Genomic DNA, 112,957 nt, shown 5'->3' on the forward strand with positions numbered 1-112,957 from the left:
CGAAGCTTTCGGCCGCTCGCGCCAGCATCAGGATCGGCCGGATCTGCCCACGCAGGAAGAGGATCGAGATGCCGATCAGCACCAGCGAGGTGCCGACCATCCAGACGATGAAGATATGCGTGTTCGAGGCATAGGTCTGGCTGCGCTTGGTCAGCACCCGCAGGATCTTGTTATCGAGCTTGATGCGGATCTCGACGAGGTTCGAGTTGCCGACCGTGTCGATCCAGAAAGGCCGGTGGATCTCGTCGGTGATCTCGTCGCTGAGGATGCCGTCGAGGATCGAGAAGAACGGCTTGACACGCGGCGGCGGCAGGTCGCCGTCCGGCTCGATCGAGATCTGCAGGCTGAGCTGGTCGCGGGCGATGCGGATGATTTCGCTATAGTCGGAATTCTGCGGGTAGGTCTCGATGATCTCGATGATCGCCGCGATGTCGCGGGTGACGGCAAGCGACAGCCGCTCCGTCACCATCTGCCAGTGGCGCTCCATGAAGACGGCGGCGACGACGGATTGCAACAGCACCATCGGAATGATGATGATCAGCAGTGAGCGCGCGTAAAGCCCGGTCGGCAGCCGCCGGCGCAGCCAGCGGACGATCCAGCGCCAGCCCGGCGCAGAACTGCGGTCTTCCCGCCGCAAGCTGTCGATCGTCACCATCAGCGCCGGTCCTGATCTTGAGTTTAATCGATGCTCAGCCTGTATCCGATACCGCGCACCGTCTGCAGCCAGACGGGGTTGGCCGGATCTTCCTCGATCTTGCGCCGCAGCCGGTTGATCTGCACGTCGATCGTTCGCTCGCCCACCTCGGTGTCGTTGCCGATCAGCTCGTGACGCGGGATCGTATCGCCGGCGCGGCGCGCAAAGAGCAGCATGATCTCCTGCTCGCGGTCGGTGAGCCGGATCACCTCGCTGGCCTTCTTCAGCTCCTTGCGAGTCAGCGAGAAGGTGTAGGGACCAAACATCACCTGTTCGATCTTCGGCCCCTCGCCGCCGGCATTGCGGCGCAGGATGTTGTTGATGCGCAGCACCAGTTCGCGCGGATCGAAGGGCTTGGAAAGATAGTCGTCGGCCCCCGCCTCCAACCCTTCGATGCGATTGCCCGATTCCGCCAGCGCCGTCAGCATGATGATCGGCACGTTCTTGATGGCGCGAAGCCCACGGGTGACCTCGATGCCGGATTCGCCGGGCATCATCACATCCATGATGATGAGATCGAAATCGAGGCCCGTGAGCTTGCGCTGCGCCTCGGCGCCGTCGGCGGCGACGGTGACGCGGAAGCCGTTCTCGGCGAGATAACGATTGAGCAGCGCGCGGATGCGCGAGTCGTCGTCGACCACCAGCAGATGCGCCGCATCGTCGGAAATACCTGTCTTGACCGCCATTCAATCCGCCTTCTGTCTGTCCCGCATCCCTCTGAGGAAAGCTTTTACGCCCTCCCGCACCTCCGCAGAAGCCCCTTCGAATGCCCGCTCAATGCGGCGCGATTGCGGCTCGGCAAGGGCAAGCGCCAGCTCCCGTCCGGATTTCGTCGGATAGAGCTTGCGCTGCCGCCGGTCCTCAGGCCCCGCCACCTGGCGAATATAACCTGAATCGATCAGCTGTTTCAGCACCCTTGCAAGGCTCTGCTTGGTGATCCGCAGCGTATCGAGAAGATCGGCCACCGTCATGCCGGGATTGCGGTTGACGAAATGCACGACCCGGTGATGCGCCCGACCGAAGCCGCTCTTTTCGAGGATGGCGTCAGGATCGGAAACGAAATCGCGATAGGCAAAGAAGAACTGCTCGATGATCTCGAAATCGATCATGTCGGTATCTTCCATCGCCGTGGCCAGCGGCTCCGGCTTGCCCGCTTTCGGACCGGTCTGTCGTGACACTCGGCATTTCCTTTCTTTTTCCCAGCACAGCCGGAAACTTTCGCGAAGATATGTCAATTTTATTGGCGTATCTTGCGTCGCTGCTGGCTCCCCGTGCTCTGCCGGGAGCCCCACACGGCCTCTCGTTTCCCTGGAAACCAAATCCCGTCCGGCACTCCGACGCACCGCGCAATTTCCCCTTGCGTCTGTGGATAAAACGTAATGGGGACAACAATCAACAGGCATGGCGCCCGCGGCGACCGTCGGGCTATTGAAGCGCCAGGATTTCCAGGATGCCTATACCGCCCGATTGCCTGGCGCGGCAGCGAAATGATGGGCGTTTCGGCGCAGGCCAATCGCATCAACGTCACCATCGCCGTCTGGGCAATGGGGCAGCTCTTTCAACCCGACCGAGAAGTTGCAGAGCAACCGGCTCGACATCGCCGAACACCGTCGTCCGGATCCGAAGACCGCGCCCTGCGCCTCCAAGGCGGCCGGTCTCTCCGTGATCTGCACTTGTTTCCAAGCACGCCGCTGCAGCCAAGAGTTATGCGGATGCGATAATGCTCGATTATGAACGATCACTCGCCAGACCGTGATCGAACTCGCCAAACGCCGCAGCATTGCCGTGATCGAGCGCAGGATTTCCGAACCCTGATAAACGACGACTTAAAGGAGTCTATCCCGCGGCGGTCGCCGCCGAATAAGATCCGTCACGCGTTCGCTCCGGCCGGAGTGTCTGGCCTTTTACCTATGTGCCCGCGCCATAACCAGTCCGGCGAGCGTCGAGAGAATGCCGCCGCCGATGAGACCGCCGATGCCGTCGGCGATCAGGCCGGTCATCGCCGCTTCGCCGCCGACCATGCTGACCAGCATGCCGCCGGCCACGCCGCCGATCGCGCCTGCGATCGTGCGGGCGACGATATTCAGTGCCTGCTGCTTCAAGGCGGCGCTTGCGGCGTTACCGCCGATGGCGCCTGCTATTAATTGGATGACGAGCGGAAGTAGCGCTTCCATGATTTCCTCCTGTGGCGATCTCCCCGATCGCCGATCCATGCCGAACCTTCAGCATATTAGCATTTTATCATATTTCGGAGGAAAGCGTTAAGAAAAATCAACCGATGCGGGATTAAGGCAAGGCAGAACTGGCCCGGAACGAGGCGGCCTGACGTCCGCCTCGCCCTCAGTTTTTGCCAATCGCGTCATTGATAGACGTAGACGATCCGGCGCGTACCGGGATCGACCAGCACCGGCCGGTCGTTGATCCTCGTATAGCGGTACTCGTAGTCGGGAATCGTCTGGAAGGTGACGTCGGCAGGCACCTGCGCGCCGACGACGACATCGCCGCCGAGCCGCACGGTGTCAGCCGGGTTGGTCTCGATATAGGTGCGGACCGTCTCAGGTGGCGTGATGGTTTCGACCGACCCGACGGGGCCGAGCAATTCGTCGCCAGGCGCCGGTTGAGGCTCGGCGGGAACGACACTTCCGGTCGACTCGTAGGTCACGACGGGAACGCCTATCTCGGCGCGGTGCTGTTCAACGATGACCGGGCTGCCGCCGCGGTCGACCTGCAGATAATCGGCATAGACCCAGCCGCGCATACCATTGACGTCGACACGGCACCAGCGGCTGCCTTCGATACAGCCGTCGAGCACCGCGGTCGAGCCACGCGTGGCAAGACCGACTGCCGGATATTGCGGGCCAGGGCCGGCGCGGACGTTGAGATCATTGACGGTCGTCGCCATCATCTCCGCCTGCGCAAGACCGCCGCTCGCCAGGAGCACGGCTCCCGCCAGCAGAATGTTTCTCTTCAAGGTCATAGGAGCGTCTCCTTGGTTTCGATGGGCGGACAACGCGCCGGGTTCGACGATGTTCCCATGCGCTCCCCCTGCGCGAAACACTACTTATGGGAGATTCCATGCAACTGCTTTGAAGGATTGGACAAAACTCGATTTTTTCGCCCGGTGATGATGGTGAAGAGAGGCATAAATTCTTGTTGCAGTCCGTCTTTTTGCCGTGAGGCAGGCCGCGGAGGCAGAAGATTCCGGCTGTCCTTGCATTCGTTTCGGACTATACCCTGAGCATCGTAGACACTAAGCGAGGCACTTATGGGCATGCTCCAAGCCGGCATCATTCCGGTGACACCCTTCCAGCAAAATTGCACGATCTTCTTCGATGCCGATACCAAGGAAGGCGTCGTCGTCGATCCGGGCGGCGACGTGCCGCTGATCCAACAGGCGATCGCGCAAAACGGCCTGACCATCAAGGAAATCTGGCTGACCCACGGCCATCTCGACCATGCCGGTGGGGCCAGCGAACTGAAGGAGGCCTTGAACGTCGACGTGGTTGGCCCGCATCAGGACGACCTGCCGCTGCTGCAGCGGATCGAGTCCCAGGCCGCAAAATATGGTATATCGGGATTGCGCAACGTCCTGCCCGACCGCTGGCTGAAGGATGGCGACAAGATCTCCTTCGGTACCCACGAATTCGAGGTCTATCACGCGCCCGGCCATGCGCCCGGCCACGTCATCTATTTCAACCGCACACAGAATTTCGCCCATCTCGGCGATGTGCTCTTCAACGGCTCGATCGGGCGGACGGACCTGCCCGGCGGCAATCATCAGCAGCTTCTCGATTCGATCCGCGATAAGGTATTGCCGCTCGGCGACGACGTCGGCTTCATCTGCGGCCACGGCCCCGGCAGCCGCATCGGCGATGAACGGCGGAGCAATCCATTTCTGCAGGAAATCAGAGCCGGCGGGGCATCCGGCACGAACGCATCAGGCCAAACGCCTGGTAAGACGATCTGAGCTCACGCTCACATCAGCTTCCTGCCGTTCGGCACCGGCTGCTCGACGGCCGCCAGCACAATCGCGCCGTTCTCGTCCTCGAAACCCAGTGTCAGCACCTCCGAGCGGAACGGCCCGATCTGGCGCGGCGGGAAGTTGACGACGCTGAGCACCTGCCGGCCGATCAGGCTTTCCGGCGTATAATGGACGGTGATCTGCGCCGAGGATTTTTTCGTGCCGATGTCGGGGCCGAAATCGATCACCAGTTTGAATGCCGGCTTGCGCGCTTCCGGAAAGGGAGCGACCTCGACGATCGTACCGACGCGGATGTCGACGCGCTCGAAATCGTTGTAGGTGATCTCTTCCGCCATGTCTGCGTCAGCCCGCCAACTCTTCAGCCCGCTTGCGCGCCGCCGCAAGCGCAGCATCGAACAGAGGCTGCATGCCGTTTTCGGCCATCAGCACGGCGAGTGCGGCCGCCGTCGTGCCGCCAGGAGAGGTCACATTCTGCCGCAGCCGCGAAGCGTCGTCGGGGGACTGGTGCAAAAGTTCACCAGCCCCCGCGACTGTTTCCCGCGCAAGACGCATGGCGAGGTCCGCCTGCAAGCCGAGTTTACGGCCTGCCTCCGCCATACATTCGACGAGATAGAACACATAGGCAGGACCGCTGCCCGAAAGCGCCGTTACGGCATCGATATCAGCCTCGGCGGGCACCCATTCGACCGGACCCGAGACACTGAGAAGCGAATGGACACGCTCACGCTGCTGAGCGCCGACACCGGCATTGGCAAAGGCGCCGGTGACGCCGCGCCCGACCATAGCAGGCGTGTTCGGCATGGCCCGCACCATGGCGGCTTTGCCGAGATGTCTCTCGAGGAAACCGAGCGTCTTGCCGGCCGCGACCGAAACCACGACCGTTTCCGTGCCGACGGCGCTCTTCACCGCCGGCAACACCGTTTCCATCACCTGCGGTTTGACCGCCAGAAACAGAACGCTGGCCTTCAGATCCGCCGGAAGCGCGGTCAGATGCTTCGCACCCGCCTCACTGATCGTCGCGAGCATTGCCGGTGAGGGGCCGGGATCGACGACGATGACGGCCGAGCCCGGGACGCCGCTCTTCAGCCAGCCGGAGAGCATCGCCCCGCCCATGTTTCCGGCACCGATCAGGACGACGGGTTTTTCCGAGGAGAAAGCCTTCGTCGGCATCTTATGCCTCTCCAACCGTTTCGAACAGCACGGCTTCCATCGCCTTCGTTGCCTCCATGCCGGACCAGACGACGAACTGGAATGCCTGGAAATAGGCCTCGCAGGTGTCGAGCGCGCTGGACAGCAGCACCTCAACCTGGCGGTTGGTCGGCTCCGCACCGCCGGCAAGCAGCAGTGACTGGCGAAAAATCACGACATCTTCCTGGCGCCAGAGGTCGAAATGCCCCATCAGCACCTGCCCGTTGATCGCCGAGAGCAGCTTGACCACCTCGTTGACCCTGATGTCGGGAACTTTGATATCGAAGGCGCAACCAAGGTGCAGCGCCTCGAACTCCTCCATCCAGGAGAAGGAGACATGGTAGTCCGTCCAGCGACCCTCGACCGTCATCGCGATCTCGTCCTCGCCGGACCGTTCGAACGACCAGTCGTTGTTGGAGGCAACGTACTCGATCATATCGACCGGGTTCGACTGACGCTCGACTTCCAATTCCATCAGGTTCATGCAGCACCTTCTTGACCGGAACGAATGCGACTAACTTGGTGTACGAACACAAGAAAAGACACACGCAAATACCGGAACCACCACTCGGATGATCGTTGAACCGCTGCCAGACTTAACGCAGATAACCTGCCCGGAGCTTACCAAGTCGCTTCGAATCATCATTTAAAATCAGTGTATAGCGCCCCTTGCCCCCTGCCAGCCCCCAGAAGGGAAAATAGGACCGGCCACTGTGGAAAGGCTCTTCGAAATTCAATTCAGAAGGGAGAATAAGCGACTCTGCGAATTGGCTTTTTTGGCAGTGTCCACAGGTGGAAAACTCACCTGAATTTTTTATGAAAGATGCGGCATGTGGCAACAAGGCCATGCCGCATCCTGCGTCGTATCGGGACTTTCAGACATGTCCCGCAGATGTGGGCAGCGGTTTTACGATCGCGACGTGTTTTAATGGCCTTCGCCGGTAAGTTTTGCCTCAAGTGCCGCGATGCGGGCAGCAAGCGCCTCGTTTTCGTCGCGCGCCTTGATCGCCATCTCGCGCACGGCTTCGAACTCCTCGCGCTTGACGATATCCATGCTGTTCAGCCAGCGCTCGGCCTGAGCGTTGAAGGCGGTTTCGATCTCCTTGCGGACGCCCTGGGCGGCGCCGGCCGCATCGGTCATCAGCTTGGCGAATTCGTCCATGATGCGGTTCGTTCCGGTCGTCATGGCGTTTTTCTCCCTTGGCATGAGGTGAATTCAGCCCTTCGGGGCCTCGAAGATTGAGGTAGGGCTTCACCACCCGCGATGCAAGCGCTTTGCATCGGATAAGCTTGCCGGAACCGGCCGCGAAGGAGCCATCACGAACAATGGACTTGACCGTCCGGGATCGCAGCGGCATGTTCCGCCGACCTCAACGGATGGGAAAACCTTGCCGATAGCCGCCGATCTCCTTGCCATCATGCCTTTCCCGGATATCGATCCGATTGCCGTTTCGATCGGTCCGCTGGCGATTCACTGGTACGGTCTCGCTTATGTCGCCGGCATCCTGCTCGGCTGGGCCTATGCGCGCCGCCTCGCCGCCAACGACAGTCTCTGGCCCGGCAATCGCGCGCCGATATCAAGGACGCAGCTCGATGATTTCATCGTCTGGGCAGCCCTCGGCGTCGTGCTTGGCGGTCGTCTCGGCTATATTTTCTTCTATGATCTTCCGGCCGTCCTGCGCAGCCCCATCCGTGCGCTCGAGATCTGGAACGGCGGCATGTCCTTCCATGGCGGCCTGACCGGCACGACGATCGCCATGATCCTCTTTGCCCGCCGCAACGCCATCCCGACCTGGAGCCTGTTCGACATCGTCGCGACAGTCGTTCCCTTCGGTCTGTTCTTCGGCCGCATCGCCAACTTCATCAATGGCGAACTCTGGGGCCGGTTGACCGACGTGCCCTGGGCCGTGGTCTTCCCGACCGGCGGTCCCTTCGCCCGCCACCCGAGCCAGCTCTACGAGGCCGGCCTCGAAGGCATTGTTCTGCTCCTGGTGCTGGCCGCCCTCGTCTACGGCATGCGCGCCCTGAAAAGCCCGGGCTTCATCACAGGCGTTTTCGTCTGCGGTTATGCGCTGTCGCGCATCTTCGTCGAGTTCTTCCGCGAGCCCGACGCCCAACTCGGTTACCTCCTCGGCACCAACTGGCTGACCATGGGCATGGTCCTCTCCTCCCCGATGATCCTGCTCGGCCTCTGGGCGATGCTGCGGGCTCGCCGCCAGGCTGCGCTGCAGCTCTAATACGGCAGGACGCGACATGACCACCGCTCTCGGCGAAAAGATCAAGGCGATCATCCAGGCCAACGGCCCGATCAGCGTCACCGATTATTTCTCGCTGTGCCTGGCCGATCCCGAACATGGCTATTACCGCACCCGCGAGCCCTTCGGCCGTTCCGGCGATTTCGTCACAGCACCCGAGGTCAGTCAGATTTTCGGCGAGATGATCGGCGTCTTCATCGTCCATGCCTGGCAACGCCATGGGACGCCGGCGGACGTGCGCCTCGTCGAGATCGGCCCCGGCCGCGGCACCATGATGGCGGATATGCTGCGCGTCATCTCCCGCATCGCCCCGCCGCTCCTGGATGCGATGACCGTGCATCTCGTCGAAACCAGCGAACGCCTGCGCGACGTTCAGAGCCAGACGCTCGAGGATTACGGCGACAAGATCGCCTGGCACAACGGTTTCGACGAAGTACCGTCGGGCTTCACGCTGATCGCCGCCAACGAGCTGTTCGACGCTATCCCGATCCGCCAGTTCGTCCGCACGCAGACGGGCTTCCGCGAGCGCATGGTCGGGCTCGATGCCGATGGCGAACTGACTTTCGCCGCCGGCGTCGCCGGTCTCGATCCAGCACTTCTCCCGGAATCGGTGCAGAACCTGCCGCTCGGCACGCTCTTCGAGATCTCGCCTGCCCGCCAGGCGGTGATGATGGCGATCTGCGAGCGGCTGCGCGCCTTCGGCGGAACGGCGCTCGCGATCGACTACGGCCATCTCGTCACCGGCTTCGGCGATACGCTGCAGGCCGTGCGCATGCATGAATTCGACCCCCCGCTCGCCCATCCCGGTGAAGCCGATCTGACGAGCCATGTCGACTTCCAGCAGCTCGCCGAAACGGCGCTTGCAGCCGGCGTCCATCTGAACGGCGCCCTGCATCAGGGTGATTTTCTGACCGGTCTCGGCATCCTCGAGCGCGCCGCCGCCCTCGGCAAAGATCGCGAACTGCAAACCCAGCAAGTCATCCAGGCCGCAGTCGAACGGCTCGCCGGCGCCGGTGAAGGCCGGATGGGTGAACTCTTCAAGGTGATGGCGGTCTCTCATCCCGCCATCGACCTCATGCCCTTTCGTCCGGTGGATTGACAGGGCGCACGCGGCTGGTTCAACATCCCAGCGAAACAAGAACTTGAAGCGCGCCGCCGGTGCGATGCGCTTGGGACAATAACAAACCCCTTAAAAACCCCGGAATCACAGATGCAGGACGCGGCCTCTCCCGCACCGATCGAAAGCGCGCTGCTGAACGAAGCGGCGGGCAGCACCATCCGCCACGGTTATTTCACCCGAGCCGGCGGCGTTTCCGAAGGGATCTATCGTGGCCTCAATGTCGGCCTCGGCTCCAGCGACGAACGCGACAAGGTTATGGAAAACCGCCGCCGCGTTGCCGCCTGGTTCAGCCTGCCGATCGAGCGGCTGGCGACCGTGCATCAGGTCCATTCCCCGGATGTCGCGACGATCGGCGTCGATTACGACGGCGCCCGCCCCGAGGCGGATGCGATGGTGACCGCCACGCCTGGCATTGCGCTTGGCGTGCTCGCCGCCGATTGCGGCCCGATCCTTTTTGCCGATCCCGACAATCGCGTCATCGGCGCTGCCCATGCCGGCTGGAAGGGCGCGCTGACTGGCGTGCTCGAAAACACCATCGCTGCCATGGAAGCGCTGGGGGCCGAACGCGCTTGCATTGTCGCCTGCCTCGGCCCCTCGATCAGCCAGGCAAGCTATGAGGTCGGCCCGGAATTCGTCGACCGCTTCATCGCCGAGGATCCGGATTACGAGCGCTTCTTCGTACCGTCAGCAACATCAGGGCACGCCATGTTCGATCTGCCGGCACTGACCATCGACAGGCTGGCCCGGGCCGGCGTGCGGGCCGAAAGCCTTGGCCTTTGCACCTATCCGGATAGCGAGCGCTTCTTTTCCTACCGCAGGACGACGCATCGTAAAGAACCGGACTACGGCCGCCAGATTTCAGCGATATCAATCAGGGAGACTTGAGCAGAATGGCACTCCATTTCGAAAAGGCCGAGTTCGCAAGCCGGCTTGCGCGCCTCACCGAAAAGATGAAGGAAGAAAAACTCGACGCCCTGCTGCTCTTCGCTCAGGAAAGTATGTACTGGCTGACCGGCTACGACACCTTCGGCTACTGCTTCTTCCAGACGCTGGTCGTCAAGAGCGACGGCACCATGGCGCTGATCACCCGCTCGGCCGATCTTCGCCAGGCCAGGCATACCTCGATCCTCGAGGACATCCACGTCTGGGTCGACCGGGTCAACGCCGATCCGACGCTCGACCTGAAGAACCTGCTGGTCGAGATGGATCTGCTCGGCGCCCGCATCGGTGTCGAATATGATACGCACGGCATGACCGGCCGCGTCGCCCGCCTGCTCGACGCGCAGCTGACCGCCTTCGGCCAGATCGTCGACGCTTCCTATCTCGTCAGCCGCCTTCGCCTGATCAAAAGCCCGACCGAACTCGCCTATGTCGAGCGCGCCGCCGTTCTCGCCGACGATGCACTCGATGCCGCGATCCGGCTGACCAAACCCGGCGCCGACGAGGCCGATATCCTCGCCGCCATGCAGGGCGCGATCTTTTCCGGCGGCGGCGACTATCCCGCCAACGAATTCATCATCGGCTCTGCCGCCGATGCCCTGCTCTGCCGCTACAAGGCCGGCCGCCGCAAGCTCGACGCCAACGACCAGCTGACGCTCGAATGGGCCGGTGCCTATGCCCATTACCATGCCGCCATGATGCGCACGATCGTCATCGGCGAACCGACGCACCGCCACCGCGAGCTCTACAACGCCTGCCGCGAGACGATCGAGGCGATCGAGACCGTGCTGAAGCCCGGCCATACATTCGGCGATGTCTTCGACATGCATGCCAGGATCATCGATGAGCGCGGCCTTGCCCGCCATCGGCTGAATGCCTGCGGCTATTCGCTCGGCGCCCGCTTCTCGCCCTCCTGGATGGAGCATCAGATGTTCCATGTCGGCAATCCGCAGCCGATCGAGCCGAACATGTCGCTCTTCGTGCACATGATCATCGCCGATTCCGATACGGGCACGGCGATGACGCTCGGCCAGACCTATCTGACGACAGCGGATGCGCCACGTGCGCTCTCCCGCCATCCGCTCGATTTCATCGGGCTTTAAAGATCGAGCTTGCTCCGGTTGATAATCCGGAATTGACAGAGGACCTTCCCCACCCGCATAAATTCGGGTGGGGCTGATGCGATTGTGGGAAGGACGGATCAAGGGATGACGCGAGCTGCGATTGTGCCCACGCTCCTGGTCGTCATGGCTCTGCTAACCGCTTGCAACACCACCGATGCGCTGACGCCGCAGGTCGATATCGGCGATTCTTCCGGGCGCCCGTCGTCGAGCCCGGTGACCCAGAGCGAAGCCGAGCGTTTGGCGGGCGCCCGTCAGCCGGGGTTTACCGGAAGCCCGCAGCCCGGCGGCTACCATCCAGCCTATGATCAGTCGCAGCGGGCCTATCGGCCCGGCCCCGGCGCGCCGCCGACGACGATGCAGGAACAGGCTGACGCCCTGTCGAGGAACAGCTCCTCGCCGGCCGCCTCCGCCCCGATCGAGGGACAAGCGCTGCCGCCGCCGGCTTCAGACGGTGGGCTGGACGCACAGTCGGCGCAGCCGGCCGAAGCGCAACAGCCGCAGCAGACCGCCGCCGTCAGCCCCAACGCCTCTTCCCGCGGCAATACCGTGCGCTTCCTGCCGATCATCGGCGCTCCGGTGCAGGCGGTGACGCCGCTCTCGCGCCAACTCGGCGCCGAGGCGCGGGCCCACGGCCTCTCCATCAAGAGTTCGACCGATGCGAGCAGCGATTACATTCTCAAAGGCTATCTGTCCGCCTTCAGCGACGACGGCAAGGTCACCGTAGTCTATGTCTGGGACGTTCTCGACAGTGGCGGCGGCCGCCTGCACCGCATCCAGGGGCAGGAAAGCGTGCCGACGGCCGCGGCCGATCCCTGGGCGGGCGTCCCGGCCTCGGTGATGCAGCAGATCGGCTCGAAAACCATCGCGGAATTCTCCTCCTGGCGGCAGACGCAGGGCGGTTAGTCACAAACTTTTTGCAAATATCAAAGCCTGTGACGCCTTTCCCCTTGCATTCATGGGGAAGCTGGCTAAAAAGCGCGGCTATCAGCGCATAACAGGCGGACCAAAATGAAGGTTTTCGCAGGCAATTCGAACCGGCAACTCGCCGAAGCGATCTGCACCTATCTCAATGTTCCCTTGGGGAAAGCCAGTGTCCGAAGGTTTGCCGATCAGGAAATCTTCGTGGAAATCCAGGAGAATGTGCGCGGCGAGGACGTTTTCCTCGTACAGCCCACCGCCTTTCCTGCCAACGACCACCTGATGGAATTGCTGATCATGATCGACGCGATGCGTCGCTCCTCGGCACGCCGCATCACGGCGGTTCTTCCCTATTTCGGCTATGCCCGTCAGGACCGTCGTGCTTCAGGCCGCACACCGATCTCCGCCAAGCTGGTTGCAAACCTGATTACCGAAGCCGGCGCCGACCGCGTCATGACGCTCGATCTCCACGCAGGTCAGATCCAGGGCTTTTTCGATATACCCACAGACAATCTCTTCGCCCTGCCCGTCCTGACGCGCGACATCAAGAGTCATTATGACCTCAGCAACGTCATGGTCGTCTCGCCGGATGTCGGCGGCGTGGTTCGCGCCCGCGCGCTTGCCAAGCGGCTGGACTGTCTTCTGGCCATCGTCGACAAGCGTCGCGATCGGCCGGGTGAATCCGAAGTGATGAACATCATCGGCGACATCGCCGGCAAGGACTGCCTGCTGATCGACGACATCGTCGATTCCGGCGGCACGCTCTGCAACGCTGCCGACGCGATGTTGGCCCAGGGCGCATCCAGCGTCACCGCCTATATCACCCACGGCGTCCTCTCCGGCGGCGCTGTCACCCGCGTCACCTCGTCGAAGCTTCGCGAACTCGTGATCACGGATTCGATCCAGCCGACCACGGCCGTGCTCTCGGCACACAATATCCGCATTGTGACGACGGCGCCGCTGATCGGCGAAGCCATCAGCCGAACGGCCCAGGAAGAGTCCGTCTCCAGCCTCTTCGATTAAACAGAGCCGGCATCCGACCGGCTCTTTCAATTTCTGCATCAGATGGACCAGCCATTACCGGGCTCACCGAGCCGCATGAATTGCGGGCCGTTGATTGGCCCGGAGCAAACCGCTGTGCCGATCGTTGGTCTCGGCGAAGTTTGTGACGCAGGATGCAAAAAAGCCGGCACAACGCCGGCCCTTTCACTTCTGATCCCAATTGATAATGCTTAAGGCTGCTGCTGCTGCTGCGGCGGCGCAGGTACCGCGTCCTGACCCTGATCCGGTTCCTGCTCCGACTCCAGCCCCGTATTTTGATCCTGATCCTCATCCGGACCATCAGGCCCCTTGATCTGCTGGCCGTTGATCGCCACGGAACCATCGCGGCTGACACTGATGTCCCAGCGCGAGCGGCCGTCCGCATCGGTCTTGGCAAAGCCCTTCACCATCATGATGCCGAAGGAAACCTGGTTGAGGTCGGGATCCGTCTTGGCAAGCTCCTGGACCGCGGCGATCGTCTTGTCGAGATCGCGGGCAAGGATCGTCGCCTCCATCGAATAGTCCTTCTCGGTGTCGACCCGCCCCTCGATCTTGCCCGTTACGTCGACGTCGTAAACATCGGACTTGGCGCTGACCTTCGGAAATTCGACGGCGATCCGGCCGTCGCGGAAGAGCTTCTTGCCCATCTCCTCGCCGCTCGTCTCCGGCGCCTTGTCATTGAAATCCATCGCCATGAAGGCCTCGCCAAAGGTGGCGAAATCCAGATTCGGCATGGCGAGTTGCAGCTCGAAGCTGGTCGGTAGGAAAGGCGAATAGCTTGCCGGCATCAGCGGGCTGTCGAAGCTGATGTCCTGCGCATTCATGCCGAAGCCGAAACGCATGGCGTTGCTCGGCCCGTCCACAGCTAGGTTGTAACCGAACGCCTTGACGCCGGCATTCCCCATCTGGCTGCTGACGGCCAGATTATTGACCCCGATCGTCTCGCTGAACGAGGCAAGAATCGGAAAGGCTTCCTTGAGCATCCCCTTGATCTTGTCGCTGTTTTCGGGGCTCAACTCCTTCTCGTCGAGATGGTCGAGAACGAAAAGAACGATCTCGCGGATTTGCTTGGCCGGCAGGCCGTTCACCTTGGCCTCGACATCGATCGAGTCGGCGCGGATTTCAACGGGTGGCATTTGGAGGCCGGAAACCTGCTCGACGAAATTCGACATCGTGCCGCTGCCGACAAAATCGATACGCCCATTGCCGCCGGCGCTGTCCGTCGAGCTCAGCTTCTGGTCCATCCCGGCGATGCTGGCATGCACTTCCTCGGTCTCGGACTTGCTGGAAAGCTTGATGTCCTTGGCCGTGGCGGTGCCGGAGCGCAGATAGCTTATCGCCGGGTCGAAGACGCCGCTGTAGACAAGCGAAGCGATGGAATAGGAGAAATCCGCCGGCTTCTGGTCTGGGCCTTTGAAATGGCCGGAAACATCAAGCTTGTTGTCACCTTCGATATTCCAGAGCCCGCTGTCGAGCGGCGTGGCGAACATCGAGAACGGCGTCAGGCCGTTGATTGCGAATGTCGCCGGATCGGCCTTGGCAAGCAGCTTCGCCAGATCGTAGATGATCTCGTAGCGAGCCCCTGCCGGATTGACGGTGACGAGGCCGCTCTTGGCCAGATCCTGGGGAAGGAGCTTCGTCAGGGTGTCCTTGACTGCATTGGCGCCGTCCTGGTTGATCTCGACGCTCTGGGCCGTGGTGACAAGGCAAAGTGCCAGCAAGCTCGTTGCCGTGACAAGTTTGAGACGCATAGTCCGATTTTCTCCTCAGCCGCTTTTTTTAGTGCGGCCATCCAAAGATGCGAAGCGCGCCGATGTCAACCTCAACGGTGGCGGGAATGCCGATTTTGCCGTTTGCGGGACCAGGAATACGATCACCGCGATGTCGGGCGCGGTTTCGGCTTGCCGAAGCGCGTTTCACCGGAAAGCAGCCTGAATCCGCAACTTGCGTTTCCGAGCGACTTATAATATAGGCCACCGGTCCGCGTAGACACCCTTGGAGGCAACGCGGATGAGGTTGGGGAAACCCGCCTCCGGTTCGTCGGAACAAGGCTTTTGCCCGCCGCTGAACTCTCCAAATAACCTCGAAAGGAATAGCCATGAGCCAGGAAACTTACGAGCTCAAGGCCGAGGCGCGCGAACGGGTTGGTAAGGGGTCCGCCCGTGAACTTCGCCGCAACGGTTTGATTCCCGCTGTCATCTATGGTGACAAGCAGGCCCCCATTGCCATCGCTCTCAACACCAATGAGGTGACGAAGCGCATTCATGCCGGTGGTTTCATGACCACCGTGGCGACGATCGAAGTCGACGGCAAGAAGTTCAAGGTTCTGCCGAAGGACTATCAGCTCGATCCGGTCCGTGACTTCACGATGCACGTCGATTTTCTGCGCGTCTCCGGCAACACCCAGGTGACCGTCGAAATCCCCGTTCACTTCATCAACGAAGAGAAGTCCCCGGGCATCAAGGTCGGCGGCGTTCTGAACATTGTTCGCCACGAAGTCGAAGTCCATTGCCCGGCCGATGCGATCCCTGAATTCTTCAACGTTGACCTCAACGGCAAGAAGATCGGCGACAGCATCCATATTTCGGAAGTCACCCTGCCGAAGGGCGTCACGACGGTCATCGACCGCGACTTCACGATCGCGACCATCATTGCCCCGGCTGGCGGCATTGACGAGGCCGCTGCGGAAGGCGGAGCCGAAGCCTGATCGCTTCGAGCAATTTGTAAAGCATAGGGCCCGCTTCCCCCTGGGAAGCGGGCTTTTCATTGCCCGGAAAGAGCTCCGTTTCAGCAAATTTAACATATTCGTGAAAGCATGCCCCGTCAGCTGCGATGAAGCCTGCCCGAACGCGCGACAGCAAATATGGCCGGCCTGGGGGAGTAGACGGAACCATGAACAATTCCGTTGAGAACAGATTTTTTGCGATTGTTTGCGGAGCGCTGCTTGTTTTTGTCGCTCCTCTCTTTGTTCTCTTCCTTTTTCTTTCCTCGGAACGGGCCGACAAGGAAATACGCGATCATATTTCCGTTCTTCTTGTCGCCAATGCCCAGGCGCTGGCAAAACCGCTCTGGGACCTCGATGAGGACAGCGTCACCCAGATCAGCGCGACGGTCGTTTCCCAGGGCGCCATCGTCAAGGTCGAAGTGCGCGACCAGTCGGGCCAGCTCGACGTCAGCCAGTCCACTATTCCGCGCTCCTTCGACGGCAAGCTCGTGCAGGTGTCGCGCGCCATCATCTACAACACCGTCGACGGCCCGAAGAACCTCGGCAGCATCAGCGTCTATTATCCCGCGCTCGGCCTGTTTTCCGGCCTGAAGCAGGAAGAGGTCGTCTTCATCTCGATCTTCATCTTCGCCGTGCTGACCGTTTTCGGCACGGCGCTGATCGGCAACCGTTTCTTCGTCATCCAGCCGCTCCTGCGGCTGACGGCAGCAATCGAGGCCACCCGCCAGCTGGGCTCCCGTCATCATGTCGACTGGCAGTCGAACGACGAGATGGGACGGCTTGCCCGCAGCTTCAACGAGATGCAGACAAAGCTTGAAAGCGAGGAAAAGGAGCTGAAGCTCGCCCACCGCCGCGCCACCGACATCTATAATCTGACGCCCGCCATGCTCTTCTCGCTCGACGAGGAGGATCGCATCACCGCCGTCAGCGATTACTGGCTGCTTGCCACAGGTTATAACCGCGCCGCCGTCATCGGCCGCAACTTCGCCGATCTCGTCACATCGACCACCCGCGACAAGTTCGTCCGGCGCCGCCAGGCCGAGAGCGGCATGACCGTCACCGTCAAGTTCGTCTGCCTGGACGGCCGCACCATGGACGTCCTCATCATGGAATCGGAGGCGGAAGCCGGCGCTCACGACCGCCTGTCGCTATCGGTCATGACCGATGTGACCGAACTCAAGGCCTCCGAGGACCGCAACCACCACCAGGCGATCACCGATCACCTGACCGGGCTTCTCAATCGCCAGGGCTTCGAAGCCGTCCTCGACAACAAGATCGCCGCCGCCGACGCAGCCGGCCAGGAGCTTGCCTGCCTCTTCGTCGATCTCGATCGCTTCAAGTGGATCAACGACAATATGGGCCATGCCGCCGGCGACATGGCGCTGGTCGAGCTCGTCGAACGCCTGAAGACCTTTCTTGCCCCTTCCGATGAGGCGGCCCGTCTCGGCGGCGACGAATTTGCCATCCTGCTGCCGGCCAAGGACGCCGAAAAACGCGCCAAGATGATGTGCGAGCAGATCGCCTCGATCTTCGAAACGCCGTTCGCCCCCGACATGCATTTGAGTGCTTCCGTCGGCATCGCCATCTATCCGCACCACGCCGCAACCGCGGCCGAACTGCTGCAGAAGTCCGACCTGGCAATGTATGCCAAGAAACGCGACGGCAAGAATGGCGCGCAGCTCTTCGACAACGCCATGCTCGACCGCGCCCGCAGCCGCGCCGAGATCGAAGCCAATATCGAAGCCGGCCTAGTCGACGACTGGTTCGAGGCCTTCCTGCAGCCGATCGTCAATCTGAACGGTCGCGGCATTGCCGGTTTCGAAGCGCTGATGCGCCTCAACCATCCGCAGAAGGGCTTGATGCCGCCGGCCGAGATCATCAGCGTCGCCGAAGAGACGGCAAAGATCGTCCGCGTCGGCAACGTCATTATGGAAAAGGCGATCGCCAATCTCGCGAAGATTTCCCGGATATCGGGCATGCAGGACACCTATCTCGCCATCAATTTCTCGCCGCTGCAGTTCGAGCCGGCGCTGCCGGCCCGCCTTGCCGCCATCGTCGGTCGCCATGGCATCCGCCCCGAGCGCATCGTCGTCGAGATCACCGAGGCCGTGCTGATGCACGACAACCCGCAAATTCGCATGATCGTCACCGAGCTTCGCCGTTTCGGCTGCCGCATCGCGCTGGACGATTTCGGCACCGGCTATTCGTCGCTGAGCTACCTCAACCGCTTCCCTGTCGATATCATCAAGATAGACCAGTCCTTCACCCGCGCGATCAACGACGGCGACGACGACGTGCGCCAGAAGAGCCGCATGCTGATCGAAGGCATTACCACGCTCTCGCACAAGATGAATTGCACCGTCATCGCCGAGGGCATCGAGACCGAAGAGGAATGCCGCACGCTTCACCAGATGGGGCTTGACTACGGCCAGGGCTACCTCTTCCATCGTCCGCAGCATGCAAGCACGCTCATCGAGCAATTGGTGGGCTCACAATCGGCCGTGGCGCGCGCCTCGTGAATGAAGAACGAAGGAGATTGATATGATGAAAAAGCTCCTGCTTCTCGCATGCCTGGCACTGCCCGGTGTTGCCCATGCGCAGACGGTGACTTTCACCACCGAGGATTATGCCCCCTTCAACTATCGCGAAGGCAAGGAGATCAAGGGCGCGACCGTCGAGCAGGTCGAAAAGGTTATGGCCGCGATCGGTATCGACTACACGCTCGAGGTCATGCCCTGGGCGCGCGCCTATGGCCTTGCCCGCACGACGCCGATGACCTGCGTCTTTGCCACCGCCCACAATAGCGCGCGCGACCCGCTGTTCAAATGGATCGAGCCGCTGCTCATCGACCGCAACATCCTGATTACCCGTAAGGGCTCGGGGGTCACCGCCGCCAATCTGGACGAGGCGAAGAAATATACGATCGGCACCCAGCGCGAGGATTACACCGAGACGATCCTCAAGGAGAAGGGCTTCACCAAGCTCGACGTCGCTAGCGATTTCAACGCCACGCTGCGCAAGCTGCTGAACGGGCGCATCGACATGATGCCGATCTCCGAACTCTATTTCGATAAGCTGAAAGCCGACCAGCCGGTGGAATTGGTGACCGTGCTGTCCGCCCAGCCGATGGGCATCGCCTGTGAGAAGAGCTTTCCGGACGATCTGCGCGCCAGGATGCAGGCTGCCCTCGACAAGCTGATCGCCGATGGCGACCAGAAGCAGATCTTCATGAAATACGGCATGAACCTTGTGGACTGACGCCGCCCGGCAGGCCGTTGCCCTTTCCGCTTGACTTTGCTTTCGTTTCGCGGTGGTGAACGGCGGGAAGTTTTAGCGAGGGAAGACAGGCCATGCTGATTATCGCGGGTCTCGGCAATCCCGGCGGCAAATACGCCGGCAACCGCCACAATATCGGCTTCATGGCCGTCGACGCCATCCATCGGCGCCACAGCTTCTCGCCCTGGTCGAAGAAGTTCAGGGCGGAGATCGCCGAGGGCGAACTCGGCGGCGAGAAAGTGCTGCTGGTCAAGCCGCAGACCTTCATGAACCTCTCCGGCGAAGCCGTCGGCGAGGCGATGCGTTTCTACAAGCTCCAGCCCGCCGATCTTGTCGCGATCTACGACGAACTCGACCTTCCCCAGGGCAAAGCGCGACTGAAGACCGGCGGCGGCCATGGCGGCCACAACGGCATCAAGTCGCTGGACGCCCATTGCGGTAAGGAATACCGCCGGCTGCGCCTCGGCATCGGCCATCCCGGCGTCAAGGAAATGGTGCAGAACCATGTGCTCGGCGATTTCGCCAAGGCCGACAAGGTCTGGCTGGAGCCGCTGCTCGATACGCTCGCCGACAATGCCGACATGCTGGTGCGAAACGAGGATTCGCAGCTGATGAATAAGATCGCGCTGGCGCTCGGCGGCAAGATCGAGGAAGAGAAACCGCGGAAGGAAAGCGAGAAGAAGCCGGCCGGCCAGTCGCATATCCGCCAAGCCCGCAACAGCAATCAGCCGAAACTTCCCGTCACCGGGCCGATGGCCGAGATGCTGAAGAAGATGTTCGGCAACAAAGGGGAATGAAGGTCGTGGCGGATCACGATCAGGACCGGGATTTCGCCATCCGCCCCGCCGCATCAGGCGACCTCCCGGGGCTGACCGTCCTCTACCGGCATTTGAACCCGACGGATCCGCTTCTCGACGAAACCATGGCTGAAGAGCGCTTCTGTGCCATCCTCGCCCAGCCCGGCATGACAGTATTCATCGGTTTTGCCGGCGACCTCGCCGCTGCCACCGCCACCCTGATCGTCGTGCGGAACTTGACGCGGAGCGGCGCCTCCTATGCGCTGATTGAGAACGTGGTCACCCACGCCGACCACCGCCAGCGCGGTTATGCCGGCGCCGTCATCGGCCATGCGGTGACTGAGTCCTGGAAGAGCGGCTGCTACAAGGTGATGTTGCTCACCGGCTCGAAGAACCCGGCGACGCTGCGCTTCTACGAGAATTGCGGCTTCATCAGCGACAAGACCGGCTATCAGATCCGCCGGCCCTGAGCCACGCCCGAGCGTGTCTGCTCAACATCATTCCTCGGGTTCGGTGGTGAACATCAGCGGAAAGCCCATGCCCTTGGCAAGGTCGACGCCCTCCTTGGCCTTGGTCTCGGCGATGTCCCTGACGCAGACCACGACCACGCAGGAACCGAGCTTGTGCGCGGTCATCATCACCCGGTAGCCGGTCTCCTCGCTCATGCGGAAGACCGCCTTCAGGATCACGATGACGATTTCGCGCGGCGTATAGTCGTCATTGACGAGAATGACCTTGTAGAGCTTCGGCTTGTCCAGCTTAGGCTTCACCTTGATCTTCGGTTTCAGGGCGACGTCATTGTCACTCATCGGAAAATCCACCCCGTTGATGACATGAAAAAGCGGAAAAACATCCGCCGGTAATATATTGCACCGTCAGCACAGCAGTTCAATCACGGATCAGTCGGCGGAGAGCAGGAGGCAATTCTGGCCGGCTTTTCGAAGGATGGCAGCCGCTTTCCTGTCGAACGTCGCAAAGCTTTCTCCGCCGAGCCTTTCGCCTTCGAACGCAATGACGCCATCCGCGAAATCGCCGCCAACCTCCAAGAACAAAAGACCGCTTGCAACGGCGGCACGATCGAGTGTGACCGTCTCCGCATCTGCAAGATATGTTATCGCCTGCTTCACTTCAGCTGCATCGAATTTATAGAGCCGTCGAAGAACCCAGACTAATTCGCAAAGCGTCTGGTTCGGCACGACGATCCTGTAGGACCGAAGGAACTCTTCGGCCTTCGGACTCTCGACAGGATGGTCCCGCGTGAACATCCGCACGAGAATGTTCGTATCGACGACGACCTTCAAACCTTGTCCTCGCCAGCCCATCCAGCCTCAATCGACTCATTTATTTCATCGATGGAATAGGCTCTGTCGGCCTTGTGCGAAAACATGCCGAACAGGCGCTCGATAGGCACCATCGGCTTGATCGCATGGATGTTACCACTGCCTCTCGGCAGGAGATCGATCTCGATCTCGTCACCGGGCGCTACCCCAAGATGGTCGAGAACCTCTTTCTTGAGGGTCACCTGACCTTTCGCCGTAACCTTGAGCCTGACCATCACAACACTCCCCGCTCCATTGAAAGTAAGGCAGTTTTGCCTTACTTTCAATGGAGCTTTAATTTCATCGACCCTTGACCGGGGAAAGGTGTTCCCCCATAGGCAGGGACAAAGTTTTCACAGATACGGACATCAAGCCATGGGCTTCAAATGCGGCATCGTCGGCCTGCCGAACGTCGGCAAATCGACCCTCTTCAACGCGCTCACCAAGACGGCCGCCGCACAGGCGGCGAACTATCCCTTCTGCACCATCGAGCCGAACACCGGCGAAGTCGCCGTGCCCGATCCGCGCATGCGCAAACTTGCCGACATCGCCAAGTCAAAGGAATTGATCCCGACGCGCATTTCCTTCGTCGATATCGCCGGCCTGGTGCGCGGCGCCTCGAAGGGTGAAGGCCTCGGCAACCAGTTCCTCGCCAACATCCGCGAAGTCGATGCCATCGTGCATGTGCTACGCTGCTTCGAAGACAGCGATATCACCCATGTCGAGGGCCGCATCAATCCCGTGGCCGACGCCGAGACGATCGAGACCGAGCTGATGCTCGCCGACCTCGAAAGCCTGGAGCGGCGCACCGAGCAGACGCGCAAGCGCGCCACCAGCAAGGACAAAGATTCGATGGCGATGCTGCCGATCATGGAAGCCTCGCTGAAGCTGCTCAACGAAGGCAAGCCGGTACGCACGCTGCTGTCGACGCTCGATGCCGAGGAAATCGCCATCCTCAAGAGCCTCAACCTCTTGACCTCGCATCCGGTGCTATACGTCTGCAACGTCGCTGAGGCCGAGGCTTCGACCGGCAACGAATTTACCGAGGCCGTCGCCGTCATGGCCAGGGAACAGGGTGCCGAAACCGTCGTCATCTCGGCGGCGATCGAGGCCGAGGTCGCCCAGCTTCCGGAGGATGAGGCCAAGGAATTCCTCTCCGCCCTCGATCTCGATGAGGCCGGTCTCGACCGGCTGATCCGCGCCGGCTACAAGCTGCTCCACCTCATCACCTACTTCACCGTCGGTCCGAAGGAAACGCGCGCCTGGACGATCGAGCGCGGCACCAAGGCACCGCAGGCCGCCGGCGTCATCCATTCCGATTTCGAGCGCGGCTTCATCCGCGCCAACACCATCGCCTATGACGACTACATCAAATACAACGGCGAAGTCGGCGCCAAGGATGCCGGCAAGGCGCGCGACGAAGGCAAGGAATATGTTGTCCAGGATGGCGACGTCATCCACTTCCGCTTCAATACCTGAGCTAGAGCACTTCCAGGAAAAGTGCGAAGCGGTTTTCCGTCCGGAATTACGCAAAAACAAAAGGATAGAGCGGTTCTGCGCTTCCGCTAAAAGCTGAACCGCTCTAGATACGCCGCCGCCTCAACCCGGCGGCAGCTTGTTTGCGATTGCCGACGGCAGTGCGCGCAGCACCTGCCGTCGAAGCGGCATCCAGCCGGTGCCGATGATCAATACGATCGCGCCGACGACGATCAGCGTCGTGTAGATATAGGTATCGACCGTCGCGCTTCCCTGCCGGAAGACGCTGAAGATCGCAACGCCGAGCGACAGCAGCCCCGAAGTGACGAAGGCACGGCGGTCGATGACGAGGCCGATCAGCATCAGGGCCGCCACGGTCGCGACGACCACGGGCGTCCGAGCCGACATGTTCGCCAGGTCGAAGATACGACCGCTTGCCCCTACAGACAGTAAGGAAACGGTGCTGTAGAGCAGCGCCGGCGCAGCGCCGAGATGCAGCCAGAAAGCGATATCCGAGCGTGTCGTCCGGCGCAGCCGGTCGCCGAGATCAAAATAGAGCGCGGTCGCGAAGAGGCCGAGCGCGCAGACGAGGGAGATCCCGGCCAGCAGGGCAAGATGGTCGACGAAAAATGCGGGATCGCCGCTGAGCCATTGCACCAAGCGCAAAAGCAGGGTGAGTACGAAGGCAAGCGTCGACATGATGGCGAGCGCCAGCGCCAAGGGCACGCGATAGCGGGCATAGTAGACGCCGAGAAGGATCGGGAAGCCGGCGACGAACTGCGTCAGATCAGCCCCGATTTGGGACGTCCACGGCGTGAAAACGCGAGACATCAGCAAAAATATCCAGCAGAACAAGGCGATCGTCAGGCTGACGGCCGGCAAGGCAAGCCGCTGGCGGCGCACCAGGATTTCCGACAGCACGATGATGGCAGGCGGCACGGCGTAAAGCGGCGCAAGGCCCCAGAGGCCGACGAGCGCGACGATAACGCCGATGGTGATGAGCACGTCGTGGAAGCCTCGCACGAAACGGGGCGTCTCCGTATCCGACCAGGCCGGCCCCTCGGCTGCGATTGCCGGTTGCGCTTCGGCGACAGCCACGCCGCGCTCGATGAGAAACGGCAGAAGCCGCCCGCCCGCCTCCGGCGAAATCAGCCCCTGGCGCGCCGCCTCGTCGAGGATCGACCTCAGTTCCGTCATGCCGGTTTATCTCCCCGGAATCATTGAGCCCGCACGGATGCTATTGTAAGCATTGTGCGCTGCATATGGCGGGAGAAGCGAATGTCGGCAGAAAAGCTTTCCTTCGAGGATTTTGAGCCCGGTCGCCGCTTCGCCCTCGGCCCGAAGCTGGTGCTCGCCGAAGAAATCATCGAGTTTGCACGGGAATTCGACCCGCAGCCGATGCATGTCGACGAAGCCGCCGGCCGCGCCAGCATTCTCGGCGGGCTCGCCGCTTCCGGCTGGCACACCTCCTCGATGCTGATGCGCATGATGGCCGACAGCTATATCCTGAACGCGCTCTGCGAGGGTGCGCCGGGCATCGATCTGATGGAATGGCGAAAGCCGGTGCTGGCAGGCGATACGCTGCAGGGCCACTCGACCGTGCTCGAAGCCCGGCCGATGCGCTCGCGTCCCGGCATGGGCATCGCCAAGTTCCGCCACGAGTTGGAAAACCAGCGCGGTGAACTCGTTTGTCTCTCGGAGAATTCGGTCATGATCCGCATGCGCCCCGCGCCGGGCATCAGCGTGAACCCGGAGGCATCGGCATGAGAATGTCCGAACTTTACGCCGTCGGCGAGAAGGCCGAGATCGGCAGCTACACCTTCACCGAGGAAAACATCATCCGCTTCGCGAGACGTTACGATCCGCAGCATTTTCACGTCGACAAGGAAGCAGCCAAGGATACCCTCTTCGGCAGCCTTTGCGCCTCGGGCTGGCATACCACTGCCGCCTGGATGCGGACCTTCCTCGCCTTCTGGAAAAGCCAGGGCGTGGCACTTGCGCAAAAGGGTCTGACGGCACCGAACCTCGGCCCCTCGCCGGGCTTCCAGAAACTGCAATGGCTGCGGCCGGTTTTCCCGGGCGACGTCGTGACCTATTCCGTCGCCTTCCTCTCCAGCCGGCCGCTCGCGTCGCGGCCGGGCTGGCACCTCAACACCATCCTTTGCGAGGGCGTCAACCAGAACGGCGATGCCGTCATGCGCTTCGAAAGCGGTGTGCTGGAATTCGACTGACCTCGTCGGAATACGGGCTCAATGTCCGGCGAATTCGACCAGCGTGTGCACGACGACGCCGAGCTCTTCCAGCTTTTTGCGACCGCCAAGGTCCGGCAAATCGATAACGAAGCAGGCGCCGACCACCTCCGCGCCGATCTGGCGCAGCAGCTTGGTCGCACCGACGGCAGTGCCGCCGGTGGCGATCAGGTCGTCGACCAGGATCACCTTCTCGCCGGGCTGGACAGCGTCGCGATGCATCTCCATCTCGTCGACGCCATATTCCAGGCTATAGGCGATGCGCACGGTATCATGCGGCAGTTTGCCCTTCTTGCGGATCGGCACGAAGCCAGAGGAAAGCTGATGGGCCACAGCGCCGCCGAGAATGAAGCCGCGCGCCTCCATGCCGGCAATCTTGTCGATTTTCGTGCCCGCATAGGGCTGCACCAATTCGTCGACCGCCCGGCGGAAAGCGCGGGGGTTGCCGAGCAGCGTGGTGATGTCACGGAAGATGATGCCGGGCTTGGGGTAGTCGGGAATGGAGCGGATGCTGGCTGCGAGCTCCGAAATCGTATTGTCCATGGAAAATCCGTATCTGCGAGGCATGAAACTGGCCGCACCCTATCAACTGCCAGGAGCGGAACCAACAAAAAAGGCGGCCCGAGGCCGCCTTTTGAATGTCAATCTGGAACCGCTCAGTGTTCTTTGTTGGCGTAGACCGAGCGCTTCGTCAGATAGATCAGCACCGTGAAGATCGCCAGGAAGATCATGACCATGAAACCGGTGCGCTTGCGCTCCTCGAGATGCGGCTCGGCGGCCCACATCAGGAAAGCGGAGACATCTCGCGAATACTGATCGACGGTCGCCGGCGCGCCGTCGTCATAGGTCACCTGGCCGTCGGAAAGCGGCTTCGGCATGGCGAGGACGGCGGCGGCATGGAAATACGGGTTGTAATGCTGCCCCTGCTGTATCTCGAAGCCGGCCGGCGGCTCTTCATAGCCAGTCAGCAGCGCGTGGATGTAATCCGGCCCGTTTTCCTGATACTGCGTGAAGATGTCGAAAACGAATTGCGGGAAGCCGCGCTCGACTTCGCGGGCCTTGGCGATCAGCGAAAAGTCAGGCGGAGCCGCACCGTTGTTGGAAGCGGCGGCTGCCTCCGCATTGGCGAAAGGCGCCGGGAAGTGGTCGGAAGGAACCGCCTTGCGGGTAAACATCTCGCCGGCGGCGTTCGGGCCGTCCTGGACCTCGTAGTTGGCGGCGAAAGCCTTCACCTGCGCCTCGGAATAACCCAGCTCGTCGAGCATGCGGAAAGGCACGAGGTTCATCGAATGGCAGGCGGAACAGACTTCGGTATAGACCTTGAGGCCGCGCTGAAGCTGAGCCTTGTCGTAATGGCCGAACGGACCGGCAAAAGTCCACTCTTCCTCCTTCGGCTCCTTCAGCGGATAGTGCGGCGTCGCACCTTCCGCGTGATGGGCGGATGCTGCTCCGTTCGCGGGCGCCGCTTCCTCAGCGAAGGCGGCGCTGCCGAGAAGAGCCGCGACGGCGAGCGGCAGAATGCTTGCAACAAGCGTTTTCATATTTCTATTCCCTTCCGTCGCGCGCTTACGCATTGGCCGCTGCACTGGCGGCAGCTGTCTTGTTGCGCTTTTCGAGCACCGCTTCGGTGATCGAGTTCGGGATACGGCGCGGTGTTTCCACCAGGCCGAGAACCGGCATCGCAACCAGGAAGAAAGCGAAGTAGAGAAGCGTGCAGATCTGCGAAATCGTCGTGAACAGGCCTTCCGCCGGTTGAGAACCGAGCCAGCCAAGGATGATCGCATTGATCACGAACAGCCAGTAGAACAGCTTGTACCAGGGACGGTAGACGGCCGAACGGACCTTCGAGGTGTCGAGCCAGGGCAGGAAAAACAGCACGATGATCGCGCCGAACATCACCAGCACGCCGCCGAGCTTGGAGTCGATCGGGCCGATGTTGAAGGTGATCGAGCGCAGCATCGCGTAGAAGGGCAGGAAGTACCATTCCGGAACGATGTGGGCCGGCGTCTTCAACGGGTCGGCCGGGATGTAGTTGTCGGCATGGCCGAGGAAGTTCGGCAGGTAGAAGACGAAATAGGCATAGACCAGCAGGAAGATGGAAACGCCGAGCGCATCCTTCATCGTCGCATAGGGCGTGAAGCGCACCGTATCGGTCTTTGTCTTGACCTCGACGCCCGTCGGGTTGGTCTGGCCGGTGACGTGCAGCGCCCAGATGTGCAGGACGACGACGCCGGCGATCATGAAGGGCAGCAGGTAGTGCAGCGAGAAGAAGCGGTTCAGCGTAGGCTGGTCGACGGCAAAGCCGCCGAGCAGGAACTGCTGGATCCATTCGCCGACCAGCGGGAAGGCCGAGAAGAAGCCGGTGATGACGGTGGCACCCCAGAAGGACATCTGTCCCCAGGGCAGAACGTAACCCATGAAGCCGGTCGCCATCATCAGCAGGTAAATGACGACGCCGAGGATCCAAAGGATTTCGCGCGGCGCCTTGTACGAGCCGTAATAGAGGCCGCGGGCGATGTGCAGGTAGACCGCGACGAAGAAGAAGGAGGCACCGTTGGCATGCATGTAGCGCAGCAGCCAGCCGTGGTTGACGTCGCGCATGATCTTTTCAACGGAGTTGAAGGCGATCGTCGTGTCGGCGGCATAATGCATGGCGAGCGTCACGCCCGTCAGGATCTGCACTATTAGCATGACGGCAAGCATGGCGCCGAAGGTGTAGGCATAGTTCAGGTTCCGCGGAACCGGATAAGCAATAAAGCTGTCATAGACCATGCGCGGCAAAGGCAGGCGCGCATCGACCCATTTCTCAAGGCCGGTTGACGGCTCGTAGCTGGAATGGCCACTCATTAATCAGTCTCCCCTCAACCGATCTTGATCTTGGTATCGGATATAAATGAAAAGGTCGGAATCGCCAGATTCTGCGGCGCAGGACCCTTACGGATGCGGCCGGCCGTATCGTAGACCGAGCCATGGCAGGGACAGAACCAACCATTGTATTCGCCGGCCTGGCCGAGCGGCACGCAGCCGAGATGGGTGCAGGTGCCGATCATGACGATCCAGTTTTCCTTGTCCTTGCCGCCGGAACGGTCGACACCGGTTGCCTGAGCTTCAGGCGGAAGGTTGGCATTGCGGGCGACCGGATCCTTGAGATCTGCCAGCGGAACATCGGCGGCGGCCTTCACTTCCTCAGGCGTGCGGTTGCGGATGAAAATCGGCTTACCGCGCCACTTGACCGTCAGCGACATGCCGGGCTCGAGGCTCGCAACATCGACTTCGATAGAGGCGAGTGCCAGCGTCGATGCATCCGGGCGCATCTGGTCGATGAACGGCCAGGCAACCGAAACGGCGCCGACAGCGCCCGCCATACCAGTGGTGAGATAAAGGAAATCACGGCGAGTAGGCTCTGTCGAAGCCTCGCTTGTCGTTACGTGTTCGCTCACGGCCTAACCATCCTCTGCGCAAATATTGCGGAATTCCGCCCTGCCCCCTCTGCCGGCGAATCGATCTGGACACAATTCGGCCATAGATTCCCCGGCAATCCGGCGCGTTCTAAGCTTGATCGCAAATTATGTCCAGTCTTGGCAAGGGGACGAGGGCACAATGTCGCGGGAATATCCGATGAATTTTTTAAGGCAAACACGAGCTTGCCATTATGCTGCATTGCAACAAAAGGGCCGTCGTGATAGGCGCAGTCGCAGCCACGTCAGCGAGCCGGACCGGAGCGGATGAGAGACACGATTTTTTGCGTATTCAGCGTTCTCACCACCCTCGTTCTCGCCATCGTCTCGCTGCGCTACGTCAAAGATTTCTATCTGCTTTCCTTCTTTTACAGCTTCCAGGTCCATCTGGCAGTGGCCGCAGCGGCGGCGTCTATCGCAGCCCTTCTCGTCAAGCGGCACTGGTATGCGCTGCTGACGCTCGGCGTATCCGTGGTCCTTGTCGTCCACGGCGTCGTGATGATGCGCGAGTTCGTCGAACCCGCTGTCGAAGAGAACCGCCCGGCCCTCTTCAAGCTGATGTCTTTCAATATCGAGAATGATAATTTCGCCAACGGCGCTGATATCGCCGACATGGCCATCGCCTCCGGTGCCGATGTCGTCAACATCCTGGAAGCCGAACCGGTTTTGTCGGAACTGCCACGGCTGTTGAAGACCTATCCCTATTACGTCGGCTGCGGTGTCGGCATGCAGGAATGCGATACGCTGGTGCTGTCGAAGCGCCCGCTCATCGAACCGCGCATCCGCAATCTCGGGCTGCTCTGGCGCAACCGGCTGACGATCGCGACGGTCGATTTCGACGGTCAGAAGGTCAATTTCCTCGCGGCGCACCTGACCAAACCCTATTATGACGAATTCCACGGCCTTGAGATCGAAGACTTAGCCGAGATTATCCCGACCCTGCCGGGACCGCTTGTCCTTGCCGGTGATTTCAATACGTCTATCCTGGCGCCCGACGTGCAGTATCTCATGCGCAGCCGGGGCCTCAGCACGGTATCGCTGGAGCCGGCGACATGGCCGATCGCTGCAGGCGCCTTCGGCATTCCGATCGATCACGTTTTCAGCAAAGCGCCTCTGCGGCTGAAATCGGTCCGCCGCATCAAGGAGAGTTTCGGTTCAAATCATTTTGGCCTGATGGCGGAATTCGTCGTCGATCCCTGAGCTCTGATCCTCGTCCGCCGCCAGGAAGCCGCCGGACTGACGCGCCCAGAGTTCGGCATAGAGCCCGCCGCGGGAAAGCAGTTCGTCGTGGCTGCCCTCCTCGATGATCCGGCCGAGATCGACGACGATCAGCCGGTCGAGTGCTGCGATCGTCGACAGCCGATGGGCGATCGCAAGCACGGTCTTGCCCGCCATGATCCGATGAAGATTGGACTGGATCGCTTCCTCCACTTCCGAATCGAGCGCCGACGTCGCTTCGTCGAGAACGAGGATCGGGGCGTCCTTTAGCATGACCCGGGCAATGGCGATGCGCTGGCGCTGGCCGCCTGACAATTTGACGCCGCGTTCGCCGACATGCGCATCAAAACCTCTGCGCCCCTGCTGATCCTGCAGGCGCTCGATGAAGTCGATGGCTTCGGCGCGCCTGGCCGCCTCGACCAGCCGTTCCTCGCCGGCATCCGGCCGGCCGAACAGGATATTGTCGCGCACCGAACGATGCAGCAGCGACGTGTCCTGGCTGACGACGCCGATCTGCATCCTGAGGGTTTCTTGTGTCACGGCGGATATATCCTGGCCGTCGACGAGGATGCGGCCGTCCTGAATATCGTAGAGGCGCAGCAGCAGGTTCATCAGCGTCGATTTCCCCGCACCGGAACGGCCGACGATCCCGACCTTTTCGCCCGGGCGGATGGTGAGCGAGAAATTTTCGACGACCGGTTGGTGATCTTTGCCGTAGCGGAAGGAAATATTGTCGAAACGAATACCCGGCTGCCGGATCACCAGGTTCTTCGCATCGGCCCGATCGACGAGCCCCAGCGGCTGGGAGATCAGCTCGGCGGCATTCTGGATGGTGCCGAGATTGCGCATGATGCCGTTGAACTGCGTCATCAGCCGCCCCAACAGGAAATTCAGCCGGAGCACCAGCGCCAGCGAGAAGGCCACCGCACCGGAGCTGACCAGGCCGCGCAGCCAGAGATCGACGCTCAACCCCGCCATCGTCACGATCATCAGTCCGGAGAGCAGCGCCATCGAGGCCCTGACGCCGGTGATGAACCGCGTGAAGCGCAGCACCGTGTCCTGATAGATGTCGAAGCCCTGCCGCATATAGCGGTCGCTCTCCTCGTCACGGGCAAACAGCTTCAGCGTCTGCATATTGCTGTAGGAATCGACCATCCGGCCGTTCAGCATCGATCCGGCCTCCGCCGTTTCGCGCGAATGATGGCGGATCCGCGGAACGAAGTGGCGTGCAAGCAGGCCGAAGGCGCCAAGCCAGAACAACACGACGGCGGCAAGGGAAAAGTCCAGCCGGGCGACGAGCACGAGCGTCGTCGCTGCATAAATGCCGACGAACCAGACGCTTTCCATCAGTGAGGTAACGAGATCGCCGGTCGCCTGCCCTGCCGACCAGACCTTGGTGACGATGCGTCCGGAGAAATCGCTCTGGAAGAACGACAAAGACTGCCTGGAGACATGGAGATAGGATTGCCAACGTGCTAGATTGTAAAAACCAGGTGTGATCACCTGCTGATCGACAAGCGCGATCAGGAAGGCGACGACGAAGCGCACGATCCCGATGAGAGCGAGCATGCCGAACAGCTCGCCGCCATGGGCTGCGAGAAGACCGCTCCAGCCGGAGCCGGGCGTGATGCTGCCGAGGATATCGACCAGCCGCCCGACGAACCAGAAGAGCGCCGCCTCGATCGCCGCCGACGTGCCGCCGAGAACGAGCATGGCGATGAAGGGCATCTTCGCCTGGCCGATATAGAACCAGATGAATCCGAGCGTCGAGCGCGGAGGCTGGAGATTGGCGCGTGGACGAAACGGATCGATCCAGGTCTCGAACAGGCGGAGGATGGGGCTTAAGATCATAGAAAACGATATAGGCGGATAAGGAGGACCGGCAAAGAGAATGAAATGCCGACAAACCTTATATTTTTGTAATGATCGATAACATCGGCGGCATCGCTATTGATTGCCCCGGAACCGGTCACAATCTGACACTACGATGGCGCTTCACCGGAGATAGGTTTCATGGAAACGAAAATGCTCGATGCGCATATTCCGCTTCCGCTTGCAGAGAGGCTCGACGCCCTGGCCATCGACCTGGCGCTGCCGCGCGACGAGATCGTCGCAGAGGCCCTCGCCGCCTGGCTCGACCAGGAAGAGCGCCGCCGCATCGTGGCGCTGCGCACGATCGCAGCCGCCAACACCATCGTCATCGTTGAACATGACCGCGTGATCGACTGGGCCGACAGCCTTTGAGCGGATAAGAGGTAACAAAAGGCATGGTCCCGACGGCCATCAATCCTTGACAAGAACGCCGACAACGTCCCGGCGGCCGTGCAGGACGCGCACGATCATAACGACGTCACACTCGATGAGATAATAGGCGCGAATATCCTCGAAACCTGAAACAGGCCACGATCGAACGTCGGTCAAATTTGAATTGCCGAATGTTTTCGGTGTACCTGAGTTAGGATAGTCGAGAAGGCGTGTGAAAGACTGCTCGGTCGCGCGCAGGAACCGCAGGCCGAGTTCCTCTCCGCCATGCTCCGAGAGATAGGCAAACTGCGAGAATATCGACCCGGGCTGCCGGCTTGACTGTAAGCCTCACAGCGACTTCTTTTTGCCCCGCGTGGCCAGCAACTCGACTGCTTCTTTTCTCAGATCGTTCCAGAACGCGGGCGTTGCCTCCACCGCATCGCCCGACGCCAAGCCCTCAAGCAGTAAAGCCTCAAGCCGCGCCTCGTTTTCACGCGCCTGCATCGCGAACAAGGCCACGGAAATATTCGCTGACATTGCCATAGCCCTTGCTGGCCATCTGACTTTCGACAAAGGCCTTGAGGCTATCCGGCAGCGAGATCGTCACGGTCGCCATAGGCGATATCCTTGTTGAGATGAGGAAATGTAACTGCTTTCTTAACTGTTCTCAACAATTAAGAAGCCCTCCCCGCTTTCGCGGGAAGGGTCGATCGTTATTCCGCGGCCTCTTCCGCTTCCTCCGCGTGATCGGAGAGGAAGCCGCCGGACTGGCGGTTCCAGAGGTCGGCGTAGATGCCGCCACTCTTGATCAGTTCGGCATGCGAACCGGCCTCGATGATCCGGCCTTTGTCGAGCACGATCAGCCGGTCCATTTCCGTCAGCGTCGAAAGCCGGTGAGCGATCGCGATCACCGTCTTGCCTTCCATCAGGGCGAAGAGGTTTTCCTGGATCGCCGCCTCGACTTCCGAATCGAGCGCCGAGGTTGCCTCGTCGAGCACCAGGATCGGCGCGTCCTTGAGGAAGACGCGGGCGATCGCGATACGCTGCCGCTGGCCGCCTGACAGTTTGACGCCGCGTTCGCCGACCTGCGCGTCGAGCCCCGCGCGGCCCTGCATGTCGACGAGCCCCTCGATGAACTCCCACGCATTGGCGCGTTTGGCGGCCTCGATCACCTCGGCATCGGTCGCCTCCGGCCGGCCATAGGCGATGTTGTCGCGGATCGAGCGATGCAGCAGCGAGGTGTCCTGCGTCACCACGCCGATCAGCGAACGCAGGCTCTCCTGCGAGACGCCTGATATATCCTGCCCGTCGATGGTGATGCGGCCGCCCTCCAGATCGTAAAAGCGGAGCAGCAGGTTCATCAGCGTCGTCTTGCCGGCGCCGGAGCGGCCGACGAGGCCGACCTTCTCGCCCGCCTTGATATCGAGCGACAGATTGTCGATGACACCCTTGCTCTTGCCGTAGTGGAAGCGGATGCGGTCGTAGTGGATCGCGCCCTTCTTCGCCGTCAAGACGGGTGCCCCCGGCTTGTCGACGATGTCATGCTGTTTGCTCATCATCTCCATGCCGTCATAGACCGTGCCGATATTCTCGAACAGCGCCGAGACTTCCCACATGATCCATTGCGACATGCCGTTGACGCGCATGGCAAGACCGATGGCTATGGCGATCGCGCCGACCGAGATCGCCCCGTTCAGCCAGAACCAGATCGACAGGCCGGAGACGACGAAGAGCGCAACGCAGTTGTTGAGGTAGACGCTGATGTGGAACAGCGTCACCTTGCGCATCTGCCTGTGCACGGTCTGCAGGAACTCGTCCATGCCCTCCTTGGCATAGACCTCCTCGCGGCCGGCATGCGAAAACAGCTTGACGGTTGCGATGTTGGTGTAGCTGTCGACCACACGCCCCGTCATCATCGAGCGTGCATCCGCCTGCTGCGCCGCGATCTTGCGAAGCCGCGGCACGAAATAGGCGACGATGCCGATATAGACGGCGAGCCAGACGAGGATCGGGATCATCAGCCGCCAGTCGGCCGCTGCGATGACGATGATCATCGTCAGGAAGTACGTCACGACATAGACGAAGACGTCGAGGATCTTCATCACCGTTTCGCGCACGGCAAGCGAGGTCTGCATCACCTTTGTCGCGACGCGCCCGGCAAACTCGTTGGCGAAGAACGTCATGCTGTGGCGCAGCAGGAAGCGGTGCATCTGCCAGCGGGCGCTCATCGGATAATTGCCGAGCAGCATCTGGTGCATGATGAGGGAATCGAGCCCGGCCGCCAGCGGCAAGCCGACCAGTACCAACGCCGCCATCCAGAAGAGCTTGTGGCCCTCCGTCTGCAGGAAAGTGGTACGGTCGGCATTGGTCAGCCAGTCGACGATATCGCCGAGAAACTGGAAGAGCGCCACTTCGCCGACGGCGATCGAGGCGGTCAGCATGGCCATCAGGCCGAGCCAAGGGGCTGCCGGCTTGCTGTAGTGCCAGCAAAAGGCAAAAAGACCCTTCGGCGGAGCGACCGGCTCCTCGCTCGGAAAGGGATTGAGTCGCTGTTCGAACCAGCCAAACATGAAATTGCTCCGAAACATCAGCGTTTCGGCTCCCGGCTTCGCGCCATCCCGGCGCCATGCAAGCACATATGGGAACCGAACGTTCAAGGGGCGAGGCTGAAACAGCCGCACAATGGATCAAGAAGGGGATTTCAGGAAGAAATGCGCACTAGCGGCGCCATGTCGCCTTGATCGGCATCACGGCGGGAAAGCGCATATCGAGCAAAATATTCATGTCGGCCCTCCCTGCTGGCGATTGAAGCTGGGGATGGATAACGCGAAAACCGCGAAATTTCCAGCCCCATAATGGCGTAAATTGAATGTTCCGGGCCAAACGCGCCCCTGTTGCTCCGAAATAACAGTTGGATTACGCCTCGCGCATCGAAACGAAAACAAGAAGGCGGCACGTCATGACGGACCTCAGACTGGCACTCTACCAGCCGGATATTCCTGGCAACACAGGCACGATCCTGCGGCTAGCCGCCTGCCTCGGCTTCGCGGTCGATTTGATCGAGCCGGCCGGCTTCGATGTCTCCGACCGCAATTTGAAACGGGCCGGCATGGATTATATCGCCGCCGCGGCGCTGACCCGCCATATCAGCTGGGAGCGCTTCGAGGCGTGGCGCGCCACATCAGGCCGCCGCCTGATCCTCGCCTCGACGAGAGCCGCCGATCGCTACACCAACCTTGCCTTTCGCCCCGACGATATCCTGCTTTTCGGCCGTGAAAGCGCCGGCGTGCCGGATCAGGTGCATGAGACCGCAGACGCCCGCATCCTGATCCCGATGGTCGAAGGCCAGCGCTCGATCAATGTCGCGGTCTCGGCCGCAATGATCGTCGGCGAGGCGATGCGCCAAACCGCCTGGGTTTGATCGACACCGCCTCGGCGGAATGGCCGACGGCACGTGTCGCAAAATGACGTTGTCAATCTGCCAAACAGGTCTATATTTATTAGCCGAGCAATCAAAAAATTCGAATTGCCTCTATAGTTTCAACAGCTTGGGAAGGCAAAATCCAGGCTTGCACGCCTCCTGGCCGACGAAAGAAGAATAAAAACAACAAAATGGACTCCACAATCATCATGATCAACCTGTTCGGCGCCGTGGCTCTGCTGCTGTTCGGCCTCGCGCAGGTGAAGGATGGCGTTTCCCGGGCTTTCGGCGCCCGCCTGAGAACGGGACTGGCGAGCGGCACACGTGGAGGCTTTCGTTCTTTCCTGTCCGGTCTCGTGGCGACTATCGCGCTGCAGAGCTCCACCGCGACGGCGCTGATGACCGCATCCTTCGTCGAACGTGATCTGGTCAAGCCGCGCATGGCGCAGATCGTCCTGCTCGGCGCCAATGTCGGCACCGCAATCACCGCCTGGATCGTCGCCACCGGCATCGAATGGCTCTCTCCCCTCCTGATCTTGGCCGGCATCGTGCTTTACCGCCGCCGCTCCAGCACCCGTCAGGGCGGCGGTGCGGCGCTGATCGGCATCGGATTGATGCTGCTGTCGCTGCACCTTCTCGGCCTTGCGACCGAGCCGATGCGCGCCTCTCCGGCTCTCGCCGCCTTCATCGGCCTGCTGGACGGCGCGCTGCCGGTGGCGCTGCTCTTCGCGGCAGCCCTCGCCTTTTTATCCTCGTCGAGCCTTGCGGTGGTGGTGCTCATCCTGTCGCTCGCCTCGGCCGGCCTCATCTCCGCCGAACTCGTCATCGTGCTCGTACTCGGCGCCAATCTCGGCGGTGCGATACCGCCTGTCGTCGCGACATTGTCCGGCCCGGCTTCGGCGCGGCGCGTCACTCTCGGTAATCTCGCCGTCCGCACGCTCGGCTGTCTCATCGCCCTCCCGCTGGCGGGCTACGGCGCGGAACTCATCCAGATGCTGCCCTTCGAGCCAGCCAAGCTGCCGGTCGATGCGCATCTTGCCTTCAACCTTCTGCTGGCAGCGGTTGCCTGGCCATTCTCCCGGCCGCTCGCCGCTCTGATGGCCCGGCTGGTGCCGGATCAGGCCGAGCCCGACAGTGCCCCGAAATATCTGGATGCGCAGGAGCTTTCGACGCCGGTCGTTGCCCTTGCCAGCGCCACCCGCGAAGTGCTCGGCGTCGGCGACCTGATCGAGCGCATGCTGATCCGGGTCTCCGAGGCCTTCGAGCACAACGACGCATCCAAGCTTACCGAGATCCCCGCCCTCGAAGAGCGCGTCGACCGGCTGCAGCAGGCGGTGAAGGTCTATCTCTCCAGGCTTGGCCGCGAGGGTCTCAGCGACGAGAACGCCCGCCGGTCGATCGTCGTCATCGATTATGCGATCAATCTCGAACATATGGGCGACATCATCGAGAAAGGCCTGGCGGAGCAAGTTGCGAAGAAAATCTCTCTCGGGCTCAAATTTTCCGAAGACGGCCACCAGGAACTGCGCAAGCTGTTCGATCTGACGATCGACAACCTGCGCGTCGCCCAGACGATCTTCGTCACTCGCGATTTCAATCTCGCGCGTCAGATGATGGAGGTGAAGGTCGAGGTGCGCCGGATGGAAAAACAGTCGGCCGAGCGTCACCTCGAACGCCTGCGCGACGGCCGCACCGACAGCCTGCAGACAAGTTCGCTGCATCTCGATATGTTGCGCGACCTCAAGCGCATCAACGCCCACATCGTCTCCGTCGCGCATCCGATTATGGATGAAAGCGGCCTCTTGATCGAAAGCCGTGTGCGCACCCCTGCGAAGTGACGGTCAGTCGGCCGTCGGCAGGCGGCGCATGGTGAATTCGATCTGGTCGCCGTCGAGCTGGCGCCAGCTCTCCACCTCGGTCCAATAGGCGGCTTTCGGATATTCGTCGAACCATTCGCGCGCCTTGGCGCGTGCGTCGAGGAGGCCGAGGCAATATGTCTCACGCACGAAATGGTCTTTCCTGCGGGAGGATGTTTCCGCCCGATGTCTCGCGATCCTGCGCTTCAGGCCGTCGAAGGACGGAGGCCCTGGAACTTTTTTCATCAAACCTACCTCTTGGGAAAAGGTAATATCGAAATTCTTTATTTGCGAGTCGAATCTTGGAAGCGCTCAGCGGTGCTGTCTCGGCTTGGCGAGACGTAGCGCCAACTGCTAATCATGGCCGGCAATCAAGAATGAGCGAGTCGCCTCCGAAGACGATGTCGACCGCCGGAGACGAAAATGGAAAGACCGGAACTGCCGATCGGCCTGCCTGGCGATATCGAAGAGAAGAAGGCGGCCGCCCGCAATTGGTTCGAGGGATTGCGCGATACGATCTGCGCCTCCTTCGAGGCTATCGAGGATGAGTTGGAAGGACCGCTCTCCGACCAGGAGCCCGGCCGCTTCGTCGCCAAGGACTGGTCGCGCGAAAACGGCGCCGGCGGCGGTGGCCGGATGTCGATGATGGAAGGGCGCGTCTTCGAGAAGGTCGGCGTCCATACCTCCACAGTCCACGGCGAATTCTCCCCGGATTTCCGGGCGCAGATACCCGGCGCCAAGGATGATCCGCGTTTCTGGGCCTCGGGCATCTCGTTGATCGCCCATCCCGTCAACCCCAACGTCCCGGCCGTGCATATGAACACGCGCATGGTGGTCACCACGAGCCGGTGGTTTGGCGGCGGCGCCGACCTGACGCCGGTGCTGTCGCGCCGCCGCACGCAGGAGGACGAGGATAGCCAGCTCTTCCACAAAGCCATGGAGATCGCCTGCCGCAATCACGCAGTTGCCGATTACGACGCCTACAAGGCCTGGTGCGACGACTATTTCTTCCTGAAGCACCGCAATGAGGCCCGCGGCATCGGCGGCATCTTCTACGACTGGCTGCATTCGAGCGAGGAAGCCGGAGGCTGGGACGCCGATTTCGCCTTCACCCGCGATGTCGGCCGGGCCTTCGCCATGGTCTATCCGAAGATCGTCCGCTCCAACTTCAACAAGGTGTGGACGGAAGCCGACCGCGACGAACAATTGATCCGACGGGGCCGTTACGTCGAATTCAATCTGTTGTATGATCGCGGCACCATCTTCGGCCTGAAGACCGGCGGCAACGTTGAATCCATTCTGTCGTCATTGCCGCCCGTCGTCCGCTGGCCATGACACTGTGATATCTCATCGATAAATTCGAGGTGAAAGACCTTCACGAAAACTCAGTGCGTCCTAACTTTATATGTATGTGCGTAACAATCGGAGGAGGATTGTCATGACGATACAAAGTGGCTCGCCTGCGTCCACGGATGTCCAGGAAACATCCCGCGCAATCGACGCACCGGAGTTTCTGACGCGCATCGCCGAGAAACTGCGGGCCAAGAGCGGCTCGGATCTGCCGCTGTCCTGCTTCATCGAACAGGTGAAGCTGCAACTGGCCGGCGGGAAATCGCCGGAACAGCTGCAGAACGAAGCCGCGGCCGCCAACAGCAACATGCCCGGCCAGCTTTCGGATACCTACAAAGCTTGGGCGATGCCCGACTGAAAGACCTTCTCCGGTCGTCACCTCATGCCGGCCGGAACCTTCTCTTCCTCCGCACATTCATCAATCGCGTGAAAGCGCGATGGCCGTTGCGTTTCAGACAGAGGAGAAAACCATGCGACTTTTCGAATGCGGCACGCTCGTTCCCGGCTGCGCTTGGCACACCCGGGCGGATAATGACGCAGAGGTGGTCCGCCGCGCCGTCGAGCACCTGAAGACGGCTCATGGCGAAACGACCATACGCGAAAATATGGTTGATAACATCAAGGCCCGCATCCGCGACGAAGCGACCGCCGCCTGATAGCTGGGCGAGTATTCATACCAACGACGAAAGCCGCCGCATCCAACGGGTGCGGCGCGGGATTCGCTATTGGACGCGTTCCTGCAGCCGGGCGAGCAGTGCCGCCCGGTCGGAGACGAAGTTTTCCTCGACCCACTCGTTTTCCAGGCCTGCAAGCAGCTCGCCGACGCGCGGGCCGGAGACGATGCCCGCTGAAATCACATCGCCGCCGTTCAACGGAAACTGCGGCTTCGTCCAGTTCGTCGCCTGATCCAGCAGCTTTGTTAGCCGCGCCGACCGCGCCATTTCACCGAAATCCCCTTCAGCCTTGCCGCGCGCAACGCCGAGCGCCAGCTTCAGCCGCGTCATGATACCGTCGGCACCGTTGCGGTAAAGCAGCCGTTCGAAGCTCGCCGAGGACATCTCGTCATTGACGGGCGCTGCCGTCGCCCAGGCCTTGAGAGTGGCCGCTTCTGCATTCGAGAGCTTCAGCCGAACCGCAAGTGCCTCCAGCCGCGCCGCATCGGGCGGCACGATCGCCGCGAGGCGCAGCAGCGGATCGGGCGTCCAGCCGAGCGCCTTTTCGGTGGCGATCAGCGAAGGGATCGCATCGATCCCCCATTTTTCCGATTCCGGCAGGATTTCCGTCAGCACCCCCATCTGCCGCATCCAGAGCAGCGCCCGGCCGGGATCGGCAGCACCGAGCAGCTTTCTAAGCTCCGACCAGACGCGTTCTGCCGACAGCGTCTTCAGTTTCGAACGCGCCGCGGCACAGGCCTTCAGCCCCTCGGCATCCGGCCGTCCGGAGCCGTAATAGGCAAAGAAGCGGAAGAAGCGCAGGATGCGCAGATGATCCTCGGCGATACGCCTTGCAGCATCGCCGATGAAGCGGATATTGCGCGCCTCGATATCGGCAAGCCCGCCGACCAGATCCACCACTTCGCCCTCGGCATCGGCATAGAGCGCGTTGATCGTCAGATCCCGCCGTTCGGCATCCGCCTTCCAGTCGGTGCTGAAGGCAACCTTGGCATGCCGTCCGTCGGTTTCGACATCGGTGCGAAGTGTCGTCACCTCGAAGGGCTTGCCGTCGATGACGAGCGTCACCGTGCCGTGCTGCAGACCGGTTGGCACCGCCTTGATACCGGCCGCTGCCGCCCGGTCCATGACGATCTCGGGTGTCAGTGTCGTGGCGATATCGATATCGCTGACCGGCAGGCCCATCAGGCTGTTGCGCACGGCGCCGCCGACCACCCGAGCTTCCCCGCCATCGGCCCCACCATCGGCGTTGAGAAGCGAAAGGATCCGGCCGAGTGCCGGATCGCGGAACCAAGCTTGGTCGGCAAGGCCGGTCATGCATAAAGCCTTTCGTAAAGCGTGCGGACGATGCCGGCGGTGATGCCCCAGATCATTCTGGTTTCATAGGGCACGCGGTAGAAATGCCGGTCGATGCCGTCGATGACACGCCTGTCGCGGCTGTGGTTGGCAGGATTCATCAGGAAGGAAAGCGGCACTTCGAACACATCGTCCACCTCGGCCGGATTCAGCGTCAGTGCGAAGCCCGGCGTGACGACGCCGAGCACCGGCGTAATGCGGAAACCCGTCGAGGCAAGATAATTCGGCAGCCGCCCGACGGTTTCGACGAAGGAACCGGGGAGACCGATCTCCTCCTCCGTCTCGCGGATCGCCGCCATCTCAGGTGAGATATCGGCGGGATCGATCGAGCCGCCGGGAAAGGCGATCTGCCCGGAATGTTTGCGCAGCGTCGCCGTGCGCTTGGTGAAAATCACCTGCGCCTCTTCGCCGTCATCGACGACGGGCACGAGCACGGCAGCGTCGCGCAGCTTGAAGGTCTCGACCTCGGCCACGATATCGGGGTTGAGGATGTGGTCGCCGTGATCGCGCCAGGCATGATCGACCGGCCCGCCGTTCTGGTTGAGCGCGCGGCGGCGGAATTCGGCTGCTGAGAACAGCGGATAACGGTGGGTGATCGCATCATTCATCGGCAAAGAGCATCCAGTTCGTCGGCCGGCATGACAGGGAAGACCTCGCTGGCGGAGCGGATCGCAAACATTGCCCGCCCCTCTACGTCGAGGATCTCGCCGAGCGCGACCAGTTCATACATCACCGCACGCGACACCAGCGCCTCCAGCCGCCCGCGCACATGCAGATAGGGTTTCAGTTCGGCATTGCGGTCAGCAATGGCAAAGCGCAGCCGATGCTCGCCTCCCGCCTCCACGACATCGCCGACATTGGTGCGGAAGGTCAGCACCTGTTGGCCTTGCCCCTCCGTTACGCTCATCTCCACGGCGATGAAAGGAGCGTCGACGACCCTTATCCCGACCTTTTCCACAGGAGTTACGAGATAGGTCTTCTGGTCGTCGTCTTTCCGCAAAACCGTCGAAAACAGTCGCACCAGCGCCGGCCGGCCGATCGGCGTGCCCATGTAGAACCAGGTGCCGTCGGCCCTGATCTCCATGTCGATATCGCCGCAGAAAGGCGGATTCCACCGCTCGACCGGCGGCAACCCACGTTTTTTACCGCTACTTTCCGCGGACGCGCGCGAAATCATTGCGGCAAGTCCCGCCGCATCCGCCTGTCCGCTGATTTCTTCGGTTGCCATTCTTCCGTCCCGGTTTGTCCTTAACGAAGTAAAGTCACGAGATAGTCATTCGCAACGAACTTGTCAGCCCGTCGCATCTCCATAACTCTATCGAGTATGAGGCAGATGTATAAGTCCGCCGATTCGCTGCCGAATGATTTCAGCCGTTGGAGATGCCCGTGGGTATGATGAAGACCGAAGCCAGCCTCGATGAAAAGGCGATTGTCGCCGCCGCCGAGAAGGCGCTCTCCGATATCGCCGCCATCCGCGGACAAGTCTCGAAGGTAATCTTCGGTCAGGAAAGCGTCGTCGAGAACACCATTCTTGCCGTGCTCTCCGGCGGCCATGCCCTGCTGGTCGGCGTCCCCGGCCTTGCCAAGACCAGACTGGTGACGACGCTCGGCGAAGTGCTCGGCCTTGCCGCCAACCGCATCCAGTTCACGCCGGATCTGATGCCCTCGGATATTCTCGGGTCCGAGGTGATGGACCAGGACGACAGTGGACGCCGCTCTTTCCGCTTCGTCAAGGGCCCCGTTTTCGCCCAACTGCTGATGGCCGACGAGATCAACCGCGCCTCGCCGCGTACCCAGTCGGCCCTTCTGCAATCCATGCAGGAATATCACATCACCATCGCCGGCCAGCGCTATGACCTGCCGGCGCCGTTCCATGTGCTCGCCACCCAGAACCCGCTCGAGCAGGAAGGCACCTATCCGCTCCCCGAAGCCCAGCTCGACCGTTTCCTGCTGCAGGTCGACGTCAACTATCCCGAACTCGCCGCCGAACGCCAGATCCTGCTGGAGACGACAGGCTTGGGCGAAACCCGGCCGGAGGCCGTCATCGACGCGCAGCGGCTGATCGAAATCCAGACGCTGGTGCGGCAGATGCCGGTGAGCGACACGGTCGTCGATGCCATCCTGGCGCTGGTGCGTTCCGCCCGTCCCGGACAGGGCAATGCCTCGACCGACAAGAACGTTGCCTGGGGTCCCGGCCCTCGCGCCGGCCAGGCGATGATGCTCTGCGCGCGCGCCAGGGCGCTCTACGAAGGCCGCCTTGCCCCCTCGCTCGACGATATATTCGCGCTCGCCGAACCCATTCTCCAGCACCGTATGGCCCTGACTTTCGCCGCCCGCGCCGAGGGCATGTCGGTGCGCGATGTCATCGCCGGACTGGTCAAGCAGGCAAAGGGATAAGGAAGCCGGACGCGTGGCATCTATCGGACAGATCGTCAACCCGACGTCAGGCAGCGATGCCCTTTCCCGCGCCAGGCAGCGGGCCGCCCTGGTGCCGGACTGCCTGGTGGAAGCCAAGCGCATCGCCAATACGGTGATCGCCGGCTGGCATGGCCGCCGCAAACGCGGCATCGGCGAAAATTTCTGGCAGTTCCGTCCCTATGCCGAGGGCGAGAGCCTGTCGCGCATCGATTGGCGCCGCTCCGCCCGCGACGACCATACTTATGTGCGCGAACGCGAATGGGAGGCAGCCCACACGATCTGGCTCTGGTGCGACATGTCGCCTTCGATGATGTACAAGTCGAGCTACGGCAACGTCTCCAAGGAAAGCCGCGCGCTGGTCGTCATGCTGGCACTGGCCGAAATCCTCGCCCGCTCCGGCGAGCGCATCGGCTGCCCCGGCATCATGGAACCCGCCTCCGCCCGCAACGCCGCCGAACGCCTCGCAGCCGCGCTCATGCACACGCCGCTAACCGGCGGCCTGCCGGAAACCGCGATGATCCGCGGCTGGAGCGACCTCGTCCTGATCGGCGATTTCCTCGACGATGCGGCGGCGATCATGGAACGCCTCGGCCCGCTTGCCCGCCGCGGCCTGCGCGGCCATGTGGTCGAGATAGCAGATCCCGCCGAGGAGATATTCCCCTATAGCGGCCGCACCGAATTCACCGATCCGGAGACCGGCGCCAAGCTCGTCTCCGGCCGCGCCGAACACATCCGCGAGGCCTATCGCAACGCCTACCTCGCCCGCAGGGACAGCCTCGGACAATCGCTGCGCCATCTCGGCTGGACCTTCGCGAGCCACCGCACCGATCACCTTGCGTCGGAGGCACTGGTCGCGGTGCATATGTATCTGTCCGGCATGCCGGCCAAGGCAACGCACGGAGGGCAGCTATGAGCGCCCTTCCCTTCGCTTTCGCCTTTCCCGCCATTCTCGGCGCGCTCGTTGCGCTGCCCGTCATCTGGTGGCTGCTGCGGCTGACGCCGCCACGTCCGAAGAGCGAGGTCTTCCCGCCGCTGAAGATCCTCGCATCGGTGCTGAAGCGCGAGGAGACGCCGGCGCAAAGCCCGTGGTGGCTGACGCTGCTGCGCATGCTGCTCGCCGCCGTCGTCATCCTTGCGATCGCCGATCCGGTTTTCAATCCACGCACCAGTTCGCTCGCATCCGGCGGCCCGCTCGTCCTCTTCGTCGACAACAGCTGGGCGGCGGCACCTGATTGGGACCGCCGCATCCAGACCGCCGACGCGTTGATAGACGATGCCGAATCCGCCGGCATGCCCGTATCGATCGCCTTCACTGCCGATCCGACCAACGACGCCGTTCCAGGCACCGCCGCAAGCGCCCGCGACAAGCTGCGCGCCGCCGAGCCGCGACCGCTGGTACCGGACCGTGAGCGCGCCTTCCAGGCGCTGCGCGCCGCGCTGAACGGCATCAAGCCGGGCACCCTCGCCTTTCTGACCGACGGCGCCGCCACCAAGGCCGACGACGCCACGGTGCGCAGGCTCGCCGAACTCCAGCCCGCCGATCTCCGCCTGATCGAGGGCGACGCCGCACGGACGGTCGCGATCACCGCGGCCAACAATGCGGCTGATGCCATGACCGTCAAGGTCACACGCCTCAACACCTCGCATGCCGCATCCGTGGCGCTGAACGCCGTCGATAACCAGGGCCGCTCGATCGCCAATGGCAGGGTGGATTTCCGTCCCGGCCAGAGCGTTGCGACGAGTTCGATCACCGCACCTTTCGAGATGCGCAACGATTTCGCCCGCGTCAGCGTTGATAACGGCGCGACGGCAGGCGCGGTCCACCTTCTCGACGACGCATTCAAGCGCCGCCGTGTCGTCTTGCTGTCAGGTGAAGGAGGGGATGAGTTCCAGCCGCTGCTCTCGCCGCTCTATTATATCCAGCGGGCGCTGCAGCCCTATGCGGATCTGATCCAACCCAGCGATTCCGATCTTTCGGTGGCAATACCGAAACTTCTCGCCAGCAATCCCTCCATCATCATCATGGCCGATATCGGCCGGCTGCCGGAGGAGACCTACGAACCTTTGACCCGCTGGATATCGAATGGCGGTATGCTCCTGCGTTTTGCCGGCCCGCGCATGGCGGCAGCGCCTGCGGACGATCCGCTGATCCCTGTCATCCTGCGCCAGGGAGAACGGGCGCTGGGCGGCACATTGTCATGGAGCGAGCCGCAGTCGCTTGCCGAATTTCCGAGTTTCGGGCCTTTTGCCGGCATAACGCGTCCCGCCGATGTCGTCGTCAAGCGCCAGGTGCTGGCTGAACCGACGCCTGATCTTGCCGAACGCACCTGGGCGAGCCTGGCCGACGGCACGCCGCTCGTCACGATGAAGCAACTCGCATCCGGCCAGATCGTCCTGTTTCATGTCACGGCGGAAGCGACCTGGTCCGATCTGCCGATCTCAGGCACTTTCGTCGACATGCTGCGACACCTCCTGCAGATATCGCGCTCGGGCGGCGTGACGTCGGAGGCGCGCGGCAATGCGCGTGTCTCAGAGACGCTGCCGCCGTTCCGCATGCTGACCGCCAAGGGCACGCTTGTCTCCGAGACGGGTTCGGCGCGGCCCCTCATTCCACCGGCCGGAGCCGAGCCGACGGCGAATTTCGACAACCCGCCCGGGCTCTACGGTTCGGAAGATGGTTTCACCTCACTGAACGTCCTGCCCGAGAATGCCGAACTGATGCCGCTCGACACAACGGGGACCAATGCCGTGCGCGAAGGCCTGATCGGCGGCGAGAGCTGGTCAGCAAAGCCCGCGCTCTTTCTTACAGCTTTCCTGCTGCTCCTGGCCGATAGCCTCGTCGTCCTCTTCATGAATGGCGCGTTCTCGCGCTCGCGCCCGGCGGTCCGCACAGCGGCGATGATCGCCATTGCGCTCAGTGCCGGCTTTCTCATGCAATCCGGCACGCTTCACGCCGACGACTCCCAGCCCGGCGACGACCTCATCCTGCAGAGGCTGGATAACACCCACCTCGCCTATGTCGTCACCGGTGAACAGGACGTGGACAATATATCCGAGCGCGGCCTCGAGGGCCTCACCCAGTTCCTGACATTCCGCACGACGCTGGAGCCGGCGCCGCCGGTGGGTATCGACCCCACCAAGGACGAACTCTCCTTCTACCCGATCATCTACTGGCCGGTTTCGGCGACGGCGCCGATGCCGTCGACGGCGGCGATCAGCCGCATCGACGCCTATATGCGCAATGGCGGCACCGTGCTTTTCGATACGCGCGACCAGATCAGCGCATTGGACAATGGCGGCAATGTCAGCGCCAACGGTCAAAGGCTGCAGCAAATCCTCGGCAATCTCGACATTCCGCCGCTCGAGCCGGTACCGTCAGATCACGTGCTGACGAAATCCTTCTATCTCCTCTCGAGCTTTCCCGGTCGTTACACCGGCAGCCCCCTCTGGATCGAGGCCCGGCAGGGCGGCCGCGAAGCGACCGAAAAATCGGCGGCGACAGCCGACGGCGTTTCGCCGATCCTGATCACCGGCAATGATTTCGCCGGTGCCTGGGCAATCGACGACAACGGCATACCGATACTGCCGACCGTGCCGTCGGATGAAACGCAGCGCGAATATGCCTATCGTTCCGGCGTCAACATCATGATGTACATGCTGACCGGCAACTACAAGACCGACCAGGTCCATGTTCCCGACCTTCTCGAACGGTTAGGACAATGAGATGACCTTCGACTTTTCACCCTTCCTGCCTTGGCCGGTTCTGGCCGCACTGGCTGCCGTCAGCGCCATCATCGCCGGCTTGGCAATCTGGCGCGGCATTCGCGGCGCCTGGATCCGGACGCTGGCAGCGCTCGCCATGCTCACTGCCCTTGCCAATCCTGTGCTGCTGCAGGAGGACCGGGATCAGCTGTCGACCATCGTCCCGGTTCTCGTTGATCGAAGCCAGAGCCAGCAGACGCCCGATCGCGTCAAGACGACCGACGATGCGCTTGCGGCCTTGAAGGGACAGCTCGCCCGCTTTCCCCAGATAGAACCCCGCTTCGTCGATGTCGAAGGCGACGTCAATTCCGACGTGCCGTCGACCCGGCTGTTCGACGCGCTGTCGGCCAATATCGCCGATGTCCCGCCCGCCCGTATCGGCGGCGCCATCATGCTGACAGACGGCGAAGTCCATGATGTTCCGGCCGCCAATCAGGCGCTCGGTTTCGACGCGCCGATCCACGGCCTCATCACCGGCAAAGCCAACGAATTCGATCGCCGCATCGAAGTCATCAAGGGGCCGCGCTTCGGCATCGTCAACGAGGAGCAGCAGGTCGTTCTGCGCGTCTTCGACGACGGCCCGAGCCCCGGCGGCACGGCCAATGTCACCGTGAAGCTGAACGGTGATGAGATCGCCACCCTGCAGGCGACGCCCGGCCAGGATACGCCCTTCTCCTTCAAGGTGCCGGCCGGCGGCAGCAACGTGCTCGAATTCTCGGTCGCAGCCCTTCCCGGTGAAGTCACCACCGCCAACAACCGCGCCGTCCATGTCATCGACGGCATCCGCCAGAATCTCCGCGTCCTTCTCGTCTCCGGCGAACCGCATGCCGGCGAGCGCGCCTGGCGCAACCTCTTGAAATCCGACGCCTCGGTCGATCTCGTCCACTTCACCATCCTGCGTCCGCCGGAAAAGCAGGACGGCACGCCGATCAACGAGCTGTCGCTGATCGCCTTCCCGACGCGCGAGCTCTTCGTCGACAAGATCAAGGATTTCGACCTGATCATCTTCGACCGCTACCAGCACCGCGGCGTGCTGCCCCTGCTCTATTACGATTACATCGCGCAATATGTCGACAATGGCGGCGCGCTGCTGATCGCCGCCGGCCCCGAGCACGCCGGTCCCGATTCCATCGCCCTGACGCCGCTGTCCTCGGTCCTGCCGGCAACGCCCACCGGAGAGATGATCGAAAAAGCCTTCTATCCCCGGCTCTCCGAGGAAGGCCGCAAACATCCCGTCACGCGCGGCCTTGATGGTTCGGGCGAGGATCCGCCGCATTGGGGCCGCTGGTTCCGCAGCGTCGATGTCGACCGGCCGCAGGGCGAGACGATCATGCTCGGCGCCGACAACCATCCTTTGCTGGTGCTGAACCGCGCCGGCCAGGGCCGCGTGGCCATGCTGCTTTCCGATCAGGGCTGGCTCTGGGCGCGCGGCTTCGAAGGCGGCGGTCCGAACGTTTCGCTCTATCGCCGTATCGCCCATTGGCTGATGAAGGAGCCGGCGCTCGAGGAAGAAGCGCTGACGGCGCGCGCCTCCGGCCGGACTCTTGAAGTCACGCGCCAGACGATCGGCGACAATCCCGGGAACGCCACCGTGCGTTATCCCTCCGGCAAGACCGAAACCCTGCCGCTCACCCAATCCGAACCCGGGCTCTACAAGGCCGAGAAGCGGATGGACGAAATCGGCCTCTTCGAAATCCGCAACGGCAAGCTCTCGACGCTTGTCCATATCGGCGCCGTCGACGCACCGGAATTTAAGGCAATGATCTCGACGACCGATGTGCTGAAGCCGGTCGCCGATAGAAGCAAGGGTCTCGTGACCCGCATTGCCAATGAAAATGGCAGGATCAGCATGCCGCCGATCCTGCCGGTGCGCGGCCAGGTGCGCGTCGCCGACAATGATCGCATGATGATCCGCATGACCAGCGAGACGGTTTTGAAGGGCATAAACACGCTGCCGCTCTTTGCCGGTTTTGCCGGCGTCGGCATTCTGCTCTTCGCCTTCGGCGCCATGTGGTGGCGCGAAGGGCGGTAATCTCATGCCGGAATTCGAGCTCACCGCCGCGCCCTCGCCGGAAGAACTCGCGGCGATTACCGATGCGCTCTCGGCCTTCAACACTGGCGATGTCGGCCCGTCCGATCGCCGGACGCTCGCCGTCCTCATCCGCGACACCGACGGCAAGGTGACCGGCGGTCTTTCGGGCTTTACCGCCTGGGGCTGGCTCTTCACCCAGATGCTCTATATCCCCGATACGCTGCGCGGCACCGGTCTTGCCGGCAAGCTCCTGAGCAAAGCGGAAGAAGAGGCGAGAGCCCGGGGCTGCCGCGGCGCCTGGATCGACACCTTCAGCCCGCAGGCGCTGCGCGCCTATCTGCGTCAGGGTTATGAGGTCTTCGGAGAGCTTCAGGACTTCCCGGAAGGCCGCACGCGCAGCTTCCTCCGCAAAAACCTCTGATCATCCGTGCCAGGCGATGATGCCCTTCAGCCGCTCGTGCACACCCGCGGCGATCGGAACGACGAGCACGCGGCCGGGATCGACGGGGCCTGGAAACGACAGCGCGTTGTAGGCGACCTTCTCGAAGCCGAGCGGGCCGTAATAGGGCGGATCGCCGACCAGGATGACGGCTTCCGAGCCCTTGCGTCTCGCCGCCTCCACCGCGATCCGCACCAGTTCCCGGCCGATGCCCTTATTCTTGTGCGAGGGGCGGACGGCGAGCGGGCCGAGCAGATGGCCCTTCACGGAGCCCGCCAGCACCGGCGTCATTCGCACGGAAGCGATCGTCTCGCCATTATCGGTGCAGATGAAGGAGAGCGACAAATCATGCGGCCCCTGCTCGCGGATACGCGCGGCAGCGCGGGTGAAGCGGCCGGGACCGAAGGCTTCTTCGTTGATGTGTTCGATGGCGGCGTCATGAGACGCGTCTTCGGTGAGGTAGACGAGATCGTGCTTGTACATGATGACAGAAACCGGATGGACAGATTGATGGGTCTCGAACACGCCTTGGGCGTTCGGGAGCATCAGCGTCGTCGCGGGTTTCTGGAAATGAACATCAGGCAGGGATCCCAAAATCGTGAAAAGGCCGATAGCAGGAAAACTTTCGGCCGTCCAACGCAAAATGCACTGTCAGCTGACCGACGTGACGCACTGTTCAATCTTTACCGCCTGCAAAGCCCCGCTATCTCGGATATCTTCCAGCCAACACGCAACCGAGGGCCAGTGCCAGGGGCCAGGCCAACCAAGGGAATTAAGATCATGGGAATGCTGGTGGACGGCGTCTGGCATGACATCTGGTACGACACGAAGGAGAGCAAGGGTCAATTCAAACGGCAGCCCTCGCAGTTCCGCAACTGGGTGACATCGGACGGTGAAGCCGGCCCTTCCGGCAGCGGCGGCTTCAAGGCCGAGGCCGGGCGTTACCATCTTTACGTCTCGCTTGCCTGCCCCTGGGCGCATCGCACGCTGATCTTCCGCAAACTGAAGAAGCTGGAAGAGCTGATTTCGGTGTCGGTCGTCGACCCGCTGATGGTCGAAAACGGCTGGGAGTTCAAAGTCGGCGACGGCGCCACCGGCGACCAGCTCTTCGGCGCGACCACGCTCTGGCAGATCTATGTCAGGGCCGATCCGCACTATTCCGGCCGCGTGACTGTTCCCGTCCTCTGGGACAAGAAGATCGGCACGATCGTCAACAACGAATCCGCAGAGATCATCCGCATGTTCAACAGCGCCTTCGACGGGCTGACCGGCGCGAAGAGCGATTTTTATCCCGAGGATCTCCGCGCCGAAATCGATGCGCTGAACGCCACCGTCTACGACAGCGTCAACAACGGTGTCTACAAAGCGGGCTTTGCCACCACCCAGGAAGCTTATGAGGAAAATGTCGGCAAGCTGTTCGAAACCCTCGATATGCTCGACGAGCGTTTGGGCAAGGGCCGCTACCTCTTCGGCAACAGAGTAACCGAGGCCGACTGGCGCCTGTTCACCACGCTGGTGCGCTTCGACCCCGTCTATGTCGGCCATTTCAAGTGCAACATCCGCCGTATCGCCGATTACCGCAACCTGCCCGGCTATTTGAGAGATCTCTACCAGACGGCCGGCGTCGCCGAGACGGTGAACCTCACGCACATCAAGCAGCACTATTACCGCAGCCACAAGACGATCAATCCGACAGGCATCGTCCCCGTCGGCCCGGCGCTCGATCTCGATAGCCCGCACGGCCGCGCCAAACTTGCCGCGGCTTAACCTCTCACCAGCGGTGGTCAGGCTCCTGCTCGCCCCGAAGCTCGGCGAGGCGGCGATGCGTTGCCCGGGTCGTGCCCTCGGGCAGGCTGTCGAGCGAGAAGAAGCCGCTGTCGGATATCTCCCAGTCCGGCGGGCGCGGCGCCGTCTGTTCGACTCTCGCCCGGTAGAACACGACATGGTCGCGCCGTGTGGTCGTGGTGTTGAAATAGACTTGGACCAGTTGCGGTTTGCCGATGATCCTGAGATTGCCCTCTTCGCGCAGTTCCTTGGCGAGCGCTTCTTCGACCGTCTCGTTGCGTTCCAGCCCGCCGCCCGGCATATGCCAGCCACCGACATAGCTGTGACGCACGAGGAAAATCCGCCCTTCCGCGTCGAAGCAGGCAGCCCTGACACCCATGGTCATGCCGCGGGCGAAGGAGAAATAGACATGCAGGAGGCGCAAGGCCAGCCTGATGTGAGGGGGCCGCTTCTCTTTATCCACCATCGTTCCGTTTCAGCCCTTCATCGCACCGGATGTGTTTGATTTGTCAATAAGCTGGTCTATGTCTCGTAGCATGTTCAAGCTCGCGCATATTTCCGACGTCCACCTCGGGCCGTTGCCCCGCCTTTCCATCCAGGAGTTGTTTTCAAAACGCATAACGGGCTTTGTGAACTGGCATCGAAATCGACGCAAGCACCTTTTCGGCAGCACGCTGGATCTGCTGCTCGACGATATCCGCGCCCATCAGGCCGATCATCTGGCCGTCACCGGCGACCTTGTCAATCTGGCGAGCGGCATTGAGATTCGCGCCGCCGCCGTCTGGCTGCGTGAACTCGGCGACCCCGCCAACACCTCGGTGGTTCCCGGCAATCACGATGCCTACGTGCCCGGCGCCTACGAGAAGTCGATGCGCGCCTGGTACGATTATGTCCGCGGCGATCTTTCCCCGCCGCAATGGCAGGAGGATCGCCACATCTTCCCTTATCTGCGCATCCGCGACAAGGTCGCCATCGTCGGCTGCTCGACGGCGGTCGCCACGCCTCCCTTTGCCGCCTCCGGCTTCTTCGGCGCGCGCCAGGCCCGCGATACTGTCAACATGCTGCGCGCGGCCGGCGAAGCCGGTCTCTTCCGCGTCGTCATGATCCATCATCCGCCGATCCGCGGCGCCACCAACTTCTACAAGCGCATGATCGGCATTCGCCGCTTCGCCGCGGTGATTTCGACCGGCGGCGCCGAGCTCGTGCTGCACGGGCATACGCACCTCAATACGCTGCACTGGCTGCGCGGCCAGGTGCAGCCGGTGCCCGTCGTCGGCATCGCCTCGGCCTCGCAGGGACCGGGCAGCATCAAGCCGCCCGCCGCCTACAACCTCTTCTCCATCGACGGTTCGCCCGGCGCCTGGGAGCTCAGCGGCCAGCGCTTCAGCCTCAACCGGACCGGCGACGCAGTAATGCCGGAAAGCGCCGATATTTTCGCGCGTTAGCGCCGGCTCCGGAGACCTTTCATCCAGCACTTGAATCGATCTGCGAGGACGTCGGGCCATCGCCGCAACAATTGCCATGGAGGCCGCTTACCCTCTTGGTATTTTTGGCGGTAAGCGTACAATCCGAGCAACAGCATCGCCTCAGAACGGAGCCCACCCATGACGTCTTCCTTCCGTCACCTGTCCACACTTTCGCTCGCCGCCGGCTTCGCCTTCGGCATTGCCACGTCCGCTTTTGCGGTCGGCGGCGGCAATGATGACACGAATCCGCCGCCGAAGACCGAGACGACCAAGACCTGCACCGGCGGCAAGGTTTGGGACAAGGCCAAGAAGGAATGCGTCAACCCGAAGAAGAGCAGCTTCAACGACGACGATCTCTTCAAATTCGCCCGGGAGTTTGCCTATGCCGGTCAGTATGAGAACGCCATCACCGTGCTCAATCTCGCCCGCAACCAGAACGACCCGCGCATCCTGAACTATCTCGGCTACGCCAACCGCAAGGCCGGCCGCATGGAACTCGGCATGTCTTACTACCGCAAGGCGCTGCAGGCGGACGAAAACTACATTCTCGCCCGCTCCTACATGGGCATGGCGCTGGTGGAACAGGGAGATATCCAGGGAGCCCGCGTCCAACTCGTCGAAATCCGCGATCGCGGCGGCGAAGGAACATGGGCCTATCGCGCTCTGCTGCAGAGCTTGAATGGCTACAAGACATATTGACGCAAGTTTTGTGGGCCACAATACGAAAATCCCTTGAGAAAGGGGGATGAAGACCGCCGGATGCTTGCGAAGTGCAGGAGACTTGTTTCATAAAGCACATGCATCGTCGGCGGCGATAAGGCCGGCTTCGCGCCCGACGGCGAACCCTTCGTCCGCGAAACCATTGTGAATGCTTCTTGGATAGACAATGCGTCAACCCGCAACGACCATCGATCTCCGGCGTGATCTCGTCGGCCTTCTGCCCCGCCTTCGCCGCTTCGCGATCACGCTCGCGGGTGAGGCTGCCGTGGCCGACGAACTCGTTCAGGCCGTCTGTCAGCGCGCCATCGCCAAGGGGCATCAATGGAGCGGTGAAGGCCGGCTGGAAAGCTGGATCTATACGCTTGCCCGCCAGCAATGGACCGACGACAGCCGCAAGCGCAAGCCGAAGGCTTCCGTCCGCGGCAACGTCACCGATATCAGAGAGGCCGCGCGCGAACGCTCGGCTGCGGTCGATCCCGACGCCATCCATCGCATGATCGCCGATATGCCGGATGGCCTGTCCAGCATGTTCCTGCTCGTCGACGTCGAAGGCCACAGCTATCAGCAGGCGGCCGACATCATGGGCACGCCGGTGGCAAATGTCGTCTCGCAGCTCGCGACGGCAAGGCTGCATTTTGCCGGGCTTGCCAGCACCCACCCGATTCACAGGTATTGAATTTGCTCGATCTCAGGAAATTGCCGCTCGAAGCCCAGCTCACCGCCCTTCTCGATGGCGAAGTCTCGCCCGAACAGCGCCACGAGCTGGAGCAGCGCCTGGCAGACGACGAGAACGCGCGCCGGCTGCATGAGAAGCTGCGCCACGGCGCTGATTTCGGCCGCCGTCGCTTCGACGACATCCTGAAGGAACCGGTGCCCCTCGCCCTCGTCCGCTCGATCAAGAGCACGCAGCCGCCGAAGACGCCGATCGCCCAGCGCGCCACGCGCCCGCACGTGAAACTGGCGCCGAGCGGCCCGCAGGCGCTGGCCGCCGCGCTCATCCTCTTCGCCGTCGGTTGCGGCATCGGCTATTTCGTCGGCACCAGCCCGGATGCCGACGAAATCGCCACCACGACCGCCGCCACCGCGCCTGTTAACACCAGCGACTGGCTGGGCGATGTCACCGCCTATCAGCGCCTGCTGATCCGTCAGCCCCGGCATCTCGTCGAAGTGCCCGCCTCGCAGGCCGAGGAAATCTCCAGCTGGCTGACGACCGTGATCGGCGTGCCTTTCCGCGTGCCCGATCTTTCCGCCGAATCCTGGACTTTCCAGGGTGCCCGCGTCATTCTCGGCGACAGCCGCCCTGTCGGCCAGCTCGTCTATTCCAATGCCGACGGCGACGTCATCTCCATCTGTTTCCGCAAGGACGCACAGCCACCGGAGACCGACGACTTCAAGGAAACGATCAAGGACGAGATAGGCCTCGTCACCTGGCACAATGCCGGCACCTCCTACGTGCTTGCCGGCCCCTCCGCCGAAGCGGCACTCGGCCAGCTCGCCATGAAAATTGCCACGGCGATTTGATTCCGCCTTATATGCCGCAGCGTTTCGCTCTTGAAGGACTGTAGTGGAACGAGGCCAAATCGGCTTGCTCCCTCTTCTCCCCAGCGGGGAGAAGGTGGCCAGCAGGGGCGGATGGGGGCCACACGGCACGCCTTTATTGCTCTTGCTGAGTGAAGACGCAACGAAGCAACCTAATCCTCAGGCCGCGCCGCACCAATACGATCGCGGCCTGAGTCCTTTTGAGATCAGGCCTTGCCGGCCCTCACCTCGAGCACGCGGTTGGCTGCCGAGACGATCGCTTCCAGCGAGGCCGCGACGATATTAGTGTTGATACCGGCGCCGAAGAGCTTGCCGCCAGGATAGGAGGTCTCGACATAGGAGATCGCCGCAGCGTTCGAGCCGTGCTGCAGCGAATGCTCGGAATAGTCCTCGACCGACATCTCGATACCGAGATAATGCGACAGCGCGTTGATGAAGCCGTCGATCGGGCCGTTGCCGCGCCCTTCGATGCGCTTGATCTCGCCATTGTCGGTAATCTCGGCGGCTACGATCCGCTGACCCTTGCGTTCAGTATCGGGATAGGTGTGGTGATCGACGAATTTCAGGCGCGCGCTCGGCTGCGTCACGTAGCACTCGATGAAACGGTCGTGAATCCGCTTCGAGGGAAGCTCCTTGCCCTCGACATCGGTAATGCGCTGAATGTCCTCGCGGAACTCGACCTGCAGGTTGCGCGGCAGGTTGAGCCCGTAGTCCTGCTGCAGAATATAGGCGATGCCACCCTTGCCGGACTGCGAGTTGATGCGGATGATCGCCTCATAGGAGCGACCGACGTCGCGCGGGTCGATCGGCAGATACGGGACCTCCCAAACGGGATGGTTGGCGACCTGGGCCGCCTTCATGCCCTTGTTGATCGCATCCTGATGCGAACCGGAGAAGGCGGTATAGACCAGCTCGCCGACGTAAGGATGACGCTCGGAAATCGCCATCTGGTTCGAATATTCGAACACTTCTTTGATGCGCTCGATATTCGAGCAATCAATCTCGGGATCGACCCCTTGCGTGAACATGTTCAGCGCCATCGTCACCATGTCGACATTGCCGGTGCGCTCGCCATTGCCGAACAGCGTGCCTTCGACGCGGTCGGCGCCGGCCAGCAAGGCCAGCTCGGCGGCGGCGATACCGGTGCCGCGGTCGTTATGCGGATGCAGGGAAATGATCAGGTTCTCGCGATTGTCAAGGTTGCGGCACATCCATTCGATCTGGTCGGCATAGACATTCGGCGTCGCCATCTCGACGGTGGACGGCAGATTGATGATCAGCTTGTTATCGGCCGTCGGCTTGACGACCTCGATGACGCCATTGCAGATTTCCAGCGCCACTTCGAGTTCCGTGCCGGTGAAGCTTTCCGGCGAATATTCGAAACGGTAGCCGCCGCCGGCCTTGACGGCCATGTCGGTAATCATCTTGGCGGCATCGACGGCGATCTGCTTGATGCCCTGCACATCCTTGGCGAAAACGACGCGGCGCTGCAGCTCGCTGGTCGAGTTGTAGAAATGCACGATCGGCCGGTTTGCGCCTTCCAGCGCTTCGAAGGTGCGGGTGATGAGTTCCGGGCGGCACTGCACCAGCACCTGCAGGGAGACGTCGGCGGGCACATTGCCCTCTTCCACGCACCAGCGGGCAAAATCGAAGTCGGTCTGCGAAGCCGAGGGGAAGCCGATCTCGATTTCCTTGAAGCCCATCTCCAGCAGCAGCTGGAACATGCGGGCCTTACGGTCGTGGCCCATAGGGTCGACCAGCGCCTGGTTGCCGTCGCGCAGGTCGACCGAGCACCAGACCGGCGCCTTGGTGATGGTCTTCGTCGGCCAGGTGCGGTCGGGTATATTCACCTGCGGATAGGGCCGGTATTTCACCGCCGCATCGGGCATGCCTTTTACAACGCTTCTGGAGGATTGCGTCTTCGCGTCCATTGTCTTGTCTCCTCGTCCCGGCATTTGCCCGCTCTTAGCCGATCACATCGGGCTTGGCGATAAACAAATGCGGACCTTCGTCGGTCGTTAGGTCAATTTTGAAAGTGAGTCGCGAGGAGCGATTGCCGGGCGGGCTTTCGGCCGCCGGGCGCTCCTCAAAGGACCCGGCAACCGCGCGTAAGGCCGAGGAGAAGAAGCGAGGTCAGGGCGCGCGAGCTGTCACGCAGGGCGATGCGGCCGCGTGCAATCGTCTCGGAAATCTTGGCGCCATTGGTCTTCATGGCCGCGCTTATAACCTTGGGCGGTGGAACTGGCAAGCCCTCGCGGCGCGGCGACTTTCCGTCACGTCGACTGAGACCGCTGTTTCACCATCTTCACCAGTTGCGACAGCGCGAGCATCAGGCCGCCGGCGATCAACCCCCAGAAGGCGCCTGAGATGCCGCCGAAGGAAATGCCGGAAGCGGTGACGAGGAAGGTGATTGCCGCGGCCTCGCGCGATTCCGGCGCCTGGAAGGCCGACATTGCCGAGGACGAGAAGGCGCCGACCAGCGCCAGTCCCGCCACCGCCTCGATCAGGATGGGAGGCGCCAAGGCGACGAAGGCCGTCACCGCGCCGGCCAGCAAGCCGAGGACGATATAACCGACACCGGCGATCAGCGATGCCCAGTAGCGGCGCTTCGGATCGGCATGGGCATCTTGGCCCGCGCACATCGCCGCAGTGATCGCCGCTAGATTGACGGCGTGGCCGCCGAACGGCGCCGACAGCAGCGAAAAGAAGCCGGTGACGGCAAAGAGCGGGCCGGGCTTCGGATCGTAGTGATTGACCTTCAGCACCGCGATGCCGGGAATGTTCTGCGAGGCCATGGTGACGATGAAGAGCGGCAGCGCGATCGACACGAGACCGGCAAGGTTGAACACCGGCCGGACGATTTCAGCCGTCGGCACCAACGATCGCTCGAGCGAGGCGAAGGCGCCGTCGGGAATATCGACGCCGAAGGCAAGCACCAGCACGAAAGCCGCGAGTGCTGCCGGCACCGCCCAAAGCCGCTTGAAGGCGCCGACGACGATCCAGGCGACAACGATCGGCAGCCCGAACAGCGGATTGAAGCCGATTGCCTTCACCGGCGCGAAGCAGAGGCCGATCAGCACGCCGGAAAGCATCGCATTGGCAAGCGGTGCGGGAATGGCGGCAACCGCCCGGCCAAGCGGCTTGAACAGCCCGGCGACGACGATCAGCACGGCACAGATCAGGAATGCCCCGACCGCCGCATTGAAGCCGCCCTCGATCGCCCCGGTGCTTGCCAGCAGCGCCGCACCCGGCGTCGACCAAGCGATACTGATCGGCAATCGCGTCACGGCGCTGAGCACGATCGCGCAGACGCCCATGGAGATCGACAATGCCATCAGCCCGGACGCCGCCTGCGCATCCGTCGCGCCGACTGCCTCGAGCCCGTGCAGCACGACGGCGAAGGAACTGGCGGAGCCGACGAAGGCGGTCAGCAGCCCCATGAACAGGGCCTGGACGGAAAAATCTTTGAGCATGGCAGGACTCGCGGCTGCGGAATGGCGCATGGAGCATGAGGATTGCCGCGCGTGCAAGTCCGGATTCAGCCCTTTCCGTTCAGCGCCCGCGTCATCAGATCGGCCGGCCTTTCCATGCCGACCAAAACAAAACGCCCTCGCCTGCGGTCAGCGGGCAAGGGCGGTTCTTGGCAGCTTCGGCTGAGAAAACTCAGATATCGGCCTGCGAGGTCACGACCCGCGAAACCAGGCCGTAGTCCTTCGCCTCTTCGGCCGACAGCCAGTAGTCGCGATCCGTATCCTTGGCGATCTTGTCGAGCGGCTGGCCGGTGGCCTCCGCCATGATCCTGTTCAGGCGCTCGTTCATCTTGATGATCTCGCGCGCCTGGATCTCGATGTCGGATGCCATACCGCGCGTGCCGCCGGAGGGCTGGTGCAGCAGGAAGCGGGTGTTCGGCAGGCAGAGGCGCCGCTCCTTCGGAGTGGCGACATAGATCAGCGCGCCGGCCGAGGCGACCCAGCCCGTGCCGATCATCCAGACCTTCGGCTTGATGAACTTGATCATGTCATGGATGGAATCGCCGGATTCGACATGGCCGCCGGGCGAATTGACATAGATGCGGATGTCGTCGTCGCTGGCCGCGGCAAGCGCCACGAGCTGCGAGCAGACCTTCTGCGCCAATTCCTGATTGATCGGTCCGTAGATGAAGATCGAACGCGACTTGAAAAGATTCGCCTCCGTTTCCTTGCCGAGCGGCAGTTCCTTCGTCTTGTCGTCCTGGTCTTCGTCGTTCATTCGAACCTCTTGGAGATGAATTCGGGTTCCTCGCACATAGTGCGACTCAATGCCTAAAACAATGCGGGAAAAACACAAGGCACCGAAGCGATGCAGATATCCTTAAGAAGCCGCGCGCCGTTCTGCAAGCCTTACTGAAATGTAACGGTGAAAGGCTTTGAAAAGCCTGAATCGGTTCCTACCTCATCGCTCAAGCGGCAAACGCTATATAAGATCAACAGGAGGCAGGATATGTCACCGGAAGAACGCCAATTATTGACCGCCCTCTTCGACCGCGTACGCACCGCTGCGGCCCAGCCGCGCGACCGCGACGCCGAAGCCCTGATTGACCAGGCAACGCGCGAGCAACCTTCCGCCACCTATTATCTGGCCCAGGCCGTCATCGTTCAGGAAAAAGGGCTGGAGGCGGCCGCCAACCATATCAAGGAACTCGATGAGCGTGTCCGCCAGCTGGAAGCCGGCGCCAGTGAACACCGCCAGGCCGAACAGGGCGGCGGCTTCCTGAGCTCGATCTTCGGCAATACGCAGACGCAGCAGCCCGCGCCTGTCCCCTCCAACCCCGGCCCCTGGGGCCAGCCCTCCCGCGGCTATGACGATTCCCGCGGCTACGACCGCGACGTCCGGCAGATGCCGCAGCAGCCGAGCGGCCCCTGGAGCCAGCAGGCCCCTGCGCCATCGGCCGGCGGCAGCTTCCTGCGCGGCGCGCTCGGCACGGCGGCGGGCGTTGCCGGCGGCATGCTGCTGGCCAATTCGCTGAGCGGCATCTTCGGTAACCACATGTCCTCGCTCGGCTGGGGCTCGCCCTTCGGCGCCAACCCCTTCGGCAACGCCAGCGCGCCGACCGAGGAAACCGTCATCAACAATTTTTATGGCAATGACGACCGCCGCCAGGCTTCGGACAACGCCGCCGATGACAAGGACGACGCCAACGTGCAGCAGGCCGACTACGACGATAACGACGATTATTCCGATGATTCGTCCGGCGACGACGTCACGGATGTTTGAGGTGTAATAGCCGGAGAATGGGCGGCAGTTTGCATTCAGTTGCCGCGCCGTTGCCCGGCCCTTCGCTAAGGCTCAGGGCGTTCGCCACTGCAATCGATCCACCGGATCGATTGCTGCCGCCTTTGGCGGCACCGTGGCTCACCCACGTCCGCGATAGGTGGCAACGCCCTGCTCCGGCAGCCACACACCTTCCGGTGGCTTGCCCGTCTGCCAGAAGACGTCGATCGGAATGCCGCCGCGCGGATACCAGTAGGCGCCGATTCTGAGCCATTTGGGGTCAAGCAGCTCGACGATGCGCTTGGCGATGTAGACCGAGCAATCCTCGTGGAAGGCGCCGTGGTTGCGGAAGGAGTGCAGGAAGAGCTTCAGCGACTTCGATTCCACCAGCCATTCGCCCGGAATGTAATCGATGACGATATGGGCGAAATCCGGCTGCCCGGTCATCGGGCAGAGCGACGTGAATTCCGGCGCGGTGAAGCGCACCACGTAATCGGTGCCGGCATGATTGGACGGCACTTTTTCAAGCACCGCCTCCTCAGGCGATTTGGCGGTTTCGGTTTGCTGGCCCAGCATCGACAGGCTGGAAACATCGGTATTCGGCATCATGCCTCCTTGACGACTTTGACACGGATTCCATGGGCTTTTTCGCCCTCGGGCTCCACATGAATGGCGATTTTGGCGCCCTCATGCACCGCCCTGATGGCATCCTCAAGGCGGTCGCATATATCATGCGCCTGCCGCACGGACATAGCTTCCGGCACCACCATGTGAAAATCGATGAAGGTGACGGTGCCGGCCCGCCTCGTCTTGAGGTCATGCACGCCGATCGAGCCCGCCGCATGGGTGGCGATCGCCTCCTTGATCGCCTCCTCCTCCTGCGGCTCGACCGCCTGGTCCATCAGCCCGCCGATCGATTGCGAGATCACTTTCCAGCCCTGATAGAGGATGTTGACCGCAACGAGGATGGCAAGCACCGGATCGAAGATCGCATAACCCGTCGCCAGCGCCAGCAACAGGCCTATTAGCACGCCGACGGAGGTCACCACATCGGACATGATATGTTGACCGTCGGCTGCGAGCGCCGCCGAGCGGTATTTGCGTCCGGTCCGGATCAACAGCCGCGCCCAGACCGCATTGATGGCACCGGCCGCCAAGTTGATCGCAAGGCCGAGCCCCGGCGCATCGAGCATGCGCGGCTCGGCGAGATAACCGACAGCCTCGTTGACGATCAGCAGGGCGGCGACGACGATCAGCACGCCCTCGGTGACGGCAGACAGATATTCCGCCTTGTGATGGCCGAAAGGATGGTCGTGATCGGCCGGCTTCTGCGCGTAACGGATGACGAAGAAGGCGATGAAGGCGGCAACGACGTTGACCGTCGATTCAAGCCCGTCCGACAGCAGCGCCACCGAGCCGGTGACCCACCAGGCCACCATCTTCAGTCCCATCACGCCGAGCGACAGCGGAATTCCCCACATCGCCAGCTTCCGAACCGTAAGATCGCCGTTGTCACTCATATCGTTCCCCTGCGGTTGCGAATGAATTGCAGCTTTTCAGCCGTGCAAACGCAAAACCGCCCACGCGAATGTCGCGCAGGCGGTTCAGTTGAGGGTGATATGGGCGATGACGCAGGATTTGTCAAAGGGAATGACGCGCTGTTCACAGGCCTCGCCATCCTCAGTCGGAGCCAGGCCCGCCGCGTGATCCCGGGCGCCAGCCATAGCCCGGCTCAGGAAGCTGGGGCGGAAAGCCCAGCTTGCGGCCACCGCAACAGGGCAGCCTGCCCCGCCGGTGTCAGAGCGTAGATGCCCTTTTCCACGCGCTCGAACCATCCGTAGACATTGTCGCGCAGGATCGGCCCGGCTTTGGGGGCAAGCATCTTCATCTCCCGCGGCCGCTTCAGTCCCTGCTCGAGTGCCGAAGCACAGAGCAGCGCCTGCTGACGGTAGGCGGTCATGATCGGCGCCCGCGAACCGCCGCCGACGGCCGGATCGCCACGGCGGCGCTGATGCTCCCTGACGAGGCGCGTCCGCCGCTTCGGATTGGTACGCGGCATCGGCGAGACGGACCTGACGATGACGCTGACCTCGCCGCCGTCGGAGACACCGAGCATGCCGATACCGAGCCGCCGGCAGAGATCGCGATAGCGCCGGTCGGCCTCCCGCCCGCGCCCCTTGGCCGAAACGCGGGCCGCGATCCAGACTTCATCGCTCATAGCGGCGCGGTCGACCGCCTGGAGAAGCAGTTCGAGGTTGAAGGAAAGTTTCAGTTCGCAGACCACCACGACCGGCGGCTCGCCCTCGCTCAGGCCGACGAGATCGCATCCGCCGACCTCGCCCTTCACGACATAGCCAGCCGCCTCCAAGAAGGTTTTGACCGGCAGGTAAAGCGACGTCTCCATGGTAAAAACGGCGCCTCAGGCGGCGTTGAGATCGGCAATCTCGCCATATCGGGCAAGCAGTCGCGGCGAGGACATGTCGCCGGTTTCCTCGTCGACGATCACGGCATAGGCCGCCACGCCGACGAACCGCTCAGCCATCGCCGAAGCGATCTTTTCCGCACTGACGGAATTCGACGCCTGGCGCATTTCGCCGGGCACGAGATTGCCGCGATTCTTGCGGTAAGGGAGCACGATGAACTTTTCAGCATTGGCCACGGCGATGGGTTCCGATTGATCGTTCCTGAAATGTTCTGATTTGCCTGATAAAGTCAACCTCGGAATACTCGCCTCGCCCTTCGAGGCATCGCCCTATGGGCTCTCGGGCCTCAGCAGCGGCCTTGTCACGGCATCTCCACGCCGCTTATTCGGGCGCGGCTTCCTGCAACATCCCTTATCCTGAGGTGCGTAGGCCGAAGGCCGGAGCCTCGAAGGACACGCTCGACGCCGCTCCTGAACGCCCAGCCCTTCCCGCAAGCAGAAAGGGCCGTGCGGATTGCAATCACGCCGCCTTCGTCTTCGCCTTGCGCGCCAGATGCGCCACGACATTCTCGATCATCCGCATGCCGGCATCGCCGCCGAGCGTCATGATCGATTCCGGATGGAACTGCACCGCGGCGATCGGCTCCTTTTCGTGTTCGATACCCATGATCGTGCCGTCCTCGCTTTCCGCCGTGATGATGAACTCGCGCGGCAGCGTCGAGGGATCGGCGAAGATGGAGTGGTAGCGGCCGACCGTCACTTCCTTCGACAGGCCGGAGAAGACGATGCCCGGTTCCAGCACGCGGATGCGCGAGGGCTTGCCGTGCATCGGCAGGGCCAGATGGCGCAGTTCCCCGCCATAGGCTTCGGCAAGCGCCTGCAGACCGAGGCAGACGCCGAAGATCGGCAGGCTGCGCGCCCGCGCCTTCTTGATCGTCGCCTTGCAGTCGAAATCCTTGGGCGTTCCGGGTCCGGGCGACAGCACGACGAGGTCCGGATTCAGCCGATCGAAGATTTCCTCCGGCACCGGCGTGCGCACGGTCGAAACCGTCGCCCCCGTCTGGCGGAAATAATTGGCCAGCGTGTGAACGAAGCTGTCCTCATGGTCGACGAGCAGGATGCTGACGCCCTTGCCGACGCTTGCGACGTCGCGCTGGATCTTGCCGGAATTGCCCGTTTTGGCGTCGCGGATAGCAGAAAGCATGGCGGAGGCCTTCAGTTCTGTTTCAGCTTCTTCTTCCTCTGGAATGGAATCATTCAACAGCGTTGCACCGGCGCGCACCTCGGCGATGCCGTCCTTGATGCGCACGGTGCGCAGCGTCAGGCCGGTATTCATGTCGCCGTTGAAGCCGACCATGCCGATCGCCCCACCATACCATGCACGCGGGCTCTTTTCATGACTCTCGATGAAGCGCATCGCCCAGAGTTTTGGCGCGCCGGTAACGGTGACGGCCCAGGCGTGGCTGAGGAATCCGTCGAAGGCGTCCATATCGTCGCGCAGCCGCCCCTCGATATGGTCGACCGTGTGGATGAGGCGCGAATACATCTCGATTTGCCGACGGCCTATCACCTTGACCGAGCCCGGTTCGCATACACGGCTCTTGTCGTTGCGGTCGACGTCCGAGCACATGGTGAGTTCGGACTCGTCCTTCTTGGAGTTCAGAAGCTTCAGGATCTGCTCGCTGTCGGCGATCGGATCGTCGCCGCGCTTGATCGTGCCCGAGATCGGGCAGGTTTCGATGCGGCGGCCCGAAACGCGCACGAACATTTCGGGCGATGCGCCGACCAGGTATTCCTGATGGCCGAGATTGATGAAGAAGGAATAGGGCGACGGATTGATCGCCTTCAACCGTCTGGAGATGTCGGAAGGCTTGCTGTCGCAGCGCTCCATGAATTTCTGCCCCGGCACGACTTCGAAGAGGTCGCCCTTGCGGAAACTTTCCTTCGCCTTGGTGACGAGCTCGGCATATTCGCCCGGCCGGTGATCGCTCTTCGGCGGAATGGCGTCCGTGTGCTTGAAGGGTTCCGGTGCGATATCGCCTGCCTTGCCTTCGGTCGAGAGGCCGCCCTTCCCGAAGTCGTAGCGGTCGATCCAAGCCTTGGCGGCGTAATTGTCGACGACGAGGATCTCGTCCGGCAGGTAGAGCACCATGTCGCGCTGGTCCGCGGGCCGCGTCAGCTTCAGATCGATCGCGTCGAACTGAAAGGCAATGTCGTAGCCGAAGGCGCCGTAGAGCCCGAGGCTGGCATCCGCCTGCGAATAGAAGAGGTCGGTCACGGCACGCAGCACGGTGAAAACCGTCGGAATCTTCGAGCGCTCTTCCTCGGTGAACACCCGGTCCGGCACCTTGACGGAAAGGTCGAGGCGGCGGGCGGAGGAAGCGCCGAGCACCAGGTCGGACACCGTCTTCAGCCGTTCGGTCACAAAGCCGAGGATCACCTCGCCGCGTTCATTATAGGCCTCGATCCAGACGTCGCGCCCGAAGGAGGAGATGCCGAGCGGCGGATCGACGACCGCGGTATCCCAGCGCGTATAGCGGCCTGGATATTCGTAGTTCGACGAGAACACGGCGCCGCGGCGTTCGTCGAGCTTGTCGATATAGGAAGAGACCGCATCGCCGTAAGGGATTGCCCGCCGCTGCCGCGTGACGGATATGCCGCCCTTGGTCTCGTAGATTTCCGCACCATCATCCCGCAGGATCGTTACCATTGTTCCACTCCGTTATCGGGGCCCGGAAGACAGGCGGCGATAAAACAAAAAAGCCGCCTCGAAGTTTCGGGCGGCTCACTCGTCGTCGTCTTTGGACACGATTGGTCGAGGCCGCCTTAGCGAGCCCACCACCAAACAGCAATGTTCAAGGACTTGATCATGAGAAAAATTGTTAGCCTGAGATCAGCCGCCGCGCAAGAGGCGATTGCGGGATTGAAAAAGGGCGGCCCGAAAGCCACCCCATGCGATGTCGTCTGGGTTCATACCCTGGATCAAAAGATCTTGGTCAGCGAGATCTTGAAGGTGCGGCCGGGCTCGGAATACCATTCGCGCGGCTGCGTTGCTGTCGAGCTCAAGTTGACGTCGCGCACGGCGAGCGCATTGTAATATTCCTGGTCGAAGATGTTGTAGACGCCGGCCTGCACGCGCAGTCCCGGCACCTGCTCCGGCGTCCACCAGCCGGTTAGATCGACGACCGCGTAACCGGGCGCATCGAAGGTCGTGTCGGGCTTCGTGCCGACGGTATTCAGATGGTCGGTGAGCATGCCCGCCGAAAGCGTCGAGGAAACATCGAAGCCGAAGGCCTCGTTGCTCCAACCACCGCCAACGATCGCCTTGAATGGCGCCACCGAGCGCAGGCGCTGGGCGGTTTCCTCGTTCCTGCCATAGGCATAGGCAAGTGCTGCGTGCAGGTTGATGCCGTTGTCAAACGTCTTGTTGGCGCTCGCTTCGACACCCGAGATCCTCACACTGCTGACGTTGGCATAGTTGAACTCCGTGATGCCGGTGGAGGCGTTTACGCTCGTCTTCGTTTCAATGAAGTTGTGATAGCGGTTGTGGAAGAGCGCCAAGCGACCGTTGAAATCGCCTGTGTCGAAATTGGCGCCCATTTCGACACCGTAGCCGGTCTCGGGCTTCAGGTCGGGATTGCCGAGCTGGGCATAGTTGCCGCCCGCATTGTAGAAGCGACTATAGAGCTCGTCGACGGTCGGGGCGCGGAAGGCCGACGACAGCTGGGTGTAGAGCTGCACATCGGGTGTCAGTTCGTAGGTGGCGAGCACCTTCGGCGAAACATGCTGATCGCTGCGGTCGGACAGCGTACCGAACTTGGCAAGCGCCGGATTGCTGGCGAAACCGCCGCCCGTCGACGGATCATAGCTGAACCAGTCGAAACGAATGCCTGGCGTCAGCGCAAAATTCGTATCTGCGAATTCGATCTTGTCTTCGATCGACAGGCCGATGGTCTTGCTGTCGACGTCTGGTACTTCCGACTGGTTGTTGAGCGAAGGGCACGTCGTCGGCGTCGGGCAAAGCGCAGAGCTGTACTGGTTCCAGCCCGACGTCGTCGCTTCGAGGGTTGCCTTCACCGAATGGCGGACGTTCGAATATTCGAAGTCCTTGGTAACAGTGCCGTTGAAGCCCCAGGTCTTATTTTCGATCTCGTTGTTGCGGCCGTAGGCGACATTGGCCGACGTGCGTCCTTTGCTGCCCGACTCCTTCTTCAGATCCTGCCAATAGAGGGTGGCCCGGGCGCTGGTGAAGAATGCATCCGAAGACTGTGCTTCGTAATCGTAGTCGAGAGATACGCGATCGCGGTCGCGCAGTTCGCGGCCGTCATAATTGTCGGTCAGGAAGGTGCGGGGAGCAGCACCCTGGAGTTCGCGCAGGTCGGTCTTGAGATCGCGGCGGAACCGTTCCGCCGTCAGACCGATGCGATGACCGCCTTCCAATTCCTGGCGAAGCTTGAAGAGCAGGTTGTGCTGGTCGAAATCGGCGGGATCCGCCTCGGTGCGGAAACGACCGTAACTGTCGTTGTCGCCCATGTTGTCGCGTTCATGGCCCTTGCGGTAGCCGCCCTGAAACAGGATCGATATGCCGCCGATCTTCTTGGCGGCAGCGGCCGAACCGGAAAGGCTGCTGTCTTCGCTGTCATAAGTCCACTTGACGATCGCACCCCAGTCGCGGCCTTCAGGAATGATATCCTCCGGCTCCAGCGTATTGACGACGATCGCGCCGCCGAGCATTCCAGAGCCGCCCTTGCTCGAATCCGCGCCGCGCACGATATCGAGCGACGAGAGCGAGTTGAAATCGAACGTGTCGCCGCCGCCATTGGCGTTGGCCGGCGCAAACGCACCCTGGCGCGAACTGTTCGAGAGATAAGGGATCGGAATGCCGTCGACAACGGTCAGGATGCGTGCGCCGGAAAGGCCCCGCAGATTGACGCCGGCATCCCCGCGCGAGAAATTCACGCCGGGATCGACGCTGCGACCGAGATCTTCGAGATTGGTGATTTGTTTCTCGTCGAGCTGCTTGTCGGTGATCTCCGTCGCAAGCGGCGTGTCGGCGACGCTGCCCGGCGCCACGCGTTTGCCCTTGACGACGATCTTCTGCAGGACGGTGCTGTCTTCCGCGGCGGCTTGTGGTGCCGTTGCCGGAGCGCTTTGCGCAAAAGACTGCGAAACAGGAAGAACAACTGTGGCTGCCGTGCAGACCAAGAGAACTGAACGCCAATACCGGACGATCATAACCTACCCTCTCATGATGATTACCGGGCTGGCTGGTCGTGGCGCGGCGAACGCTCGAGGGGCTGGCTGGGCTTTGCGGATGAAGGCGCAGAACTTCGCCTTCTTTTCGCCGCATAAAAAACATGAGGAATTATGTCAAGATAAGGCAGAAGTTTATGTTGAATATTATATTCGAGTTTTAATGATCTTGCCGGACGTTGCGTAATTGCAACGAAAACCGCCACAATGCGTTATACCCCGGCGCTATCGATATGACGGAACCGGATGCGTTGAGAAAACTTTCGATACTGGCGATCTTCGCCGCTACCGCCTTTCTTGCCGGCGCCCGCCTGCCCCCGCACGGCCCCTTACCGCAAGCTCGACCGGACGCCGGGGATATGACAGCCCCCGCCCCGCTCCCCGAAAAGACCGAACCGCCGGCGCCGGATGATGTGCCCGCGCCTCAGCCGAAGCCTGATGTGAAGGAGCCGGAAGCGCCGGCGCCGGAGCAGCCGCCGGCGCCACCAACCGAACCGGCAAAGCCTGAACGGTCAAAGCCGGAGCCTGCAGAACCGATGCAAGGCCCGCCGCTACCCCCGGGCGGGCTTAAAAGCCCGCAGCCGCCGGCGGAAGACGACAAGCCACCTGCCGAGCAGACACTCGAAGAGCAGCATCTGACAATCGAACCCGAAAGCGATGCCGATCACGCCGAATGCACTGCGGCACTCCAGGCACTCGGCGTCGTCTTCAAGGACACACCGCGCATCGACGACGGCAACGGCTGCGGCATCGACAAGCCGATCATCGTCTCCGAACCCCTGCCCGGCATCAAGCTCAAGCCGGAGGCGACGATCCGCTGCCCGACAGCCCTTGCCCTCGCCCGCTGGATGAAGGAGAGCGTCATCCCCGCCGCCGCCGCCGCCCTGCCGGAACAGGGCCGCATCACATCAGTCAATCAGGCTACGGCCTATATGTGCCGCCTGCGCAACAACGGCGAAACCGGCAAGATCTCCGAACATGCCCGCGGCAACGCCATCGACATTGCAAGCTTCCATTTCGAAAAGGGCGAGGATGTCGCCGTCCGCTCCCGCCGCGAGGATCCGACGCTGACAGGCGCCTTCCAACGCACCGTCAGCGCCGCCGGCTGCCTCTATTTCACCACCGTCCTCGACCCCGAAAGCGACGCTGCCCACGAAACGCATTTCCACCTCGACGTGATCGAGCGGAAGGGCGGCTATCGTTATTGCCACTGATCATTCAGTGGCTGCGATCCTCGCTTGAACCATGCGCCGAAATAACCACATAGAGCTGCAAAATGGGTGGAGGGTCAGCGGCAAATGAAGATCATAGCGAACATCATCGCAGTTCTCCTGATCGTCGCTGTCGGCTTCATCTTTACCGGTCAATTGCATGTCTCTTTGTCATAGGAATGTTGTTCCTCGGCACGCTGCAAAGCCTTTTCATCTGGCTGTTTATCGATCCAGACTTTGAAAGGCGTCGGCAGCGCCATCTGGTCGAGCGCTTTGGTAAGCCGTCACCGGATCAGAACAACCCCTCGATATAACCCTGATCATTCAGGAAAATCCGCTCCGCCGAGGGCGATTTCGGCAGGCCGGGCATTGTCATGATCTCGCCGGTGATGGCGACGACGAAGCCGGCTCCCGCCGAAAGCCGCACTTCCCGCACGGTGACGATGTGGCCTTCCGGCGCGCCGCGCAGGCTCGGATCGGTGGAGAAGGAATATTGCGTCTTCGCCATGCAGACCGGCAGCTTGCCGTAGCCCTGCTCCTCCCATGTCTGCAATTGGTCGCGCACCGCCTTGTCGGCTGTCACTTCGCCGGCATGGTAGATCTTCGAGGCGACGATCTCGATCTTCTCGAACAACGAAATGTCGTCGCCATAGAGCGGCTGGAATTTCGCCTGTCCTGACTCGGCCAGTTCCACCACCTTATGCGCCAGCTCCTCAATGCCGGCCGAACCTTTAGCCCAATGTTGGCAGAGGATCGCCTCGGCGCCGAGCCTCGAGACAAATTCCTTCACCGCCGCGATCTCGGCATCGGTATCCGAGACAAATTGATTGATCGCCACGACGACGGGCACGCCGAAGCGGCGCACATTGGCGACGTGCCGGCCGAGATTGGCGCAGCCCTTCTTCAGCGCCGCGACGTTCTCCATGCCGAGATCCTCCTTCATCACCCCGCCATTCATCTTCAGCGCTCTTACGGTCGCGACGATGACGGCCGCATCCGGCTTCAGCCCGGCCTTGCGGCATTTGATGTTGAAGAATTTTTCAGCCCCGAGATCAGCCCCGAATCCCGCTTCGGTCACCACATAGTCGCCGAGCTTCAGCGCCGTCTTTGTCGCCGTCACCGAATTGCAGCCATGGGCGATGTTGGCGAAAGGCCCGCCATGCACGAAAGCCGGATTGTTCTCCAGCGTCTGCACAAGGTTCGGCTGCATCGCATCCTTCAACAGCACCGCCATGGCGCCGTCGGCTTTCAGATCGCGCGCATGCACCGGCGTCCTGTCGAAGCGGTAACCGATGATGATGTCACCGAGCCGTCGCTCGAGATCCTTGAGATCGGTGGCGAGGCAGAGGATCGCCATCACCTCGGAGGCGACGGTGATGTCGAAGCCGCCTTGGCGCGGAAAGCCGTTGGCGACGCCGCCGAGCGAGGAGACCATGCTCCTGAGCGCCCGGTCGTTCATATCCATCACCCGCCGCCAGGTGATGCGGCGGATGTCGATATTCTCTTCGTTGCCCCAGTAGATGTGATTATCGACCATCGCCGCCAGCAGATTATGCGCCGAGGTGATCGCATGGAAATCGCCGGTGAAATGCAGGTTGATGTCTTCCATCGGCACGACCTGCGCATAACCGCCGCCGGCCGCCCCGCCCTTGATACCGAAGCAGGGGCCGAGCGAAGCCTCGCGAATGCAGACGATGGCTTTCTTGCCGATCCGGTTCAGCCCGTCGCCGAGCCCGACGGTCGTCGTCGTCTTGCCCTCGCCGGCCGGCGTCGGGTTGATCGCGGTGACGAGGATCAGCTTGCCGTCCTTCTTGCCTGCCTGCGCGGCGATGAACTCGGCGCTGATCTTCGCCTTGTCGTGACCATAGGGAGCGAGTTGCTCGACCGGAATGCCGAGCTTCGCCCCGATCTCGACGATCGGTTTCTTGACCGCGGCGCGCGCGATTTCGATATCGGACCTGAGTGATGGCATAGATGTTCCCCGTCCCAACCTCCGCGGGAGCGGAGGCATTTGTTCTCCCTTCATCGGGATAGCGAAATATCGGCGAGGTGTGAATAGCGCTGCGCCTTGCGGCCGCCACGTCGGATGTTTATGTGGCGGGCAACGATCGCGGTTTTACAGGGTGAAGACATGAAAACACTGGAACTCATCATCGAGCGCATCATTCTGTCGAGCCGCTGGATCCTCGTCGCCTTCTATATCGGCCTGGTAGCGGCGCTCGCCGTCTACGCGGTTTCCTTCGGCTACAAGCTCCTGAAGATCGCTTCCAGCGTCTTCGCCCTCGACGAGGCGGAGATGATCCTTGCCATGCTCAGCCTGATCGATGCGGCCCTCGTCGCAAGCCTGATCGTCATGGTGATGATCTCGGGCTACGAGAATTTCGTCAGCCGTTTCGACGAGGCCAGTGAGGCTGGCGACGAGGTCTCCTTCCTCGGCAAGCTCGATTCAGGCAGCCTGAAGATCAAGGTCGCCTCCTCGATCGTCGCCATCTCCTCCATCCATCTACTGCAGGTCTTTCTCAATGCCGACAAATTTGCCGACGGCAAGATCATGTGGCTGACCCTGATGCACCTCGCTTTCGTCGCCTCCGCCGTCATGCTCGGCTTCCTGGAGAAGCTGATGAGCGTGACGTCGAAGAATGATTTGAAGGATAAGACTTAGAGGACGGCACAGAGGCGCCTTCGAAGGGTGAACAAGGCAACAGCCCGCCGCAATCGCCGAGCTGTGCTTCTTTCGTGTCCTGAGATCAATTGACCGAAGCAGCAGGCACGATCTTCGCCTCAGCTTTTCTGTGGCATCGAAGGCTTTCCTTCGCCTCCCGTCCACAGACATGCAAGCCGGGCTCTTCATCATCAGGGATGATACCATTGATGATGCCAAGCTCGAGCGCCTGAGTACGAAATATAGTCCCTCGCTCAATTGATGTCGTGAGCATCATCGTCTCGTATGCCTCGGCACTGACGCCCATCTCGTCGAAATAGGCGAAGAATTCCCTATATTCAGCCGCCGTAGGTCTGACGAGGCCGATAGAGGAATATCCGACAACCCGCGGCCTTCCTCCCATCAGGGCCAGAGTACAGGTCGAAAGGCAGGACGCACGGCCGGCAAAGACTTCGCCCTCGGTCGGTCCGTTTTCGGCGATGCCGGCTTTGCAACGCGGATCCAGCTTTGGACAATTCGGCAACTGCGTTCTGCCAATCGAGGTCTCCAGACCTGCAACACGGATCATCCGCCCCATCGCGAAAGCCGCCTCCATGTCCCCACCATTGGACTGAAAGACGACCGGCAGCTTTCTTCCGCCGAGCGTCTTCAGGATCGCCTCCAACCGCGCCGGCGTCTCCGGCGTGATGTCTCCATCCGCAGAAATCCACTGGGTGCACTCGTCCTGGCAGTTGCCATTGGACATCAGCAGAAAGTCCATCGGATGGGTGGTCGGCAGCTTCACGCTCGTGTCTGCGGTCACAGCCTGCGCGGGCGCCTCGGCCGCCGCAGGGGCTTCGACCGCCGGATGGCCGTGGCAGACGGCCTCGGCGGCTGCACCTGGCGCGCAGAGCGGCATGCCCGGCCACTCATTGTAAGCCAGCATGTCGGTGTTCAGCCCCATGCGAAGTGCATCTGTGGGCGGTACGATAGTGATGCGATCAGGAGGGGTACTCATCATCAAAGCGATCAGATCGGCACTGACGCCCATTTCCTTCAAATAGCCCGTCAGGGCAGCGGCGGCCTTCTTTCCAAGTTTAGTGGAACTGCTCTGCCCCGCGGATTTGCGTCCAACCTCCTTGCGGGAAATTTCCTTCTTCTTGCCATTCACGATCTTGTATTCGATGCGATAGGAGACACGCTCCCTCTTGTAGACGGTCGTGATCTGGTGGACGCCGATGAAAGCCCATTGCGACGAGACGCGCGAGGTGCCACCGGCGAAGGCCAGGGGACATGCGGAAAAACAGTATGCGCCATGCGAATAGGTGACGCCGACCGAGCTACCATCCTTTGCGATAGCGGCGGCGCAGCGCGTATCGTCCGCTGGGCAATCCTTCAGTCGCGTGCCTCCTACGGCTGTTTCCAGGCCGGCCTTGCGGATCATCCGGCCCATCGCATAGGCGGCATCTACCTCGCCACCTTCCGACAGGAAGACCACCGGCAATTTCCGATCCCCGATTTTCTTCAGAACTTTTCGAAGCTGGGTGGGAGTATCGGAGGTGATGCGCCCCTCTGCCGATATCCATTCAGGACAGTCTTCCATGCAGAGGAGGCTGCGTACGATGATGAAACGCATCGGCGGCTGCCCCGCCTGCTTCTTCTGCTCGGCAGCCTCCGAGATCGCGGCACCGATCGGCAAGCTCAAAAATAATAGGACAAGTAATATATGAGATAACAGATGCTTGCTAAAAATAAAAATTGGAAAGCGCACGATTAAATCGGCTCGGTCATACATGAGAATACGATTAGCAATTGCACCGAACCGCAGCAAGCCAGATTTCGATGACGATTACCGCCCGAGCTTTCTCCCGAAGTGATTCTCTTCCTATCCGCCATAGGCGAAACTCACAGTTATTCAGCCATGAAAGATGTTACCGATACCATAACGCTACTAACACCGACGACAACTCAACCATGGCGCGCGTAATTGTCACTAATTCTTCACAATTTGGATTAATCGGCTTGCACCAAGGCAATTGGGACTAGCATCCCACGGCATTTCTGTGTTTGATAGCGTTAACATTGGGGCTGCCGGGGGCGTACAAATGTCTTACATGACCACCTCTGAAAGACAGTCATTGCTTTCTTCAGAGCTTGCTGCTGCACGAACGCGCAGCCTGTTTGCGCAGGCGCTGGGCAGGGTCTCGACAGCCTTCGGATTGTCGCATGCGACGCTGATGCACGCCCCCGCTCCGGAAGACCTCCTGTTGAAACCCCTGCTGATCGAAAGTTCGCTCCCGGCCGCCTATATCAGGGAGTTCGACCGCGCCCACATGATGCGTGGCTGTCCTTTTGGCTTGCGGCTGAGGGAGTCCGCGGTCCCTCCGGTCTGGCACCTCAACGACGCCGTCAATGGTCAGGCTTTCCCGGCCGAACTGCGTGCCTTGATGCTGCGCCACGCCATACCGGCAGGCGTTGCCATGCCGACCATTGCGGCCGATGGCCAGCGCTTGGTCTTCTGGTTTTGCGGCGAGCGCGCCGCACTTGGCCAGAGCGAGGTCAACGAATTGGCAATGATCATTCTGCATGCACTCGATGCATACAATGCGGTCAAGCGCAATGAGGAATGCGCGCATAACGTGCTGTCGATCAGAGAGCTGGAAGTTGTGCGCTGGACCGCCCAGGGCAAGACCTCGATCGAAATTGGCCAGATCCTGACACTCTCGGACCATACGGTGAACGCCTATATGACGAACGCGATCAAAAAACTCGATTGCGTCAATCGTACCCAGTTGGTGGCCAAGGCAATTCGGTTGAAACTGATCAACTGAGGAATCGGAAGAGAGTCGGAACGTCGTCCCGTGATCCGAACAGCCCGTCATTGACAGGGCAGATCAATCCCGCCCCCACATCGGCATCACCGATGCGGACATCGTCCAGATGCAGCCTATCGCCTCTTCGGCCTCTGGCGCATCGACATAGAGACAGGACATTTCTTCGCAAGCGAGGATGTCCATACGATCTTCGGCCTCCCCTATAGCGATGGCCCCGTCAACCTGGCGGCGCTGATGTAGCGCATCCACGAGGAGGATCGCAGCCTGATCGCCCAGACCTTCGAAAAGGCGAGCCGTCACGGCGCCGGCTTCCATTTCGTCTATCGCGTCGAACAACCGGCTTGGCGGCTACAAGCTGGTGCGCAGCGTCGGCCGCTTTCGCGACGACGAAAGCGGCGGCGGCATCGTCGGCATCCCTTATGAGTTCGTCGAGAAACTGCGCGTCGTCGGCTTCGAGGACAATACGCTACCCCGCTAAGTCGAGAACCCTTTAGCGATCAAGCACCGACCGGATTTCCACCAGGTTCGAGCGCACTCTGAGAATATAGAAGCCCATCGTGGCGAGGTGGCTCGGCATGATCCAGCCGTCTTCGCGCCCGTTCGAGATGATCGCCGGCTGGATGCGCAGTGCCGCCTGGAACTGCCGCGTCGTGCCGCTCCAGACCGCTCCAAGATTGCGCTCCTGCACGACCTGCGAGAAATCCGCCTGCGCTGCGGCAAGGATGGCATAATAGCCGTAAAGCTGGCCGTAGGCGAACCAGAACCGGTCGTCAGCGCGTGTATCGAACCAGCCGCGATTGTGGTTTTCCGAGCGCTCGGCGAGCATGTCGGAGGTCCCGCCGAGATCGTTGGCGATGCGGTCTATGAACTGCATGAGATTGTCGGCGCGGCCGTCGAAAATAGCATTGCAGGCGGAAAGATCGGTGTTGAACTTACGCAGGCTGCCGATCGCCGAGCGGTAATAGGAGGGCGTCGGCGTTTTCGGCCCGAAGGGATTGAGCCCGAAATACCAGCTGTGTTCATCGAACTGAAGATTACCGCGCGCGCTCTGCAAATCGTTGTTGATGCCTGACGTGCCGCGCACGCGCCCGAGCGTATCGACGAGCTCCGCCGAAGTTCGCCGAACCGCCTGGTTGATGCCGCGCTGGAACGAGGCCTTGTTGTCGAGGAAGGGCGTGTGATCCCAGTCGATGCCGAAGAAGCCCATCTTGTAGAGCAGCATGGAAGAAATCCATGCGTTCTGGTTGACATTGAAATCGGTCAAATCGGCCACGACGTCGACGATGGCCGAGCGCTGGCAAGTTTTGGCAGCCGTGGTGCTGCTTCCCTCGGCGGCCGGCACTTCCTGGCCGGCGGCAACCTTGCGTTCCGAAAGCCGATACTGGTCGACGAAGGCGGTGTTGAAATTAGACCAGACCTGGGTCTGCCAGAAAAAATAGCCGTAAAGCACGACGAATAGCGCCACGAGCGCGATGACCGGCAGCCGGATCATCCAGCTCCGGCGCTGATACCAGCCGTGCGCGGCAAGGAAGGGCCAGAAGGCCCAGGCGGAAAACAAGCGAGCCCAGCGGCCGATCGTCTGGCCGATGAGCTTGAAAAAACCGGCTATCCGGTCAAGCATCGTCGTCTCCTGTCAGGCGAGGCGAACATCGGCACATCGCCGCCCCGCTGCATCCACATATGCGCTCGGTAGGCCGAGCACAACACGAGCCCTTCGATTTTTCCGAATGAAAGCATCGCGGAAAAGGTGCGAACCAGGCCCCGAGGCTCAGGAACGCAGAAAGGGCAGGCTGAAACGGAAGGACCTGGGCGCCGTGTCGATCAGCGGCGCTCCCGAAGTTTCCGGCGGTTCGGCATAGGCCGGGAACCTGCCGGCGAATTCGAGATCGGCGCGGCTCTTGCGCCGCTCCAGATCCTGGGCGACCAGCATGCCCTTCTCGAACAGCCTGATCGGGGCGGCGATATCGGGAAAGAGTTCCGGCTTGATTCGCATCTTCATGCCCGGCCGGTCGGTATCGACCTGCGCCTGGTAGATGATCAGCCGCTCCTCGACGTCGATCATCAGCTTGCGCAGCAGCACGTTGGAGGCGGCGATCCGGCCATTCAGCGAATCGACAAAGGACTGGAACAGGCCGATGAAACGCTCGCGCCGCTGACTGTCGTCGCGCATCTCGTGCTCCTCGGCGGAAATGCGCTCGGCTTCCGCCTTCAGCGCCCGCCGCTCCGCCTCCATTTGCTCCCAATGCGCCCTATTGCCGTAGACGCCGATGCGGCCCTGCGTCGTCAGCGCCTTGGCATTGAGTTCCCTCATCTTGAGGCGGGCGAGATCGATGGAATCGACCAGCCGGCGCCGTTGTTCGACGATGTCGACGAGACCGCGTTCGGCGGCCCTGTGCCGTTCGGTGATCGAAGCGCGCTGGCCGGCGATCAGCTTGGCGAGCGCGTCCGATTTCGTCAAAAGGTCGAGCAGCCGTTCGATGACGGGCGCCTCGCGCACGCGTTCGGTATACATGCGCCACATCCGCTGGCGCGACACCCAGCCGGCCATCTTCTCGCGCAGCGTCAGCCCCCGGAAACTGTCGAGATCGGCCGAAACCTCGGCCGTCAGCCGGTCGAGGGAAAAGACAAGACCGGCCTGCAGGGCGTCGAGCGCCGCAGTATCGGCGATATGGGCCTGGAAGCGAGCATTCTGTTCGAGGAAGACATCGTCGGCCGAACGTGCGTCATCGCCGTTGAAGGCGCTGATCGCAGCCACGCAATAGGCTCCGTCAGCCGCAATCCTCTCGGCAAGGCTGCCTGCAGCTTCGTATTGGCTGTCGAATGGCGGAGGTTTGCGCACCAGGCCTCTCCAGGGAATCTCGTGCTGCCCAAGCTAGAGCAATTCCGGGAAAAGTGCGAAGGGGTTTTCCGTCCGGAATGACGCAAACTAGAAAGCACATTGCTTGCCGCGCCAAAGAAAACAGGCGGCATGCGGCTTCAGACCGGCTCGGCGACCCAGGCCCCGTTCATCGCTTCATCCCAATGCCTGCGGCAGAGCGAGACATATTTCTCATTGCCGCCGACATCGATCTGCGCGCCTTCATGCAGCACTTTCCCCTCCGCGTCGAGCCGCACCACCATCGTCGCCTTACGCCCGCAATGGCAGATCGTGCGCACCTCGCGCATTTCGTCGGCGATCGCCAACAGCTCCTGCGAGGCCGGAAACAATTTGCCCTGGAAATCGGTTCTGAGCCCGTAGACCATCACAGGAATGCCGAGCCTGTCGACGACGCGGGCAAGCTGCCAGACATGGACAGGCGTCATGAAATGCGCCTCGTCGACGAAGATACAGGCGATCGGCGCCCCTTCTCCGCTCAGCGTCGCGATCAGCCGGAACAGGTCCTCGTGCGGCTCGAAAGGAATGGCGCTCGCCTCCAGCCCGATCCGCGAGCCGATGACGCCGCGGCCGGTGCGCTCGTCGAAAGCAGCAATCAGCTGCACCGTGCGCATGCCGCGCTCCTGGTAATTATAGGAGGCCTGCAGCAGCATCGTCGACTTGCCGGCGTTCATCGTCGAGTAGTTGAAATAGAGTTTTGCCATCCGATCTCTCCTTGATCGGTTTATTGAAAGCTCACAACGGCAAAGGAAAGCCCCCTGAAAGCGATAATCACAGGAATCCCAGCCCGAAAATCGCCGAGCGGTCGGAAAACAAGGCGCTGCGAAAAAACCGCCGACGTCGCAATCGCATGGGTCGATACGCCGCAAACGCACTGAGGTCGCTTGTCAAACTCGGCTATTGGTGGTTGGCTTGGGAACTTAAAGACTGGGAGTCTAAAATGAAAACAACAAGCACGTTCAAACTCGTTACTGCAACTGCCGTCGCCGCCCTCTCCGTTGCGACTACTGCTTTCGCCGCCGATCCCGACAGCTGCTCCACCGTCCATTTTTCGGACGTCGGCTGGACGGACATTACCGCCACCACCGCCACCGCGTCCGTCGTCCTGAAGAGCATCGGCTATCAGACCGATGTTAAGGTCCTTTCGGTGCCGGTCACCTACACTTCGCTGAAGAACAAGGACATCGACATCTTCCTCGGCAACTGGATGCCGACGCAGGAAAAGGATGTGCGTCCCTACCTCGACGACAAGTCGGTTGAATCCTTCGGCCCGAACCTTGTCGGCGCCAAGTACACGCTCGCCACCAACGCCAAGGGTGCCGAGCTCGGCATCAAGGACTTCAAGGACATCGCCGCCCATAAGGACGATCTCGACGGTAAGATCTACGGCATCGAGCCCGGCAATGACGGCAACCGTCTCGTCATGGACATGATCGAAAAGAACACCTTTGGCCTGAAGGATATGGAAGTCGTCGAGTCCTCCGAGCAGGGCATGCTCGCTCAGGTCGCGCGTGCCGACAAATCAGGCAAGCCTGTTGTCTTCCTCGGCTGGGAACCCCATCCGATGAACACCAACTTCAAGCTGACCTACCTCACCGGCGGTGATGATATCTTCGGTCCGGATTTCGGCGGCGCCACGGTCTACACCAATGTGCGGGCCGGTTACCTCGACGAATGCCCGAATGTCGGCGCGATGCTGAAGAACCTGACGTTCTCCCTCGACATGGAGAACCACATCATGGGCAAGATCCTCAACGACGGCAAGGAGCCGGAGGCTGCAGCTTCCGAATGGTTGAAGGCGAACCCCTCGGCGATCGAGCCCTGGCTCGCCGGCGTCAAGACCCGCGACGGCAAGGGCGACGCGCTGGCGGCTGCCAAGACCGGCCTCGGTCTCTGATGATATGAACGGGGCGGCTCGCCGCCCCGTTTTATTTTTGTCCGATTGTTGTTTTCTGGATAGGCGCGCCCCTTGAATTGGATCACCGAATTTAAGATTCCCGTTGGCCCCTGGGCCAAATCCTTCGTGGACTGGCTGACCTCGAACGGCGAATGGTTCTTCAACCAGATCGCCTTCCTGCTGTCGAGCGCCATAGACGGCCTGCTCTTCGTGCTGCAGAAGCCTCATCCGCTGATCGTCATCGCTGCCATCACCGCCATCGCCTTTTGGCTGCGCCGGTCGATCGCGGTCGCCGTCTTCACCTGTCTCGGGCTGCTGCTCATCGTGAACCAGGACTATTGGAAGGAAACGACGGAGACGCTCGCCCTCGTGCTTGCCGCCACCTTCGTCTGCATGGTGATCGGCATTCCGCTCGGGATTGCCGCCGCCCGCCGCCCTTGGGTCTATGCCGCCATGCGCCCGGTGCTCGATCTCATGCAGACCATCCCGACATTCGTCTATCTGATCCCGGCGCTGATCCTGTTCGGCCTCGGCATGGTGCCGGGGCTGATCGCGACCGTCATCTTCGCAATTCCCGCGCCGATCCGGCTGACGCGCCTCGGCATCATCTCGACGCCGCCGTCGCTTGTCGAAGCCGCCGTCGCCTTCGGCGCGACGCCGATACAGGTGCTGCGCAAGATCGAGCTTCCCTTCGCCACGCCGCAGATCATGGCGGGCCTCACCCAGACCATCATGCTGTCGCTATCGATGGTCGTCATCGCCGCACTTGTCGGCGCTCCCGGGCTTGGCGTGCCCGTCGTTCGTGCGCTGAACACCGTCAATATCGCCAAGGGTTTCGAGGCGGGTTTCTGCATCGTCATCCTGGCAATCATTCTCGACCGGATGTTCCGCACGGCGGGTGAAGGAGGCGCTGCATGACCGCGGTAAGCTTTAACAATGTCAGCATCATCTTCGGCGACCGGCCGGAAACAGCACTCGCCATGGTCGACCAGGGCAAAACGCGCGACGAAATCGGCGCCGCGACCGGGCTGGTGCTCGGCGTCGCCAATGCTTCGCTGACGATCGAGGAAGGCGAGATCCTGGTGTTGATGGGGCTGTCCGGCTCCGGCAAATCGACGTTGCTGCGCGCCGTCAATGGGCTCGCGCCCGTTGTACGCGGGGATGTCGCAGTCTCGGCGGCCACCGGCTCCGTCAACCCCTACAGATGCAATGCCAAAGCCTTGCGCGACCTGCGCACCCACACCGTCTCCATGGTGTTCCAGCAGTTCGCCCTCCTACCCTGGCGCACCGTCGCCGACAATGTCGGCTTCGGCCTCGAGCTCGCGGGTATGCCGGAGGCCGAACGCAAGGTCCGCGTCGGCGAGCAGCTTGAGCTCGTCAACTTGACGAAATGGGCGGACCGCAAGGTCAACGAACTCTCAGGCGGCATGCAGCAGCGTGTCGGGCTTGCCCGCGCCTTTGCCACCGGCGCCCCGATCCTGCTGATGGACGAGCCTTTCTCGGCCCTCGATCCATTGATCCGCACCCGCTTGCAGGACGAACTCCTGGAGTTCCAGCGGCGGCTGAAGAAGACCATCCTCTTCGTCAGCCACGATCTCGACGAAGCCTTCCGCATCGGCAACCGCATCGCCATCATGGAAGGCGGCCGCATCATCCAATGCGGAACGCCGCATGACATCGTCAAGAACCCAGCCGACCAGTATGTCGCGGATTTCGTGCAGAACCTTAATCCGATCAATATGCTGACGGCGGCCGACGTGATGCAGCCCGGCCTCGGCCAGACCGCCGCCGGCATGAGCGTCAGCGCCACGGCCCGCGCCGCGACCCCGCTCGTCGATGTGCTCGATGCCCTTGCTCGCCAGCCAGGCAGTATCGGCATCGTTGAGAACGGTGCGATCGTCGGCACCATCTCGGCACAGGATATCGTCGCCGGCCTTACCCGCCATCGCCGCAAGCAGGACGCTTGATGTTTTCAATCCGCTTTGCCACAAAGCGGATATGAAGGATCAGCCCTCGCCCCTACGCGAAACCGACGACGACGCCCGCAAACTCGGCCGCGTGCTTCTGCGCTCCGCGCGGCACGCGGCGATTGCCGTTCTCGACCCCGAGACCGGCTTCCCTTTCGCCAGCCGCGTGCTGGTCGCCACCGATATTGACGGCACCCCCGTCATCCTCGTTTCGAAGCTGTCGGCTCATACCAGGGCGCTCGCCAGGGACCCGCGCGCCTCACTGCTGGCCGGCGAGCCCGGCAAGGGCGATCCTCTGGCCCACCCCCGTCTGACGACTCAATGCCTGGCGGAACCGGTCGAGCGCGGCAACGCGTTCTATGAGCGTATCCGCACGCGTTTTCTCGCTCGTCACACCAAGGCGCAGCTTTATATCGATTTTCCTGATTTCCTCTTCTTCCGTCTCAAACCGGAACAGGCGAGCCTCAATGGCGGCTTCGGCCGTGCCTACCAACTCGACGGGCACGATCTCATCATCCAGTCGGCTGCGAATGAGGAGATTGCCGCCGGGGCGGCGGAGGCAGTGCGAGATTTAGTAGAACGCCACCCTGATGTGGCCGAGATGCTCGCCACCAGGTTAAACGCGCCAAAATCGGCTTCCTGGCGCATTTGTGGTATCGATTCCTCAGGTTTCGATCTCATTTCCGGTGATTTTCTGCTGCGATACGAATTCGAAACCCTCGCTGGGGATGCCGATCACATTTGTTCAAACATATCTAAAATAGCATACTCGATACCTTAAATTTAGGTATATACAATCTTCGATCCGAATTGCTAATTTTTAGGCGTGGGTGAAAATCGCGGCAGGCGGCCTGTGCCAACACACGTGATGTACGTTTCGCATTAGGAAGATAAATATGGAAACCACTGATTTGGCCGATCACACGAATGTGGCGGCAGCTTTATTGTCGGCCATGGCAAACCCCAAGAGATTGCTGATCCTGTGTAGCCTCGTGAAGGGCGAAGTGGCCGTCGGCGTGCTTGCAACGCAGGTCGGCCTCAGCCAGTCGGCTCTCTCTCAGCACCTGTCGAAACTGCGCGCTCAAAAGCTGGTCAAGACCCGCCGAGACGCACAAACCATCTATTATTCGAGCACCTCCGAGCCGGTCATGAAAATCTTGGCGACGCTCGAAGATATCTACCTCGTGCAGAGCAGGAATAGATCCGCCGCTTAATGATAGCGCTGACATGAATGTCGGCCTATGCCGTGCCGTAAGGGGATGTTCCCGGAGGCGTGGCAACGATATTTCAGCACGTGAACCTTATGGCACGACCGGCAAATTTGCGATTTGCCGGTCGTGCTTTTTGAAAGCCATAGTCTCTCTGCTCCCTTCACCGGAAGGAATTGCAGCATGACCGCGCCGAAGCGCTCGCCCGTGAACAGCCAGCAGCTTGAGCCTGCCGCCAAGAGGGCTTTCCGGACTTTTCCCGTTGACGACTCGGGAAGCGCTGATAATTTGACCGGGCAGTCAAAATATGGGCGTGAAGCCCACGGGAAAGGGCCGTCAGTGGCCAGGAGAACAGCATGTCCAACCGCCTCAACGCACCCAACGATCTTCGCGCCTTCTGGATGCCGTTTACGGCCAATCGCCAGTTCAAGAAGGAGCCGCGTTTGTTCGTCGGCGCCAAGGACATGTATTATACCACCCATGACGGCCGCCAGGTGCTGGATGGCACCGCCGGCCTGTGGTGTGTCAATGCCGGCCACTGCCGCCCGAAGATCACCGAGGCGATCCGCGAACAGGCAGGCGAGCTCGATTACGCACCGGCCTTCCAGCTTGGCCACCCCAAGGCCTTCGAACTGGCAAACCGCCTGGTCGACATCGCCCCCGAAGGCCTGAACCACGTTCTCTACACCAATTCCGGTTCCGAATCCGTGGAAACGGCCCTCAAGGTGGCGCTCGCCTATCACCGGGTGAAGGGCAATGGTTCACGCTTCCGCCTGATCGGCCGCGAGCGCGGTTATCATGGTGTCAATTTCGGCGGTATCTCCGTCGGCGGCATCGTCACCAACCGCAAGATGTTCGGCACGCTTCTGACCGGCGTCGATCACATGCCGCACACCCACCAGCCCGGCAAGAACAACTTCACCCGCGGCGAGCCCGAGCACGGCGGCGACATCGCCACCGAGCTGGAGCGTATCGTCACTTTGCATGACGCCTCCACCGTCGCCGCGGTCATCGTCGAGCCGGTGGCGGGCTCCACCGGCGTGTTGATCCCGCCGAAAGGCTACCTGCAGAAGCTGCGCGAGATCTGCACCAAACACGGCATCCTTCTGATTTTCGACGAGGTCATCACCGGCTTCGGCCGCCTCGGCGCCCCCTTTGCCGCGCAATATTACGACGTCAAGCCCGACATGATCACCGCCGCCAAGGGACTGACCAATGGCGTCATTCCGATGGGCGCCGTCTTCGTCACCTCCGAGATCCATGATGCCTTCATGAACGGCCCGGAGCACATGATCGAGTTCTTCCACGGCTACACCTATTCCGGCAACCCAATTGCCTCGGCTGCAGCCCTGGCGACCCTCGACACATACAAGGAAGAAGGCCTGCTGACCCGCGCCGCCGAGCTTTCTGATTACTGGGCCGACGCGCTGCATTCGCTGAAGGACTGCCCCAATGTCATCGACATCCGGAATACCGGCCTGATCGGCGCGATCGAACTCGATCCGATCGCCGGCGAGCCGACCAAGCGGGCCTTCACCGCTTTCCTGAAGGCCTATGAAAGCGGCCTGCTGATCCGCACCACCGGCGACATCATCGCCCTCTCCCCGCCGCTGATCATCGAGAAGCACCATATCGACGAGCTCTTCGGCAAACTGCGGACCATCCTGCAGAATAACATCTGAAATCGCTCAGAAAACTCCGCACAAACAGCCCGGGGGGACATCGTCCTTGCGGGCTTTTCTTTTCCGAAAGCGAAGAAGATTCACGTCACCGAGGCGACGGAAAGGCAGAGGGCGAATTTCTTCAGAAGCCGGCGATCGAAGTGCCCTTCGACGCCCAGCATCCATTTCAACGCATCGCCGGCACTCCATGGCGCCTTGTAGGGCCGCACCGAGGTAACGGCGTCATAAACATCGCAGATCGTGGCAATACGCGCATACAGGCTGACCGCACTGCCGGACAGCCCATGCGGATAGCCCTTGCCGTCGATACGTTCGTGGTGATTGAGGCAGACGTCGAGAACGATGTCCGACATGCCCTCCTGCCTCAACAGGATTGCGTGCCCCTGCTCCGGGTGCCTCCGCATCAGGATGATCTCATCCTCTTCCAGGCGCCCTTCCTTGGTGAGCACCTCCAGCGGAATTTCGAGCTTGCCGACATCATGCAACAACCCGGCAGTACCGAGCATCTGAACCGTAGTCTCATCAAGTCCGAGATGCCGGCTGAAAAGGATCATCAGCGCACTCACCGAAATCGAATGCAGGAACGTCACTTCGTCTTTTGATTTCAGACGCGTCACGCTCAGAAAAACGGAAGGGTTTTCATCCATCGACTTGGAGACGGAGGAAATCACCGGCGCTACCTGCTCGAAGGTGATTCCCTCGCCATTTTGCACCCGGCCGAAAACCTCCTCCAGCATCTGCACGGATTTCTGGACGGTTTCGCGCGCCGCCTTGCTATCGATCTCGATGTCACGCCCCGGGAGGCCATTGGTATCGAAGCCCTTGCTGGTGTTGATGACGACGACGGCAGTGGCGCATTTACGGATTTTTGCGGCGTCGAGCTCGCGACGAACGGAAAATCTGCGCTTGGACAAAAGCGGATCCTGCCACAGGCCCTCGATAGCCTCTACAAACATTCCGATACGCACCTGGCTGGCGTCGATACGCTTGAGCATTCAGATCTCTAGTCCCGATACGTCTCTAAGTTTGTGTAGCTTTCGTTTTCAGCGCAGCACTATTTGCGTGTCGCATGCTTCTACTACAATCCACCGAATTAACGGTTAATGCGAGAGATAGAGGGGGGCAGCATGAGCTCAGCTTTCATCCTCGACGAAAGCTCGCGCTTGGCAGCTCGGTCTCGAAAAATCGACAAACCACGACAAAAATATCCTTCTCGATCGAATTTTCGGCTGGATTGACCCGATTTCTCTTCCGTTTTGTTATGATCTTGCGAAATTGCATCAAAATTCCTAGAAATCTGTCATGAGCCCTCCCGAGTCAAACATGGCCGGCAGGCTCGCTGATCGCGCCCTTACCGATCGTCCTTGGCACGGCCCGACGGGCTGTTGAATGATCGGAAAAACCGGCGCGGCACTCATCGCGGGTCGAATGACCCCACCCAAGGAGACAGACTATGACCCTCAAGACATTGACGGCGACCCTTGTCGCCTCGCTCGCCTTTGCGCCGCTTGCCCATGCAGATATCACCATCGGCCTGATTGCGCCGCTGACCGGCCCCGTCGCCGCCTATGGCGACCAGGTGAAGAACGGCGCTCAGACCGCCGTCGACGAGATCAATAAGAAGGGCGGGATCCTCGGCGAGAAGGTCGTCCTCGAACTGGCCGACGATGCCGGCGAACCGAAACAGGGCGTTTCCGCCGCCAACAAGGTCGTCGGCGACGGCATCCGCTTCGTCGTCGGCCCCGTCACCTCAGGTGTTGCGATTCCGGTTTCGGACGTTCTGGCCGAAAACGGCGTGCTGATGGTTACTCCGACCGCAACGGCCCCTGACCTAACCAAGCGCGGCCTCACCAACGTGCTGCGCACCTGCGGCCGCGACGACCAGCAGGCTGAAGTCGCCGCCAAATACGTGCTGAAGAATTTCAAGGACAAGCGCATCGCCGTCGTCAACGACAAGGGCGCTTACGGCAAGGGCCTCGCCGACGCCTTCAAGGCGACGCTGAATGCCGGCGGCGTCACCGAAGTCGTCAATGACGCAATCACCCCTGGCGACAAGGATTTCAGCGCGCTGACCACCCGCATCAAGTCCGAAAAGGTCGACGTGGTCTATTTCGGCGGCTACCACCCGGAAGGGGGCCTGCTCGCCCGTCAGTTGCATGACCTCGCCGCCAACGCGACGATCATCGGCGGCGACGGCCTCTCCAACACCGAATTCTGGGCGATCGGCACGGATGCCGCCGCCGGCACCGTCTTCACCAACGCTTCGGACGCCACCAAGAGCCCGGATTCCAAGGCCGCAGCCGAGGCGCTCGCCGCCAAGAACATCCCGGCCGAGGCCTTTACGCTCAACGCCTATGCCGCCGTCGAAGTGCTGAAAGCCGGCATCGAAAAGGCCGGCAGCGCCGAAGATGCGGAAGCCGTAGCGACCGCGCTGAAAGGCGGCATGGAGATCCCGACCGCCATCGGCAAACTCACCTACGGTGAAACCGGCGACCTCACTTCGCAGAGCTTCTCGCTCTACAAGTGGGAAGCCGGAAAGATCGTCGCCGCCGAGTAAGCCATCGCTGATCGCCATCGATCGGGCGCCCCTGTGGCGCCCGGTTTCGTTTTGCGGCCCTCGCTTGTGGCGGCAGATCGGTTATAACTTCGGAATCGCTTGTAATGTGAGCAACGTCATGACCAGACTCGAACGTCTCATCGACCAAGGCGTCGGCCGCGTGCCGGCCGATATCGTGCTGAAGGGCGGCAGCTTCTTCGATCTCGTCACCGGCGAACTCGTCCGCTCCGACATCGCCATCGGCGCCGACCGCATCGTCGGCACTTCAGGTGACTATGCGGGCGAAATCGAGATCGATATCTCGGGCAGAACAGTGGTTCCCGGCTTCATCGACACGCATCTGCACATCGAATCCTCGCTGGTGACGCCGCATGAATTCGACCGCTGCGTCCTGCCCTATGGCGTCACCACCGCGATCTGCGATCCGCACGAAATCGCCAATGTGCTGGGAAGCGCCGGCATCGAATTCTTTCTCGAATCGGCGCTGGAAACGATCATGGACATCCGCGTCCAGCTCTCCTCCTGCGTGCCGGCGACACATCTCGAAACCGCAGGCGCCGACCTACCGATCGAGCGCCTGCTGCCTTACCGCGACCATCCCAAGGTCATCGGCCTTGCCGAATTCATGAATTTCCCCGGGGTGATCCACAAGGATCCCGTCTGCATGGCAAAGCTCGACGCCTTCCAGGGCGGCCATATCGACGGTCACGCACCGCTGCTGTCCGGCAACGATCTCAATGGTTACCTCGCAGTCGGCATCCGCACCGAGCACGAATGCACGAGCGCAGCCGAAGCACTGGAAAAGATCCGCAAGGGCATGCACATCCTTGTGCGCGAGGGCTCTGTGTCCAAGGACCTCGCCGCTTTGATTCCGATCATCACCGAGCGGCTTTCACCCTACCTCGCGCTCTGCACCGACGACCGCAATCCGCTCGACATCGCCGAACAGGGCCATCTCGACCACATGATCCGCACGGCGATCGCCAGCGGCGTCGAAGCCTTAGCGATCTACCGCGCCGCCTCGATCTCGGCCGCCCGCGCCTTCGGCCTCAGGGACCGCGGCCTGGTGGCGCCGGGCTGGCGCGCTGATCTGGTCGTTCTCGACAGCCTGGAAAACTGCCGTGCCGAGATGGTCTTTTCGGCCGGCCGCCGCGTCACCGACGCACTCTTTTCCACACGCAGGCCAGTCGCCCCAATCGGTCTCGACAGCGTCAAGGCCCGGCCCGTCAACGCCGCCCATTTCGGCGTGCCCGTCGCCGAGGGCGAAACGCCTGTTATCGGCGTCATGCCGGGCAAGATCATCACGGAGCATCGCCGCTACCGCCTGCCGGTCAAGGGCAACGAGACGGCGGTCGACCTTGCCAACGATATCATCAAGGTCGCCGTCATCGAGCGCCATGGCAAGAACGGCAACCACGCCAACGGCTTCGTCCAGGGCTTCGGCCTGAAGAAGGGCGCGATTGCCTCCACCGTCGGCCATGACAGCCACAATATCTGCATCGTCGGCGTCAATGAGGACGACATGGCGCACGCCGCCAACCGCCTCGGTGAGATCAAGGGCGGCTTCGTCGTCGTCGAGGATGGCAAGGTGACCGGCGAAATCGCCCTGCCCATTGCCGGCCTGATGAGCCTCGAGCCCTACGAGACCGTCCGCGATACGCTGCACCATCTGCGCAAGGCCGCCTTCGCGCTCGGCGCCACGCTGGAAGAACCCTTCCTCCAACTCGCCTTCCTGCCGCTGCCTGTCATCCCGCACCTGAAAATATCCGACCGCGGCATGGTCGATGTGGACAAGTTCGCGTTGATTGGATGATGCAATTCCAAGGCTGACTCCGCAGCGGGCAACCTTTAACCGTCGCCTTCATTGTTTCAGCTGCAAGAATATCAAACTCGTGCACAAAACCCTTCCAGCGCCGCAAGCTTCACCAGTCCGGCGCTCACCACCGCCTCAAAACCCGGCATCTCAAGCGGTTCCCCGAGTACGATGCCGGCAGGCAGGCGGAATTCCGCTGGTTTGCGCGTCAGGTTGAAAACGAAGAGCAGTTTTTCGCCGCCCTTTTCGCGGGTGAAGGCGAGCAGGTCCTGGTTGGAGCCGAGGAAGGTCATCTCGCCGTCGATCAACGCCGGGTGGCTCTTCCGAAAGGCGAGCGTCCTGCGATAGTGATTGAGCACCGAGCTGCCGCTTCCCTCCTGCGTATCGACGGAAAGCCCCGCCTGCTCGTAGGGCACCGGCAGCCAGCTCTTCTCGGCCGAGGTGAAGCCCGCATGCGCCTTGCCAGCTTCCCAGGGCATCGGTGTGCGGCATCCGTCGCGGCCCTTGAAAGCCGGCCAGAAGCGGATGCCGTAGGGGTCGCGCAGATCCTCGAAGGCAAGCTCCGCCTCCGGCAGGCCGAGTTCCTCGCCCTGATAGAGGCAGATCGAACCGCGCAGCGCCGAAAGCACCGAAATCGCCAGCTTGGCGACGACAGGCCGCTCCTCCGCCGTCAGCGCAAAGCGGCTGACATGGCGCATGACGTCGTGATTGGAGAAAGCCCAGCAGACCCAGCCATCCGTGACCGCCTTCTGGAAGGCTTCGACGCACCCGCGAATATGCGCGGCGGTGAAATCCGAGCCCAGCAGGTCGAATGTGTAGCACATATGCAGCTTGTCATCGCCGCTCGTATAGGCGGCCACCGTCTTCAGCGAACGTGCCCCGTCGCCGACTTCGCCAACCGTCGTGCGATCCTCGTATTGGTCGAGCAGCACCCGGAATCGCTTGAGGAAGCCGATATTCTCCGGCTGCGTCTTGTCGTAGAGGTGGTTCTGCATGCCGTAAGGGTTGCTGTCGGGCGCATCGAGACCCCCGTCACTGGTATCGGGCTCGTGCGGCGGATTGCTTCTGAGCTGCTTGTCGCAGAAATAATAGTTGACGGTATCCAGCCGGAAGCCGTCGACGCCGCGGTCAAGCCAGAACTTCACCGTATTCAGCACCGCATCCTGCACTTCGCTGCTGTGGAAGTTGAGATCCGGCTGCGAGGTCAGGAAATTGTGCTGGTAATATTGGCGGCGCACGCCATCCCATTCCCAGCCCGGCCCGCCGAAGATCGACAGCCAATTGTTCGGCGCCGTACCGTCGGGCTTCGGGTCGGCCCAGACATACCAGTCCGCCTTCGCATTGGTCCGGCTCGTCCGGCTCTCGACGAACCAGGGATGGCGGTCTGATGTATGCGAGATCACCTGGTCGATGACCACCTTGATGCCGAGCCTGTGCGCCTCCGCCATCATCTCGTCGAAATCGGCGAGCGTCCCGAAGATCGGGTCGACATCGCAATAATCGGAAACGTCATAGCCCATGTCGGCCATCGGTGATTTGAAGAAGGGCGACAGCCAGATCGCGTCGACACCGAGGCTGGCAATATACGGCAGCCGGCGGGTGATTCCCCTGAGATCGCCGAGCCCGTCGCTGTTGGTGTCCTGAAACGAGCGTGGATAGACCTGATAGATCACCGCGCCGCGCCACCAGTCCGCATTCCCGCCTGCCTGCAATGCCATCGGCTATATCTCCTGCCTCGTTAGCGCTCGCCACACTAAAGCGGGCGAAACAAAAGACAACATGTGAGGTCATCATGGAGGTGCTGGCAATGTCGCAACGTGTCGTCGCGACCCGACAAGGGGGAGACGTATGGAGGCTTGTCCACAACCCGTTTCCAGCCTCCGGATTTGGGGTTGCAACGCGATTCCTTTGCGATAAGGTGCGCACTGACCTGCACGTAAGAGGTCAAACACCGGGAACAAATGTCTAATAAAGGCGCAAAGCCTAGAAAGGTGGACCCACGATGAACCAGTTAACGAAAAAATTTCTCGCCTCCGCAATGCTTGGCACATTGCTGGCGTTTTCGGCGCATGCGGCCACGCTCAACATTCACAATGGTGGCGATCCGCAGTCGCTCGATCCGCAGAAACTTTCCGGCGACTGGGAGAACCGCATCGCCGGCGACATTTTCGAAGGCCTCGTCACCGAGGACGCCAAGGATAATCCGATCCCCGGCCAGGCCGAAAGCTGGACCATTTCGCCGGATGGCAAGGTCTACACCTTCAAGCTTCGCGACGGCATCAAGTGGTCCGATGGCCAGCCGGTAACGGCAGGAGACTTCGTCTTCGCCTTCCAGCGCCTCGTCGACCCGAAGAACGCCGCCGACTATGCCTATCTGCAGTTCACCATCAAGAACGCCGAAAAGATCAACAAGGGTGAGATCACCGATTTCAGCCAACTCGGCGTCAAGGCGATCGACGACAAGACGCTCGAAATCACCCTGGAAAATCCGACGCCTTACTTCATTAACGCCCTGATGCATTACACGGCCTACCCGCTGCCGAAGCACGTCGTCGAAGCGAAGGGCCAGGATTGGGTCAAGATCGGCAATATCGTCACCAACGGCCCCTACAAGCCGGTCGAATGGGTTCCGGGTTCGCATGTCACGACCGTCAAGAACGACCAGTGGTACGGCACCAAGGACCTGAAGATCGACGGCGCCAAATTCTTCGTGCTCGAGGACCAGGAAGCCGCGCTGAAGCGTTACCGTGCCGGCGAATTCGACATTCTCACCGACTTCCCGACCGACCAGTACGAGTGGATGAAGAAGAACCTGCCGGGTCAGGCGCATGTCGCCCCCTTCTCCGGCCTCTATTATTACGTCGTCAATTCGCAGAAGCCGCCCTTCAGCGACAAGCGCGTCCGCCAGGCCCTCTCCATGGCGATCAACCGCGAAGTGATCGGTCCGCAGATCCTTGGCACCGGCGAACTGCCGGCTTACTCCTGGGTTCCGCCGGGCACGGCAAACTACGGCGAACCGGCCTATGTTTCCTGGAAGGATCTTCCTTACAAGGACAAGGTCGAAGAAGCCAAGAAGCTGCTGAAGGAAGCCGGCTTCGGCCCGGACAAGCCGCTTCACGCCGTTCTCAGCTACAACACCAACGACAACCACAAGCGCATCGCCGTTGCCATCGCCTCCATGTGGAAGCCGCTCGGCGTCGATGTCGAACTCGTCAATGCCGAAACCAAGGTGCATTACGACCAGATGCAGCGTGGCCAGGTCGAAATCGGCCGCGCTGGCTGGCTCGCCGACTACAACGATCCGGACAATTTCCTGAACCTCCTGGTGACAGGCGTGCAGATGAATTACGGCCGCTGGTCTAATCCCGAATACGACAAGATGATCAAGGACGGCAACGCCGAGACGGATCTGAAGAAACGCGCTGAAATCTTCAAGAAGGCCGAGCAGCTGGCGCTGGATGAATCCGCCGCCCTGCCGATCTACTACTATGTCTCGAAGAATGTCGTTTCGCCGAAGATTGAAGGCTTCGTCGACAACATTCAGGACATCCACCGCACCCGCTGGCTGTCGATGAAAGAGTAAGGGAAAACGGTCCTTTCCGCGCCTTGCGGAAAGGACCGGCCCACGACCATGATCAAATACGCCCTCCGTCGCCTCCTGTCGACGATCCCCGTCATGTGGATCGCCGTGACAGCTTCGTTTTTTGTTTTGCGCCTTGCCCCCGGCGGCCCTTTCGATGGCGAAAGGCCATTGCCGCCGGTGATCCTGAAGAACCTTGCGATCCACTACAATCTCGATAAGCCGCTCATCCAGCAGTACCTGATCTATGTCGGAGACCTACTGCGGGGCGACCTCGGCCCCTCGTTCGCCAGCGAGGATTTCACCGTCGCCCAGCAGATCATGATCGGTCTGCCCTACACCTTCACCATCGGTACGGCTGCCTTCCTGATTGCCATCATTGTCGGCGTCGCCGTCGGCTGTCTTGGGGCGCTCTACCAGAACAAGGCACCGGATTATATTCTGGGTGCGCTCATCCTGATCGGCGTCGTGCTGCCGAACTTCCTGATCGCGCCCATCCTGCAGCTCGTCTTCGGCATCCATCTCGCCTGGTTTCCGGTCGGCGGCTGGGGCGATGGCTCGATCAAATATCTCATCCTGCCGATTGTCGTTCTGGCGCTGCCGCATGCCGGCCGCATCTCGCGCATCACCCGCGGCTCGATGATCGAGGTGATGAACCAGAACTTCATTCGCACCGCCAAAGCCAAGGGCATCGGCCCGCGGCTGACTGTGATGCGCCACGCGCTGAAGCCTGCGCTGATGCCTGTCGTCTCCTATCTGGGACCCGCGGCAAGCTACCTTCTCACCGGCTCGCTGGTTGTCGAGAGCATCTTCGGATTGCCCGGCATCGGCCGCTATTTCGTCAACGCGGCGCTGAACCGCGATTACGGCATGGTTCTCGGCACGGTCATCTTCTACATGGTGCTGATCGTGTTCCTGAACCTTCTCGTCGACATCGCCTATGCGTGGCTCGACCCGAAAGTGAGAAACCGATGATCCTCAACCCCGCAAAACGCGAGCTGCTCGCCCAGGAACTGCTGGCGGCGGAAGGCCTTGCGCCCGAAAGCCGTTCGCTCACCAAGGATGCGCTGCGCCGTCTCGGGCGCAACAAGGCGGCTGTGCTTTCGATCGTCGTCCTGGCGCTGCTGATCCTGGCTGCCTTCCTCGGCCCCTGGTTCATTCCCTTCAATTACGAGGATCCGGATTGGGCCGCCTTCCGCATCCCGCCCTCGATCGAGACCGGCCATTATTTCGGCACCGACCCGAACGGCCGCGACCTCCTTGCCCGCGTGCTCTACGGCACCCGCGTTTCGCTCGCCGTGGCGCTGACTGCAACTGTCGTCTCCGTCTTCATCGGTGTGCTCTACGGCGCGGTATCGGGATATATCGGCGGCAGGTTGGATGCGATCATGATGCGCTTCGTCGATATCATGTATGCGCTTCCCTATATCCTCTTCGTCATCCTGTTGATGGTGATCTTCGGCCGCAACGTCTATCTGCTCTTTGCTGCAATCGGCGCACTGGAATGGCTGACCATGGCGCGCATCGTGCGCGGCCAGACGCTGTCGATCAAGCACCGGGAATTCATCGAGGCGGCCCGCGCTTCCGGTCAGCGGCCGTTCAAGATCATCATCAAGCATATCATTCCGAACCTCGTCGGCCCGGTGGTGATCTTTGCCGCACTGACCGTTCCCGAGATCATCGCCACTGAAAGCTTCCTGTCCTATCTCGGCTTCGGCGTGCAGGAACCGCTGACCTCGCTCGGCACGCTGATCGCCGAGGGAACCGATGCCATGGAAAGCATGCCGTGGCTGCTGGTCTTCCCGGCCAGCTTCCTCGTGGCGCTGCTGCTCAGCCTGCTCTTCATCGGCGACGGCCTGCGCGACGCGTTCGACCCGAAGGATCGATAAGAATGCCCCAGGAAACACAAAAAGATACGCTTCTCGAACTCAAAGACTATTCGATCACCTTCAAAACGCCGGATGGAGAGGTCAAGGCCGTCTCGAACATGAACCTCACCGTCCGGCGCGGCGAACGCATCGCTATCGTCGGCGAATCCGGCTCCGGCAAGAGCCAGACCTTCCTCGGCATCATGGGGCTGCTCGCCAAGAACGGCAGGACGACAGGACAGGCGCTGCTCGAAGGCAAGGACGTGCTGGCGCTGAAGCCGCGCGAACTCGACCAGATCCGCGGCAAGGACATGGCCATGGTCTTCCAGGACCCGATGACCGCCTTGAACCCGTCGCTGAAGATTTCCAGGCAGTTGACGGAACAGCTTGAGGTTCACGGCGGGCTGACGGCGCGCGCCGCCTCCACTGCTGCCCTCGACATGCTGAAACGTGTCGGCATCCCCGACCCGACGCGGCGCTTCAACCTCTATCCGCACGAGCTCTCCGGCGGCATGCGCCAGCGCATCGTCATCGCCATGGCGCTGCTCACCAAACCGAAGCTCCTGATCGCCGACGAGCCGACGACGGCGCTCGACGTCACCATCCAGGCGCAGATTCTCGATCTCTTCAACGACCTGACGGCGGAAATGAACACGGCGCTTGTCATGATCACCCACGATCTCGGCGTCGTCGCCGGCCTCGCCGACCGCGTCGCCGTCATGTATGCCGGCCGCATCGTCGAGGAGGCGCCCGTCGACGAGCTGTTCGACAATCCGGCTCATCCCTATACCGCGGCGCTGCATGCCTCGATCCCGCGCCCGGACCAGGATGTCGATGACCTCGTCGTCATTCCCGGCCGTCCGCCGAACCTGCAGCACCTGCCGAAGGGCTGCAATTTCTCGCCGCGCTGTTCGCAGGTCCAGGACGATTGCATCGACCGCCCGCCGCCGCTCGAAACGCTGGCGCCGCGCCACTGTGCAGCCTGCTACCACCCGTTCCCCCGCCGTGAGGAGTTGTTGAACCATGGCTGATCGTTCGCTTCTGAGGGTCGAGAACCTGACGACCCAGTTCGAACTGCCTGCGAAGGGCCTCTTCAAGCCGCCGGTCTTCCTCACCGCCGTCAACAATGTCAGCTTCGACCTTGCCGAAGGCCGCACGCTCGGCATCGTCGGCGAATCAGGCTGCGGCAAGTCCACGCTCGGCCGTTCCATCCTGCGGCTCCTGAAATCGCAGAAGGGCCGCATCCTCTGGCAGGGTCGCAATCTTCTCGACCTCTCGGAAGAGGAAATGCGCGCCGCCCGCCGCGACATGCAGATCATCTTCCAGGATCCGATCGCCTCGCTCGACCCGCGCATGACGGTCGGCGACATCATCGCCGAGCCGCTCACCGTTTTCGAGCCGAAGCTTTCGAAGGCCGAGCGCACCGAGCGCGTCCGCGAGATCATGACCGCCGTCGGACTGGTGCCCGAGATGATCAACCGCTATCCCCATGAATTCTCCGGCGGCCAGGCGCAGCGCATCGGCATTGCCCGGGCGGTCGTCACCAAACCCAAGCTCATCGTCTGCGACGAGCCGGTCTCGGCCCTCGACGTCTCGATCCAGGGCCAGGTGATCACGCTCCTGCGCAAACTGCGCAAGGAATTCGGCCTGACGCTGATCTTCATCAGCCACGATCTCTCGGTCGTGCGCCTGATCTCAGACGATGTGCTGGTGCTCTATCTCGGCAGGGTGGTGGAAGCCGGCGACTGCGCCACCGTCTTCGATCATCCGGCCCATCCCTATACGCAGGCGCTGTTTTCCGCAGCACCGATCCCGGATCCGAAGCTTGCGCGCCTGCGCACCCGCATCCGCCTGCAGGGCGATCCGCCCTCGCCGCTCAACCCGCCGAAAGGCTGCGTCTTCTCGCCGCGCTGCTGGAAGGCGACCGACATCTGCCGCACCGAAATGCCGCCGACCGAGGAAGTCCGCCCCGGCCAGAAGGCCGCCTGCTACCACATGGACAGGCCATGAATGGAACGAAGGCCAGCTGAAATGGCCTTCGCTCTTTTCCGAATATTTGCGCTTCCATCTCCAAGACGGGGCGTTCGGAAACGGGCTTGTTTCGGAATCTATAGTCGCTGATAACGAAGATTTAGATGGCGGTATGCTATTTCGTTCCGGCCTGATCATGGGCCAGGGGAACGTTACATGAAATCGAAACTGTCAGGATTGATCGCACTTGCGGCTGCGATCGTCACCGCCTCCGTCGTGCCGTCGAATGCCGAAGATCTGAAGTTCAAGCTCACCAACGGGACCGACTCCGTCCTGACGCGTTTCTACAGTTCGCCGACCGGCGTCGCCAACTGGGAAGAAGATGTATTCGGCGAGGACGTTCTCGATCCAGGCGAAAGCGTCAACATCACCATCGCCGACGGCCGCACGGTCTGCAAATACGATATGCGCTTCGAATTCGAAGAAGGTTCCGACCTCGCGACCACCGAAGACACGCAGGATCTTTGCGAACTCGGCAGCTACACAATCCACGAATAGGCATCCTTCGCCGGCGCCTGCCTTCGCTTCGTCTGTGGAGGCGGGCTTTTCATTCCTCATGGGATCGGCGCCGATGATATCGGCGCTTGTCTCTCCGCCCGGCTCCGCGTATCAGCGGACAATCAAAGCGATGGAGCGGCCTGTTGGATCAGCGGCGCTCATGCCGGGAGGACAAGGTGAGCGGAAGACGGTTTCTATCGATCGGTGAATGCATGGTGGAACTTTCGCAGGCGGGCGACGGCCTGCTGCGCAAGGGCTTTGCCGGCGATACCTTCAACACCGCCTGGTATGCCCGCGCCTGCCTTGCCGCCGACTGGTCTGTCGATTATTTCACCGCACTTGGCGACGACGCCATGTCGGATGAGATGGTGGCCTTCATCGAGACAGCAGGCATCGGCACGAGCCTCATCCGCCGCATCAGGGGCAAGACGCCCGGCCTTTACATGATCAATCTGAAGAATGGCGAGCGATCCTTCAGCTACTGGCGCGACAATTCGGCCGCCCGCAGCCTGGCCGCCGATCCCGACTGCCTGCGTGAGGCGGTGGAAAGCGCTGATGTCGTCTATTTCTCCGGCATCACTCTTGCCATCCTGCCGCAGGAGGACGCCACGACGCTGCTCGCCGAAATCCGCCGCGCCAAGGCCGCCGGCAAGCTCGTGGTGTTCGATCCGAACATCCGCCCCCGCCTCTGGTCGAGCTACGACGTGATGCACGCGACGATCAGCGAGGGCGCCCGCTCCTCCGTGCTCGTCATGCCGAGCTTCGACGACGAGGCCGCCCATTTCGGCGACGATTCCATCGACGCGACCATCCACCGCTATAAGGCGCTCGGCGCCGTCAATATTGTCGTCAAGAACGGTGCGGATGGCGTCAGGTTGAATTTCGCCGGCGAGGAAACCTTCGTTCCGGCCGAGAAGGTGAAGAAGGTAGTCGATACGACAAGCGCCGGCGACAGTTTCAATGGCGCCTTCCTTTCCCGATATCTGGAAACCGGCGATGCGCCCGCCGCCGCCCGCTTCGCGGCAGGCGTGGCGGCTCGCGTCGTCAGTGAACATGGAGCGTTGGTCGTGAAGGAAAAGCTTGGCCTGAGCAGCGGCCGGACCCGCGCATGACGATATAACAAGAATGCCATGCGCGGGCGCTCCCCGCTTATCGGCATTCCTGCTCCCGGAGCGAAACAGGAAATCAGGACTTCGTCGGCCGATCGGTCTCGCGAACCGCCTCGTCATGATACCAGCAGCTGTCGAGCGCTGCATCGCAGATGTCGGCTGCCTCGCGCTCCATCATCCGGGCGCGTTCGAACCGGCTGGCGGCCCGCGGCGGCCTGACAGGAAACTGGTAGATCGTTGCGGATTCACGATGGAAACCGGTGGGCATGAGATCGCCTCCATTCAGCTTGCGCATCAACATTTGCCACCGAAACCATAGCACGATGCACAGAGTTTATGCAAATTGCATAAAATATATGCATCGCCATCACGGTGATTGATCGCTATGCTGTCTGCCACAGAAGCTGGCGCCTATTTGTTCAACACGTCATCAGTTTATGCTAACGCCCAAATTTTCATCCGGTTCCACGGCCAAAAATTCCTTTCTCCCTGATGATTCAGCCTTCGGCTGTGAAATCGGGCTGCTTTCGGGGAAGCGGAAAAAAGCGCGCGGGCCGGCTGATTCGCGCATTTTCTTTCGCGGGGCATCAAACTGGCACGCTACATGCTTGAATAGATGCATCCCCTGGCGGTCGGATGCGTTTGCGCGCCGAGATCGTCTCCGGATTTGCTCACCTTCGTAGCATTGAGAGAGTCACGATGACAAAATATAAGCTCGAGTATATTTGGCTCGATGGGTACACTCCGGTACCGAACCTGCGTGGCAAGACGCAGATCAAGGAATTTGACGTATTCCCGACGCTGGAACAGCTTCCGCTTTGGGGCTTTGACGGCTCCTCGACGCAGCAGGCCGAAGGCCGCAGCTCCGATTGCGTGCTGAAGCCCGTCGCCATCTATCCCGACCCGGCCCGTACCAACGGCGCGCTGGTCATGTGCGAAGTCATGATGCCCGATGGCGTCACGCCGCACCCGAGCAACGCCCGCGCCACCATCCTCGACGACGAAGATGCCTGGTTCGGCTTCGAACAGGAATATTTCTTCTACCAGAACGGTCGTCCGCTCGGCTTCCCCGAACAGGGCTACCCGGCTCCGCAGGGCCCTTATTACACCGGCGTCGGCTATTCGAATGTCGGCGACGTCGCCCGCGAAATTGTCGAGGAACATCTCGACCTGTGCCTGGCCGCCGGCATCAACCACGAAGGCATCAATGCCGAAGTGGCCAAGGGCCAGTGGGAATTCCAGATTTTCGGCAAGGGCTCCAAGAAGGCCGCCGACCAGATCTGGATGGCTCGCTACCTGCTGCAGCGCCTGACCGAAAAGTACGGCATCGACATCGAGTATCATTGCAAGCCGCTCGGCGATACCGACTGGAACGGTTCGGGCATGCACTGCAACTTCTCCACCAAGTATATGCGCGAAGTCGGCGGCAAGGCCTATTTCGAAGCGCTGATGGCGCAGTTCGAAAAGAACCTGATGGACCACATCAATGTCTACGGCCCTGACAACGACAAGCGCCTGACCGGCAAGCACGAAACGGCTCCGTGGAACAAGTTCTCCTACGGTGTAGCCGACCGCGGCGCTTCGATCCGCGTGCCGCACTCCTTCGTCAAGAACGATTACAAGGGCTATCTGGAAGATCGCCGCCCGAATTCGCAGGGTTGCCCCTACCAGATCGCTTCGCAGGTTCTGAAGACGATCTCGGAAGTTCCGATCGCAGGCTCGGCTTCCGCTGCCGCCTAACCTCCCAAACGGCGCCGGTCCATGACCGGCGCCGTCATTCCTTCCGCTTGAAATCTGCGATCGGCCGCTGACATATTCGCGGAGATCGAGCCGTTAAGGCTCTGCAAACACAGACATGCGGCTGTAATATTTCCATCATGGTCATGCCTCAAAATAGGCAAGCGGGAATCGCCGTTCCGGAACCCCGCTTTGGGGTTGAGCGTTGGCATATCACTGCAACGCGGATGGAAATCGTGACATGCTGCAACGTCCGGCAAACACTTACAGCGGCGAGAGCTGGGCCAATGCCGCATCCGCCGGCAATCTGCCGGAACGGCTCGTAATCGTCACCGACGCCTGGCATCCGCAGGTCAACGGGGTGGTGCGCTCGATCGAGAACACCAACCGCGAACTGGCAAAGCTGGGCGTCGAAGTCTCGATGGTCACGCCGGAGCGCTTCAACAGCATCCCCTGCCCGACCTATCCCGAGATCCGCCTCTCGATCGCTAGCTATCGCCGCGTCGCCCGTGAGATCGAGAAGCACAATCCCTCCTACGTGCATATCGCCACTGAAGGCCCGCTGGGGCTCACCGCCCGCCGTTGGTGCCTGCGCAAGCGCATGCCCTTCTCGACCAGCTATCACACGCGTTTTCCGGAATATGTTTCCGCCCGCTTGCCGATCCCGCAGAGCTGGCTCTATGCCTTCGTGCGCTGGTTCCATAATGGCGGCGCCGGCTGCATGGTCGCGACGCCGAGCCTTGCCCGCGAGCTATCGGCGCGCGGCATCAAGAACCTGATGCCCTGGACCCGTGGCATCGACGCCTCGCAGTTCCATCCCATGCCGCTTGAAGACGAACCCCTCGGTCTCCCTCGCCCGATCTTCATGACGGTTGGTCGCGTGGCGCTGGAAAAGAACCTGCCAGCCTTTCTCGATCTCGACCTGCCCGGTTCGAAGGTCGTCGTCGGCGACGGCCCGGCGCGCGCCGAACTGGAGCAGCGCTATCCCCGGGTTCACTTCACCGGCGTGAAGTTCGGCGAGGAACTGGCAAAAACCTACGCCCAAGCCGACGTCTTCGTCTTTCCGTCGCTGACCGATACCTTCGGCAATACCATCCTCGAAGCGCTGGCCTCGGGCGTCCCGGTCGCCGCCTATCCCGTCACCGGCCCTCTCGACATCATCGGCGAGGACAGCGAAGTGGGCGCGCTCGATCAGGACCTTCAGGCCGCATGCCTTGCCGCGCTCTCGGCCTCGCGCGAAAAAGCCCGCGACCTTGCCATGCAATATTCCTGGGAAGCCGCGACGCTGCAGTTCATCAACAATATCCGCGCCGCCAACGGCGTCATCACGCCGAAATGGAAGAAGGCCTGGCAATTCGCCAAGTCGCTTCCGCGGGGCAGAAAGCCCGGCGAAACCGCCGGGCCTGTCCCTTCCGGAGACTGATCAATTCCTTTTGTGTAAGGCGCTGCGAAGCGTGTCGTTCGCGACCGCAAGCGCGCTGCGGACGGCCGGCGTTTCGGTAATCGCATTCAGCAGCACGAAGTCGTGGATCGTACCGTTGTAGCGGATCGAGGTGACCTTGACGCCGGCCTGGCTGAGCTTGCGGCCATAGGCTTCGCCTTCGTCGCGCAATACATCGTTTTCATCGGTGATGATGAGGGCCGACGGCAGATCGTTGAGCTGCTCCAGCGATGCCTGCAGCGGCGAAGCGGTCGGCTCCTTGCGCTTGGCCTCGTCAGGCAGGTAGGCGTTCCAGAACCACTTCATCGCTTCCCTGGTCAGCCACGGGCCGTTGGCGAACTGGTTGTAGGAGCCATTGTCGAAATTGGCATCGGTGACCGGGTAGAACAGCACCTGCTGGTCGATGGCAGGACCGCCGCGTTCCTTGGCAAGCAGCGTCACCACTGCCGCCATGTTGCCGCCGACGCTGTCACCTGCGACCGCGAGCCTGCTGGCGTCGACCTTGAACTCCTTGGCATGCTCGGCGACATATTTGGTCGCGGCATAGGCCTGCTCGATGGCCACGGGATAACGAGCCTCCGGCGAGCGTTCGTAATCGACGAAAACGACTGCGGCATCGGCGCCGTTGGCGATTTCGCGCACCAGCCGGTCATGTGTATCGGCATCACCCAGCACCCAGCCGCCGCCATGGAAATAGAGAATGACCGGAAGCGTGCCCTTGGCATGTTCCGGGCGGACGATGCGCAGCTTGATGCTGTCCGTCGGGCCTGCCTTGATGACCTTGTTCTCTTCCTGCGCAGGAAGCTTCTTGACGTCGCCTTTCTGCGCACCGGCGAGCACATTGCGGGCATCGGCCGGCGACAGCGTGTAGATCGGTTTGCCGCCGGCAAGCCCGTCGATGAATTTCTGCGTCGTCGGTTCGAGTACCGGATCGGCAAGCGCGCCGACGGCGGAAGCTGCCAGGAGTGCTACTGCGGAAACTGCGGTCTTGATGGTCGACATCGTCTCGTCCTCTCGTTTTTTGATGTTCGTCCTGAACACCGTTTTTATATCGCGCACGATTATTTATCGAACAATCTAAATTTGCGCATAGCTGTCATGCACAAAAATCGTTTCCGATTATTTATCGCGCGATATAGATTCCATCAGTTTTGGAGACAACCCATGCAGGATCCGCTGAAGCTCGACAATTTCATCTGCTTCGCCGTCTATACGGCAAGCCATGCACTGAACCGCGTCTACAAGCCGCTTCTCGACTCGCTCGGTCTCACCTATCCGCAATATCTGACGATGGTTTCACTCTGGGAGCAGGACGGCCAGACCGTCGGCGGCCTCGGCGAAAAGCTCTTCCTGGAATCAAGCACGCTGACGCCTCTGCTGAAGCGCCTGGAAACCGCTGGTTATGTCAGACGCGAACGCAGCAGGGACGACGAACGCGTCGTGGTGCTTCGGCTGACGGAGGAAGGCAAGCACCTCAGGGAAAAGGCAATCGGCATCCCCGGCTGCATCGTCGCTGCCAGCGGTCGCTCTGCAGTCGATCTCACCCGGCTGCAGAGCGAAATCGTGGCGCTGCGCGAGGCGCTGAACAAAAGCGTGGCTTAGGCGCCAGCGGCTCGACCCCGGGTCCGGCAGGACAGAGGGGGTGCCAAACGCAGCAACGCCAATCAGCGCGCTAAAACTCTATGTCCGCCTCTTCTTGCCTTCGAACGGATTGTCGGCCGAACGGAAATGGATGCGGATCGGCACGCTCGGCATGTCGAAATCGGCGCGCAACCCGTTGATCAGATAGCGCGTATAGGATTCCGGCAGCGCGTCGGAGCGGGTGCAGGAGATCATGAAGGCCGGTGGGCGAGCCTTGACCTGCGTCATGTATTTCAGCTTGATGCGGCGGCCGGAGACGGCCGGTGGCGGATGCTGGATCTGCTGCGTCTCCAGCCAGCGATTGAGCCGCGCCGTCGAAATGCGCTTGTTCCAGACCTTGTCCGTATCGATGATCGACTGCATCAGCTTGTCGAGACCCCAGCCGGTCTGGCCGGAGATCGGCACGGCGCGGATGCCGCGCGCCTGTGGCAACAGACGGTCGGTCTTTTCGCGCAGATCCGCAAGCACCGCCTGCCGATCCTCGATCATGTCCCATTTGTTGAAGGCGAGAACGGCCGCGCGGCCCTCGCGCAGCACCAGATCGACGATCTGCAGGTCCTGCTTCTCGAAGGGGATCGTCGCGTCGAAGACGATGACGACGGTTTCGGCAAAACGGATGGCGCGCAACGCGTCGGCGACGGAAAGCTTCTCCAGCTTCTCGATCACCCGCGCCTTGCGCCGCATGCCTGCGGTGTCGAACATCTTGATGGTACGGCCGCGCCAGTCCCATTCGACCGAGATGGAGTCGCGGGTGATGCCTGCCTCCGGCCCGGTCAAAAGCCGGTCCTCGCCGAGGAAGCGGTTGATCAGCGTCGACTTGCCGGCATTCGGCCGGCCGACGATCGCCACCCTGAGCGGCTTCGTTTCGTCATAGGCGGGCTCTTCGTCCTCGTCGCCCTCGCCCTCCGCCTGGGAGACGTCGACGTTGGTGACGGCGACATCCTCCTTGGTCGGATAGGCCCGGTCTTCGCCGATTGCCGCGACGATCGCGTCGCGCAGGTCGATCATGCCCTGCCCGTGCTCAGCCGAAATCGGCGTCGGTTCGCCGAGGCCCAGCGTATAGGCGTCATAGAAACCGCTGTCGGATCCGCGCGCTTCGGATTTGTTGGCGACGAGCACCACCGGCTTGCCGCGTCGGCGCAGCATTTCCGCAAGGGCCGTATCGACGGGAGTCAGCCCGCTCTTGGCATCGACGACGAAGAGCGAAAGATCGGCCTCGTCGATCGCCGCTTCCGTCTGGGCGCGCATGCGGCCCTGCAGACTTTCCTCGTCCGCCTCTTCAAGGCCGGCCGTGTCGATGATGGTGAAAGTCAGGCCCATCAGCCGGGCATCGCCCGGCCGGCGGTCGCGGGTCACGCCTGGCGTGTCGTCGACAAGCGCCAGCTTCTTGCCGACCAGCCGGTTGAAAAGCGTCGATTTGCCGACATTCGGACGACCGACGATCGCGACCGTGAAACTCATTCTTTTTCCTTAAAACTCAGCCCTGCGCGGCGGGCGCCTTGCCGGATGCGGTAATGAGATCAAGCATCATATGGGCGCGATTGGCAACATTGCGCGGGCTGTCGGTATCGTCGACGATCGACTGGAACCATTGCCGCGCCTGGGCCATGTTACCGGCCTTATAGGAAGCAAGGCCGAGCGCTTCGCGCGCCGAATGGCGGAAGGCGTTGCCCGGCACGGCCATTTCCTCGATCGCGGCCGAAACCTGCTCGTAGGAACCGTTTTCGATCAGCAGCCAGCCTGCACGCATTTTGGCGGCATCACGCACGGCAGCCGGAACGCCGTTGTCCTTGCCGATCTCGTTGAAGGCAGCGATCGCCGCAGCAGCATCGCCCTTCTGCGCCTGGACGGTTGCGGCCCGCATGCGCGCCAGCACCGGATAGGCGCCATGGCCTTCCTTTTCGAGCTTGTCGAGTGCTGCCAGCGCCTCGTCGTTCTTATTCTCGTCGGCAAGCTTCATCGCCGCCAGGAACTGGTCGCCGGCGCCCGAGGAGCGGTTGTCGTCCCAGTATTCGTAGAGAACCTTGCCGGCTGTACCGGCGACGATCAGGATGGCGACGACGATGATATAACGGCCGAAGCGGCGCCAGGCGCCTTTCATCTGATCGGACCGCAATTCCTCATTGACTTCACGGATGAAGCTGTCGTCGTTGAATGCCATTCTCGTCTCCGGCCGCGGAAATACCCATACACCATGCAAAACGCATATTGTCGGGCCTTCTACTCCATTTTGCCGCCGTTGTAAGGGGGATGTGAAAGATTAGAGCAATTCCAGGGAAAGTGCGGCGCGGTTTTCCCAGGCAAAGCGCGAAGCGCTTTTGCCGGGAATTGCGTAAAACAAAAAATTAGAGCGGTTCTGCGCTTCCATGAAAGGCTGAACCGCTCTATCCCGAGCGCGTCCGACAGGAGGCTCTAACACTTTGAATCTGCGCATAATCCTTTCGGAAAATCGGAATCGATTTTCGGTGCTATGCGCCGGTCACATCACCAGAGGCGAGACCCCGATCAACCATTCGTGCAGCTTCCAGATGATCAGCGCCCAGACGACAATGCCGATGGCGACGGCATAGAGGTCGTATTTGGCCGAGACGAACGGCCGGAGCGTGATCTCGCCGGCCCGCTGCCGCCGCTTGAGGGAAATGCGCAGGATGACGCCCCAGGCCAGAAATGCAGCAAACAACAGGACCGACGAGGTCTCGCCATTGGCGAGTAGGTGCGCCAACGCCCAGATCTTCACCGACAGCACCATCGGATGTTTGGTCTTCGTCGCGATATGCCCCGCCGGCAGCAGCGAAGCGACGAGACAGATCATCGCGATCAGCATCAGCGTAATCGCGATATGCGCCGTCCAGACCGGCGGATTGTAAAGCATGCCGGTGACCTGCCGGGCCTGACCGAAACCGTAGATCAGGAGGATCAGCGTGAGAATGCTCGCGATCGAATAGCCGGCCCGCCAGCCCTTCTCGCCGAGGCTTGCGATCATCGAGCGGCGAAAGCCCGGGGCCACCACCCGCACGAGATGCACACCGAGAAAAAGTATGATTCCGACGATAAGCAACGTCATTGCGCATCCCTTCCGTGCCGTTTGTCATGGCTTAGCGGCTGGCGTGAAAAAATGCCAGCACGACCGCAGCTTCGCCGCAATTCTGGTAAAGGAAACCGCGAACAAATTGTCGCGGTGTCCATGTCTCGTTCTCTCCTCTCCACCTGTCTGGCTGCCTCGTTCCTGCTACCGGCAATCGCCGAGTCGGCCGACCAGCCGAAACAGCTGGCCATCATCTCGTTCGACGGCGCCCACGACAATGCGCTCTGGTTGAAGAGCCGCGAGATGGCCGCGAAGAACGGCGCCCACTTCACCTATTTCCTCTCCTGCACCTTCCTGATGAACGAGGCGGCGAAGAAGGCCTACCAGGCGCCGCACCAGAAACGCGGAAAATCCAATGTCGGCTTCGCCCAGAGCGACGACGAGATCCGCGAGCGTCTCGGCAATATCTGGCACGCCCATCTCGAAGGGCACGACATATCGAGCCATGCCTGCGGCCATTTCGACGGCCGGCTCTGGAGCGAGGCCGACTGGTCGGCCGAATATGCGACCTTTCACGCGACCCTGAAAAATGCCTGGAAGAGTGTCGGGCTTGAGGAGCCGGCCGGCTGGCAGGATCTGGTCGATCACGGCGTCAAGGGCTTTCGCGCCCCCTATCTCTCGGCGACCGCGGGCGCCGACATGATCGCCGCCGAAAAGAAGGCGGGCTTCAGCTATGATGCGAGTCTCGTCACCAAGGGCCCGGCCATGCCCGTCGAGGAAGACGGCATCATCCGCTTCGGCCTGCCGCTGATCCCCGAAGGCCCGAACGAGAAGCCGATCATCGGCATGGACTACAATCTCTTCGTGCGGCACTCCAAGGGTGAGGAAGATTCCGCAGACAGCGCGGCCTTCGAGCAGCGCGCCTATTCAGCCTTCAAAGAGGCCTTCGACAAGCAATATGCCGGCAGCCGAATTCCCCTTCAGCTCGGCTTCCACTTCGTGGAAATGAACGGCGGCGCCTACTGGCGCGCCCTCGACCGCCTGGTCAGCGACGTCTGCCACCGGGCTGACGTCGCCTGCGTCAGCTATTCGGAAGCGATCCCGATGATCGAGGCACGTGGCAAACTGCAACAGACGTCGGGGCTTTGAAGGGGCATTTCGACAACTGAGACGAGGTGCCGTGCGGCCCCCTCATCCGCCGACGTTTCGATCACGGACAAGCCCTACCCATCAACCATCGGCATGCACAACGCCCGCGTCACGCTCCAGATATTGCTGGTCAATTTCCGGCAACGGCTCGTCATCGATTGCCGCTTCGAAGGCCTTAAGACGCTTGTGGATGGAAAGCAGCTCGATGATCGTCGTCCATGCATTGACGAGATACTGGAACGAGTTGCTGACCTGGCCGAAGGCGGTCGAAATCTGCTGGAAGATGCCGTAGGTGATGGCACCTGCGACAATCGTCGGCACCAGCATGAAGATCACGAAGAGCGCGTCGGCCTGACTGTAGAAATTGCGGGCGACATTGAAATACATGTAGTGAAAATACATGCGATAATAATTGCGGCGAACGTTGTCGAAGAGTTCTCGGACTGTCAGCGGCTGGGCTCTTTCCGCATGGTCTTCGCCATAGACGAGCTCCTTGCGATAGGCCGCCTCGACACGCTGATTGCGGAAGTTCAGGCCCGGCAGCTTGATGCCGACGACTGCCAGCAACACGGTGCCGAACGCAGACCAGAAGAGCGCCAGCCAGAAGAGCGAATTCGCCACCGGCCCGATGACTGGCAGGGCGGTCACATAGTGCGAAAGTGCCAGAAGGATCGGCAGGAAGACCACAAGCGTCATCACCGAATTGATGAGGCTGATGCCGAGAACTTCGAGCGTGCTCGCAAAACGCATCGTGTCTTCCTGAACGCGCTGTGAAGCACCTTCGATGTGACGCAGCTTTTCCCACTTCGACATGTAGAAATTGTTCATCGCCGTGCGCCAGCGGAAGATGTAGTGGCTGGTGAAGAAGTCGGTCATGATCGACACGAACATGCTGAGAAACGCGATCTGACAGAAGACCCACATCAGGCTGTAGAAATTGTCGACCGTGATACCCGGCTGCTTCGACAACGCATTCTGCAGAAGATCGCCGAAGGGACGGCGCCAATTGTTGATCACGACGGTGATCTGGACGCCGAAATAGGTCACGAAAATGATCAGCGCCGAACCCCAGATCGACCACAGCTTCCAGGGATGGTTCCGCGCTATCAGATGCCATGCGCCGCAGAAGATCAGCGCCGACAGAAAGAAATAGCTGTAGAACCAGACATTTTCCGGCAGCAGGAAGAATGAGAGATCAATCGGCTGCTGTTCCTCGGCAACTGGCGCATAACCGAGCGATGCACCGAGACCAGCGGCGAAGAGATACCAGCCGGCAATGGAAATCAGCGTCCAAACGACGAGCGAAGTAAAGAACGCCTTCGGCTGGGGAAAAAAGGAATGAAACACGGGGAGCTTTGCTTTCCTGAATACTGTGAGTCTCGGGAGTGTCGTGGAACACTGATTTTGCCGGAAACTAAGGCAGTTCGAAGGAAGCAGCAATGGGCTTGGCCGATTGTTACGGAGATGTAACCGGTTAAGCGACTTTCCTGATAACCGGCATCACCATTGCAGCGCAGGCGACGAGTGCAACTGCGGCGATTATTGTCGGGATGGTGAAACTGCCCGAGCGCTCGGCGATCCAGCCGGCAACAACAGGCCCGCCGATCTGGCCGACGCCGAAGGCGGCGGTCATCATGGCGAGAATCCGCCGCGGGCTCTCCGGGGAAAGATTGCGGCCGATCTGCAGGCCGTAAGCGGTGATCGCCAGAAAGGTCGCCCCGAACAGCGCACCACCGATCAGCGGTGCGACGGAAGGCGGCAGCGCCACGGTCGCCAGCACGCCGGCGGCCTCGACCAGAAGTGCCGCGATATAGACGCCGCCGAGCCCGAGCGGTCTGACCAACGGCTTCCAGGCAAAGAGCGCCACCGCCGCTGTCAGGCCGGCAATGAACCAGCAGAGGAATTCGACGAAAGGCCCGGTTGCAGAAAGGCGAGCGATGGTGACGAGGAAAGTCGCGGTGATGACGTAGCCGAAGCCGAACAGGCCGTAGGACAGCGTCAGCAGCACCATCGCCCGGTTCCAGACCAGCGCCGGCTCCTTGCCCGCCTGCGCCGATTGCGCCGGGGCAGACGGCAGCAGCAGGAAGACGACGACGAGGCTTGCCGCGCAATAGATTGCACCGCCGATCCAGTCGGCCCGCCAACCACCCGGCCCGTCGTGAAAGCCGAGGCCGATCAGAAACACCATGACCGAGGACAGCGCAATGCCCGCCCCCGGCCCACCGAAATGCGCCGCCTGCACATGGTCATTGCCGGCAGCCGCCCCGTGGCTGAGCACGATCGACGAGGTGAAGACCATCGCAAAGGCGCTGGCGAGACCGGCCAGGAAACGGATGATTGCAAAGATCGCGACGGAATCCGTGGCGGCCATGGCGGCGAGCAGAATTGCTGTGGCAAACAGCGCCAGCAGCGCCACCAGCCGCTCGCGCCCCGCCGCCCAGCCATAGGCGGCAAGCACGGCGCCGGCGAGATAACCGACGAAATTCGCCGAGGCGATAAAGCCTGCATCCGCCGCCGAAAGCGGCACCCCGCTGATCATGCCCGGCAGAATCGGCGTGTAGGAGAAGCGCCCGAAACCCATGGCGGCGGCCATCGCAACGGCGCCGGCGGCGGCGGTGGAAACGAGGTTGGGCGGGGAGTGAGGGGTGCGCACGAGCATGCAGCGCTTATCGCGCCGCAGCACCGGCATCACAATCAAGTAATTCTGATCGATTGATCAATTTCCCAAAACATCAAAGGTTCTCGGCGGCACTTGAAAGGAACTATCGTACAATATATATCTTACGACATAGCTAACAATACATCTAACGATGAAAGGAAAAGCCATGAGAGGTTTCAAAGGCGGTATGTTCGGCGGAGAATTCCGCATGGGCCGCAAATTCGCGGCGGGCGACCTGCAGCTCGTCATCCTGGCCCTGCTCGGTGAGCAGCCGCGTCACGGCTACGAATTGATAAAGATATTGGAGGAGCGCTCGGGCGGTTTTTATGTGCCGAGCCCCGGCGTCATCTATCCCGCACTCACCTATCTCGAGGAAACCGGCCTTGCCGAGGTGGAGGCTGAGGGCGCCAAGAAGCTCTACCGCATCACCGAGGCCGGCCGCAGCCGCGTCGAGGAAAACCGCGCCATGATCCTGCATACCTTCGCCAAGCTGGAACGCATCGGCGAGAAGATGGCCCATGTGAAGCGTTTCTTCGAAACCGACCGTCACGGCGCCGACGAAGGCGATGACGGCGATTTCATGCAGGACGGCGGCGATATCCGCGCCGCCCGCATGCTGCTGCGCTCGGCCCTGCGCATGCGCTATCCCTGGTCGAAACCCGAAGCCGCCCGCATCGCCGGGATATTGGAACGCGCCGCCACCGAAATCCTGCAAGGCGGCAGGCTGGAAACGCGGGGGTGAGGAGGAAGGCTGGCCGGCGAGCTCAGTGAGTTGACGAGTGCGCTAACCTTTCCTCCCTCGTTCCTGTGCTCGTCACAGGAATCCAGTGCGCCCAAGTCCTTGGGCGCGGGAGACTCTCTTCAACTCCCGCATGGATTCATTCACCGCGCAGACGCGCGTTGGCTGGATTCCTGTGACGAGCACAGGAATGAGGGAGGAGAAGTGGGTGGCCCCACAAAGCGTCGGAGATGCTAACCTCGAAGGGCGAGGCACGCCCCTAACCCCGCGCATCCGGCAAGGTCAGAATCACCGGCCCGTTGCGCGTCGCCACCACCGTGTGTTCATATTGCACGGTCGGCGCCTTCGGATCGGCATAGAGCGTCCACGCATCGTCGCCGCCTTCGGCCCAGGTCGCGCCGAGCGACAGGAAGGGCTCGACAGTGAAGACGAGACCGTCCGTCATGACACGCTTTTCCGAAGGGTCCGGCCAAGTCGAAAGCTCGGCCGGCTCCTCGTGCAGCGAGCGGCCGACGCCGTGGCTCGCCAGATTGGCGACCAGCGTATAGCGGTTTTTCTGCGCAAAGGCGCCGACGGCGGTGCCGATCTTGGCCAGCGGCTCGCCCGATTTCACCTGATTGAGCCCGACCCAGAGCGCCCGCTTGCCGTCGCGGCAGAGCCGGTCGATCTTCGGCTTGACCGGCGGCATTGCGAAGGAGGCGCCGGTATCTGCGAAGAAACCGTCCTTCTCCGCAGAGACGTCGATATTGATGAGATCGCCGGCGCGGATGACGCGCGGGCCGGGAATGCCGTGGGCGATTTCCTCGTTGATGCTGATGCAGGTCGCGCCCGGAAACTGGTAGCAGAACTCCGGCGCTGAGCGCGCGCCCGAATCCTCGAGCACCTTGCGGCCGATCCCGTCGAGCTCCAGCGTCGTCATACCGGGCTCCATCGCTGCCGCCATCACCTGGATGGCGTTGGCGCAGATGCGGCCGATCTCCTTGAGCTTTACCAGTTCGTCGTCGTTTGCGATAACCATTCGTCTGTCCCGGCCGTGCGCAGGGCGGCCGCGGCCACCTCAAGCTGAGGCTTTCGCCCCTTCACCCTTTTCAGTCAATGCCTTTCTGACGATCGGCGCGACTTTCGTCCCGTACAGTTCGATGCCGCGCATGATCTGATCATGCGGCATCGGCCCGATCGCCATCTGCAGCAGGAAGCGATCGTTTTTGAAAAGCGCCTGCTGGGCGATGATTTTTTCGGCGACCGTCTCGGGATCGCCGACGAAGAGCGCACCGTTCGGCCCGCGTGACATGTCGAACTGCGCCCGGCTCGTCGGACCCCAGCCGCGCTCGCGGCCGATGCGGTTCATCACCTCGGCCTGCGGCCCGTAGAACTGGTCGGCAGCAGCAGCCGTCGTATCGGCGATGAAACCGTGAACGTTGATGCTGGTTTTCAGCTTCGCCTGATCCTGCCCTGCCCGGCGCGCGGCCTCGCGATAAAGATCGAACAGCGGCGCGAAACGGCGCGGCTCACCGCCGATGATCGCCAGCGCCACCGGCAGCCCGAGCGCGCCGGCGCGTGCCACCGACTGCGGCGTGCCGCCGACGGCAATCCAGAGCGGCAGCAGATCCTGCAGCGGCCTGGGATAGACGCCGCGCCCGTTGATCGGCGCGCGAAGCTCGCCCTTCCACTCCACGACCTCGCTGTCGCGCAACGCCAGCAGCAGATCGAGCTTTTCCTCGAAAAGCTGGTCGTAATCCTCGAGATTGTAGCCGAACAGCGGGAAGGACTCGATGAACGAACCACGCCCGGCCATGATTTCGGCGCGGCCGTTGGAAAGCAGGTCGAGCGTCGAAAACTGCTGGAAGACGCGCACCGGATCGTCGGAGGAGAGCACGGTGACCGCACTGGTCAGCCGGATGTTCTTCGTTTTGACCGCGGCCGCGGCCAATATGGCTGCAGGCGCGGATGCCGCATAATCCGGCCGATGATGCTCGCCGAGCCCGAAGACATCGAGCCCCACCTGATCGGCAAGCTCGATCTCTTCAATGAGATGCTTCAACCGCTCAGCCCCTTCCGCTCCCTTGCTGCGGGAAGGGTTCGGATTGACGTCGGCAAATGTGTAAAGCCCCAGTTCCATCATCGGCATCCTGTTGAATTCCGCCCGGAGATAAGGATCGGCAAGTGCGAACGCAAATACAAACTCTGGAACGGAATGTTCGAGAATCTCGATAGTCGGCATGATGTCTTCGGGTGGTCGTTGGTCGCCTTCACCGCAAGATGGAAAGAGTCTTTGCGCCGTAGACACGCCGCTGCTGGATTCCTGTGACAGGCACAGGAATGAGGGAGCAAGGGGTGAACTCCCCGCCACTCATATCCCTTATCATTCATAGCATTATCATCGGATGCCGGATTTGGGGTAGCAATTGTTGTTGAACTCCACAGACACCAAGAACTCCCTTCTTCCTGTGCCTGTCACAGGAATCCAGCAGTCGCGCGTCCGCGCGACGAAAGAATCGTCACAGACCGAGAAGATGAAACGAGATATCCTCCCATTCCGGATTCTCCCGCTCAATCAGATTGAGCTTCCACTGCCGCGGCCATTTCTTGATCGTCTTCTCGCGCGTAATTGCAGTCGTCAGCAGATCATACTCCTCGAACCACACCAGCGTTTTGACGCCATATTTCGACGTAAAGCCTGGCGTCAACTCGTTCTGGTGTTCGTATAGCCGGCCGGCAAGGTCTCGTCTCAGAATTCAACGACTTCGACGCGCCGTCGGAATCACCTTTCGAACAGCCTCAGGCCTTACCTGAAGCGTCGGAACGGCGCGCCCTCGCCCGCCACTCACATCGTCGCCAGCAACTCCGCCAGCTGGTCGGCGGCCTTGCCCCAGCCTTCGTGAAAGCCCATCTTCTCGTGCGCCTCCTTGTCCTCGGCGCGCCAGTGCAGCGCCTTGGCCGTATACTTCGTGCGGCCATTGCCGAGGTCTTCGAGCAGGATGACGCCGGTGAAGAAGGGTTTTTCCGACGGCACCCAGGCACTGCTATACGCA

General features: G+C 61.5%; 113 protein-coding genes and 3 pseudogenes (2 of these 116 running past the window's edge). 59 read left to right on the forward strand and 57 right to left on the reverse strand.

The window, feature by feature from the left end; translation table 11 throughout:
* The 3 genes in view from PO860_RS14275 to PO860_RS14285 are tightly spaced (at most 23 nt apart) and all read right to left on the reverse strand, a layout consistent with a single transcriptional unit that may run on beyond the window.
* A protein-coding gene (locus PO860_RS14275; RefSeq protein WP_273884304.1) for an ATP-binding protein crosses the window boundary here: on the reverse strand, positions 1-655 show its 5' end (the start). Its footprint begins 722 nt before the window's first position; only the first 655 of its 1,377 coding nucleotides appear in the window; it begins with the start codon at positions 653-655; the stop codon falls past the left edge of the window.
* Positions 656-678: 23 nt separating this feature from the next.
* Positions 679-1,380 carry a response regulator gene (locus PO860_RS14280; protein ID WP_097620290.1) on the reverse strand — a complete coding sequence of 234 codons (702 nt, stop codon included), beginning with the start codon at positions 1,378-1,380 and terminating at the stop codon, positions 679-681.
* Positions 1,381-1,872 carry a MarR family winged helix-turn-helix transcriptional regulator gene (locus PO860_RS14285; RefSeq protein WP_183608055.1) on the reverse strand — a complete coding sequence of 164 codons (492 nt, stop codon included), beginning with the start codon at positions 1,870-1,872 and terminating at the stop codon, positions 1,381-1,383.
* 232 nt (positions 1,873-2,104) lie between these two features.
* Between PO860_RS14285 and PO860_RS14290 the strand changes: the two are divergent.
* A pseudogene (locus PO860_RS14290) lies at positions 2,105-2,497 on the forward strand (aminotransferase class IV); the annotation flags it as partial.
* Between the two features lie 101 nt (positions 2,498-2,598).
* On the opposite strand, the gene PO860_RS14295 reads toward PO860_RS14290, so the two are convergent.
* Together PO860_RS14295 and PO860_RS14300 are read right to left on the reverse strand one after the other, a co-directional pair.
* A complete protein-coding gene (locus PO860_RS14295; protein WP_273884305.1) occupies positions 2,599-2,868 on the reverse strand; it encodes a hypothetical protein in 270 nt (89 codons plus the stop codon).
* A gap of 185 nt (positions 2,869-3,053) precedes the next feature.
* Positions 3,054-3,671: a DUF1236 domain-containing protein gene (locus tag PO860_RS14300; RefSeq protein ID WP_183608053.1), complete on the reverse strand. Its 618-nt coding sequence runs from the start codon at positions 3,669-3,671 to the stop codon at positions 3,054-3,056.
* Positions 3,672-3,959: 288 nt separating this feature from the next.
* Here PO860_RS14300 and PO860_RS14305 point away from each other — a divergent pair, with 288 nt between their 5' ends.
* A complete protein-coding gene (locus PO860_RS14305) occupies positions 3,960-4,661 on the forward strand; it encodes an MBL fold metallo-hydrolase (RefSeq protein ID WP_183608052.1) in 702 nt (233 codons plus the stop codon).
* A gap of 8 nt (positions 4,662-4,669) precedes the next feature.
* Here PO860_RS14305 and PO860_RS14310 read toward each other — a convergent pair whose 3' ends face one another.
* The 4 genes from PO860_RS14310 to PO860_RS14325 form a co-directional block, all read right to left on the reverse strand.
* Positions 4,670-5,011 (reverse strand): tRNA-binding protein, encoded by a 342-nt coding sequence (locus PO860_RS14310; RefSeq protein WP_183608051.1) that lies wholly within the window; start codon positions 5,009-5,011, stop codon positions 4,670-4,672.
* A gap of 7 nt (positions 5,012-5,018) precedes the next feature.
* Positions 5,019-5,846, reverse strand: a complete 828-nt coding sequence (proC, locus tag PO860_RS14315) for a pyrroline-5-carboxylate reductase (protein ID WP_183608050.1) — start codon at positions 5,844-5,846, stop codon at positions 5,019-5,021.
* Between the two features lies 1 nt (position 5,847).
* Positions 5,848-6,348: a type III secretion system chaperone family protein gene (locus PO860_RS14320; protein ID WP_003541709.1), complete on the reverse strand. Its 501-nt coding sequence runs from the start codon at positions 6,346-6,348 to the stop codon at positions 5,848-5,850.
* Positions 6,349-6,789: 441 nt separating this feature from the next.
* Positions 6,790-7,050 (reverse strand): accessory factor UbiK family protein, encoded by a 261-nt coding sequence (locus tag PO860_RS14325; protein WP_272781965.1) that lies wholly within the window; start codon positions 7,048-7,050, stop codon positions 6,790-6,792.
* A gap of 202 nt (positions 7,051-7,252) precedes the next feature.
* Here PO860_RS14325 and lgt point away from each other — a divergent pair, with 202 nt between their 5' ends.
* The 6 genes from lgt to PO860_RS14355 all read left to right on the forward strand — a co-directional run bounded on the left by lgt (position 7,253) and on the right by PO860_RS14355 (position 13,243).
* A complete protein-coding gene (lgt, locus tag PO860_RS14330) occupies positions 7,253-8,101 on the forward strand; it encodes a prolipoprotein diacylglyceryl transferase (RefSeq protein WP_183608048.1) in 849 nt (282 codons plus the stop codon).
* 16 nt (positions 8,102-8,117) lie between these two features.
* Positions 8,118-9,218, forward strand: coding sequence for a class I SAM-dependent methyltransferase (locus PO860_RS14335; protein ID WP_183608047.1), 1,101 nt, complete (start codon positions 8,118-8,120; stop codon positions 9,216-9,218).
* 111 nt (positions 9,219-9,329) lie between these two features.
* Positions 9,330-10,124, forward strand: a complete 795-nt coding sequence (gene pgeF, locus PO860_RS14340; protein ID WP_275037879.1) for a peptidoglycan editing factor PgeF — start codon at positions 9,330-9,332, stop codon at positions 10,122-10,124.
* A gap of 5 nt (positions 10,125-10,129) precedes the next feature.
* Entirely contained in the window at positions 10,130-11,281 is a 1,152-nt protein-coding gene (locus tag PO860_RS14345; protein WP_273884307.1) for a M24 family metallopeptidase, read from the forward strand.
* A 105-nt stretch (positions 11,282-11,386) separates the two neighbouring features.
* Complete coding sequence (locus tag PO860_RS14350) at positions 11,387-12,205, forward strand: hypothetical protein (RefSeq protein WP_272781960.1); 819 nt, start codon at positions 11,387-11,389, stop codon at positions 12,203-12,205.
* A 105-nt stretch (positions 12,206-12,310) separates the two neighbouring features.
* Positions 12,311-13,243 (forward strand): ribose-phosphate pyrophosphokinase, encoded by a 933-nt coding sequence (locus PO860_RS14355; protein WP_126911616.1) that lies wholly within the window; start codon positions 12,311-12,313, stop codon positions 13,241-13,243.
* 209 nt (positions 13,244-13,452) lie between these two features.
* Here the strand turns inward: PO860_RS14355 and PO860_RS14360 are convergent, their stop codons facing one another.
* Complete coding sequence (locus PO860_RS14360; protein ID WP_273884308.1) at positions 13,453-15,012, reverse strand: hypothetical protein; 1,560 nt, start codon at positions 15,010-15,012, stop codon at positions 13,453-13,455.
* A gap of 347 nt (positions 15,013-15,359) precedes the next feature.
* On the opposite strand from PO860_RS14360, the gene PO860_RS14365 reads away from it, so the two are divergent.
* The 5 genes from PO860_RS14365 (at position 15,360) to PO860_RS14385 (ending at position 20,529) form a co-directional block, all read left to right on the forward strand.
* Positions 15,360-15,968 carry a 50S ribosomal protein L25/general stress protein Ctc gene (locus PO860_RS14365; protein ID WP_183608042.1) on the forward strand — a complete coding sequence of 203 codons (609 nt, stop codon included), beginning with the start codon at positions 15,360-15,362 and terminating at the stop codon, positions 15,966-15,968.
* Positions 15,969-16,153: 185 nt separating this feature from the next.
* Entirely contained in the window at positions 16,154-18,505 is a 2,352-nt protein-coding gene (locus PO860_RS14370) for an EAL domain-containing protein (RefSeq protein ID WP_273884309.1), read from the forward strand.
* A 25-nt stretch (positions 18,506-18,530) separates the two neighbouring features.
* The gene (locus PO860_RS14375) at positions 18,531-19,244 is read left to right on the forward strand and encodes a substrate-binding periplasmic protein (RefSeq protein WP_183608352.1); all 714 of its coding nucleotides are present in this window, start codon (positions 18,531-18,533) and stop codon (positions 19,242-19,244) included.
* Between the two features lie 92 nt (positions 19,245-19,336).
* Positions 19,337-20,059, forward strand: a complete 723-nt coding sequence (gene pth, locus PO860_RS14380) for an aminoacyl-tRNA hydrolase (protein ID WP_272781953.1) — start codon at positions 19,337-19,339, stop codon at positions 20,057-20,059.
* Positions 20,056-20,529 carry a GNAT family N-acetyltransferase gene (locus tag PO860_RS14385; RefSeq protein WP_273884310.1) on the forward strand — a complete coding sequence of 158 codons (474 nt, stop codon included), beginning with the start codon at positions 20,056-20,058 and terminating at the stop codon, positions 20,527-20,529. Before pth ends, PO860_RS14385 begins: the two co-directional genes overlap by 4 nt.
* 27 nt (positions 20,530-20,556) lie before the next feature.
* On the opposite strand, the gene clpS is transcribed toward PO860_RS14385, so the two are convergent.
* From clpS to PO860_RS14400, 3 genes are all read right to left on the reverse strand, one after another.
* Positions 20,557-20,868, reverse strand: coding sequence for an ATP-dependent Clp protease adapter ClpS (gene clpS, locus PO860_RS14390; protein ID WP_183608038.1), 312 nt, complete (start codon positions 20,866-20,868; stop codon positions 20,557-20,559).
* A 90-nt stretch (positions 20,869-20,958) separates the two neighbouring features.
* Entirely contained in the window at positions 20,959-21,360 is a 402-nt protein-coding gene (locus tag PO860_RS14395) for a type II toxin-antitoxin system VapC family toxin (protein ID WP_273881174.1), read from the reverse strand.
* Positions 21,357-21,614: an AbrB/MazE/SpoVT family DNA-binding domain-containing protein gene (locus PO860_RS14400; RefSeq protein WP_273884311.1), complete on the reverse strand. Its 258-nt coding sequence runs from the start codon at positions 21,612-21,614 to the stop codon at positions 21,357-21,359. Before PO860_RS14400 ends, PO860_RS14395 begins: the two co-directional genes overlap by 4 nt.
* Positions 21,615-21,753: 139 nt before the next feature.
* Here PO860_RS14400 and ychF point away from each other — a divergent pair, with 139 nt between their 5' ends.
* Positions 21,754-22,857, forward strand: a complete 1,104-nt coding sequence (ychF, locus tag PO860_RS14405) for a redox-regulated ATPase YchF (protein ID WP_273881175.1) — start codon at positions 21,754-21,756, stop codon at positions 22,855-22,857.
* Between the two features lie 120 nt (positions 22,858-22,977).
* Here the strand turns inward: ychF and PO860_RS14410 are convergent, their stop codons facing one another.
* Entirely contained in the window at positions 22,978-24,051 is a 1,074-nt protein-coding gene (locus tag PO860_RS14410; RefSeq protein ID WP_183608034.1) for a hypothetical protein, read from the reverse strand.
* 81 nt (positions 24,052-24,132) lie between these two features.
* Between PO860_RS14410 and PO860_RS14415 the strand changes: the two genes are divergently transcribed.
* Both PO860_RS14415 and PO860_RS14420 read left to right on the forward strand, forming a co-directional pair.
* Complete coding sequence (locus PO860_RS14415) at positions 24,133-24,621, forward strand: MaoC family dehydratase (protein WP_272781949.1); 489 nt, start codon at positions 24,133-24,135, stop codon at positions 24,619-24,621.
* Positions 24,618-25,085 (forward strand): MaoC family dehydratase, encoded by a 468-nt coding sequence (locus PO860_RS14420; protein WP_273881177.1) that lies wholly within the window; start codon positions 24,618-24,620, stop codon positions 25,083-25,085. Before PO860_RS14415 ends, PO860_RS14420 begins: the two co-directional genes overlap by 4 nt.
* 18 nt (positions 25,086-25,103) lie before the next feature.
* Here PO860_RS14420 and PO860_RS14425 read toward each other — a convergent pair whose 3' ends face one another.
* The 4 genes from PO860_RS14425 to petA all read right to left on the reverse strand — a co-directional run bounded on the left by PO860_RS14425 (position 25,104) and on the right by petA (position 28,543).
* Positions 25,104-25,646, reverse strand: a complete 543-nt coding sequence (locus tag PO860_RS14425; protein ID WP_183608031.1) for an adenine phosphoribosyltransferase — start codon at positions 25,644-25,646, stop codon at positions 25,104-25,106.
* A gap of 113 nt (positions 25,647-25,759) precedes the next feature.
* Positions 25,760-26,644 carry a cytochrome c1 gene (locus PO860_RS14430; protein ID WP_183608030.1) on the reverse strand — a complete coding sequence of 295 codons (885 nt, stop codon included), beginning with the start codon at positions 26,642-26,644 and terminating at the stop codon, positions 25,760-25,762.
* Between the two features lie 25 nt (positions 26,645-26,669).
* The gene (locus tag PO860_RS14435; RefSeq protein ID WP_183608029.1) at positions 26,670-27,950 is read right to left on the reverse strand and encodes a cytochrome b; all 1,281 of its coding nucleotides are present in this window, start codon (positions 27,948-27,950) and stop codon (positions 26,670-26,672) included.
* Between the two features lie 14 nt (positions 27,951-27,964).
* The gene (petA, locus tag PO860_RS14440; RefSeq protein ID WP_126911939.1) at positions 27,965-28,543 is read right to left on the reverse strand and encodes a ubiquinol-cytochrome c reductase iron-sulfur subunit; all 579 of its coding nucleotides are present in this window, start codon (positions 28,541-28,543) and stop codon (positions 27,965-27,967) included.
* 285 nt (positions 28,544-28,828) lie between these two features.
* Here petA and PO860_RS14445 point away from each other — a divergent pair, with 285 nt between their 5' ends.
* Entirely contained in the window at positions 28,829-29,761 is a 933-nt protein-coding gene (locus PO860_RS14445) for an endonuclease/exonuclease/phosphatase family protein (RefSeq protein WP_183608028.1), read from the forward strand.
* Here PO860_RS14445 and PO860_RS14450 read toward each other — a convergent pair.
* On the reverse strand, positions 29,717-31,630 hold the full coding sequence (locus PO860_RS14450) for an ABC transporter ATP-binding protein (RefSeq protein WP_275031969.1): 1,914 nt from the start codon (positions 31,628-31,630) through the stop codon (positions 29,717-29,719). The genes PO860_RS14445 and PO860_RS14450 overlap by 45 nt on opposite strands.
* 162 nt (positions 31,631-31,792) lie before the next feature.
* Between PO860_RS14450 and PO860_RS14455 the strand changes: the two genes are divergently transcribed.
* Entirely contained in the window at positions 31,793-32,023 is a 231-nt protein-coding gene (locus PO860_RS14455) for a CopG family ribbon-helix-helix protein (RefSeq protein ID WP_183608026.1), read from the forward strand.
* A 39-nt stretch (positions 32,024-32,062) separates the two neighbouring features.
* Here the strand turns inward: PO860_RS14455 and PO860_RS14460 are convergent, their stop codons facing one another.
* The 4 genes from PO860_RS14460 to PO860_RS14475 form a co-directional block, all read right to left on the reverse strand.
* Positions 32,063-32,341 (reverse strand): type II toxin-antitoxin system RelE/ParE family toxin, encoded by a 279-nt coding sequence (locus tag PO860_RS14460; protein WP_337959206.1) that lies wholly within the window; start codon positions 32,339-32,341, stop codon positions 32,063-32,065.
* A gap of 30 nt (positions 32,342-32,371) precedes the next feature.
* Positions 32,372-32,542: a hypothetical protein gene (locus PO860_RS14465; protein WP_273884313.1), complete on the reverse strand. Its 171-nt coding sequence runs from the start codon at positions 32,540-32,542 to the stop codon at positions 32,372-32,374.
* Positions 32,514-32,639, reverse strand: coding sequence for a ribbon-helix-helix domain-containing protein (locus PO860_RS14470; protein WP_273884314.1), 126 nt, complete (start codon positions 32,637-32,639; stop codon positions 32,514-32,516). The genes PO860_RS14465 and PO860_RS14470 overlap by 29 nt, the downstream gene beginning before the upstream one ends.
* 97 nt (positions 32,640-32,736) lie before the next feature.
* Positions 32,737-34,593, reverse strand: coding sequence for an ABC transporter ATP-binding protein (locus tag PO860_RS14475; RefSeq protein WP_275031971.1), 1,857 nt, complete (start codon positions 34,591-34,593; stop codon positions 32,737-32,739).
* A gap of 389 nt (positions 34,594-34,982) precedes the next feature.
* On the opposite strand from PO860_RS14475, the gene PO860_RS14480 reads away from it, so the two are divergent.
* Together PO860_RS14480 and PO860_RS14485 are read left to right on the forward strand one after the other, a co-directional pair.
* On the forward strand, positions 34,983-35,444 hold the full coding sequence (locus PO860_RS14480; RefSeq protein ID WP_183608024.1) for a tRNA (cytidine(34)-2'-O)-methyltransferase: 462 nt from the start codon (positions 34,983-34,985) through the stop codon (positions 35,442-35,444).
* Positions 35,445-35,635: 191 nt separating this feature from the next.
* Positions 35,636-37,282 carry a Na/Pi cotransporter family protein gene (locus tag PO860_RS14485; RefSeq protein ID WP_272781942.1) on the forward strand — a complete coding sequence of 549 codons (1,647 nt, stop codon included), beginning with the start codon at positions 35,636-35,638 and terminating at the stop codon, positions 37,280-37,282.
* Positions 37,283-37,285: 3 nt separating this feature from the next.
* Here PO860_RS14485 and PO860_RS14490 read toward each other — a convergent pair whose 3' ends face one another.
* Positions 37,286-37,546, reverse strand: coding sequence for a hypothetical protein (locus PO860_RS14490; RefSeq protein ID WP_183608022.1), 261 nt, complete (start codon positions 37,544-37,546; stop codon positions 37,286-37,288).
* Positions 37,547-37,723: 177 nt separating this feature from the next.
* Between PO860_RS14490 and hemF the strand changes: the two genes are divergently transcribed.
* From hemF to PO860_RS14505, 3 genes are all read left to right on the forward strand, one after another.
* The gene (hemF, locus tag PO860_RS14495) at positions 37,724-38,635 is read left to right on the forward strand and encodes an oxygen-dependent coproporphyrinogen oxidase (protein ID WP_273884316.1); all 912 of its coding nucleotides are present in this window, start codon (positions 37,724-37,726) and stop codon (positions 38,633-38,635) included.
* Positions 38,636-38,738: 103 nt separating this feature from the next.
* A complete protein-coding gene (locus PO860_RS14500) occupies positions 38,739-39,008 on the forward strand; it encodes a hypothetical protein (RefSeq protein WP_183608020.1) in 270 nt (89 codons plus the stop codon).
* Between the two features lie 112 nt (positions 39,009-39,120).
* A complete protein-coding gene (locus PO860_RS14505) occupies positions 39,121-39,306 on the forward strand; it encodes a DUF1059 domain-containing protein (protein ID WP_010029983.1) in 186 nt (61 codons plus the stop codon).
* Positions 39,307-39,372: 66 nt separating this feature from the next.
* Here PO860_RS14505 and PO860_RS14510 read toward each other — a convergent pair whose 3' ends face one another.
* Genes PO860_RS14510 through PO860_RS14520 form a run of 3 tightly spaced genes read right to left on the reverse strand, consistent with a single transcriptional unit; the run spans position 39,373 to position 41,905 of the window.
* Positions 39,373-40,638, reverse strand: a complete 1,266-nt coding sequence (locus PO860_RS14510) for a CCA tRNA nucleotidyltransferase (RefSeq protein WP_273884317.1) — start codon at positions 40,636-40,638, stop codon at positions 39,373-39,375.
* Positions 40,635-41,285, reverse strand: a complete 651-nt coding sequence (locus PO860_RS14515) for a CoA pyrophosphatase (protein WP_183608018.1) — start codon at positions 41,283-41,285, stop codon at positions 40,635-40,637. The genes PO860_RS14510 and PO860_RS14515 overlap by 4 nt, the downstream gene beginning before the upstream one ends.
* The gene (locus PO860_RS14520; RefSeq protein ID WP_273881182.1) at positions 41,282-41,905 is read right to left on the reverse strand and encodes a DUF1285 domain-containing protein; all 624 of its coding nucleotides are present in this window, start codon (positions 41,903-41,905) and stop codon (positions 41,282-41,284) included. The genes PO860_RS14515 and PO860_RS14520 overlap by 4 nt, the downstream gene beginning before the upstream one ends.
* A 158-nt stretch (positions 41,906-42,063) precedes the next feature.
* On the opposite strand from PO860_RS14520, the gene PO860_RS14525 reads away from it, so the two are divergent.
* Genes PO860_RS14525 through PO860_RS14545 form a run of 5 tightly spaced genes read left to right on the forward strand, consistent with a single transcriptional unit; the run spans position 42,064 to position 49,310 of the window.
* Positions 42,064-43,074, forward strand: a complete 1,011-nt coding sequence (locus tag PO860_RS14525; RefSeq protein ID WP_097620252.1) for an AAA family ATPase — start codon at positions 42,064-42,066, stop codon at positions 43,072-43,074.
* Between the two features lie 13 nt (positions 43,075-43,087).
* Positions 43,088-44,008: a DUF58 domain-containing protein gene (locus PO860_RS14530; RefSeq protein ID WP_183608016.1), complete on the forward strand. Its 921-nt coding sequence runs from the start codon at positions 43,088-43,090 to the stop codon at positions 44,006-44,008.
* A complete protein-coding gene (locus PO860_RS14535; protein WP_273884318.1) occupies positions 44,005-46,818 on the forward strand; it encodes a DUF4159 domain-containing protein in 2,814 nt (937 codons plus the stop codon). Before PO860_RS14530 ends, PO860_RS14535 begins: the two co-directional genes overlap by 4 nt.
* Position 46,819: 1 nt before the next feature.
* Complete coding sequence (locus PO860_RS14540; protein WP_183608014.1) at positions 46,820-48,889, forward strand: hypothetical protein; 2,070 nt, start codon at positions 46,820-46,822, stop codon at positions 48,887-48,889.
* 4 nt (positions 48,890-48,893) lie between these two features.
* Positions 48,894-49,310: a GNAT family N-acetyltransferase gene (locus PO860_RS14545; protein ID WP_183608013.1), complete on the forward strand. Its 417-nt coding sequence runs from the start codon at positions 48,894-48,896 to the stop codon at positions 49,308-49,310.
* On the opposite strand, the gene PO860_RS14550 is transcribed toward PO860_RS14545, so the two are convergent.
* The gene (locus PO860_RS14550) at positions 49,311-49,874 is read right to left on the reverse strand and encodes a GNAT family N-acetyltransferase (RefSeq protein WP_183608012.1); all 564 of its coding nucleotides are present in this window, start codon (positions 49,872-49,874) and stop codon (positions 49,311-49,313) included.
* 234 nt (positions 49,875-50,108) lie between these two features.
* Here PO860_RS14550 and PO860_RS14555 point away from each other — a divergent pair, with 234 nt between their 5' ends.
* Positions 50,109-51,095: a glutathione S-transferase family protein gene (locus PO860_RS14555; RefSeq protein ID WP_272781935.1), complete on the forward strand. Its 987-nt coding sequence runs from the start codon at positions 50,109-50,111 to the stop codon at positions 51,093-51,095.
* A 4-nt stretch (positions 51,096-51,099) separates the two neighbouring features.
* Here PO860_RS14555 and PO860_RS14560 read toward each other — a convergent pair whose 3' ends face one another.
* On the reverse strand, positions 51,100-51,579 hold the full coding sequence (locus PO860_RS14560; protein WP_273884319.1) for an NUDIX domain-containing protein: 480 nt from the start codon (positions 51,577-51,579) through the stop codon (positions 51,100-51,102).
* A gap of 70 nt (positions 51,580-51,649) precedes the next feature.
* Between PO860_RS14560 and PO860_RS14565 the strand changes: the two genes are divergently transcribed.
* From PO860_RS14565 to PO860_RS14580, 4 genes are all read left to right on the forward strand, one after another.
* Complete coding sequence (locus PO860_RS14565) at positions 51,650-52,558, forward strand: metallophosphoesterase family protein (protein ID WP_273884362.1); 909 nt, start codon at positions 51,650-51,652, stop codon at positions 52,556-52,558.
* 159 nt (positions 52,559-52,717) lie between these two features.
* A complete protein-coding gene (locus PO860_RS14570; RefSeq protein WP_183608009.1) occupies positions 52,718-53,278 on the forward strand; it encodes a tetratricopeptide repeat protein in 561 nt (186 codons plus the stop codon).
* 187 nt (positions 53,279-53,465) lie between these two features.
* Positions 53,466-53,975, forward strand: a complete 510-nt coding sequence (locus PO860_RS14575) for an RNA polymerase sigma factor (protein WP_183608008.1) — start codon at positions 53,466-53,468, stop codon at positions 53,973-53,975.
* Positions 53,976-53,977: 2 nt separating this feature from the next.
* Positions 53,978-54,820 carry an anti-sigma factor family protein gene (locus tag PO860_RS14580; RefSeq protein WP_273881183.1) on the forward strand — a complete coding sequence of 281 codons (843 nt, stop codon included), beginning with the start codon at positions 53,978-53,980 and terminating at the stop codon, positions 54,818-54,820.
* Positions 54,821-55,044: 224 nt separating this feature from the next.
* Here the strand turns inward: PO860_RS14580 and leuA are convergent, their stop codons facing one another.
* The 4 genes from leuA to PO860_RS14600 all read right to left on the reverse strand — a co-directional run bounded on the left by leuA (position 55,045) and on the right by PO860_RS14600 (position 59,086).
* Positions 55,045-56,769 (reverse strand): 2-isopropylmalate synthase, encoded by a 1,725-nt coding sequence (leuA, locus tag PO860_RS14585; RefSeq protein WP_183608006.1) that lies wholly within the window; start codon positions 56,767-56,769, stop codon positions 55,045-55,047.
* 155 nt (positions 56,770-56,924) lie between these two features.
* Positions 56,925-57,050: a hypothetical protein gene (locus tag PO860_RS14590; RefSeq protein WP_272781933.1), complete on the reverse strand. Its 126-nt coding sequence runs from the start codon at positions 57,048-57,050 to the stop codon at positions 56,925-56,927.
* Between the two features lie 61 nt (positions 57,051-57,111).
* Entirely contained in the window at positions 57,112-58,341 is a 1,230-nt protein-coding gene (locus PO860_RS14595; RefSeq protein ID WP_183608005.1) for a benzoate/H(+) symporter BenE family transporter, read from the reverse strand.
* 160 nt (positions 58,342-58,501) lie between these two features.
* Positions 58,502-59,086 carry an ATP-dependent Clp protease proteolytic subunit gene (locus PO860_RS14600; protein ID WP_183608004.1) on the reverse strand — a complete coding sequence of 195 codons (585 nt, stop codon included), beginning with the start codon at positions 59,084-59,086 and terminating at the stop codon, positions 58,502-58,504.
* Positions 59,087-59,317: 231 nt separating this feature from the next.
* Here PO860_RS14600 and PO860_RS14605 point away from each other — a divergent pair, with 231 nt between their 5' ends.
* On the forward strand, positions 59,318-60,091 hold the full coding sequence (locus PO860_RS14605; protein WP_273884320.1) for a DUF2076 domain-containing protein: 774 nt from the start codon (positions 59,318-59,320) through the stop codon (positions 60,089-60,091).
* Between the two features lie 138 nt (positions 60,092-60,229).
* On the opposite strand, the gene queF is transcribed toward PO860_RS14605, so the two are convergent.
* From queF to PO860_RS14635, 6 genes are all read right to left on the reverse strand, one after another.
* Positions 60,230-60,694, reverse strand: coding sequence for a preQ(1) synthase (gene queF / locus PO860_RS14610; RefSeq protein ID WP_183608002.1), 465 nt, complete (start codon positions 60,692-60,694; stop codon positions 60,230-60,232).
* Positions 60,694-61,608: a CDF family cation efflux transporter EmfA gene (gene emfA / locus PO860_RS14615; RefSeq protein WP_183608001.1), complete on the reverse strand. Its 915-nt coding sequence runs from the start codon at positions 61,606-61,608 to the stop codon at positions 60,694-60,696. Before emfA ends, queF begins: the two co-directional genes overlap by 1 nt.
* Before the next feature lie 212 nt (positions 61,609-61,820).
* Positions 61,821-62,492 (reverse strand): DUF2161 domain-containing phosphodiesterase, encoded by a 672-nt coding sequence (locus PO860_RS14620; RefSeq protein WP_273884321.1) that lies wholly within the window; start codon positions 62,490-62,492, stop codon positions 61,821-61,823.
* 15 nt (positions 62,493-62,507) lie between these two features.
* Positions 62,508-62,747 (reverse strand): hypothetical protein, encoded by a 240-nt coding sequence (locus PO860_RS14625; protein WP_003561395.1) that lies wholly within the window; start codon positions 62,745-62,747, stop codon positions 62,508-62,510.
* A 283-nt stretch (positions 62,748-63,030) separates the two neighbouring features.
* Positions 63,031-65,220, reverse strand: a complete 2,190-nt coding sequence (locus PO860_RS14630) for an anthranilate synthase (protein WP_273884322.1) — start codon at positions 65,218-65,220, stop codon at positions 63,031-63,033.
* Between the two features lie 272 nt (positions 65,221-65,492).
* Positions 65,493-67,715, reverse strand: a complete 2,223-nt coding sequence (locus tag PO860_RS14635; protein ID WP_275032010.1) for a TonB-dependent hemoglobin/transferrin/lactoferrin family receptor — start codon at positions 67,713-67,715, stop codon at positions 65,493-65,495.
* On the opposite strand from PO860_RS14635, the gene PO860_RS14640 reads away from it, so the two are divergent.
* Together PO860_RS14640 and PO860_RS14645 are read left to right on the forward strand one after the other, a co-directional pair.
* Positions 67,696-67,950, forward strand: coding sequence for a hypothetical protein (locus tag PO860_RS14640; protein ID WP_272781926.1), 255 nt, complete (start codon positions 67,696-67,698; stop codon positions 67,948-67,950). The genes PO860_RS14635 and PO860_RS14640 overlap by 20 nt on opposite strands.
* Before the next feature lie 46 nt (positions 67,951-67,996).
* On the forward strand, positions 67,997-68,977 hold the full coding sequence (locus PO860_RS14645; RefSeq protein ID WP_273884324.1) for an extensin-like domain-containing protein: 981 nt from the start codon (positions 67,997-67,999) through the stop codon (positions 68,975-68,977).
* A gap of 289 nt (positions 68,978-69,266) precedes the next feature.
* Here the strand turns inward: PO860_RS14645 and PO860_RS14650 are convergent, their stop codons facing one another.
* Positions 69,267-70,946 carry a formate--tetrahydrofolate ligase gene (locus PO860_RS14650; RefSeq protein WP_273884325.1) on the reverse strand — a complete coding sequence of 560 codons (1,680 nt, stop codon included), beginning with the start codon at positions 70,944-70,946 and terminating at the stop codon, positions 69,267-69,269.
* Positions 70,947-71,105: 159 nt separating this feature from the next.
* On the opposite strand from PO860_RS14650, the gene PO860_RS14655 reads away from it, so the two are divergent.
* The gene (locus PO860_RS14655) at positions 71,106-71,636 is read left to right on the forward strand and encodes a TIGR00645 family protein (RefSeq protein WP_183607994.1); all 531 of its coding nucleotides are present in this window, start codon (positions 71,106-71,108) and stop codon (positions 71,634-71,636) included.
* Positions 71,637-71,721: 85 nt separating this feature from the next.
* Here the strand turns inward: PO860_RS14655 and PO860_RS14660 are convergent, their stop codons facing one another.
* Positions 71,722-73,410, reverse strand: a complete 1,689-nt coding sequence (locus PO860_RS14660) for a COG3904 family protein (protein ID WP_275038334.1) — start codon at positions 73,408-73,410, stop codon at positions 71,722-71,724.
* Between the two features lie 310 nt (positions 73,411-73,720).
* On the opposite strand from PO860_RS14660, the gene PO860_RS14665 reads away from it, so the two are divergent.
* Together PO860_RS14665 and PO860_RS14670 are read left to right on the forward strand one after the other, a co-directional pair.
* Positions 73,721-74,446 (forward strand): helix-turn-helix transcriptional regulator, encoded by a 726-nt coding sequence (locus tag PO860_RS14665; protein ID WP_183608349.1) that lies wholly within the window; start codon positions 73,721-73,723, stop codon positions 74,444-74,446.
* 49 nt (positions 74,447-74,495) lie between these two features.
* A pseudogene (locus PO860_RS14670) lies at positions 74,496-74,927 on the forward strand (PAS domain-containing protein).
* A 12-nt stretch (positions 74,928-74,939) separates the two neighbouring features.
* Here the strand turns inward: PO860_RS14670 and PO860_RS14675 are convergent.
* The 3 genes from PO860_RS14675 to PO860_RS14685 form a co-directional block, all read right to left on the reverse strand.
* On the reverse strand, positions 74,940-76,070 hold the full coding sequence (locus tag PO860_RS14675; RefSeq protein ID WP_273884326.1) for a DUF2333 family protein: 1,131 nt from the start codon (positions 76,068-76,070) through the stop codon (positions 74,940-74,942).
* Positions 76,071-76,217: 147 nt separating this feature from the next.
* Positions 76,218-77,288, reverse strand: coding sequence for a hypothetical protein (locus tag PO860_RS14680; protein ID WP_183607992.1), 1,071 nt, complete (start codon positions 77,286-77,288; stop codon positions 76,218-76,220).
* 137 nt (positions 77,289-77,425) lie between these two features.
* Positions 77,426-78,028, reverse strand: coding sequence for a thymidine kinase (locus PO860_RS14685; RefSeq protein ID WP_273884327.1), 603 nt, complete (start codon positions 78,026-78,028; stop codon positions 77,426-77,428).
* 236 nt (positions 78,029-78,264) lie between these two features.
* Here PO860_RS14685 and PO860_RS14690 point away from each other — a divergent pair, with 236 nt between their 5' ends.
* The 6 genes from PO860_RS14690 to aptA all read left to right on the forward strand — a co-directional run bounded on the left by PO860_RS14690 (position 78,265) and on the right by aptA (position 84,078).
* On the forward strand, positions 78,265-79,221 hold the full coding sequence (locus PO860_RS14690; RefSeq protein ID WP_275037880.1) for a choline ABC transporter substrate-binding protein: 957 nt from the start codon (positions 78,265-78,267) through the stop codon (positions 79,219-79,221).
* A gap of 72 nt (positions 79,222-79,293) precedes the next feature.
* Complete coding sequence (gene choW, locus PO860_RS14695; RefSeq protein ID WP_017961531.1) at positions 79,294-80,139, forward strand: choline ABC transporter permease subunit; 846 nt, start codon at positions 79,294-79,296, stop codon at positions 80,137-80,139.
* Positions 80,136-81,188, forward strand: coding sequence for a choline ABC transporter ATP-binding protein (choV, locus tag PO860_RS14700; RefSeq protein ID WP_183607989.1), 1,053 nt, complete (start codon positions 80,136-80,138; stop codon positions 81,186-81,188). The genes choW and choV overlap by 4 nt, the downstream gene beginning before the upstream one ends.
* A gap of 31 nt (positions 81,189-81,219) precedes the next feature.
* Positions 81,220-81,969, forward strand: a complete 750-nt coding sequence (locus PO860_RS14705; RefSeq protein WP_273884328.1) for a HugZ family pyridoxamine 5'-phosphate oxidase — start codon at positions 81,220-81,222, stop codon at positions 81,967-81,969.
* Positions 81,970-82,084: 115 nt separating this feature from the next.
* Positions 82,085-82,402, forward strand: coding sequence for an ArsR/SmtB family transcription factor (locus PO860_RS14710; RefSeq protein WP_183607987.1), 318 nt, complete (start codon positions 82,085-82,087; stop codon positions 82,400-82,402).
* A 350-nt stretch (positions 82,403-82,752) separates the two neighbouring features.
* Positions 82,753-84,078 (forward strand): omega-aminotransferase AptA, encoded by a 1,326-nt coding sequence (aptA, locus tag PO860_RS14715; protein ID WP_018243099.1) that lies wholly within the window; start codon positions 82,753-82,755, stop codon positions 84,076-84,078.
* A gap of 80 nt (positions 84,079-84,158) precedes the next feature.
* Here aptA and PO860_RS14720 read toward each other — a convergent pair whose 3' ends face one another.
* A complete protein-coding gene (locus PO860_RS14720) occupies positions 84,159-85,073 on the reverse strand; it encodes an HD-GYP domain-containing protein (RefSeq protein ID WP_273881193.1) in 915 nt (304 codons plus the stop codon).
* 458 nt (positions 85,074-85,531) lie between these two features.
* Between PO860_RS14720 and PO860_RS14725 the strand changes: the two genes are divergently transcribed.
* The gene (locus PO860_RS14725) at positions 85,532-86,635 is read left to right on the forward strand and encodes a branched-chain amino acid ABC transporter substrate-binding protein (protein ID WP_273881194.1); all 1,104 of its coding nucleotides are present in this window, start codon (positions 85,532-85,534) and stop codon (positions 86,633-86,635) included.
* A gap of 118 nt (positions 86,636-86,753) precedes the next feature.
* Complete coding sequence (ade, locus tag PO860_RS14730) at positions 86,754-88,448, forward strand: adenine deaminase (RefSeq protein ID WP_273881195.1); 1,695 nt, start codon at positions 86,754-86,756, stop codon at positions 88,446-88,448.
* 71 nt (positions 88,449-88,519) lie between these two features.
* On the opposite strand, the gene bglA is transcribed toward ade, so the two are convergent.
* Positions 88,520-90,166 (reverse strand): beta-galactosidase BglA, encoded by a 1,647-nt coding sequence (gene bglA, locus PO860_RS14735; RefSeq protein WP_183607983.1) that lies wholly within the window; start codon positions 90,164-90,166, stop codon positions 88,520-88,522.
* Positions 90,167-90,450: 284 nt separating this feature from the next.
* Between bglA and PO860_RS14740 the strand changes: the two genes are divergently transcribed.
* The 7 genes from PO860_RS14740 (at position 90,451) to PO860_RS14770 (ending at position 97,537) form a co-directional block, all read left to right on the forward strand.
* Positions 90,451-92,031, forward strand: a complete 1,581-nt coding sequence (locus PO860_RS14740) for a peptide ABC transporter substrate-binding protein (RefSeq protein WP_273884329.1) — start codon at positions 90,451-90,453, stop codon at positions 92,029-92,031.
* A 48-nt stretch (positions 92,032-92,079) separates the two neighbouring features.
* A complete protein-coding gene (locus PO860_RS14745) occupies positions 92,080-93,003 on the forward strand; it encodes an ABC transporter permease subunit (RefSeq protein WP_017965401.1) in 924 nt (307 codons plus the stop codon).
* The gene (locus PO860_RS14750) at positions 93,000-93,917 is read left to right on the forward strand and encodes an ABC transporter permease (RefSeq protein ID WP_183607981.1); all 918 of its coding nucleotides are present in this window, start codon (positions 93,000-93,002) and stop codon (positions 93,915-93,917) included. The genes PO860_RS14745 and PO860_RS14750 overlap by 4 nt, the downstream gene beginning before the upstream one ends.
* Before the next feature lie 2 nt (positions 93,918-93,919).
* Positions 93,920-94,927, forward strand: coding sequence for an ABC transporter ATP-binding protein (locus tag PO860_RS14755; protein WP_183607980.1), 1,008 nt, complete (start codon positions 93,920-93,922; stop codon positions 94,925-94,927).
* Complete coding sequence (locus PO860_RS14760; protein ID WP_183607979.1) at positions 94,920-95,906, forward strand: ABC transporter ATP-binding protein; 987 nt, start codon at positions 94,920-94,922, stop codon at positions 95,904-95,906. The genes PO860_RS14755 and PO860_RS14760 overlap by 8 nt, the downstream gene beginning before the upstream one ends.
* 177 nt (positions 95,907-96,083) lie before the next feature.
* Positions 96,084-96,425 (forward strand): hypothetical protein, encoded by a 342-nt coding sequence (locus tag PO860_RS14765; RefSeq protein WP_272781915.1) that lies wholly within the window; start codon positions 96,084-96,086, stop codon positions 96,423-96,425.
* A gap of 212 nt (positions 96,426-96,637) precedes the next feature.
* Entirely contained in the window at positions 96,638-97,537 is a 900-nt protein-coding gene (locus PO860_RS14770) for a sugar kinase (protein ID WP_246718317.1), read from the forward strand.
* A 73-nt stretch (positions 97,538-97,610) separates the two neighbouring features.
* Here PO860_RS14770 and gstI read toward each other — a convergent pair whose 3' ends face one another.
* Complete coding sequence (gene gstI / locus PO860_RS14775) at positions 97,611-97,802, reverse strand: glutamine synthetase translation inhibitor GstI (RefSeq protein WP_183607976.1); 192 nt, start codon at positions 97,800-97,802, stop codon at positions 97,611-97,613.
* 431 nt (positions 97,803-98,233) lie between these two features.
* Here gstI and PO860_RS14780 point away from each other — a divergent pair, with 431 nt between their 5' ends.
* Together PO860_RS14780 and PO860_RS14785 are read left to right on the forward strand one after the other, a co-directional pair.
* The gene (locus PO860_RS14780) at positions 98,234-99,274 is read left to right on the forward strand and encodes a glutamine synthetase beta-grasp domain-containing protein (protein WP_183607975.1); all 1,041 of its coding nucleotides are present in this window, start codon (positions 98,234-98,236) and stop codon (positions 99,272-99,274) included.
* Positions 99,275-99,512: 238 nt separating this feature from the next.
* Positions 99,513-100,694, forward strand: coding sequence for a glycosyltransferase family 4 protein (locus tag PO860_RS14785; protein WP_273881199.1), 1,182 nt, complete (start codon positions 99,513-99,515; stop codon positions 100,692-100,694).
* On the opposite strand, the gene PO860_RS14790 is transcribed toward PO860_RS14785, so the two are convergent.
* Entirely contained in the window at positions 100,695-101,714 is a 1,020-nt protein-coding gene (locus PO860_RS14790) for an alpha/beta hydrolase (RefSeq protein ID WP_273884330.1), read from the reverse strand. It lies immediately after the preceding gene.
* A gap of 162 nt (positions 101,715-101,876) precedes the next feature.
* Between PO860_RS14790 and PO860_RS14795 the strand changes: the two genes are divergently transcribed.
* Positions 101,877-102,314: a MarR family winged helix-turn-helix transcriptional regulator gene (locus PO860_RS14795; RefSeq protein ID WP_273884331.1), complete on the forward strand. Its 438-nt coding sequence runs from the start codon at positions 101,877-101,879 to the stop codon at positions 102,312-102,314.
* Between the two features lie 78 nt (positions 102,315-102,392).
* On the opposite strand, the gene der is transcribed toward PO860_RS14795, so the two are convergent.
* The 3 genes from der to PO860_RS14810 form a co-directional block, all read right to left on the reverse strand.
* On the reverse strand, positions 102,393-103,814 hold the full coding sequence (gene der / locus PO860_RS14800) for a ribosome biogenesis GTPase Der (RefSeq protein ID WP_273884332.1): 1,422 nt from the start codon (positions 103,812-103,814) through the stop codon (positions 102,393-102,395).
* Between the two features lie 16 nt (positions 103,815-103,830).
* The gene (locus PO860_RS14805) at positions 103,831-104,514 is read right to left on the reverse strand and encodes a tetratricopeptide repeat protein (protein ID WP_272781910.1); all 684 of its coding nucleotides are present in this window, start codon (positions 104,512-104,514) and stop codon (positions 103,831-103,833) included.
* 318 nt (positions 104,515-104,832) lie between these two features.
* On the reverse strand, positions 104,833-105,417 hold the full coding sequence (locus PO860_RS14810; protein ID WP_273884333.1) for an NnrU family protein: 585 nt from the start codon (positions 105,415-105,417) through the stop codon (positions 104,833-104,835).
* Between the two features lie 120 nt (positions 105,418-105,537).
* Between PO860_RS14810 and PO860_RS14815 the strand changes: the two genes are divergently transcribed.
* Positions 105,538-106,527, forward strand: a complete 990-nt coding sequence (locus PO860_RS14815) for a polysaccharide deacetylase family protein (protein WP_273884334.1) — start codon at positions 105,538-105,540, stop codon at positions 106,525-106,527.
* An 81-nt stretch (positions 106,528-106,608) separates the two neighbouring features.
* On the opposite strand, the gene sbmA is transcribed toward PO860_RS14815, so the two are convergent.
* Positions 106,609-107,874 carry a peptide antibiotic transporter SbmA gene (gene sbmA, locus PO860_RS14820; protein WP_273884335.1) on the reverse strand — a complete coding sequence of 422 codons (1,266 nt, stop codon included), beginning with the start codon at positions 107,872-107,874 and terminating at the stop codon, positions 106,609-106,611.
* A gap of 127 nt (positions 107,875-108,001) precedes the next feature.
* Positions 108,002-109,186 (reverse strand): YbfB/YjiJ family MFS transporter, encoded by a 1,185-nt coding sequence (locus PO860_RS14825; RefSeq protein ID WP_273884336.1) that lies wholly within the window; start codon positions 109,184-109,186, stop codon positions 108,002-108,004.
* 166 nt (positions 109,187-109,352) lie between these two features.
* On the opposite strand from PO860_RS14825, the gene PO860_RS14830 reads away from it, so the two are divergent.
* The gene (locus PO860_RS14830; protein WP_273884337.1) at positions 109,353-109,928 is read left to right on the forward strand and encodes a PadR family transcriptional regulator; all 576 of its coding nucleotides are present in this window, start codon (positions 109,353-109,355) and stop codon (positions 109,926-109,928) included.
* 256 nt (positions 109,929-110,184) lie between these two features.
* Here PO860_RS14830 and map read toward each other — a convergent pair whose 3' ends face one another.
* From map to PO860_RS14850, 4 genes and pseudogenes are all read right to left on the reverse strand, one after another.
* Positions 110,185-110,943 (reverse strand): type I methionyl aminopeptidase, encoded by a 759-nt coding sequence (map, locus tag PO860_RS14835; protein ID WP_272781904.1) that lies wholly within the window; start codon positions 110,941-110,943, stop codon positions 110,185-110,187.
* Positions 110,944-110,982: 39 nt separating this feature from the next.
* Positions 110,983-112,044: an LLM class flavin-dependent oxidoreductase gene (locus PO860_RS14840; RefSeq protein WP_273884364.1), complete on the reverse strand. Its 1,062-nt coding sequence runs from the start codon at positions 112,042-112,044 to the stop codon at positions 110,983-110,985.
* A 379-nt stretch (positions 112,045-112,423) separates the two neighbouring features.
* Positions 112,424-112,651, reverse strand: a pseudogene (locus PO860_RS14845) (GIY-YIG nuclease family protein); the annotation flags it as partial.
* Positions 112,652-112,749: 98 nt separating this feature from the next.
* Positions 112,750-112,957, reverse strand: the 3' portion of a protein-coding gene (locus PO860_RS14850) for an SRPBCC family protein (protein WP_273884339.1). Its footprint extends 260 nt past the window's final position; only the last 208 of its 468 coding nucleotides appear in the window; its start codon lies beyond the right edge, outside the window; its stop codon occupies positions 112,750-112,752.

This window comes from Rhizobium binxianense (assembly GCF_028994275.1).
Lineage (GTDB): Bacteria > Pseudomonadota > Alphaproteobacteria > Rhizobiales > Rhizobiaceae > Rhizobium > Rhizobium binxianense.

Coding starts and splice junctions, on each gene's coding strand:
- PO860_RS14280 (WP_097620290.1), bottom strand. CDS start 1,380: ATGGCGGTCAAGACAGGTATTTCCGACGATGCGGCGCATCTGCTGGTG.
- PO860_RS14295 (WP_273884305.1), bottom strand. CDS start 2,868: ATGGAAGCGCTACTTCCGCTCGTCATCCAATTAATAGCAGGCGCCATC.
- PO860_RS14300 (WP_183608053.1), bottom strand. CDS start 3,671: ATGACCTTGAAGAGAAACATTCTGCTGGCGGGAGCCGTGCTCCTGGCG.
- PO860_RS14305 (WP_183608052.1), top strand. CDS start 3,960: ATGGGCATGCTCCAAGCCGGCATCATTCCGGTGACACCCTTCCAGCAA.
- PO860_RS14310 (WP_183608051.1), bottom strand. CDS start 5,011: ATGGCGGAAGAGATCACCTACAACGATTTCGAGCGCGTCGACATCCGC.
- proC (WP_183608050.1), bottom strand. CDS start 5,846: ATGCCGACGAAGGCTTTCTCCTCGGAAAAACCCGTCGTCCTGATCGGT.
- PO860_RS14320 (WP_003541709.1), bottom strand. CDS start 6,348: ATGAACCTGATGGAATTGGAAGTCGAGCGTCAGTCGAACCCGGTCGAT.
- PO860_RS14325 (WP_272781965.1), bottom strand. CDS start 7,050: ATGACGACCGGAACGAACCGCATCATGGACGAATTCGCCAAGCTGATG.
- PO860_RS14335 (WP_183608047.1), top strand. CDS start 8,118: ATGACCACCGCTCTCGGCGAAAAGATCAAGGCGATCATCCAGGCCAAC.
- pgeF (WP_275037879.1), top strand. CDS start 9,330: ATGCAGGACGCGGCCTCTCCCGCACCGATCGAAAGCGCGCTGCTGAAC.
- PO860_RS14345 (WP_273884307.1), top strand. CDS start 10,130: ATGGCACTCCATTTCGAAAAGGCCGAGTTCGCAAGCCGGCTTGCGCGC.
- PO860_RS14350 (WP_272781960.1), top strand. CDS start 11,387: ATGACGCGAGCTGCGATTGTGCCCACGCTCCTGGTCGTCATGGCTCTG.
- PO860_RS14355 (WP_126911616.1), top strand. CDS start 12,311: ATGAAGGTTTTCGCAGGCAATTCGAACCGGCAACTCGCCGAAGCGATC.
- PO860_RS14360 (WP_273884308.1), bottom strand. CDS start 15,012: ATGCGTCTCAAACTTGTCACGGCAACGAGCTTGCTGGCACTTTGCCTT.
- PO860_RS14365 (WP_183608042.1), top strand. CDS start 15,360: ATGAGCCAGGAAACTTACGAGCTCAAGGCCGAGGCGCGCGAACGGGTT.
- PO860_RS14370 (WP_273884309.1), top strand. CDS start 16,154: ATGAACAATTCCGTTGAGAACAGATTTTTTGCGATTGTTTGCGGAGCG.
- PO860_RS14375 (WP_183608352.1), top strand. CDS start 18,531: ATGAAAAAGCTCCTGCTTCTCGCATGCCTGGCACTGCCCGGTGTTGCC.
- pth (WP_272781953.1), top strand. CDS start 19,337: ATGCTGATTATCGCGGGTCTCGGCAATCCCGGCGGCAAATACGCCGGC.
- PO860_RS14385 (WP_273884310.1), top strand. CDS start 20,056: ATGAAGGTCGTGGCGGATCACGATCAGGACCGGGATTTCGCCATCCGC.
- clpS (WP_183608038.1), bottom strand. CDS start 20,868: ATGAGTGACAATGACGTCGCCCTGAAACCGAAGATCAAGGTGAAGCCT.
- PO860_RS14400 (WP_273884311.1), bottom strand. CDS start 21,614: ATGGTCAGGCTCAAGGTTACGGCGAAAGGTCAGGTGACCCTCAAGAAA.
- ychF (WP_273881175.1), top strand. CDS start 21,754: ATGGGCTTCAAATGCGGCATCGTCGGCCTGCCGAACGTCGGCAAATCG.
- PO860_RS14410 (WP_183608034.1), bottom strand. CDS start 24,051: ATGACGGAACTGAGGTCGATCCTCGACGAGGCGGCGCGCCAGGGGCTG.
- PO860_RS14415 (WP_272781949.1), top strand. CDS start 24,133: ATGTCGGCAGAAAAGCTTTCCTTCGAGGATTTTGAGCCCGGTCGCCGC.
- PO860_RS14420 (WP_273881177.1), top strand. CDS start 24,618: ATGAGAATGTCCGAACTTTACGCCGTCGGCGAGAAGGCCGAGATCGGC.
- PO860_RS14425 (WP_183608031.1), bottom strand. CDS start 25,646: ATGGACAATACGATTTCGGAGCTCGCAGCCAGCATCCGCTCCATTCCC.
- PO860_RS14430 (WP_183608030.1), bottom strand. CDS start 26,644: ATGAAAACGCTTGTTGCAAGCATTCTGCCGCTCGCCGTCGCGGCTCTT.
- PO860_RS14435 (WP_183608029.1), bottom strand. CDS start 27,950: ATGAGTGGCCATTCCAGCTACGAGCCGTCAACCGGCCTTGAGAAATGG.
- PO860_RS14445 (WP_183608028.1), top strand. CDS start 28,829: ATGAGAGACACGATTTTTTGCGTATTCAGCGTTCTCACCACCCTCGTT.
- PO860_RS14450 (WP_275031969.1), bottom strand. CDS start 31,630: ATGATCTTAAGCCCCATCCTCCGCCTGTTCGAGACCTGGATCGATCCG.
- PO860_RS14455 (WP_183608026.1), top strand. CDS start 31,793: ATGGAAACGAAAATGCTCGATGCGCATATTCCGCTTCCGCTTGCAGAG.
- PO860_RS14470 (WP_273884314.1), bottom strand. CDS start 32,639: ATGGCGACCGTGACGATCTCGCTGCCGGATAGCCTCAAGGCCTTTGTC.
- PO860_RS14475 (WP_275031971.1), bottom strand. CDS start 34,593: ATGTTTGGCTGGTTCGAACAGCGACTCAATCCCTTTCCGAGCGAGGAG.
- PO860_RS14480 (WP_183608024.1), top strand. CDS start 34,983: ATGACGGACCTCAGACTGGCACTCTACCAGCCGGATATTCCTGGCAAC.
- PO860_RS14485 (WP_272781942.1), top strand. CDS start 35,636: ATGGACTCCACAATCATCATGATCAACCTGTTCGGCGCCGTGGCTCTG.
- PO860_RS14490 (WP_183608022.1), bottom strand. CDS start 37,546: ATGAAAAAAGTTCCAGGGCCTCCGTCCTTCGACGGCCTGAAGCGCAGG.
- hemF (WP_273884316.1), top strand. CDS start 37,724: ATGGAAAGACCGGAACTGCCGATCGGCCTGCCTGGCGATATCGAAGAG.
- PO860_RS14500 (WP_183608020.1), top strand. CDS start 38,739: ATGACGATACAAAGTGGCTCGCCTGCGTCCACGGATGTCCAGGAAACA.
- PO860_RS14505 (WP_010029983.1), top strand. CDS start 39,121: ATGCGACTTTTCGAATGCGGCACGCTCGTTCCCGGCTGCGCTTGGCAC.
- PO860_RS14510 (WP_273884317.1), bottom strand. CDS start 40,638: ATGACCGGCCTTGCCGACCAAGCTTGGTTCCGCGATCCGGCACTCGGC.
- PO860_RS14515 (WP_183608018.1), bottom strand. CDS start 41,285: ATGAATGATGCGATCACCCACCGTTATCCGCTGTTCTCAGCAGCCGAA.
- PO860_RS14520 (WP_273881182.1), bottom strand. CDS start 41,905: ATGGCAACCGAAGAAATCAGCGGACAGGCGGATGCGGCGGGACTTGCC.
- PO860_RS14535 (WP_273884318.1), top strand. CDS start 44,005: ATGAGCGCCCTTCCCTTCGCTTTCGCCTTTCCCGCCATTCTCGGCGCG.
- PO860_RS14540 (WP_183608014.1), top strand. CDS start 46,820: ATGACCTTCGACTTTTCACCCTTCCTGCCTTGGCCGGTTCTGGCCGCA.
- PO860_RS14545 (WP_183608013.1), top strand. CDS start 48,894: ATGCCGGAATTCGAGCTCACCGCCGCGCCCTCGCCGGAAGAACTCGCG.
- PO860_RS14550 (WP_183608012.1), bottom strand. CDS start 49,874: ATGCTCCCGAACGCCCAAGGCGTGTTCGAGACCCATCAATCTGTCCAT.
- PO860_RS14555 (WP_272781935.1), top strand. CDS start 50,109: ATGGGAATGCTGGTGGACGGCGTCTGGCATGACATCTGGTACGACACG.
- PO860_RS14560 (WP_273884319.1), bottom strand. CDS start 51,579: ATGGTGGATAAAGAGAAGCGGCCCCCTCACATCAGGCTGGCCTTGCGC.
- PO860_RS14565 (WP_273884362.1), top strand. CDS start 51,650: ATGTTCAAGCTCGCGCATATTTCCGACGTCCACCTCGGGCCGTTGCCC.
- PO860_RS14570 (WP_183608009.1), top strand. CDS start 52,718: ATGACGTCTTCCTTCCGTCACCTGTCCACACTTTCGCTCGCCGCCGGC.
- PO860_RS14575 (WP_183608008.1), top strand. CDS start 53,466: ATGCGTCAACCCGCAACGACCATCGATCTCCGGCGTGATCTCGTCGGC.
- leuA (WP_183608006.1), bottom strand. CDS start 56,769: ATGGACGCGAAGACGCAATCCTCCAGAAGCGTTGTAAAAGGCATGCCC.
- PO860_RS14590 (WP_272781933.1), bottom strand. CDS start 57,050: ATGAAGACCAATGGCGCCAAGATTTCCGAGACGATTGCACGCGGCCGC.
- PO860_RS14595 (WP_183608005.1), bottom strand. CDS start 58,341: ATGCGCCATTCCGCAGCCGCGAGTCCTGCCATGCTCAAAGATTTTTCC.
- PO860_RS14600 (WP_183608004.1), bottom strand. CDS start 59,086: ATGAACGACGAAGACCAGGACGACAAGACGAAGGAACTGCCGCTCGGC.
- PO860_RS14605 (WP_273884320.1), top strand. CDS start 59,318: ATGTCACCGGAAGAACGCCAATTATTGACCGCCCTCTTCGACCGCGTA.
- queF (WP_183608002.1), bottom strand. CDS start 60,694: ATGCCGAATACCGATGTTTCCAGCCTGTCGATGCTGGGCCAGCAAACC.
- emfA (WP_183608001.1), bottom strand. CDS start 61,608: ATGAGTGACAACGGCGATCTTACGGTTCGGAAGCTGGCGATGTGGGGA.
- PO860_RS14620 (WP_273884321.1), bottom strand. CDS start 62,492: ATGGAGACGTCGCTTTACCTGCCGGTCAAAACCTTCTTGGAGGCGGCT.
- PO860_RS14630 (WP_273884322.1), bottom strand. CDS start 65,220: ATGGTAACGATCCTGCGGGATGATGGTGCGGAAATCTACGAGACCAAG.
- PO860_RS14645 (WP_273884324.1), top strand. CDS start 67,997: ATGACGGAACCGGATGCGTTGAGAAAACTTTCGATACTGGCGATCTTC.
- PO860_RS14650 (WP_273884325.1), bottom strand. CDS start 70,946: ATGCCATCACTCAGGTCCGATATCGAAATCGCGCGCGCCGCGGTCAAG.
- PO860_RS14655 (WP_183607994.1), top strand. CDS start 71,106: ATGAAAACACTGGAACTCATCATCGAGCGCATCATTCTGTCGAGCCGC.
- PO860_RS14660 (WP_275038334.1), bottom strand. CDS start 73,410: ATGTATGACCGAGCCGATTTAATCGTGCGCTTTCCAATTTTTATTTTT.
- PO860_RS14665 (WP_183608349.1), top strand. CDS start 73,721: ATGTCTTACATGACCACCTCTGAAAGACAGTCATTGCTTTCTTCAGAG.
- PO860_RS14675 (WP_273884326.1), bottom strand. CDS start 76,070: ATGCTTGACCGGATAGCCGGTTTTTTCAAGCTCATCGGCCAGACGATC.
- PO860_RS14685 (WP_273884327.1), bottom strand. CDS start 78,028: ATGGCAAAACTCTATTTCAACTACTCGACGATGAACGCCGGCAAGTCG.
- PO860_RS14690 (WP_275037880.1), top strand. CDS start 78,265: ATGAAAACAACAAGCACGTTCAAACTCGTTACTGCAACTGCCGTCGCC.
- choV (WP_183607989.1), top strand. CDS start 80,136: ATGACCGCGGTAAGCTTTAACAATGTCAGCATCATCTTCGGCGACCGG.
- PO860_RS14705 (WP_273884328.1), top strand. CDS start 81,220: ATGAAGGATCAGCCCTCGCCCCTACGCGAAACCGACGACGACGCCCGC.
- PO860_RS14710 (WP_183607987.1), top strand. CDS start 82,085: ATGGAAACCACTGATTTGGCCGATCACACGAATGTGGCGGCAGCTTTA.
- aptA (WP_018243099.1), top strand. CDS start 82,753: ATGTCCAACCGCCTCAACGCACCCAACGATCTTCGCGCCTTCTGGATG.
- PO860_RS14720 (WP_273881193.1), bottom strand. CDS start 85,073: ATGCTCAAGCGTATCGACGCCAGCCAGGTGCGTATCGGAATGTTTGTA.
- PO860_RS14725 (WP_273881194.1), top strand. CDS start 85,532: ATGACCCTCAAGACATTGACGGCGACCCTTGTCGCCTCGCTCGCCTTT.
- ade (WP_273881195.1), top strand. CDS start 86,754: ATGACCAGACTCGAACGTCTCATCGACCAAGGCGTCGGCCGCGTGCCG.
- bglA (WP_183607983.1), bottom strand. CDS start 90,166: ATGGCATTGCAGGCAGGCGGGAATGCGGACTGGTGGCGCGGCGCGGTG.
- PO860_RS14740 (WP_273884329.1), top strand. CDS start 90,451: ATGAACCAGTTAACGAAAAAATTTCTCGCCTCCGCAATGCTTGGCACA.
- PO860_RS14745 (WP_017965401.1), top strand. CDS start 92,080: ATGATCAAATACGCCCTCCGTCGCCTCCTGTCGACGATCCCCGTCATG.
- PO860_RS14750 (WP_183607981.1), top strand. CDS start 93,000: ATGATCCTCAACCCCGCAAAACGCGAGCTGCTCGCCCAGGAACTGCTG.
- PO860_RS14755 (WP_183607980.1), top strand. CDS start 93,920: ATGCCCCAGGAAACACAAAAAGATACGCTTCTCGAACTCAAAGACTAT.
- PO860_RS14760 (WP_183607979.1), top strand. CDS start 94,920: ATGGCTGATCGTTCGCTTCTGAGGGTCGAGAACCTGACGACCCAGTTC.
- PO860_RS14765 (WP_272781915.1), top strand. CDS start 96,084: ATGAAATCGAAACTGTCAGGATTGATCGCACTTGCGGCTGCGATCGTC.
- PO860_RS14770 (WP_246718317.1), top strand. CDS start 96,638: ATGGTGGAACTTTCGCAGGCGGGCGACGGCCTGCTGCGCAAGGGCTTT.
- gstI (WP_183607976.1), bottom strand. CDS start 97,802: ATGCCCACCGGTTTCCATCGTGAATCCGCAACGATCTACCAGTTTCCT.
- PO860_RS14780 (WP_183607975.1), top strand. CDS start 98,234: ATGACAAAATATAAGCTCGAGTATATTTGGCTCGATGGGTACACTCCG.
- PO860_RS14785 (WP_273881199.1), top strand. CDS start 99,513: ATGCTGCAACGTCCGGCAAACACTTACAGCGGCGAGAGCTGGGCCAAT.
- PO860_RS14790 (WP_273884330.1), bottom strand. CDS start 101,714: ATGTCGACCATCAAGACCGCAGTTTCCGCAGTAGCACTCCTGGCAGCT.
- PO860_RS14795 (WP_273884331.1), top strand. CDS start 101,877: ATGCAGGATCCGCTGAAGCTCGACAATTTCATCTGCTTCGCCGTCTAT.
- der (WP_273884332.1), bottom strand. CDS start 103,814: ATGAGTTTCACGGTCGCGATCGTCGGTCGTCCGAATGTCGGCAAATCG.
- PO860_RS14805 (WP_272781910.1), bottom strand. CDS start 104,514: ATGGCATTCAACGACGACAGCTTCATCCGTGAAGTCAATGAGGAATTG.
- PO860_RS14810 (WP_273884333.1), bottom strand. CDS start 105,417: ATGACGTTGCTTATCGTCGGAATCATACTTTTTCTCGGTGTGCATCTC.
- PO860_RS14815 (WP_273884334.1), top strand. CDS start 105,538: ATGTCTCGTTCTCTCCTCTCCACCTGTCTGGCTGCCTCGTTCCTGCTA.
- PO860_RS14825 (WP_273884336.1), bottom strand. CDS start 109,186: ATGCTCGTGCGCACCCCTCACTCCCCGCCCAACCTCGTTTCCACCGCC.
- PO860_RS14830 (WP_273884337.1), top strand. CDS start 109,353: ATGAGAGGTTTCAAAGGCGGTATGTTCGGCGGAGAATTCCGCATGGGC.
- map (WP_272781904.1), bottom strand. CDS start 110,943: ATGGTTATCGCAAACGACGACGAACTGGTAAAGCTCAAGGAGATCGGC.
- PO860_RS14840 (WP_273884364.1), bottom strand. CDS start 112,044: ATGGAACTGGGGCTTTACACATTTGCCGACGTCAATCCGAACCCTTCC.